Genomic DNA, 115343 nt, shown 5'->3' with positions numbered 1-115343 from the left:
ACGGAATTTCTTTTGTTTGGTATACTTTCCATTGTCCTTGTTCTAAATATTCTATGATTACTTTGGAGGTAGTAGATGCTACTTGTCCAAAATTTTCAATCTCTATAGTGCTTATACAATTTTTAGAATGCAAGGTAAACTCAGGATATTTACTAGATAAAACAGGTTCTACATAGCTTAACCAAGGCAGTCTAGCAAAACCAAATAACAAGGTTCCCTTTTTTGTTTTTCCAAGTAATTTTGCAACAAAATTAGCCTCGGTAATACCGTTACCACTTCCATTAAAAGTTAATAACAAGTCTTTACCTCTTTTTTCTTTTTTAATGAGTTTACTTCCTCTTCCAAAATCTACTTCTTCAGAAGCTCCAAATCGCAAAGATTTAAAATGAATGTCTTTGTGTGGATTAAAATCTTGCTCTGCCTTTACTAACAATTTAATTTCAGAAGTATTTTTATCTATTTTATTAGAATCTACCAACTCTATTAACCTACCTACTGTCATAGGTATACTAATATTCTTAGAGCTATGATGATCTTTTCTTTTGTCTTGTTTTTTTATAGTATCCGCAACCGCAAAGTTTGCCTGGTATGCTCTCCCATAGGAATCTTGTAGTACTTTAATTCGCTCAAATTTATACCAATCTTCTATTTCCCCATTTTTGTGTTTTGCAATTCCAGGTAAGTAAGCTTCTCCTTTGTCTAATTTCCAGTGAATTCCATCTTTAGAACGCATATAATATGCTATACGCCCCAACCAATCGTTTACAACTAAGTGGTACTGAATATTTGTTTTCCAAACCACTGGATCTTCATACCTACCTTCATAAGGAGGATAAATAGATGTTGACGAAATTTGATGGTAAGGAGGCAGTCCTGTTTTGCTTATCCAAACTTCTCCTCCACGACCAACCATTAACATAGACCCATCTTCTCTTTTTGCAAAAGTATTATTAGATATATGATCTAAAATAGGTCGTTCACGAGTATCATAAACAAAAGCTCTTTTTTCCCAAGGACCATTTAAATTGTCTGCATAATAATAGTTATTTTCCGAAAACTTGTGAACGTACAAAAAATACCCTCCGTTTTTTAATTGCTGAATTTCAGGATTGTGCCCCGGCCCAATTACATCTTTTACCTTATAAGGCCCCACAGATGCATAAGAAACAGCATGTACCACTTCTGATCTTGGCCACGCCATATGGCCTTTAGGGTCATCTTCTCTCCACCTACATACAAATAAATGATACTTTCCATCATCATCAACTTGAATATTTCCTCCCCAATAAGACCATTCAGCATCTTCAATTCCATTGTCTATAAAACGGGGTTTCACTTCTTTTGTTCCCCAAACATTAGATCTTAACTTATCTGTGTTAGGCATAGGTAAGAATCGATCCATAAACCGCCCTCCAAAAACCATCCCTTTCCAATCCGAAGGCCTAGAACGTTCTAAATCTTGTGCTTGTGTTGCGAACGTAAGCATTGATAAAATAATGATAATACTACTTATTTTCATCTGTATCGATTTAACTGTTATTTATTAAAAATTTGACTCCACCCTTCTGTAGAAAAAGACGATGCGGGCAAACCTGCTGTATTAAACAAAGACCCTTCTATATAACTTTGCCAACCATATCGTACATTTTTCGGTTTTTTAATTTCATCATTCCAAACTTGTAAAACAGTTCCTTTGTTGATGATTTTAGCTTTTGCTTGATAATAAATTCCACCTTCTCCTGCAATTTCAAAATCCGTTAAAGTTTTCCCCATACTTGTAATTCCTAAAGGAGCTTCCTCAAAATCAATCAAAGCTTTGTTTCCTACTATTTTAATGGATTTATAAATAGGCCCTGAATATTGAATTCCTTCTACTTGATAATCTTTAGCCAATGCCCAAAGTGCCAAACGCTCTCCTACTCCTTTCTTTTTAGGTGGATGAATTCTTGTTTTATTCCCCATATCATTAATCACTGCCATTCCTGTATTTGGAACCGTTAACATGGTTTTTAGCTGTGCTTGTTGCACTCCAACCCAACCTTTTAATTTATTTCCATATGGAGCTAATTGTACAAAGTAAAATGGAAATGCTCCCTGATTCCAATTTTGTCTCCAGCTCTTAATCATGGCAGGAAACAACCTTGCATATTGCTCCGGATTCCATCGATTTCCTTCTCCCTGATACCAAATTGCTCCCTTAATGGTAAACGGAATTAAAGGATGAATCATGCCATTATATAAAACAGTTGGTGATTTTGTGTTTTGTTTTTTAGTAAAATCCTTTTTATACTCCGGAAACTCTTTTACAATGGTTTCTTTGGGAGTCCAAGCCTGTGCGGGAGTTCCTCCTACATTACTAGATATTAATCCGATGGGAACATGTAAATATTCTTGAAGTTTTTTTCCAAAAGAGTATCCTACCGCACTAAATTTAGCGGCTGTTTTTGGAGACGATACTTCCCAATTTCCTTTGCAAGAATTTAAAGGAGTGGTACTTACTTCTTTGGAAACGGTAAAAAATCGAAGGTTAGCATTTGAACTATTTAAAATTAAATTATTGCTATTTTCTAATTCTTGGCCAGATCCTCCTTTTAAAGGCATTGCCATATTAGACTGTCCTGTACAAATCCAAACTTCTCCTAAAAGAATATCTTTTAAAATAATTTCATCAGATCCGTTTACCGTTAAAACATAAGGTCCACCAGCATCTGTAGTTTTTATAGTTGTTTTCCAATTCCCCTTTTTATCGGTTTTTACTTTTTCTTTTTGCCCCCAACTTCCCTCTAAATTTATGTTTGTATTAGGAGTATCTGTACCCCATATTTTAACCTTTGAATTGCGTTGTAACACCATGTGATTACCAAAAATACTCGCAATTTTTGTTTGTGCATGTATTGAAATTGTAACTATAAAAAAACAGGCCGTTATAATTATTTTTCTCATTTTTTACTTCTTAATTTATGTTACTTAATAAGTGTTCATCAGAAATTTGAGTACGTAATATTTTAATTTTCTTTTATTCATTTAGATGATTTTGTTTTATATACAAAGCAACATCTACCATAGGCGCTACCCATACTTTCTTTTTTTGTAAGTCTAAATACTCTAACAATTGTTGATGTTCATTTATCTCTACATTTAAAGGACTACCACCACCCACTCCGTGAAATAAAAAAACTAGCAGTTTTTTATTTTTGATGGCTTCATCTACCAAAGCAATCATTTCTTGTCCTGTATGTCCTTTCATACCGTAAGTACTAATGTCTTCTAAATCTATTTCGTTAATAGATTTCATCCCTCGTTTTACACCTCTCGCTCCTACAAAAGATTTCTTTACAGAATTATAGAAAACTGTGTCATTTACCTTTTTTTGCCCACAAGGAAAAGCAAAAGTTCTCTCTGATTTCCCATCTGTTTTAGCTAGTAAATCATTGGTCAATACTATTTCATCTACAACCTTTCTTAATGTATAATTGTTTAAATCTAGTTCAGGAGGAAGTTGTTTTTTTCTTTTAGGAGTATTTGCACACGGATGCATTAAGGTATGATTCCCTAATTCATGTCCCTCTTTGGCAGCAGATTTCCATTCACTATTTCTTTCCTTAAAACAATCCGAGCTTCCTATAATATAGAAAGTTCCTTTTAAATTATAGGCATTTAAACTAGGAATTACATTATCTAAATGTTCCTCCAAAGAATCGTCATAAGTTAAAACAACCGCACATTCTTTCCCGTTCCACTTTCCATCTGTTTTAGCTTTGCAATTTTGAAGGACTATTCCTAAAAAAACAAGCCCTAATAATTTAAACTTTCTCATTTTAATAAAAAATAAAGATTAGGCATCAATAAAATCTTTTTTATTTTTTAGACCATCCCTTTTTTGTTCCTTTTAAATATCCTATAAACCATCCGCTCCCTTTTTGTGATGCCCAAAAAATATCTTCTCTGTATGGGTCTGGTTTAAAATCTACAATTCTATCTTGTTGCCCTAAACCATGGTTTATTTTATTCCATGTTTTACCTGCATCAAAAGAAACATAAGCACCTGGATTTAATTGTGCTTTTTTATTTTTTGATTTTGCACGGTGAGCTAAAGGCGCACTAACAGTAATAATTTTAGGGTTTATTGGTGATGTTTCACATTGCCAAACGTAAGGCAGTTCAAAAATTTTCTCCCAAGATTTGCTATTATTTTTACTTCTCCACACTCCGCCTCCAAGATCAGTCGCATTTTCATTACCAGCAGAAACAAAAATATGTTGTGTATTTCTATCGATAAATACATTGTTAACGTTTTTAATTTCTGATGGAATTTTCAATTTATTCCAACTATTTCCTTTATTTGTAGATTTATACAGCCCACCATTATCAGAATTTACAGCTGCATATAATATTTCTGAATTTTTTGGATCTAAAATGACTCTTCTTACACTAGCTTCTTCTTCAAATCCGTTATTAGATAATTGCCAAGTAACCCCTTCATCAACCGAACGATAGAAACCGTAATCTCCTTTTGTTAGTTTTTTAGCATAAGGACCATGAACTTGTGAAATAGGTTTTTTAGTAGCACAGAAATACATATTACTTGGGTTCTTTGCATCAATAATTAACGAATTTAAAAACACCAAACGTTCGTGAGCAGGAGTATCAGCTGCAAAAATGGTTGAAATGTTTTTCCAAGTTTTTCCGCCATCAATAGATTTACGAAGCTTACCTCTATGACTTTGTCTATAAGATAAAAAGTAAATAATATCTGGGTTATTCGGATGAACAGCAACGGTACCGGCAGAATGTGCTCCTACATGATTAATTTGCCCTTCTAATTGTGTAACGGCAACTTCCATTTTATTTGGATGCGTATCTAATGAAGTAGTTTGCCATAATCCATGTTCTCCACTAGTTAATAGGTACCTGTCTTTAATACCTGTTTCTAACAACATAAAGCGTCCTGGTAAATTACTATCTCCTCTACCTACCCAATGTTTACTACCTGGTTCTGTTTCATTATCATCTATTTGTAACCACGTTTCTCCACCATTTTTTGATTCTAATACTTGTTGATCTAAACAAATATATGCTGTTCCGTCTGCACTTAACTCTAAAAAACGGTTTCCCCAAGAATCTTCTCTTCTATCCATTTCTGGTTGCATATGAGCAAATGTTGTATTGGTTCCTATCGGATTATTTCTAGATTGCCAATAGGCATTATCTTTTCCGTCTATCCAATATTTACCCGCTCTAGATACAGCTTGCCAAGTTTTTCCATCATCATTAGATTTCCAAGCACCACCTGGTAAAAAAGCCTTATCATGTTTGTTATTATGTGATAGATAAATTTCGTTTTTATTTATTGGGTTTACCTGAATTCGATGCCAAACATCTAAAACTTTTGATGGCAATACAGGATAACTTTTTCTTATCGCTTTTACATCTGTTTGAAACCAAAAAGCTAAAGATTGCCAATATTTATTCTGAATATTTTTACTTGTAATTTTATTTAAATCTACTGCTAAATTTCCCGTAATATTTTGCCAAGTTTTACCACTATCTGTACTTTTATAAACCCCTCCATTTGTAGCAACAGTATTCCCTTTTGCTTCAAATACTGTTTGTTCTACCACGTAAAGAATAAACTCTTTTGTTTCTGAGTTATAGTAATAATCTAAATCTCTAGGTCGGTTTACTGGTAATCCTTTTGCGCTTTGTGTCCATGTTTTACCTTGATTTTCACTTCTAAAAACACCTATATTAGTTGCTGCTATTAAAAGGTTAGAGTTGTTTGGGTTTACAATAATTCTACCAATATCTATTTTATCAGAAGAACCAATTTTAAACTTTGTCCAACTATTTCCTTTATCTGTACTTTTATAAATAGTATTAGTACTTAACTTTCCTACTTGCCCATTTTTATGTCTCCAATTCTTTTTTACGTTCCAGAAATCTCCAATACCTATGTACCAATTATTATCGTTTGATGGATCTACAACTATTTCTGAATAACGGCCTTTAAAAGCATTTACTATTTTCCAGCTTCTACCAGTGTCTAGCGTTTTATACAATTGTCCTCCGCTTGTAATTGCAAAACCAAAAGCTGCATTTTGATGAGAAAATGTAAACTTTCTTACTCTAGCTAAATCTTTACCTGAGCCATCTACATCTTTAACGGTTCTCCAAGTTTTTCCTGCATCCCAAGAACCATAGGTATTGTACATATCTGGAGACATCATTATTACATTTTTATCTGTTGGATGACACCAAAACTCTTCACAATAACCCGACATTCCAGGGCCAACTTGGTGCCATTCCACCAAATTGCTAGAAGTAACTTGTTTAGATTGTAATTTTTTAAAATACTTTTTATTTAACTGCGCATTTGTATTGACACCTAACAATGCTACAATAATCAATCCTATATATTTATTCATTTCTTTAAAAGCCTTTTTTTTTAAGGTTAAAGGAGCTACTTTTCCATAACCGTTTTTAGGCGCATCGTGCTCTGTGTCATGTAAATTGAATTTTGGAATTATGTGCAACAATTCATCACGTTGTTTTCTGTGTGCAACCGTTACCTTAGACCAATCTGTAATTTTAGGAAAACTAATTAAATCTGAAGGAGTTTTACTAACATCATACCAAACATTATTTCCATCTTTCATTACTAAATTTCCTCTTACAATTTGAGTTTCTTTATGATACCCGTAAATCCACTCTCTGTGTTTTTCTTTTTTTGTTGTTAAAAATGGAAGTAAGCTTTCTCCATTAATTTCATAAGAATCCGGAATTTTAACTCCAGCAACATCTGCTATCGTTGGTAGTATATCAGAAATATTTACCAATACATCTTGTGCTCCTTTTTTGGTCATTTTTAAAACAGGTGCATAAATAAGCATCGGAACGTGCGTTCCTCTTTGAGAAATAGGGCTAGATTTTCCGTAACCACTTGTACCATTATCTGCACAGAAAATAAAAATAGTATTATCCTCTATTCCTAATTCTTTTAGTTTTTCCATGTACAAAGAAACTTGATAATCTAAATAATTTACATGGTTGTGAATTCCGTCTTCTGTAATCGTTCCGTGCGTATTGTACACACCATTATCTCCTGTAATATTTGGTTCTGTACGTGAATATTTCTTACCATCCCAATGAATCTTTGGCGTTCCAGGCCATTTATTTCCACTTTTAGGATGTAAAAAATCAAACGCATCGTGTCCTAAATGACTCGTGTGGTAAATAAAGAAAGGTTTGTCTTCTTTTTCTTTTCTTTCCATGTAGTCAAAAACATATTTTAATTCTACATCAGGTCCAAAAGTATTTAGTCCAAATCCTTTTTCAGAAGCTTTTGTATTGGGCCACCATTCTAAATGTTCTTTAGCATTAGGATTGTTCATCAGTTGTACATGAGGTTTCCAATACCAACCCGATTGTACATAACTTTTTTGTATCAAGGCTTTATTTGTATCAGCATTAAATATTTTCTTTTTTCCATTTACTTTTCTGGTTTCTAGTCTAAAATCGGTTGTATGAATGGCTTTATTGTAGGAGCCTTCTCCTGGAGTAAAACACCCTTCATCAAATTCAAATCCTTCAATATTCATTTGTGTTTTTCCTGCCCAATAGGTCGCATATCCACCTTTTTTAGCAATCATAGAAATAGAATACGGAGAACTTCCATACAAATCCCAAGAACCTTTTCCGTTTGGTGCTTTTCCTTTGTCTTTATTATGCCACCATTTGTGTAAATGTGCATATCTACCCGTCATCATCATAGCTCTACTTGGGCCACAAACCGTAGCCGCCCAAGTTGTATTTACGTACATCCCTTTTTGTGCTAATTTATCTAATACTGGTGTATGAGCTCTATATTTTACATCTTGTGTATCTCCTCCTTTTAATTTCCCTCCTTTGGGTAGTGTCCAAGTATCCGATCCATAAAATGGCAATTCACGAGCACTAATATCATCTGCATACAACAAAATAATATTCGGTTTTTTTTGTGCATTTGCATAGAAGGTTGCCAAACCACAAACTAGCAATGCTACTTTTTTTAGTTTATTCATTTTATATTGATTAATTACAGTAATAGCTGCTATTGGTCTATTAAAATAATTGCTAAGCTTCTTATAGTAGTTAAATATTGTATTTACAACTCACTGCTATTAAACAACTTAAAAACTTTATTATTTTTTAAGTGTCAATTTATAATCATGTGCTCCTGGAGCAAAATTACTATGAAAAACTTCTGTTCCGTCTCCTCTTTTTCCCCAATTAACTTCTACTCGATTATCTCCTAAAACAATATTGATTAACTTTTCTTTCATTTGTTTTGCAATCTTCGCATACTTTTTATCAAAAGCTAAATTGTTAATTTCATGAGGGTCTTTTTTCATGTAATACAAAGCAGGATCTAGTTCTTTATAACTAGCATTTAAAGCCCAATTCATATCTTCTCCACGTTTTTTAGTAGGACGAGTTTGCATAGAAAACACATAATCTTTAGTACGAATGTAAGCTCTTGGCCCTGTTACTGCATGACTTTCTCCCACAATATAATCTCTTTTAGGGGCTTCTTTTGATGCTACTTTCTGCATGTCTAAACCGTCTAAATATGCATATTCTGATTTTTCTAAATCGGCACCTCCTGCAGCCATAATTGTTGGGGCAATATCTACAAACTCTGTAAAGTCTTTTACCACTTTTCCTGCTGGAAATGCTTTTTTATCCGAAGAAACGACCACTATTGGGTTATGACTATCTATATCCCAAGAAGAAAATTTAGAAACTGATCCGTGCTCATTTAATTTCCATCCATGATCTCCACAGACATAGACAATCATATAAGGTTGGTTTTTACTTTTACTATATGCCACAAAATCATCAACTGCTTGTCCAACTAATGCATCTCCATAGGCACAAAAAGCATAATAATCTTGAATCATTTTCTGTTTCTCTGCATCTTTAAAATGGTCAGAATAACCCGCTTCTACTTGTTTTTTTAACTGTTTAGGCATTGTTTCTAACTCTTTTTTATCAAAAGAAGGTACGTTATAAGTATGTTTTTTAAAACGTTCTCTGTAGCTCGCTGGTGGCAGTACTGGTGTATGAGGAAAATCGAACCCTATTTGACAAAACAAAGGTTTATCTGGGTTTACACCTTTAAATTCTCTAGAACCTGCTTTAAATTTTTTATTTTCACTATCTAAATATTTTTTAAAAAATTGAGTGTAATAACCATCTCTTGTTTCTCCTGCTTTTCTAGAACTTACACCGGCTAATATACCTGGAGTAAACGGAGTAAGTGGTCCTTTCTTTTTGTTATAATGTCTAAGTAAATCATACTCTTCCATTGCTTTTTTAGCTGTCCCCTTATAATTTGGCAATTTGTTTTCTAATTCTTTAGAGATATATTGAAATTCCCCCTCTTCAGTTACAAAAAACTCTACGTTTTGTCTTTTTATTTTTTCTCCATTTATTTCATCAAACCAATCTTTACCCCAGCCCGTTAAACCATCTTTTCTTAATTCTTTAAAACTAATGTCTTGTTGATATATTTTAGCAGATTTTAGCTTTCCACCTTCTTTGGTTTTTAAACGAACTCCTAATTTACCAATATGCAAAGTTTCGTAACCTAACGTAGCCATTTGCTCTGGTAAAGTTGGTTTAGAGCTTGATGCATTGTTGTTATGATATTCAAATTCATACACTCCTGAACGGAATGGATAACGACCGTAATGCATAGAGGCACGTGATGGTGCACAACCTGTAGCCTGACAATAGGTATTTATAAATGTAGTTCCTTCTCTTGTTAACTTATCTACCTTTGGAGATTCTATATAACCTAACTTACTCATTTCTTGACCATCAATCATTTTATTAAATGCACTAATGGCATCGTAACGTTGATCATCTGTTAAAATCCAAAGTACATTGGGTTGTTGCTTTTGTGCCCAAGTAATTTTTGGTAATAAAGTAAAAACAAACAATGATAGCAATATTGCTTTATTTAGTTTCATATCTTTTCTAGTATTTAGTTTTTTAATTAGTATAAGAATCTGCCATTTTGTATTCAAAACCGATTACCTCTACTTTGATTATTTCTATTTTAAAAGCACTGTAACAATACTAAAATCTGCATATCTACCGTTTTTTGTAGTTGCCCAAACTTTAACTTGCCCTTTTCCTTTTGCAATTATATTTCCTTTCTTATCAACTTTAGCAACGGCAGTATTTTCTGACTTCCAAATCAGTTTTTCTCCTTTAAAATTTAGATTAACAATGGTTGCATTAAGTTTCGTTTTTTCTCCTTTTTTAATTTTAACATCAGTGGTTTCCATTTTTACCACTCTATTTTTATTTCCATTTTTAATACTTCCTAAATAAAAACCTGTACCTAAGTTGGCTATCCATATTTTGGAAGGATCAAAAATATCAAACTTAATATCCTCAATCTGATGTGGTGTTACAATCTCTTTATTGATTTTTATCCAAGTAATCCCCCTATCTTCAGTCAAATAAACTCCTTGATTAATTTTAGATTTTCTTACTACAACTGCTATTAAATTATTGTCAAAAGGAGAAATATCAAAAGATTCTGTTCCATAAAAATCAAAAATTCGATGCCACTTTTCACCAAAATCATCCGTATACCAAACCCCTGCACCTCCAGCATTATGGCCAGTAGTAATATACATACGGTTTGTATTGTCAAATTTTATAAACTGTACACTTTCAATCTCTTTAGGCAATTGTACTTTTTCCCATTGTGCTCCTCTATCTGATGAAAAATACAAACCTCCTTTAGCCAAAGGCAAAAAATAGTTTTGTGTATTTTTTTCAGCAGCTATAAATAATGATTTTCTAGAAGTATCTCTTGGATCAAATTGTACATCATTAATACGAGCTGGAGAAGGCAACCCTACGTTTCTTTGTTGAAACGTTTTGCCATAATCATTAGAAAAGAAAAAGCCACCTTCTTTCCCTTTTTTAGGATCTACTATTCTTGTAATTCCAAAATACATGTATTGATTGTTGATAGGATCAATTGTTAGTCCATTGGTATAAAAATCATCTTTCCATTTGTTGGTCGCTGGTGTGGCAACCCCATATTTTTCCCAATTTAATCCTCCATCTGTACTTTTAAATAAATACTGCTTCTTTCCTTGTCTGTTAGACGTGGCATAAACCGTTTGTACATTGTAAGGATCAAAAACCAAATTACTAACGGTTTCTTGAGCACTACTAATAAATTTAATTGCAGGAATTCCTTTTTCACTTTCTCCTGTTGGAATCCAAAGATAATGCTCTCCAGAACCGAATAAAGTAGATGTTCTTCTACGATCTTGTAAAATAGTTAAACCTGGTAAATTGCTATTTCCTCTACCAATAATACCTCCCTTTTTAGTTTCTTTCTCATCCATTTGTTGCCATGTTAAACCATGGTCTTTACTTAACATTGTACTATGATCAGACACAATCATAACACTACCATCTACACCAACATCTAAAGCACGCATAGATCTAAGCGCATAATCTTTATTTCTTCGCATGTGTGGTGAATAATGCCCCACTTTCATGTTTTCATGATACGGATTGTTTCTTGCGTTCCAATAAGCTTTGTCTTTTTCCCAAGTTTCTTGATACAAACGAGCTGTATTAATCCACTTTTTACCATTATTATCTGTAGACCACAAACGCCCAGGCATAATAGAATTTCCTACTTGTGGATCTGCAAAACCAATATACAATGCCTTTTCTCTACTTGGATCGGTACTTAACATGCTAAAATTTTGCATCGCATAGGTAGGTAATTTAGGATACATTTTTTTAGCTTTAGAAATTGTTATTTGAAACCACTTAGCAATGTATTGGTAATAATTATCAGAAACACCTCCTGTTAATTGATTGATATCTAAACCTAAATCTCCATTACTTTTGTTCCATGTTTTCCCTTCATCTTCTGAATAGAATATACCTCCAGTGCATTTTGTGGTTTCTCCATCTGGGAGGTATTGTATTTGATCTATAACATAGAGGATAAATTTTTTATTTTTTGAATTGTAGTAAAAATCCATATCTACAATAATGTCATTATCAAATACATTCTTTGAAATGTGTTCCCAACTTTTTCCACCATTATTAGAGCAGTACAAACCATAATTTGAAGCAGCAAATACTTGTTTTGTATTCTTTGGATTGACAATAATTCTTCCTATTTGCGCTTTAGGATTTAACCCTTTATTTACTAATTTCCAAGATTTACCTCCATTGGTCGTTCTCCATAACTTCCCTTCATTAGTTGCCGTTTTACCATGTGGTTTTTCTAAAGTTACTCCTTTATAACTAGATATCCATTCTTGTCCTCTAACATTAGATCCTCCTGCAACAAACCAAATATTTTTATCTGTTGGGTCTATGGCTAAAGCAGCTACTTTTTTCTTCCACCTGTTTTTATCTCCACCATCTGCATCTATTGTATACCATGGACAATTAGGGACTACTGTCCAAGTTTTACCTAAATTATTAGTCTGCCATAATTCTGATGATGAAAGTGCTAACCCAAAATTAGCATCGCTGTAAGAATAGTCTAAATCTCGTAAATGATAAAAAGTTCCATCACCATCGCTATCTGTAATTCCATACCAATCTTCTCCATTATTATTAGATTGATACGCATTCCACATATCAGGACATTGAGCTACCAAGCCAGGTATTGTAGGATGATAACGTAGTAAATTAGCATATCCTGCATTTCCTGGTCCAAACTGTTTCCAAGTAACTTTTGTTGAAGAACTTACTTTTTCTTTATTTAATTTTTTAAAAAAAGAAGCATCCAATTGCGCCATGGAAAATAACGGAAACAATATTGTCGCGAAAAAAAAGACTTTTTGTTTTTTATAATTTATTCTGAACATATACGTTTTATTTTAACCAACCGTCGGTTGATCCATTCAAGTAAGTAATAAACCATCCAGATCCCCAAGCAGCACTCCACAATACATTTTTATTATACGGATCTGGTTTTACATCAACCATTTTATTAGGTTGGCCTAATCCTTTGTTTATTTTTTTCCAACTTTTTGCTCCATCCTGAGAAAGATAAATTCCAGGGTTTTTAAACTTCGTTGGATAATGACCTGCTGCGCTAACCACAATTAAATTTTCATCTAAAGGAGAAGTTTCTACTTGCCAAACAAAAGGTGCTTTAAATATTTGCTCCCAAGATTTTCCGTTGTTTTTACTTCTCCAAACACCACCTTCTTCATACGTTCCGTTTTTTCTACCAGTAGCAATGTATAAATTGTTATTATTTCTATCGATAAACACATTATTTACCGCTTTTATAACTGATGGAATTTTAACTTTATTCCAAGAAGTTCCTTTATTTATAGATTTGTATAAACCTCCTTTGTGATCATTTAATGCAGCGTAAATTACACTTGAATTTTTAGGGTCTAATTTTATTCTTCTAACACTTGCTTCTTTATGGAAACCTTTGTTACTTAACTCCCAGCTATATCCTCCATCTAAAGAACGATAAAAACCAAAGCCTCCTTTTGTCAATTTTGCAGATCCGTCTCCTACTTCTGATATTGGTTTTCTAACAGTACAGAAATACATGTTTTTTGGTTCTTTAGGATCTATGGTTAAAGAATATTGCGTTACCAAACCTCTATATGAAGGATTGTTTCCTTCAAAAATTGTAGAAATATTTTCCCATGTTTTCCCTCCATCTTGTGTTCTACGTAATTTACCACGGTGTTCTTGTCTCCAAGCCAAAGAATAAATAGTATTTGGATCGTTAGGGTGAACTGCCATTGTAGAGGTTGAATGTTGCCCGTGATTTCCGCTATGATCATGTACCTGACCATCAATTTGCTCTACAGCTACTGCTTGTTTATCTGGCCAACCATCTAAATCTGTGGTTTGCCATAAACCATGCTCTCCACTTGCCAACAATCTTCTTCCTTTAATACCTGTTTCATGCAACATAAACCTTCCTGGTAAATCACTATCTCCTCTACCAATCCATTTATTGCTTCCTGGTGATGTTTCAAAATCATCTACTTGTTGCCAAGATTTTCCATGATCTGTAGATTTTAACGTTTGTTGATCAATACCAATAAAGACTTCTCCTTTAGCATTGATAGCCAACATACGGTTTCCAGAACGTTCAGATCCATTATCCATATTTACTTGCAAGTGGGCAAACTCTATATTATCGCCTATTGGATTATTTCTACTTGCCCAATACGCTTTGTCTTTTTTGGCTTTCCAATACATACCATTTCTTGCACAAACAGTCCATGTTTTACCACCATTATCTGTTTTCCAAAGATCTCCAGCTCCAAAAGTTTTATCGTGTTTTTTATTAAAAACAACGTAAATTTCATCTTTATTTAAAGGATTTACCACCAACCTATTGAACACTGGCAAAGCTTCTGTTGGTAATTCTTTTAGCTCTGTTTTAATTTGCTTTTTAGATTCTCCAAACCAATAACCAATAGTGTTGTAGTATCTATCTATTTCTGGATAAAAATTAATTTTAGTTAAATCAATTGCTAAATTCCCTGTAATATTTGTCCATGATTTTCCTTCATCAGTACTTTTATATACGCCTCCTATAGACGTTGTGGTGTTTCCTTCTTTTTTATAAACGGTTTGTTCTACCAAAAACAATTCAAAATCTCCTGTTTTAGCATTGTAATAAGAAGTTAAATCACGAGGTAAATTATGAGGCAACCCTTTATTGGCTGCTTTCCAATCATCTCCTCCATTTTTACTTACAAACATACCGTAGTTGGTGGCTATAAAAATAGTTGATGGATTTTTAGGGTGATAAATAATTCTAGCAACATCTAAATCTTCAGAAATATCTGTTGCAATTTTCTTCCAAGATTTACCAGCATCTATTGTTTTTAAAACATAGCCATAACTTGCTCTTACATGTTTAATTCCATGAATATTTTTTAAACTTCTATGGTTATTCTTTACATTCCAAAAATCTCCTGCCCCTATTAACCATTCTTTATCATTTTTAGGATTGATGGTTACTTGTGTATGTGCATTACTTACGTGTTTACCACTAGTTCTAGGAATATTGTAAATTAAGTTCCAATTTCTACCTCTATTGTCTGTTCTATAAACGCCACCTGCACGCTCTATAGCCACACCAAAATCTGGGTTTTGTTTAGAAAATGTAATATCTAATACACGTTCCATATCTCTTCCATCACCATCAGAATCTTTAATTGTTTGCCATGATTTACCAGCATCCCAAGTACCATAGCTTACATGCATATCTGGTCCCATAAACATAACATTTGTATCCGTTGGATGACACCAAAACTCCTCGTTATAACCAGACATTCCTGGTCCAAAATTTTTCCATTCAATAGATTGATCAGAAACTACGCGTTCATTTTTTATTTTTTTAAAAAAACGATCTTGACCTTTCGTATATTGGGCACACGCATTTAGACTTAACGCTAAAGCTATTATTGCAACTTTTATTCGATTCATTTTATCTACACTATTATTTTAAATTCAATTTATAATCATAAGTTCCTCTTGCAAAATTTGAACGGTAAACCTCTGTTCCATCTGCTTTTGTACTTGATCGTGTTTGCTTTGAAAACACCTATTCTTTAGTTTCTATAAATACACCTAGACCTATCTATCACTTTTAATAAAAGGTAAACCAATCTACATCAAACAAAACCTTATCGGATTCTCCTTTACATATTAAATACACAGCATGTTTTCCTTTAGTTTGTTCAATATTAGTTTCATCAATTTGAAAAGAGGTTTTGTCTTCTTGTTTAGAAATATTTACTTCTGCTATTTTTTTCCCTTTTGGACGATCTATTCTTACTTCAATTAGACCACCTAAAGCATTGAATGTTTTAATTTTAAATTTTTTTAATTTCTTATTAAAATCTATGTATTTAAAAACTGCAGTATCGTTATTTTTAATTTCGGATAATTGCTCTATAGCACTATCTGCCTCTTTATTTGAAGTGATATAAACATTACCAGTTAAACCACAAGCCCATTCTGCTTCTATAATTTTTGTTGCTTTTAGCGGTTTACCTGCCCCTTGAGATGTCATTTCTACTTCATTGATAGTGCCATCTCTATTAATTTGAATAGGCTCTACACAAACTTTTCTAAATCTTTGTGTATTATGAGTAGATCTATGGTAAAAAACATACCATTGACCATTAAATTTTTCTATAGATCCGTGGTTGTTCCATACTTTAGGGTCAGATCCATAATTATCTATAATTACTCCTTTGTATGTAAAAGGTCCCATCGGAGAATCGCTAATTGCATACCCTAAACATGTTGGTCTTCCCTTTCTACTTTCATCTGCAAATACAAAATAATATTTCTTTCCTATTTTTCTAATGGATGAACCTTCGTGAAAATACTTATTCCCCAAACTATCTAAAAGTTTCTGGTTTGTTGATTGGTCTATTTCTAAAAGGTTTGATTTTAACTTAGCAACTTGTGGATTTCCTTGTCCGTAATATAAATATCCTTGTCCATCATCATCCATTAAAACTGCTGGATCTATTTCATTAACCCCTTGTATTCTTATCCCTTTTTTAAAAGGACCATTTGGAAAATCACTAACCGCAACTCCTGTTTCTTTTGTTTTAGTGCTGCCTTTTGGCGAGCAATAATACATATAGTATTTACCATTATTGTAGGCACAATCTGGTGCAAAAAGAAGTTTATCGTTATAGGCAACTTGATCATTTTTTCCCTTAGAAGAAAAAACATTCTCATCCATCGTCCAATCTGTTAAATTGTTTGTAGATAATACATGATGATTATGAGAACACCAATAATCGCTACTTTCATCCTTAGAACCATAAATATATAATCTACCATCATCCCAAACATGAGCTTCTGGATCTGCAATAAAGACTCCAGCAGGTACAATTGGGTTCTGTGCAGCTATATACAAGCTAAAGATTAAAAAGAAAAATGGTATACATTTTTTCATACTAATTATTCAATTAAAATTTTATAAACAAAAGTTTTGTTTTTACTAGCCTTAGTTTCCGGTTATCAATTTATTTTCATCAAACTATAAATCAGTAATTTTAATAAGTATCAAATTTAATTTTAACTCTTAACTTTTAAGGCTACAAAATAACTAAACAGCAACACTATTCATCTTTTTAGCTATTCTAGCGTAACAATAATAAGCTATACTTAGATTTTTCTCTGATTAAACTATAAACATAATTCCTCTAAAATTTAAGCTTATTAAAACAGGTTAGAGAGTTATTTTAAACACTAACAATCTCTATACAATCAAATAATATCTTTTTAATTATTAAAAACAACACTCCAATCTCGATGCAGGTAAACCAGCAGTATTAAACAAACAACCTTCTACATAATTTTTCTATGCATAACGCACTTGCGCAGTTTTTTTTAAGGTTATTATTCCAAACTTGTAAAGATGCTTTTAGCTTGCTCATTAGAGATTAAAACAGATACAAATAATATTGGTAACAACAGAAACCTCTTTATGATCATTTCCTTAATCATAATTATATTTTACATTTTAATAAACACAAGATTTAGGCTTGTCTTTTACATAATATGATTTGTAATTTTTTGCCTTTGGATCTTTACATCCACATAAGTCTAAAATTTTTAGATTTTTAAAATCAATGGGATGACTCTCTGCCTGTAAAGCAATATAACCTTCATCTAAAATATCGCCCGTTTTAGAACTCCATACCTCTTTATTAATTTTCCACTTTTTCCAATTTTCACCTCTGTAATTTTTGGTTTTATCTAAACTCCCTATTTGTGGCATTTTAAACTTTAAAACAGTATCGTTTTCTACTATAAAAGTCATCGATTCACCACCTAAAACAATCGCTTCTGCATGTACCCATTGGTCTCCATAATAAGTTTTTGAGCTTGATGAAACACAATGTTTGTAATTAATCTTATCTCCAGTTACAATAACAGTACCTGGTGTACAAACATTAGCAGTAGGTCTAGCTTTATGATCTTCTAAACCTCCTAAAAGTTGAAGTTCTACAGAAACCGGGAATTTTTGATCAAACTCATTACTTTCTGCAGATTGAGAATGCAACATTACACCACTATTTCTATGATTAGAATTTGCTCCGCCTTTGGTTTGTTTTCCAACAAAACGATAATCAAAACTTAATTTATAATACGAAAAAGGATTTTTATAGTATAAGTGTCCAAAATTATCATTGAACTCAGTATACTCATCATATTTTATTCGTAACATGCCATCTTCGGCAACAAAAGTATTTTTATAGTTCTCGTTAAGTTCTTCTCCTGTAAACTTAATATCCCAACCTTTTAAATCTTTTCCATTAAATAATGATGACCACTCTTCTAAAGCAATCTTATTATTAACAGTGTCTTTATTAGATTTACAACCTGTTATACCTATAGAAATCAGTAAAAAGAAAAGACCAAGCTTAAAATATTTATTATTGATTTTCATAAACTTAAAAATTATCTCTTTTTTACACATACCGTTTTCTCTTTCCTTTCTTTTTAGAAGCATCACGTTCTGTAGTATAAACTTTATTATAATCTCCTTTTTTTTATCAAGAGAAAACTAATTACATCACCTATAGAGAACAATAAGGGTATTATGATAACCGCCTTTAATTTACTCGGAAGAACTTTACAGTTATGTTTCTTATTTTATGATGATTTCATCTAATACCCAAGTCCCTGTATTTACATCACTAGCCGGCTGTAATGCAATTTGCATTAACCTATTTTCTATGTTTTTAAATGCTGATAACTGAATTTTGTATGTTTTAAAATCAGTATCATTTGATGTTATAGGTATTGTTATCCATTGTTCTTTAGCCCAATTTATAGGATCTGTTTTAACTTGCCAAAAATCATGTTCTTTTTCGTTACGTGTATAAATTGCAAACTTTAATTCTTTTGCATTACTAATATTCTTTATTTTAAAAACAACTTCAGAACATAACCTTGTATCTGTATACAGCCAAGGTGCACTTCTTATAATTGTATTCTTTTTAGAAATATTACCAACTAACTTTCCGTCTTTAAAAGCTACATCTGTTCCATTTACTGCCTTCCATCCCATTGTGCTGTTTTTAAACTCAAATGGCCTACCAGGTTCTGGATACATGCTATCATCTTTTGGAATAATAATTGTTCCATCATCTTTAAAATTGACAGGTTTTAAGCTTGCTCCTCTGTAAAAAGCACTGATATCGTGATTTTCTTGTAATACATATTTCTGACCTTTCCAATCAAAAAAACTTGTGTGACCTCCTCTTAAAAAAGCACCTTTTAACTCATACGGACCGTATAAACTTTTAGCCATTGCATATCTGCTTCCAAAAACTAAATAATAATTGTCATTTCGTTTAAATAAAGTGGGTTTATCATCAGTTCTTACAATGTTTCCTGCTGTATCTTTTACTATAATTTTTTTAGGAGTAGTTTCTAATGATTTCATGTCTTTTGCTAATGTTGACATATAATACGTACCAACACCAAAACAAATAGTGTAAACATTGTTTTCAATATAAATTTCTGGATCATAAGGATGTACTGGTACAATACCTTTTGGCAATAACGGTTTCCCTAAAAGATCTTTATATTCTCCGGTAATTTCATCTGCAACCATAACACCAGTATCTATATTTCTATTCGAAAAAAACCAGTAATACTTACCATCTCTTTCGCAAATATCTCCAGCCCAACAGTTTGGTTTGTCTCCTATATAAGTATCTGAAGGATAAATATTTCTATGATGTTTCCAGTTTATTAGATCGTCTGTAGACCAAACTTCCCATCTGTCCATAGGGAAAGAAGAAGTTGCATCCCAAGATTTATCATGACCACAAATAATATAAACGCGACCATTTTCTACCCAAGCATGTGGATCTGCCATACCATGTTCTGGTACAATAACATCTACACTAACAGCTTGATGTTTTTCACTTTTAACTTCCTTAACTTTCTCTCGCTTATTATTGCAAGAAATTAAAAATATAACTGTTAGAATAAAAAAAGTAGTTTTGTAAATTTTAGTCATCATTTATTATTTTTTGAACTTTATTTTTTGAAAAAAATATTTCTCTACCATCCTTAAGAATTAAATCTTCTCCTTTTAATCTTTTGTTGCCTTTTAATCGAATATCTGTTGATGATACAGCTATTTTAAATTCATATTCTCTTCTTCATTATTTCTTTTTGATATTAGAATACTTTTCGCCTCTAATCTTTACAAAATCTGCTAATAATTCTTTTAATTTTTCTGGTTTTTTGGTTGCAAGGTTGTTTTCTTGTGCCACATCTTCTTTTAAATTGTACAACTGAAATTCTTCCTTAATACCTGTTTCAACAAAAGAATGCCAACTCATAGGAGCTCCTTTATAAGGAGGAATCATTACCCAATCTCCTGCTCTAAAAGACGTTTTAGAACCTGCCTCTAAAACAATGTTTTTTCTACCTTTATTACTTATACCTAAAAATTCATCTAACATGTTTTGGCTATCATTTACATCTGCCTTTACATTTAATAAATTTGCAAAAGATGCTAATAAATCAACCTGACAAACTAAAGCGTCAGATACTTTTGGTTGTATTGTTCCTTTCCAATACACCATAAAAGGAACTCTAGTACCTGCATCAAATAAGCTATATTTACCACCTCTTAATTTACCGCCTGGTGTATGTTTTCCTAATTTTTCTATTGCATTATCATAATAACCATCTTGTAAAACTGGACCATTATCACTAGAAAAAACGATTAATGTATTTTCTAAAACACCTTCTTCTTTTAGGGTTTTCATAAACTCACCAACCATATAATCTGCTTCTAAAATTACATCTCCTCTTGGTCCCATACCAGACTTACCTACAAAACGAGGGTTTGGAGTTCTTGGCACATGTGGTTGCTGTAATGCATAGTATAGAAAAAATGGTTTTTCTTTGTGTGTTTTTACATAATTTTGAGCTTTCTTTAAAAAATGATCTGCCATATCGGTATCTACCCATTTAGCAGCTTCACCACCTTTCATATATCCTATTCTAGGAATTCCATTTACAATACTATTATTATGACCGTGATGCCATTTCATCGTTGTTAATTCTGGATTGTCTAAACCGGTAGGTTCTCCTTCAAAATTTTTCTTATAACTTACAGAAATTGGATCTTTAGGGTCTAAACCATCAACATATCCATTGTTAATGTAAACCGTTGGCACACGATCTTGTGTTGCCGCCAAAATATAAGCATCTTCAAAACCAACTTCATTGGGTCCTGGAGAAATGTGTTGGTTCCAATTTAAATTTCCTGCACCTAAGCCTAAGTGCCATTTACCAACAATACCTGTTTGATATCCTGCTCTTTTAAACATTTTAGGTAATGTTTCTTGCTCTGTAGAAATAATTAATGGTGCAGAACCTGGTAATATTTTTGCTTTAGAATTTCTCCATGGATACATCCCTGTTAGCAAACCAAACCTACTTGGTGTACAAGTTGCTGAAGTTGCATAACCATTTGTAAATTTTATACCTTCATTTGCAAGAACATCTATATTTGTAGTCTGTAACTCTGTAGCTCCATAAGCACTTAAATCTCCATAACCTAAATCATCTAAATAGATTACAACCACATTTGGTTTTTTAACGACCTCTTTTTTACTTTCTTTTTTGGCTTCTTTACAAGCTGAAAATCCTAGAAGGATTAGAAATAAGATTTTTATACTGTGTTTCATCTTTAAGTGTTTTTATTTTTTAAAATATAATTTGGTTATTCTTTTACTATTAAATTACTTAAAATCAAGATGGTGTCTGCTTCACCTTTCCATGGTCTAGAATCCCAAAATTCTAAAGGCTTTTTTATGTATTTTACTTCTTCTGTAAACTCACCTGTAATGGTATTAAACCATTGTTTAGTTGCATTTTTATAATTGAATTTTTCTTTTAAAGCTTTTGAGGTTCCTCCTGCCCAATTATTTTCTTTAGGATTATAAACTAAAATAATTCCGTCTTTTTCGTTTGTTAAATTATAACCAGCATTGTTATAATTCGGCATTGGTTTAAAGTTTTCGAAATTCACCTTTTCAAACAACGTTTTCATATGTTTAAAATATTCGAAGTGAGGTTTCTTAAAATCTTCTGGTTGCTCAAACGGATTATAAATAACAGCATTCCAAGAAGTACCTTGCCAATAATAAGTAGTATAAGCACCTGCAAACAAACACATATAGTTTCTTCTTAAGCACGTTTCGGCATTATCATAAGCACCCGGAAAAACTACATACGGAGAGTCTTCATAACCTCCATGTTCTATATTAAATATTGGCTTGTTTGGAAAGTCGTTTCTAGCTTTTAACATATTTTGATACAAAGTATGTTTCCAATCTTGTGTAGAAATAAAATCTACTTCGTCTTTATGATTTCTACAAAAACCATAGTCATGTACAGAAACCAATCTATTATACGAATCTAGATTTCGGGTACGCTGTATACGTTCAGAAATATACTCTTTAGTCGCTCTAGTATAATGCAAGGCTTCCTTAGAAACATCCCAAATAATATTTGGAAAACCTTGATATCTTTTTACCACATAATCGTAGTACATATTATCTGCCTTCGTTTCCATATCTGGCCACGAAACCATTTTATTCCAAACATAAATCATCAAATGACTTACAATTTCTTTGTTATGCATTTCTGATATCACTTTATCAAAATGTTTGAAAAAATTAATATTTAATGAACTGAAATCTGGTTTTGAGTTTGTTCCTAAAAAAGGAAAAATATCTTCACGACTTCCAAATTCATGTTCTGGATATGATTTCAGTTTTTCATCCTTTGGCCATTTAACATCATAAGAATATACATTCATTACAATTTGATTGAATCCATATTTTTCAATCAAAGACAATAAGTGTTCTGTCTTAGAAATTTCTTTTTGATTATAATCTAATGCAAACAACCAATCACACTCAAATGCTAAATTGAAATAATGAGAACCATCTTCATAATAAAAATGCTGCGTATCTTCTTTTGATAAAACAATACCACCATGACGGTTTTTCTTTTGGTTTTTAGCAACTTCTATATTTCCTTTTTGGTTATTTAATTCTTTAATTTCAGATTCTATAACAAAGGTTTTCTTGCCAATAGTTGCACTTGAATAACGTAAAACCCAAGTTTTATCTCCATTATAAAACAAAGGTATTTTTTGTGTACTAGCATTCCCTTTTACGATTGCAAAAGCTTGCTTAGTAAATGGATCTTTTATTTCTTTTCTTACATTATAAATAATATCATTAACTTCCCATTGAACCGTTTCTATGGTTTTGTTTTTCTTTAGATTTTTCCAAACTTTTATTTGTGCTATACAAATATTTACACAGAAAAAAAGCCCTATTAAAATATTTAATTTTTTATTCATTTCTACAAATTATCATTCCCCTAATAAAACTTTATCCTTACAAATAAGCTTCTATATTTCTGTTATGAAATAAATAGGCAACTTTCCCTATCCGATTATTTATTGAAATTTGTTAGCTTTATAGTAACTTTAACCAAGGTGAATTTTCTGTTTAATTAAAACCTATTTTTCTATTTTAAGAGGTTATTTTTTGAATACTAATTCCAATAAAAAAACGATCATAAAATCTACTAATTATTCTATTTCCTTTAAAGGTTAAAAATACTTCTACTAAGAATACAATAGAATAACATATGGTCTAAATATTACCATTTTTGTTTTACAGCACCTTATTTCAATAGAAATGCACATTGAAACCTTAAAATCTCTGTTTCTAATTAATATAATATTTTATTCTGTACAATAATTTTTAAAGTATGGGTACTGTTCTATTTTTGAGTTAAAAAAAATTATCTAAAAACAAAAAAAAGACTCTATAAATAGAGTCTTTTTTTATAAAAAATTTAAACCGATATTCCTATTAAATAAAAACTAACATAATATCTAAAATTGGGTTTAATAATTCTTTCAAATTTATTTTTATATTACTTTTTTTTCCAAAGCCCTTCCATTTCTTCTAAAGTTTTACCTTTCGTTTCAGGCACATATTTCATAATAAATAACATTGCTAAAATGCTCATAATACCGTATACCCAATATGCAAATCCATGATTAAATAAACCTGTTAAATAAGAATTATCATTCATCATCGGAAACGTTAAAGACACTAAGTAATTAGAGATCCATTGAGCAGCAACCGCTATTGATAAAGCTTTTCCTCTAATTTTATTTGGAAAAATTTCGGCTAATAAAACCCAAGCTACTGGTCCCCAACTCATAGCAAAACTTGCCACATATAACATCATACAAAATAATGCTAAATAACCTGTTGCTCCTACAAAAAAGACAAACCCTAAAGAAATCATAGCTACCGCCATACCTAACGCCCCAATAATCATTAAGGGTTTTCTACCATATTTATCTACAGTTTTTACAGCAATAATGGTAAATAAGAAATTTACAACACCAACTATAATAGTCATTAACAACGCACTATCTGTACCTGATGAAATGGTTTTAAAAATTTCTGGCGCATAATATAACACGACATTAATTCCAACAAACTGTTGAAAAACAGAAATTAAAATCCCAATAACAATTACCAACCAACCAAAAGACAATAAGTTTCCAGAGATTTTTTCATCCGTCGAATCTTGTATTTCTGCTAAAATTCTAATACCTTCTTTTTCTCCATTTACTTTTACTAAAACATCTAAAGCCTCTTCTGGCTTGTTTTGTAAAACCAAAGATCTTGGCGTATCTGGAACAAAAAATAAAAGTCCCAAAAACAATCCTGCAGGAATAACTTCTGATGCAAACATCCATCTCCAGCCAATTTCATTTAACCAAGCGTCAGAACCACCGCTTCTAGATATAAAATAGTTTACAAAATAAACTACCATAAAACCACCAACAATAGCTAACTGATTAAAAGAAACTAATTTCCCCCTGCTATCTGCTGGAGCTATTTCTGCGATATAAAGAGGTGATAACATAGATGCTAAACCAACTCCAATACCTCCAATAATTCTATACACAATAAATATGGTTGAGTATGTATGATCTAACTCACCTAAAGTACCAATAAACATTTCTGGCATTGCAGAACCTAAAGCAGATATTAAAAATAAAATTGCAGCTAAAATTAATCCTTTTTTTCTACCTAATTTTTTACTGACTACCCCTCCAAAGATTCCTCCAATGATACATCCAATTAAAGCACTGGATACTAAAAAGCCTTTAAAAGCACTTGCTGCTGTTTCTGATAATCCTTTAGGAATTACAAAAAAACTATCTAAAGAACCTACGGTTCCTGAAATTACACCTGTGTCATACCCAAATAATAAACCTCCTAAAGTTGCTACTAAAGTAAGTTTTAAAAGATAACCTGAATTTGTTGTTTTTGCCATAATATGTTTTAGTTAATTGTTTGTACCACTTCTGCTAAAATGTAGTTTAAAATAAGGTGCATATAAAAAGACCTATTAGATTTTTAAATCTAAAAGGCCTTTTTGTTTTTATATATGTTGATTGATAATATTCTCAAACAACTCTTGTTTTCCACTTTGTAATGTTAATTCTCCATTTTCTTGCGCAATGTTGTATAGGTCTTTTAATTCTAATTTCCCTGCTTCAAAGTCTTTTCCTTTTCCTGCATCAAAAGAACTATATCTTTTTTCTCTTAAAGAATTGTAAGCAGAAGATGTCATAATTTTATCTGCAGTCAATAATGCTCTTGCAAAGGTATCTGCTCCTCCAATATGTGCGTGAAAAACATCTTCCATATCTGTTGAGTTTCTTCTGATTTTTGCATCAAAATTAACTCCACCTCCTTGTAATCCTCCTGCTTCTAAGAAAACTAACATGGCTTCTGTTGTTTCTTGTATGTTGTTTGGAAACTGGTCTGTATCCCAACCATTTTGGTAATCTCCTCTGTTTGCATCGATACTTCCTAACATGCCTGCTTTGGCTGCAACTGCTAATTCGTGCTGCATAGTATGTTGTGCTAAGGTTGCGTGGTTTACCTCAATGTTCATTTTAAAGTCTTTGTCTAAACCGTATTCTTTTAAGAACCCAATAGCTGTAGCAGAATCAAAATCATATTGATGTTTCATTGGCTCCATTGGTTTTGGTTCTATAAAGAAAGTTCCTTTAAAACCTTGTGCTCTTGCATAATCTCTTGCCATGGTTAAAAACTGTCCCATGTGGTCTAATTCACGTCCCATGTCTGTGTTTAATAAAGACATGTAACCTTCTCTACCGCCCCAAAAAACATAATTCTCTCCACCTAATTTAATAGTAGCATCTAAAGCCAATTTAACTTGACCTCCTGCTCTGGCAACTACATTAAAATCTGGGTTTGTAGAAGCGCCATTCATATAACGTGGATTAGAAAAACAGTTGGCTGTTCCCCATAATAATTTTACACCACTTTCTGCTTGTTTTCCTTTGATGTAATCTGTAATAGTGTTTAATCTTGCTTCTGATTCGGCAAAGGTTGCGCCTTCTTGTACTAAATCGTAATCATGAAAACAGAAGTAGTCAAATCCCATTTTGTTGATAAATTCAAAAGCTGCATCTGCTTTGTCTTTTGCGGCTTGAATAGGGTCTGATGATTGATCCCAAGCAAAATTTTGTGTTCCTGGTCCAAAAGGATCTCCTCCTTGTCCACAGAATGTATGCCAATAGGCAATAGCAAATTTAAAATGCTCACGCATTGTTTTTCCTGCTACTACCTGATCTGGGTTGTAGTATTTAAAAGCCATTGGGTTGTCTGACTCTTTTCCTTCGAATTGAATTTTTTCGATTCCTTTAAAATATTCTTTATTTGCCATCTTTAAATGTTGTTTTATTATTTATTCGTGTAATTGTTTATTGTGCTATGTTGCGTTAGGGATTGAAGCATCTGTTTGAGCTCTTTTTTACTTTTTTAAGTAAAAAAAGCGAGTGCGTAAAGCCCGACCTTTTTAGGGAACGCCCTAAAACATTCTTTTTTTTTTATTGATTTTTTAAAACGAGTTCTAGTTCTTTTTTCCAGTTGTTATAGGCTTCTAAATACGGTTTTTGGTCTTTAAAAGGCATAAAAGTCATTACATGATCGTTGTCCATAATTGCTTTTCCGAAAGCTTCAAAATCTCCTTTGTGTAAATTTGCTGCTCGTGCGGCACCAATGGCACCCGTGGTATTGTAGATTTCTATTTCTTGCTCTATTAAGGTTGCTACGGTATTTGCAAATATTTCTGAACGGAATAAATTGTCGTTTCCTGCTCTAATTACACTTGGCTTTATGCCGTCTGATTTCATGATTTCCATTCCGTATACAAATGAGAATGCGATGCCCTCTAATGCGGCTCTACACATGTGCCCTTTGTGATGATTATTTAGGTTCATGTTTACAATTCGTGTTCCAATTTCTTTGTTATTTAGCATGCGTTCTGCTCCGTTACCAAAAGGAATTAAGCAAACACCATCTGTTCCTACAGGAATTTCTGATGCCAAGTTATTCATCTCTTCATAAGAATCTACGGCTAAGTTATTTAACAACCATCGGTACTGAATTCCGGCTCCGTTGATGTTTAATAATTTACCAATTCTTTTATTTTCTCTAGCATAATTTACGTGTGCAAAATTGTTAACTCGGGTACTTTCTTTACCCGATAAATTATCGGTTACAGCATACACAACTCCAGATGTACCGCCTGTGGCAGCTACTTCTCCAGGGTTAAAAACGTTTAATGATAGTGCGTTATTGGGTTGATCTCCTGCTCTATAGAAAATGGGTGTTCCGGCTGCAATTCCGCTTTCTGCTTCTCCTTTTTCATCAACTAAAGATTGAACACCAAAAGTGTCTACAATATCTGGTACCAAATTTTTATCGATTCCATAGTATTCTAATAAAAAATCGGCAACAGTGTTTTCTTTAAAATCCCAAAAGATACCTTCTGATAAACCTGAAATTGTGGTATTTATTTTATTTGAGAATTTATATGCCACATAATCTCCTGGCAACATAAATTTGTGAATCTGATTGTAAATATCTGGCTCATTCTCTTTGACCCATTTTAATTTTGATGCGGTAAAATTTGCGGGTGAGTTTAATAAATGTGATGCACATCTTTCTTCGCCAATTTCTGCAAAAGCTTTATGACCAATTTCTACGGCTCTACTATCGCACCAAATAATACTTTTTCGAAGTGGATTTCCTTGTTTATCTACAATAACCAAACCGTGCATTTGGTATGCAATACCAATCCCTTTTATTTGGGTTCTACTTATATTGTATTCTTTTTTTAGCTTGGTAATTGCATTGCAAATATGCAGCCACCAATCGTTTGGTTTTTGTTCTGCCCAACCATTTTTCTGTGCAAACATCCCCATTTCTTCTTTGGGTTCTTGTACAACTCCTAAACTTTTTCCCGTTGCTACTTCTACCAAAGCTGCTTTTATGGAAGAACTACCTATATCTAATCCTAAATAATACATAATTTATAATGATTCTCTTACTATTAATTTTGTTGGAACGTAATATTGCATTGGTTTTTCTTGCATAACAAATTCCGCTGCTTTGGTACCTAATTCTTTAAAGTCAGTAGAAACTACTGAAATTCCTTTATAAATAAATTTTTTCATAGGCGTTTCATTGTAAGATAGAAAACCGACATTTACTCCGGGTTCTAAATCTTTAGCTCTACATTGTTCTAGAAAGATACCCAACATTCTATCACTTGTACTGATATAAGCCACCCCTTCTTCTACATTAAACAAACTAGGTTCTGTTACCACTGTATAGTTGAACTGAAATAATTCGCAATATTTTTTAAAATAAGTAATGGTTTCTATGGAGTGATAAGTATAGGTTGGATATAAAAAAACAATTTCTTTATATTTTCTAAATACATTTTCAGCACTTTTTAAAGCTTCAAAAAAAGCTTTTCCAAAGTCTTGAAACACATAATTATTAGTACTATTAGAATGCACATTCCAATCTATTAGTAACAACTTTTCATTTTCTATATCAGATAATACATCAGGTACATCACCATGATCAAAAGTCATTACAACGTACTTATAATATTTACCTTTAGAACTATTTAAAATAGTTTTAAAATTATCTATATTATAATGATGAAATTGCACATCGGTAATTACATTTTTGGGTAGATTATTTACAAAAGAATGATATAAAACTTCTTTATAAGCTTTAAAGGTATCTAATAACAATAGCACCTTTTTAGTATCATTTGCAACATAATACCCTTTATTAGGAACAGAATCTATAACTCCGTTTTCTTTTAAAATTGTATACGCCTTAAATACAGTGTCTTTAGATAAGCTATAAAATTTACAGGCCGCATTAACAGATGGTAAAGCCTCTCCTTTCTTTAAAAGGTTTTTTGATATAGCATCATTAATTGCGTTTACTAATTGTTGATATTTAGGAATATCACCTTGGTGTTTTATTCTTAAAGAAATTTTATTATTAATCATTATTTAATCTTGTCTATATAATATTTTAAACGCCTTTTCCCTAAAACCGTACTGTTCTGTACTGTAAAGGTATAAAAAATATAATTCTATAACAAATAATTATGTTACAGAGAATTACAGTTTTAAAAAATATAATAAATAATAATATATAAAATTATATATATATTTTAAGATAAAGTGATCCATTATATTTTAGCAAAAATTTTACGAATAGAATCAAAAAATGGCTCAAGACTCTTCATCTAAAAAGAAAATTATATATTCTCTTTTGGGTTAAAAAAAAATACATTTCACTTAAAAAGGAAAGTTTAATACAATAAATTCTTCATTCATTTAAGGACTACAAAGCAGTTATTTTTGATTTATTATTATATTTATCAAAAAATCAACGATGAATTGCCCTTGTAATCCTGTAAAACTTTATAAAGATTGTTGCCAAAAAGCACATAATAACATAGAGAGCATTACATCTGCAGAACAATTAATGCGCTCTAGATACAGTGCTTTTGTTTTAGCTGATATAAAATATTTACACAAAAGTCATCATAGTACCACAAGACTTTCTAAAAAAGAATACAAGGAATTAGAAAAATGGACAAAATCTGTAAAATGGGTTAAATTAGAAATAATAAACTCCACAGAAAGCACCGTGCGTTTTAATGCTTTCTTTTTAGAAAACGGAAATTTAGAAAGTATACAAGAAAATTCTACTTTTTGTAAAGAAAATGGATATTGGGTATATTTAGATGCAAAAAATGAAGTCAAATATTTATAAAAAATGACAGTTAAAGATTTAGTAGGTACATTTTCTATTATTGGAAGCAATCAAGATGATGAAAAAAACTCATATAAAGGAACACTTAATTTGTCTTTAGATACTAATCATAGAATTATTGCTAAATGGTTGATTGATGATACTCAAGAACAATCTGGAACAGGCTTTTTTAAGGATAATATTCTAGTTATCAACTTTAATTACAAAGGTTATAATGATAAAATATTTAAAGGCACTGTCGTTTACAAATGCTTAAATAAAGATATTCTAGAAGGTTTTTGGTCTGAAGAACTTGGAGACCCCAAGTTTTTGGGAATGGAAAACTGTTTTAGAGTAAAAAACTCTAAAACAGTTTTAAATTAATTTATTTTGGCACACTTGCCCTGTATATTTCTATTTCAGAGTTTGTTTCAATTTTATAAGAAGTATTTGGTTTAATAAGTATTGCTTGTCCTTTTTCTATAGAAATTGACTCATCATTTTGTAAAAGTGTAGCTGCACCGTTTAAAGCCATTAATATTTCTACAGAATTAGAAGTTGAAGTATGTGTAATAGCTTCTTTTAGCTCAATTTTACTCAATTCAAAATCTTTTGCAATCGTTTTAAAAACAACTTCTCCATTTGCATTATTTTCAACTCCGTTTAAAATATTAGGAATCGTTTCTTCGAATTTGGTATGCTTAATAAGCTCCTCAACATCAATATGCTTGCTGGTTAATCCTGCTCTTAACACATTGTCAGAATTTGCCATTAACTCCATATTTACACCTTCTAAATAGGCATGAGGCACACCTGCATCCTGAAAAATAGCTTCACCTCTACTTAAATTTAAAATATTAAAAAAGTAGATAGAAAAGATTCCTTTATCGATATCTTCAGAATCTTTATTGTTTAATGATTTAGCTGCCCAATAAGCTGGGGAAGACTTCTCTAATTCATTTTTTTGAAATTTAGGAAGAATACGTTTTACCAAAGGTCTAAGAATTGTATTTACTTCTTCTTGACTATATTCCATCACTTTTTTATAAAGACCTAAATAACCATCTTCTAAAAAGGTATTTAATAAAAAACTTAATTCTGCGGTTTCTTTTAAATTTTTTACTAATTTTTCTTGTTCTAAAAACCCATGTAACAACCAAAAATCGGTTAAAGCAACCATTATTTCTGGTTTATGATTTTCGTCTTTAAAATTTCTATTACTTGCTGTTAATGGAATACCTAATTCGTTTTCTTTTTTATATCCAATTTTTGCAGCTGAAATACTTGGATGTACTTGTATAGAAAGCATCTTATCAACATCTAAAACCTTAAATAAATAGGGTAATTTTCCAAAATTATTTACAACATCCGCTCCTAAATTTTCAATCGGGTTTTCATTTAAAAACTGATCTAAAGAAATACTTCCTTTATCTGTAATTACTTTTGATGGTGCTTTTAAATGGGCTCCTAACCAATATTCTGCATACGTTGTATTTGCTTCAATTTTTTCAGAAACTAAATTAGGAATAAAACTTTTTCCTCCCCAATCATAATTCTGTATTTGTCCAACTATCTTATAAAATTTATTGTCCTTTTTGCCTAAATTTTCAACCATCTTTATTTAACATTTTATTAATTCATCCAGCGCATATACCTTTCTTAGTAATACTCTTTCATCTATTTTAAGCGCTAAATCATCATCAGATATTTTTAACATTTTCTTCATCAGATTTTTGTTAAAAATATTTTTCGGTGGCGTGTGTACAATTAAATTAATGTCTTCTGTTTTAGACAAAAAACGTACCCCTGCTTTTACTGCTGCCATTGATGCTTTTTCTTTTCTTAAGTTTAAAATAGAAATGTCAAATTTAGAAGATTCTTTTAATTTAAATAATAATTTTAGTATTTTATTGTCATTGCCATTATTTACTAGGCAAATCTTAAGTTGTTTGTTAAAAAATGACTTTAAAGGAAATTTTTCTAAAACATCAATATCGTTTTTTTCGAAAACTACAATTACTCCTTTCTTCATATCTCTTTGTTTAATAGTTTCGACACTCGTTAATGAAATGGTACAAACCTTTTAACTATATTATTTTAATGAACTACTTTTTCTTACTTTTTCTTACTTTTTCTTACTTTTTCTATAATGCCATGCAATCTGCCCTAATTGCCCAACAATTTTAACAGAATCTTTCATAGATAGCTTAGATCCATCTGCATGAATCCATCTTTTTAAAGGTTGTTCACACAACATTTCTTTTGCTTTATCTAAGCCATAATGTAGGGTGATTCTTCTAAAAATTTCAACATCAAAAATCCATTGAGTTACAAATTTATCCCCAAAAGAAACATCAATAACATCTTTATGAAAAATTTTAGCACCACATTGTGTGTCTTTAAAATCCATAGAAAGAATTTTTCTGATGATAAAATTAATCGTCATACTAATAATTTTTCTTGCAGATTCTTTGGTAATATTGGCTCCCATTCTACTAATTCTAGAACCACTTACTATTTTATACTTCTCGTTATTTTCTATAGTGGTTACCAAGTCATTAAAATCGGCTAAATCTGTAGATAAATCAGCATCTAAAAAACCTATAAAATCTAAATCTTCTTGTTTAGCCATATAGAGCATCCCTTGTCTTACAGCTTCTGCTTTACCTCCATTTTTTTCACAATCGTAAACGGTAATAAAATCTTCTCTTCCTTTTTTAAGATTGTTTAAAACATCTAACGTTTTGTCTGTACTACCGTCGTTTACAAAACACAAATGATACCCCGAATTTTTATCTATATAATCTGTAAAGTCTTTACTTAATAACCTTTCTTCTTCATTATAACAAGGTATAACAACCCCAACACATCTTTCTTGAATAATGGTATTTGAGTATTTTTTGGTAAGATCCATATTATCTGGAGCACCAATTAACCTTTTTGTTCTTAAACCAACTTCTGTTAAACTCAAAGGTTTTTTCATGTAATCATTTACCCCTAACTCAAAACCTTCCGTAATCATTTCATCATCTGTATTACCAGATAAAATCATAATAGGTGTATTCGATTTTCTTACTTCTCTAATATGTTTTACAACATCTAACCCAGAAATACTAGGCATATTAATATCAACAATAACTAAATCTGGCTGAAAAGAATCATAAAGTTCAATTCCCTTTACACCATCTGTTTCTGTTAGAACTTCGTACCCCATTTCTTTTAATCTGCTTTCTAGCGGAATTAAGACTAGTTTCTGATCATCTATTGCTAATATTTTCATGTTTGAGGTTTATTTGTTAATTACAAGGCAAAAATACTTTAGTTTTACTTTATTCTTTTTAAATTAGTCATTAATGGTAGATTAACTCTGTTGAAAGGTAGTTTACTTTAGACTAATAAAAAAAAAATACCCTTAAAAATATTTACCTTTACAGTATTATAAGCGAATGCTCTGTTAATGAAAGAAAAATCTAATAAATACTTAATTACTGCAATTCTATTAGCCATACTATTTCATGGTTCTTCTATTTTCTTTACGTTAGAAACTACTTATGATGCTTTAATTCATTTATTTTTTGCTGATCATTATGCCCATAGTTGGTTTGAGCCCTGGAACTACAAGTGGTATACTGGTTTTACCGTACAAAGTTACCCACCTTTGGTTCATCAAACTATTGGTGCTTTATCGTTAATTGGTGGCTTAAAATTTGGGATGTTTACAGTTGCCTTAATTGCAATTGTTCTATTTGTAACGGGTTCTTATAGGTATTCTTTACTCATCACCTCTAACAGAACAGTTGCGGGATATGCCGCTATTTTGGCCGTTTTTTCTTCATCATTTGTAGAAACCTTACACATTTTTGGTCAATTGCCCAGTATAATTGGTGTTTCTGTATTAATGCACGCGCTACCAGAAATTTATTTATGGCTTAAAACAGGTAAATATAAGTTCTTTTTTACCTCGCTTTCTTTAATTGCTGTTACCGTAACCTCGCATCATGTTACGCCTATTTTTGGAATGTTATTTTTTATTTTTCCTTTAATTGGTACAGTAATTATGGATGTTGCTAGAGAAGAAGTAGATTCATATAAAGAGGTTACGTTTACTTTATTTCTAAAAACATTTATGAAACAACTGAAGAAAAACTTAGCGTTTGGTTTCTCTTCTTTATTCCTTATTATTTTTTGCATTTTTCCTTATTGGATGAATTCGAAATTAAACCCCATTACACAAGTACCAATTCCGCATGGGTCTAGAGATAGTTTTATTGAAGTAACCTCTTCTGGTTTGGTGTTTTTTACTATTCCATGGGGAATTTTATTATTTATTCTACCGTATATATTTTACAGATATTTTAGCAAACGTTATTTATTTTTTGGTTTGTCTTTTACCATGTTAGTTATTTTAGGAACAGGAGGTACTACACCAATACCTAAAATAATTTTGGGCGAAACGGCTTTTAATATTTTAACCTTAGACAGATTTACGCTTTGGGGTTCTATCATGTCGATTCCTATTTTTGGTGAGTTTATTTACCGTTTTGTAGAAGGAGATTTAAAAACATTAATTCAAGATAGATTCGGAGCTGTTTATCATCGATTATTAGGTGGACTTTTAGCGGGTGCTTATGTTTCTATGGTCATTTTCACCATGAGTTTAGGATACTTTAGACCCTCTCAACCTCAAAAAATAAAAATGCTGCCTATTGTTAATTTTCTGAGTCAAGATTCTCATGATCATTGGCGCTATTTAACTTTAGGTTTTGGAGACCAAATGGCTTGGTTAGCAGCACAAACAAATGCCATGAGTGTAGATGGTAATTACCATTCTGCAAGACGTTTACCCGAATTGACGACAAGACCTATAGAGCGTTTAGAAAACTCTAAATTTAAAGGAGTTGCTGGTATTGGTTCTTTGCAACAATTTTTAACTACTCCAGAAAAGTACAATTTAAAATATATTTTTTCGAATGATAAATTTTACGATCCGGTTTTATTTTTCTGCGGATGGCAACGTTTGTCTCAATTAGAAAACGGCATTATGGTTTGGGAAAAATTGAACGTCCCTCCTGTTTCTTCAATCTTACCTAAAGAAGATGTACCTGCTTGGGTAAAAATAATTTGGGGTGTCATTCCTTTTTTAACGGTTTTAATTGCCTTTATTTTAAATGTGCAATCCTTGTTTGTAAATGGCTTAAAAACAAAAGTAAAAGCAGTACCTGTTTATTTTAAATTTAAAGTAGACTACCTTAAATTTCCTAGAATTGTTTTAAGAGCATTACATATTTGGGCAGTGGTTTTAATCTTTGTAATTGCCTATGCGTGTTATATGTTTTATATTAAAAACGAAACACAAAGGTCGCCAGAAAATGTGGTAAAAGCTTATTATGATGCCATCGATTTTAAAGAATTGAATAAAAGTTTTACGTATATAGATCCTGAAGATGAACTTACACGCGCTCAATATTTATTAGAAATTTCTGTTACTGATGGTTTGCTAAGTTCGTATGCAAAATTAGATGCAATTACCACAGAAATAAAAAAAGTAACAGATAGTATGGCTACTTTAAAGGTAGAAACCAAATGGATTACACCTTTAGAAAAACTATCTAAAACAGAAATTAAAACAGCTGTTAAAAGAAAAGGAAAGTGGTATTTAAAGCCTACAAGAAAATCGATAGATTTACCACCAGACCAACTCTATTCTAAAAATGCTACGGGGTATTTTAATCAAGGTAGAAGAAGAATTACAACAGAACAAACCCATCATGAAGATGTTTTAAAACAGCCTGTTTTAGAAATTGTTTCTGCTAAACTAATAAAATTTAACAAACGCTATGCTATTATTGGTGAAGTACAAAATATAGACAATGTACCTTCTGATGTTGTTTTAAAAGGAACTCTTTATAATGATGATAATAAAGAATTGGCAACCTACAACGCAAAGCATATTTTAAAGCATAAATTAATGCCGAAAGAAATTAGTGCTTTTAGAATTAATTTTGAAGGTATTGCTTGGTCTAAAACCAAAGATTCTATTCCTAAAACATTTAATCCAGATGAATTTACACCTGTGGAATTAAGTGAGCAACCTACTAAATTTAATTTACAAGCTGCAGGAAACACTACAAATTCTGATTTATTTAAAGACATTGTTTTAAGTGAAATAAGCATTACTCCTAATCATATTAACGGGACTTTATTCAATAGCGGAATTCAAGAAATTACGGTTCCGCAAATGATTATTACTTTTTACAACGAAGATAAAGAAATGATTTGGGTAGATAATTTATTTTTAAAAGAAGGAATACGTCAAGAGCGTAAACTTCGTTTTCAGTATCCAATTCCTTTAAATCCAACTATAAAAACAGTTAGTGATGATATGAGTTTTTGTTTTGTAAATGGCTTACCTAATAAAGATATTGCCTTTAAAATAATGCCAAACAGAATAAAAAACCAGACCATTAGTAACTTACAAAAAGTAGAACATCCGCTTTTTAATTATATTAGAATAGAATTAAGTATGTATATCGGTAATCCAAAATAATGAAATTAAAAAAACTTTTTTTGCTAACCATTTTACAACTAGTTATTGTTTCTTTCTTTGGACAAGAAACAACAACTAAACAGTCTTCTATTTCTTTACTATCAACAAAAACAACTTTTAATGTAAATGATAAAATTACACTAGAGTTTACCATACAAACCGATTCTATTTATCAATTATATTGCGCTAACAGTTATGGTGCAACCGTTTTAGAACCTACTATTACAAATGAAAAAACGGTCTTTGAAATCCCTAAATTTTTATCAAAAAAAAGAGGCATCTTATCTTGGAAAATTATCAATGCACCAGAAGAAATTTCGGGGAATATCACCATTAATTCTCTGCAACAACCAACATCAATAGAAACTTATTTAGGACCACCAAGTATAGATGCAGGTGGTTTAGATTACACCATGTTAGTGGTGATTCCCACAGATAGTTTAGATAATCCTATTTTAGATGATAGCAAAGTTGATGTAAAATATCAGTTTTTAAAATCGGAAACATCAAAAGCTATTTTTACCGATAAATTAATTGGACACAGAAATATTTATTCTCCTAAAAAAAGTGGACGAATGATTATTTCGTCAGAATCTTTTGGTTTAAATTCTAAAGAATTTGATGTGAATATTATGCCTGCCATCGCTACAAATTTTAAAATCTATGTAAGCAGAAATCATGAATATGCAGATGGAAATCAAATAACCACCTTTTATACCTCTACCATAAAAGACAAAAACAACAATATTGTAAGTGATGGTAGTTATGTGGAGTTTTATATCACCAATAAAAATGGTGGTATTTTAAAAACAACAGGTACTACTTTAAATGGTGTGGCTCATGCAAAAATTATTCATCCAGATTTTGAAGATCAATGGACTATAAAAGCCTATTTTATTGGGATTGCAGAGAGTAACGTGTTAAAAATTAAATACAAAAAAGTAATAGAAAATTACCAAGTTGCTTTCTTAAATAACAACAGAACTATAAAAGTAGGTCCTTTAAAAAGTTTTATGAACCAAATAATTCCGGATGGATTGTCTGTAAAACTTACCATTTACAAAAAAGACACACTTGTTAGTGAGCTTTTTAAAGAATCACAAAATGGGTTTGCAAGTTTTTACTTAGATCCAAATATTTTTGAAAATAATTTGTACACATTTTATATTGAAACCGCAGGAATAAAAAAAGAGTTTAAAAGTTTTAAATTATGGTAAAAACAAATAAACGAATTCTTAGAGGTGTTTTAATGCTCACCTATATGGCCATAATTGGTATCCTTTTATTTTTAGTGAGCTCTTTGTACAGTTTTTTAAATACCGGTGCAGACAGAAGTAAAATGTTGCACACAGAAGTAAAACAGGCAGAACAATATTTACCAAAAGTTACCTGGAAAAATGATGGTAACGAAGGACGAAAAATAAGTTTGCAAAAAATAAATGCGGTTGAAAACGATTATTTAGATGCTTGGTATGTAAAACAAGTAGCCTACAAAACCAATACACAAGTTGGTATAGAAGATTATTTTACTAAAAGTGCAAGAAAAAACATCTACAAACTTATTAAGAATAATAAATCAGAAAAAATAACCATTGATGCCACTACATTAGAGCATCATTTAGACATTGAGTTTTTTAGTGAAGACGGACAATTAATTGTTTTAAAAGATACCAATGCTTTAGAATATAAAAAGGTTTTTAAAGACAAAAAACTACTTTTAGAAACTACAGAAGTTTCTACCTATAGATATGTTTTGTTATTAGAAGATGGTTTTTGGCGTATTAGACACGTGGTAAAAGAAGCTTCTAAACAATTTAAAGATTCGCTTGTAAAAACCCCTATTGCTTTCTCTAACATAAAAGGAATTAATTATTATCCGCAAGCCACACCTTGGAATATGTATGGTGATGAATTTGACATTAACATCATAAAAAACGATTTTAGAATTATTAAAAAAGCAGGCTTAAATTCCATTAGAATTTTTGTTCCGTATGAAGATTTTGGAAAAGCAAATGTTAAATTTGATAAATTAGAAAAACTTAAAAAAGTTTTAGATACTGCATTCTCAGAAGACTTAAAAGTAGTAGTTACCTTGTTTGATTTTTATGGAAATTATGATGTTTTAGATTGGACCTTAAACCAAAGACATGCAGAAAAAATTGTAGAAACCTTTAAAGATCATGAAGCTATTTTAGCTTGGGATGTTAAAAATGAACCTAACTTAGATTTTGATTCTAGAGGAAAAACAAACGTAACTGCTTGGTTAGATTTCATGATTATTCTTATTAAAAAAATTGATACAAAACACCCTGTAACTATTGGTTGGTCTAACACAAAAAGTGCAACTATTTTAAAAGATAAGGTAGATGTTATTTCTTTTCATTATTATGATAAACTTGAAAATTTTGAAACAGCATACCTAAAACTAAAAGAAGAAATAAAAGAGAAACCTATTATTTTACAAGAATTTGGTTTGTCTTCTTACGGCGGTTTATGGAGACCTTTTGTAGGCTCTGAAGAAAAACAAGCAAACTATTATAAAGAAATTCAAAAAGTCATGACAAAAAATGAAATTCCTTTTATGTCATGGACTTTATATGATTTTGATAACGTACCTAAAGAAGTTTTAGGGAGACTTCCTTGGCGAACAAATCCTCAGAAAAAATTCGGATTTATTACAAGTTCTGGTAAAAAGAAATTATCTTATAAATATATTTCTAAAGAATAATTTATAACACTTACTTTTTCTTTTTAGCAATAATTTTATTGAACTCGTCTAAATAAATATTAGTAATTCTTTCCATAGGAAAAGCAGTTGCAGCCTTGTAATTAGCTTCTCCTAATTGAATTCTATATGCATCATTAGTTACAATTGCTTTAATTGCATTTGCCAAACTTACTACACTTTCTGGTTCAAAAAACTCACCTCTATAGCCTTCATCTTCAATTAAAGTAGCTAAATCACCTAAATTAGGCATTACTACTGCTCTACCATAACTACCTGCTTGATGCAATACTCCAGAACTACCTGTTGTAGACGTATACGGAAAGACAACTACGGCACTTTCTGTAAACAAAGGTGCTACTTCTTCTTCCTCTACATACCCTGTAAAAGTAAGTTGTGGTACATGCTTGTAGGTTTCTTGTGCATTTTCTAAATAACCAGGTACATTTGGGTTGTCTGTTCCTGCAATTACAATTTCTAAATCTAAGCCCGTTTCTTTTCTTACCAATTCTACAGCCTCAATCATAGATTCTACTTTTTTGTAAGTTCCGAATTTACCAAACGTCATAATTTTTAAAGGACCTTCTGGCAATTCTTGAGACGGATTTTCTGGAATTTCAAAAGTTCCGTGAGGAATCATTTTTACATTATCTACCTTATATTTATCAACCAAAGTAGTAACATATTTATCCATAGTTACAGCTACTAAATCTGCTCTTAAAATTAATTTGGTTAAAGAGGTACCTATAAAATTATATACTTTTTGAGCCAATTTATTGGATGTAAAACCTGCACTTTCTAAATCTACTTGTTCTAAAATATTGTGTAATAAAACAATGGTTGGTATTCTTTTAATTTTACAAACCATTGGTATTGCCAAACCTAAAGCTGCAGCCACTTTTTTATCACCAAACTTCATAAACTGTAAGTTAAACAATATGGCATCTGGTTTTGTTAAATTAATAGCTTTGGTAACATTTATAATGTTTGTATAACTATTAAATTTCCAGCATTCTTTTACCGTAATTTTACAACCATTCTCTGTAAAGTTAATATCTTTTCCTTCTGGCGTTTCGTCTGTTAGCAAAATTAGTTCACTTACTTTTTCACTTTGTCTAAAACTCTTAACCAAATGATACGCATATTCATTTAAGGTTACTTTACTTGGTGGGTATGCTGTTACGATGGCTAATTTCATATTCTTATTTTTTAAGGTAATACAAATTTGAGGTTTTTACTTTATTTTCTTTTAGATAAGCTGCTCAAATGCAATTATATATAGATGATTGGAAAATAGGTTTAGATAATATTATTCTGCTGTTTCTTTGATTGTAACCTTTGTCTTAGAATCTTTAAAAAAGAAGAAACTAAGTTGTACAATTAATAGCATTACCATTGCTATAATTTGTACATGAACCACTTGCTCTAATGTTTCATGAAAAAGAACTACTAATACTATTTGTAACATTCCAAAAATTCCAGAAAGTACCACAGGTACGTATTTATCTAATGATAAATAATAGTAGGCAAATATATTTGAGATGGCAAAAATACCCGTTGCAGAAGCATATTTCCATAATAAAGGAGCTACAGATAAGTATTCGCTACCAAACAATATTTTAATTATTTCATTCGGAAAAAGAAAACAACTAACCACAATGGTTGCAGCAATAACACCAATATAAGCAACATATTTTAATAAAATGGGTAAGGTATCTTTCCCTTCTTTTTTAAGCTGAACAACGGTTGGTAATAACAGCATTACAAACATCCAAGCAATAAAATAGACTACTCTACCAATTAAAGCTAAAGAAGCATATAAACCCGCTTCGTAAGACTCAAAATAATGTTTCACCAATAAAATATCACTGTTATTTATAATAATCTGAGTTAACTCATAAAAAGCTGTTATTATAAAAAAATTCTTCACTAATTTTTTATTATCAGCATCTAATACAAAAGGTTTAAACAAAGTAAAGTTGCTCGTTCTAAAAGGAATCAATCCAAAAACAAAAGAACAAAAAATACCAATAGCAATAATTAAAGACGAATCTACATCTAGAAAATATAACAACGCAAAGGTTAACAATAACCGACTGATCATTTCTGATTGATAGGTTACTGATAAAGATTTTAATTCTTGTTTCCCTTGAAAAACACCTCTATTAACACTCATTAAAAAGTAAAACGGAACTCCAAAACCAAAAATTACAAACATGGTGGAAGAAGTTGTTTTAAAAAAATGCTGTAATTGGGTAGAAAAAACAATAATTGCAATTCCTAAAAGGATACCAGTAAATAGCGCATTTTTGTAAATTTTAGAAATAAAGCCACTAAATATTGAGTCTTCAAAAAGCACAGAAAACTTAGCTGTTACCAGTTGAAACGTCATGGCAACAAAAGACAACACTAATAAAAAAGTAATTAAAATAGCTGCATCTGCAAATTTTTCGGGTCCTAAAACTCTTCCTAAAACTAAATTATAAATGTAGTTTCCTCCATTTACCAAGAGAACACTTAACATAAATAGTTGTTCTGGCTTAATTTTGTTTTTTACAAATCGTATAACTTCTTGCATATTATGTATCTTTTTATTAAGCTATTTTGGGTTCTTTAAATTAATCATAAATAACTTTACATTAATGCGTATTTGCATTATTATTTAAAATTATTTCTCTTTTTCTATAATTCTAAGCAAATATCACCTAGTTCCCTTAAAAAGAATCTCTAAAGACGTTGAAAAACACTTTTATATAGTTTAATGATTAATTACTATTGCTTAACTTGCCAATACAAAAAACAAAATCAATGAAATTAATATATTCTACTCTTATATTCTTTCTTTTCTTTAGTTTACAAGGTTTTAGTCAAGACATGAAAGAAGGTTTTACGTATTTAGAAACGGGTAAATACCAAGAAGCCGAAGTTTTTTTTAAAGATGTTTTAAAAGAATATCCTACTAACAAAACAGCAAGACTTTGTTACGGAAGAGCCATTGGTTTAAACGGTAAGGCTACAGCTGCTGTAACACTTTTTACAAATTTGTTAAAAGATTATCCGTCAGATTTTGAAGTAAAATTGAATTATGCAGAATCTTTACTTTGGAGCAAAAATTACCCTGATGCAAAAGTCTATTATCAAACATTATTAAAAGAAAATGGTAAAAGTTTTGCTGCTTTATTAGGATATGCAAATACGTTATCTAATTTAAAAGAGTTTGAAAACGCATTAATCAATGTAGATAAAGCCTTAGAAGTATTGCCAGGAAACCCAAATGCATTGGTTTCTAAAAAATATATGAGATTAGGCTTAGCAAATAAGAAAGTAACAGATCAAAAATATGAGGAGGCTGAAACCATTTTAAAAGAAAACTTCACTTCTTTTAAAAATGATAAAGAAACCTTACTAAATCTTGCTAATTTGTATTTAATCTCCAATCAAACAGAAAAAGCAAAAAGCACGTATGAAATCATAGGTAAAAACCCTGCGGATAAATTAACATCTTTAAACGGTATTGCTTTGTCCTATCATTTAAAAGGTGATGACAAAACAGCCTTAACAGTTAGTGAAAAATCATTAAATAGTATTGATAAAAACACACCTGAAACCTTAAAAAATCAAACTATAGAAAGATACATTCAGGCTTTAATTTGGAATAAAAAATACACGCCTGCTAAAACTGAAATTGATAAATTATTAGACAATAATAAAAATCCAGAAAACTGGATGCTTTCTTTAAGAGCTACCTTAAATATTTATAAAAGTGATTTTAAGAAAAGTATAGATGATTATAATTTAATATTAAAAAAAGACAGTGCTTCTTTTGATGGTAATCTTGGAAAAGCAAATGCTTTAAAAGCCTCTGGTTATTATAAAAATGCTTATAAGAGCGCAGAAAACACTTTAACTTTTTATGAAAAACAAAAAGATGCTTCTAATTTTATAAAACAATTAGATTTAAGTTTTACGCCTTTTGTAGAAACCAAATTTTCGTATTCTTATGATAACGGAAACAATGAGGCTAATGCATACGATGTAAAAGCAGAGATTCCGTTTTCTACAAAATTTAAAATTTTAGCCAATTATAATTATAGAACAACCTCTAATCCTGACACCAACTTAAAAGCTACCACCAATAATTTATTACTGGGAGCTTCTTATCAATTATTAAATAATGTAACCTTAAAAGGAAGTTTAGGTGTTACTTCTTCAGATTCTGATGAAAGTAACTACAATCAACTTTTAACAGACATTTCATTAAATATAAAGCCTTTTAAACTTCAAAATCTAGAATTAGGTTATAAAAGAGATATACAAAATTTTAATGCGGCCTTATTAAATGAGCAAATTGTACAAAACAACCTAATATTAAATTATAGTTTAAGTACCAACTTTAATTTAGGTTGGTTTACTCAGTATTATTACACATGGCAAAGTGATGAAAATGCTAGAAATCTATTATTTACCTCTTTGTATTATAACCTATTTGCAAAACCTTCTATAAAAGCAGGACTTAATTATCAAAACATATCTTTTAAATTACAATTGCCAGAAGTATACTTTAGTCCAAGTAAATTTAATGCTGTAGAAATATTTGTAAATCTGATAAAAGATGAAGCTGCTGCAAAAAAGAAAGAATGGTTCTATGGATTAACAGCTGCAACGGGTTTGCAATACATAGAAGATGATGATGCGCAAAGCACTTATAGAGTCCAAGCTAAATTAGGCTATAAATTTTCTGAACGCGCGCTTTTAAACATCTACGGATTACAAAGTAATATTGCTTCTGCTGTTGCCACTGCAGGTTCTGCTGGTTTTACGTATACCGAATTCGGAGTAAGGTTTAAATGGGTTTTATTAAAAAAACCTTTATACAAAAAATAAGGGCAAAAGATTTCTCTTTTGCCCAACAACATTCCTTCTGGAGATTGGGGGCTAGTTGACGATAAATGTTCCAGAATGTTGACTTTTTGTATCGTCAATTAGGCTATATTTATAAACTCCTTTTTTTAATTGAGGAGCATTGTATTCTACTTCTTTAAAAGATGAATGAGCTCTTAATTTTTGAACATCTACTACTCTACCCATTACATCATAAACTTTAATTTGAATATCATTAGAAGCCACTGGCAATAAAATTGTTGTAGAACTTGTAAAAGGATTTGGATAATTTTTAAGCTTATTGTTATTCCCTATTTTAACATTATCTGTACTTAAAGCACTCTTTGTTGTAAATGCTATTTGGTTTATATCAAAATTAAAAGGCTTGTAATTGGTGTAATCTCCTATAATTGAAAACACTACCGTTTTAATATCTGTAATTGCCGATTTATTCCCAAGATGATCTACAAAATCTGAAAAGGAAATACTGTACATTTTTTCTTTTGAATTTGCTGGAATTGTATAACGCAACCTATTTTTCCAAGCTCTATCTTCACCAGACATAAGTATTATTTCTACAGGCTCATTATTTCTAATATTAAAATTAAGAAAGTTATATTTAACCACATTTAAAGTTTTGTTTTCAGGTAAAAGATGTCTAAATAAATTAATATTTCCTTTTACCTCCCCAATAGCTTTAACACTTCGTTCTACTTCATAAACAGTTTCCTTAAATTCTCTTTTAAAGGTCTTTATTTCAAAATTTGAAACCATTGCATATTCTTTCAAATAATCTAAACCCCAAGGTCCATCTGCCAAATACAACGCATCTTTTTGATTAGAAGAAGTAGTTTCTAAATAAAACCCAATATCAAATAAAATACCTGTTTCAATAGCTAACACTTCATTATAATCACCCGAAAGTGAAAAAGTATTTGCTGCCTTAACGTGTTCAGAAACTTCTGTATCTGCTATATTACCGACAAAATTAACTGCTTTTTCTTGAGTTCTATTGATTAGATTTAAATGGACAATACCATTAGAGTAACTTCCTGTTTGTACAAAAACGTTTGGTAATACATTTTCTATAGTTTTGCTTTTAAGTGTACCTCTTAGGCTATATTTTTCTAAAATATAATTTGCAGTTGCATAAACTTGAGCATAAGAACTTCCCCAAATTAAATAATTTTGATAATTCCCTGTAGGATATTGGTCTATATTCCAAAAACTAAACAACTCCTTATTGTTGTTATCTACTTTAATTGAAAAGCTTAAAGTATATTCAACTTTACCAGAAACGTTACGTATTTTAGATTTTATTACTTGATGCTCTTTTACTAAAACAGTACTAATGCTATCTAAACTAGCTCCATTTAATCGATTACAAATCTCTTTATAATGATTGTAAACACCGCCTTCTGTAAGGGTTGCTACAACCGAAGCTACTTTGTGTTCTCTTTGATAATAAGCTACCGATAAAAAATCTTTTATACTTTTATTAACCACCAATTTTTCTGGAGTAGAAACAAATGCTGTTTCTGTACCATTCATTCCTGTTTTTGGTAAATATTCGTTGAAAGAATTTGTAGAATTCTTTTTATAAAGTTGCTTATTTTTTACACCTTCTACACTAACAAAATCACTTTTGTCTGTTTGAGCGATGGTGTTTCCTATTGTTACAAAAAGGAGAATTAGCAATATTTTTTTTATGATATGTTTCATTATATCACAAAAATAAACACAAAGTAAAGGTGATTTATTAACTTTTAGCCACTAACACTTTAACTATAGATGAGCTGTAAGACTTGTTTAGACAAACATTAAAGTAAATCTAGTCTTTTCATCAATTCTGGACGTTTAGACCTACTCACAGGAATAACATCTTTTTTGATTAAAACACTGTTGTCTTCAATATCTATAATTTTTTTAATATTGATAATGTACGAACGGTGTATTTTTAGGAATAAAGAATCGGGAAGTTTTTCTTCTATTTTTTTAAGTGTAGAATGCACTTTATAATCTTTACTTTCTGTTTTTATTTTAATATAATCGCCTTTTGCTTCTATTAAATAAATACTTGGTAAATCTATTTTTATTAATCTACGATCTATATTTACATAAAAATCGTTATCAGTATCTTTAGTTGTAGTAGTTTGTTTGACTGAAGTAGTAACCGGAATATTTTTTTTCTCTGCCTTTTCTATTGCCTTTTTAAAACGAGGCAACTCTACTGGCTTTAATAAATAATCTACAATAAAATCATATTCAAAAGCTTCTATAGCAAATTTTGGATCTGATGTTGTTAAAATAATTTTTGGTGGATTTTTTAGACTTCTAATAAAATCTAAACCACTAAAATTGGGCATATGAATGTCTAAGAAGATTAAATCTACTTCATTTTCATTCAAATATTTTATTGCTTGTATGGCACTAGGAAACTCTTCTAAAATATTTAAAGAATCTATTTCATTGCATAAGGTTTTGATTATAACCCTTGCCATTTTTTCATCATCAATAATAATACAATTCATAAAACTTATATAGTTTCTATATACGTTGTAATTGCTTTTAAAATTTTTTCAAAATCTTCTTGTTTCTCTAAACTTAGTTCTCGAAGGTTGTGTTCAAACTCATTAGCAATTTCGTAACTCTTTTCGAGACCTAAAATACTAATTTTATGTTTAAGTTTATGAACACTTTCTTCTATTTTTTTAAATTCTTTCTTTTCTAAGTAATCATAGTACTCTTTCTTTTCATCTGGAAACTCTGTTTTAATAACGTCTATTAACTCATTTCTAATAGATTCGTCTCCTCTTGCTAACTGTTCTATGTATTCTAAATTTGGTTGTTCCATCTTTATTTTTTTATGCTAAAATAAAAAGTAGAGCGTACTTCTGGCTCAGATTCTAAATAAATTTCTCCTTTATATACTTCTACTATCTTTTTTACGATAGATAAACCTATTCCTGTAGACTGATAATCATCTTCTAATTTTTGAAATGCCACAAATATTTTATCAAAATACTTACGATCAATTCCGTTACCATTATCTTTTATATAAAATCTCCAAAAATCAGGAGTTTCTTTAAAGCCAATTTCTACCGTTTTGGCTTCTTTATCATTAAATTTTACAGCATTATTTATTAAATGCTTAAATAATTGGTTTAACCTAAATTTATCTCCTTTTATAGTTGGCAATTTTTCTGGAATACTAAAAGTAGCCGCATTTGATATTTCTTTATTATTTAAAATTTCATCTACTAAAGTATCTAAATTTACATCATAAAAATCTTTTTCAATTTTACCAATGGTAGAATATTGTAAAATACCTTTTACAAGGGTATCCATTTTTTCTACATTATCTCTAATAAATTGTAAATTCTCTTTACCGGTATCATCTAACACGCCAGAATAATCCTCTAAAACCCATGCCGTTAATGCTTCTATGCTTTGTAAAGGCGATTTTAAATCGTGAGAAACCATGTGCGCATAATCATTTAATTCTTGATTCTGACGCTCTAAATTTCTTAAAAGTTTGTCTTTTTGTTGATTAATTTTAATAATTTCTTTGGTTTGATTGTCTATAAAATCAACCAATTTTAAAGAATCTACACTTTCTTTAGGACGATTATTCTTTAAATCATAGAACTGTAATTTGTCTATGACACTTTCTAATTTTGCGATTACTTTTTTTTGAGAATCAGATTCTTCTCTTAATTGTTCATTAGCACAAAACAGCTCTTCAGAACTAAATGTTGTAGCTCTCTGAAGCATTAAAAACTGCTCTTCTGAAGTGCTATAAGATTTATCAATAGCCTCTAAGAATTGTTCTAACTCTGCGTTAGACTGCAATTCTTTGGGTAGATATTTTCTTATTTGTCTTTTTAATAAAGAATTCATTATTCGCTAATTAGTGTAACTGTCATGGTTTGGTTATGTAATTCACAACTATTTTCTCCTATAAAAGGCGCTATTTCTCCGTAAGAATACAACCCTGTTATGGTTGTTGCATCTCCTACAACTTCCATTACCTCTTCTACTTCTTCTTCTACTCTTTGGTCTAAAACTAGTTTTCTACCTATACAACTTACTAAAATGGCCAATTCTGGTTTCTTGTTTCTAAACTCTAAAGCATTTTTAGCCGCTTTTTCTGCTGCATTTACAATATTATCTACATTGGTCATCATTAATTGTACTTTAGAATTCTCTAAAATATCACCTGCCAAAATCATAGAATTTTCTTCTTCATCTATATTTAAAATACTTCTTACAATGGTGTTGTGCCCATCTTCTGTTTTTACATTTAACGGGTATAATAATGCTGCACCTGGCAATTCTTTAGATTTTTCTCCTAAATATTTCTTATATAAATCTAATGCAGGTAAATTATCTAATTCATATAACGTATTTCCTTCTGATTTTGTTACAATTCTTTCTGGTCCAAAAGGAGTCCAACCACCGTTAATAGAAAATGTAATTTCTAAAGACTCACCATACAAGCCAATAGCCACTATTTCTCCTGATTTTGGTTTTTCGTTATAAGAAGCTATTGTTTTTTCAAATCGAGCATCATCTCCACACAAAGCACCCGTAATTAATAAATTATTTTCTGTGGCAGCATTCATACCTCTTGTTAATTGACTTCCGTTTATAAAACTTCCTTCAGAAACAACAAAAACGTGCTTTAAACCTTCTTGAGAAAATTGACTAATTAAATCTTTACCCACAGAAAAACTATCTACTTTAGATGCTGAATTGGAGTCTAAAACATTGGTAGTTTTAATTATAAAATTACTTTTTTCAAATTCTATAGCTGTAATAGTAATACTTTCATCATCTATAGATTCTGATGAAATATCACCACAAGCAGAACCAAATACAATATGTCCGTCTTTAAATTTAGTTCTAATTTCATCAAAAACACTTTCGTCTTCTAATAAATATCTATTTCCAAAAACAAGTACTAAAGGAGCTTTTAGAGGGATGTTTTCTGATAAGTATTTCCAATCAGAATTTTTATTTTTTTTAAGCTGTACAGTTTTCATTTAAGTTTTTTTTATGGTGAAGTAAAAAGTAGTTCCTTTATTTGGTTCACTTTCTAGCCAAATAGTTCCCTCATGTAAGTCAATTATTTTTTTTACAATTGACAATCCTATTCCTGTTGAATCTTCTCTTTTATTTAAAGAGGTAAAAACTTCAAAAATTTTATCATGATATTTTTTTTCAATTCCAATACCATTATCTCTAATTGAAAATTGATAAAAAGAACCATCTTCTTTACAATCTACTTCTACTATACCAATTTCTTTATCACAAAACTTAATGGCATTACTTATAAAATTTTGAAATAATTGTTGAAACTTGGTTTTATCTCCTTTAACAATTGGTAATTTTTTTAAGACATTAACAGAGATATTTTCTGGTATAAATAATATCTTTTTTAAATCTGATAATGTGTTATTTAAATCTACATTTTCATCTTCTTGTGTGCTAGAACCAGCACTAGAATATTCTAAAACATCAGAAATTAGTTTTTCCATAGTTTCTAAAGTATCTTCTACAAGATCAAAATTTTGAAGTGTCATTTCATCAAACTTACCTTCGTTATCTGCTTTAATCCAAGAAACCAATGCGTCGATACTTCTAAGTGGCGATTTTAAATCGTGAGAAACAATATGTGCATATTCATGTAAATGTTCATTACTTTTTTCTAATTCCTTTAAAATTTGCTCTTTTTGTAATTGCAACCTTTTAAATTTAGTAATATCTAGATTCAAAGCAATAGAACCAATATTTTCTCCCAACAAATTATAATTTGGAGCAGCACTTACCAACCAATATTTAGTTTCTCCACTTTTATTTTTTGTTTTAAATTCATAGGAGGTAGATTCTCCTTTAAGACGTTTTTCTTTTTGATCTTTTACAACATTTGAACTATTGTTAAATGCAAAAATATCACGACCTACTTTTCCTATTAATTCTTCTTTGGCATACCCAGACATTTCTAAAAAACTTTGATTTACCATCGAAATTTCATCATCTGTATTAATCTCTACCAAACCTAAATTCATATTGGCAATTATACTGCTATATTTTTCTTTTTCACTTTCTAAACTTAAGCTGTATTTTTTTTCTAAGGTAATATCTCTAAAGGTCCATAAATACCCCTTTATTTTGCCTTCTATAAATATGGGGATATAATTTCTTTCTAAAATAATACCATCTACCATTTCTAATTGCTCTCCAAAAACAGGTTCTCTAGCAGCCACTATTTCATCCATTCTTGCTACAAACGATGCTGATTCTTTAAATAAGACTTTGTTATGTTCTGAGGCTACTTTACAATCCATCCCCAATAAATCTTGAGGTTGAGCATCAACTTTAAATAATTCGCAAAACTTTGTATTTGATAATACTATTTTTCGATTTTCATCTTCTAAAACAATACCACTATTAAGGTTTAGCACAAGTGCAGCCAATCTATTTTCTGACTCTACTAATAAATATTCTTCTTCTTTTTCTTTGGTAATATCTCTAATAATACCTTGTGCTGCAATGGCAATATTATCTTTATCATAAACAATAGTTGCATTTATTTGCAACCACTTAACCTCTTTATTTTTGGTATATATTCTTGCGGTAAAGCCATTAAAAAAACCTTTATCATATAATTCTGTAAAAGATTTATAGGTATACTCTATGTCTTCTGGATAGATAATTTCTGTGACATTAAATCGCTCTACATCAATATCATACCCAAAAAGATCTACAGCTACCTCATTCATTTTTAAAACATTCCCAAACAAATCCATCACTAGATATGCATCATTAATGTTATCAAACAACCCTTTTAATGTAGATGATTTTTCTTCTAAAAGTTCATTTAACTTTATATTAGAATCTTTTAATTCTTCTGAAAGCTCATATAAATCTCTAGATTTATCTTCTAGAATTTTTTCGGCAGCTTTTCTAGCAGCTTTTTCACGTTTTAGGGCGCGTTGTAGTATTTCTATTTGATCTTGACTCATTATTTTTTATTCACAATAAATCGAACTTCGGTACCGTCTTCTTTAATTTTTTCTAATACTATTGAGGCTTCTGTATTAAAATGCTCAAAAGTTTTATTCATTAATCCCAATCCAAAATGATGCATTGCCCTACTAGACTTATACACCATTATTATAGAGTTTTCTGTTTTTTCTTCTACTACAAATGTTGGCAACTCTGCTTCTGGGTAAATTTTTTGCACCTCTACGTGTATATGATTTTCAATAGAAGCCAACATTTCTATTGGGTCTTTATAGGTTGCTAAAAGACCAGGATAACTTCTTTCTATCATTCCAAAAAAGTGCTCTGCATAAACCAAAAGCAAGTTATCTGTAGAAATACCAGTGTTATCACTAAGGTTTGTTACTAATTGTAACATCTCAGAAAAACTATAAGTTCCAACAGATGTATAAATTCCTTCTGATGCTAATTCTGATTGATAAATAATTTTATCAACCATTTCTAAACCAAACTTTTCTTCTACTAGATCTAAAAATTCTGTAAAAACAATTCCTTTCATAATTAGTATTTTTTTAATTCATTCACACTCCAATATGACAATACTGTTTCAATCTTTTTAACATAATCATCATATTTTAAAGGCTTTAAAATATAACCAGAAACACCAAGTTTATAACATTCTTCTAAATCTTTTTGATTATCTGAAGTAGTTAATATGACAGTAGGAATATGTTGTATATTTTCATCCTTTTTTAAGATCGATAGAAATTCTATCCCACTCATTTTAGGCATGTTTAAATCTAATAAAATTAAATCAGGAAAATTACTTTTATCCTGCAAAATTTCTAATGCTACTTCACCGTTTTTAGCTTCCTGCATTGTATGATCTAATTTTAACAATGAAAGTGTTCTTTTCATTTTCATTATTTCAATTAGATTATCTTCTATTAACAATACTTTCAAATTTTTAGACATTTTGTGGGGTTTAACTTTTAATTTCTACAAATTTAGGTTAATAAAACAATGTCTTTTATAGGTAGTTGGTCAGACAATTTAAAGTATCGATGAAATGCAAAAAAGTATAGATAAGATATTTTGGTCTAAACCAAAAAACTCCAACTTTTCAGTTGGAGTTTTTATAAAAAAAATACTTAAATTTATTTTCTAACCGCTTTTACAATAGCTAAAGCTGCTCTTACATCTTTTTCTAATTTTGCATAATCTTTGTTAGCAATAATTTCTTTAGAAATTAATTTAGATCCCATACCAACACAAGTAACACCTGCATCAAACCAACCTTTTAAGTTTTCTTCTGTAGGAGAAACTCCACCTGTTGGCATTACACTTGTCCAAGGTTGTGGGCCTTTAACTCCTTTTACAAATTGAGGTCCATAAATATCACCAGGGAATAATTTTACGATTTCGCATCCTAATTCCTCTGCTCTAGTTATTTCTGTTAATGTACCACAACCAGGAGACCATAATACTTTTTTACGGTTACAAACAATTGCAATATCTTCTCTTAAAACAGGAGTTACAATAAAGTTTGCTCCTAATGCCATATATAATGAAGCTGCTCCTGCATCTGTAACAGAACCAACACCCATAATCATACCTGGTAATTCTGCAATAGCATATTTTGTTAACTCACCAAAAACTTCGTGAGCAAAATCTCCACGTGCTGTAAACTCCATTAAACGAGCTCCACCATCGTAACATGCTTTTAATACTTTTTTACTTAATTCTATATCATTATGAAAAAACAAAGGAATCATCCCTGTATCTTTCATAACCTGTGCTACTTCTAATCTTGAAAATTGTGCCATTTCTATTATTTTTTAATTGTGTAAATGTTTAACTGTGTAAATGTTGTAATAAAATATTACGATTAAACAATTACACAATTAGTCCAAAAATTTATCTTGCTACTCGTCCAGAAGCATCACCACCCATTAATTTTTCTACTTCTGCAACTGTTACTAAATTTGCATCACCTTTAATAGTGTGTTTTAAACAAGATGCCGCAACTGCAAAATCTAATGCATTTTGATCATCTTCTGGGTATGTTAATAATCCGTAGATTAAACCTCCCATAAATGAATCTCCACCACCTACTCTATCTACGATATCTGTAATTTGGTACTGACGTGTTTGTAACATTTCTTTACCATCATATAAAACTCCTGCCCATGTGTTATGAGAAGCAGAAATAGAACCTCTTAAAGTAGTAATTACTTTTTTAGCTCTTGGAAATTTCTCTGTCATTTGCTTACATACAGATAAAAAAGCTTCTGCCTTAACATCATGTCCTGCAGTTTGAACTGCTGCTCCGTCTGGTTTAATACCAAAGTGCATTTCTGCATCTTCTTCGTTTCCTAAAATAATATCACAGTAAGAAGTTAATTCTGTCATAATAGATTCTCTATGTGCAGCATCACAGAAATTCCATAATTTAGCACGATAGTTTAAATCTGTAGAAATAGTAATTCCTTTTGCGCTAGCAGCTTTTACAGCTTCTAAACAAACATCTGCAGAACCTTGAGAAATTGCAGGCGTAATTCCAGTCCAATGGAACCATTCACAACCTTCAAAAACAGCATCCCAATCGATCATTCCAGATTCTATTTCAGCAATTGCAGAATGCGCTCTATCATAAACCACTTTAGATCCTCTAGATACAGCACCTGTTTCTAAGAAATAAATTCCTAAACGGTCTCCACCATAAACAATCTTATCTACACCAACTCCTCTTTTACGCATTTCCATCATTGCACACTCACCAATATCATTTTTTGGTAAACGTGTTACAAAATCTACATCTACTCCATAATTTGCTAATGATACTGCTACGTTAGATTCTCCACCACCATAAATAGCGTCAAAATTATTTGCTTGTGAAAATCTTAAAAATCCTTGAGGAGCTAATCTCAACATGATCTCTCCAAATGTTACTACTTTTGCCATTCTAAATTCTATTTTAATATTACAGTTAATTGGTTAAACGTTTAAGCAGTTTTATAAAATAAAATCAAAAGGAAAGATTTACGCTATCATTTTGATTATAAATATTATCGTACTACATTTGCTTAAACGATTAAGCAAAGATATAAAAAAAATATTATCAAAAAGAAAACTACCATAAAAGATATTGCAAATGTTCTAAACATTTCACCTGCAGCTGTTTCTAAAGCCTTACATAATGATACTCGAATTAGTGAGAAAACAAAAAAAGCAGTTAGACAGGTGGCAAAAAATCTTAATTACCAACCTAATTATCTAGCTAGTGCGCTAAGAAGTGGAAAAAGTAAATTAGTTGGTGTAATAGTACCTAGAACAAACAGCAACTTTTTTTCATCAGTCATTCAAAATTTAGAAGAAGTATTAAATAAGGAAGGTTATAATATTATTATTACACAATCTAACGAATCTTTTAAAAAAGAGTGCGCTAGTATCGATACCTTATTATATACTCAAGTAGATGGCATTATTGCTTCTATGGCCAATGAAACTGTAGATTTAACGTATTTTGAAAAAGTTAAAAAAGCAGGCATTCCGTTAATTATGTTTGATAGAGGTGAAAATGATTTAAATGTCGATTATATTGGTATAGACGATTACAACAGTAGTCAAATAATTGTAGAACATTTAGTAAACAAAGGGTGTAAAAGAATTGCCCATATTGGTGGTTATAAACATACCCGAATCTTTAACAACAGGATTAGAGGTTATATTGATGCCCTAAAAAAAAATAATTTACCTTTAAATGATGAGTTACTAATAGAAAGTAGCCTTACCATAGAAGACGGAAGAGAAAAAATGACACAGCTTTTATCTTTAAAATCTAGACCCGATGCTGTATACGTGGCAGGAGATTATGCTGCTTTAGGCGCTTTACAAGTGCTAAAAGAAAATAATATTAAAATACCCAATGATATTGCCTTAGTAGGATTTGGTAATGAACCCTTTACATCGATGACCACACCTACAATAACAAGTATAGATCAACATAGTGATAAAATTGGTAAACAAGCTGCTTTTGCATTCTTAGAACATGCTAAAAAAGCTGTAGTTAAACAAACGTTTACCAAAATAATTTTAGATGTAGCATTGATAGCCAGAGACTCTACAAATAAAAAGAATTGATACTCTTTTCTATCTCTTTTTATATAAAATTTCTCTTATTTTTGTAGTAGTTTTTAGGCCTTCAAAAACACTTGTTATGAAACAACTTATTATTTTATTATTATTAATTATTGCTGTTAGTATTGGTTTTGGAAAATACCAACAATACAAAAGATACAACACTCCTAATGTTGATTATAAAACAGCTAAAAAATTAGATTTAAGTTATTACAACCAAGAAACTGTACTTAATTACCACAAAGCCATTGAAGCCCTAAATAGTTATGTAAAAATGCAATGGACTGCTAATGATATAGATGTTAGAACCCCCGAAGATGATACTGAAAAAACAAAACTAGCTGTTAAAAAATATGCAGATAAACTTGCAACGATAAGATACTATGAAAATAAATTAGAAAACTCTTTCGTTTTAAAAGCAAACGGTTTAAACAACAAAGAAATACAATTTTTAGAAGAAACAGGAACTGATTTTAAAGCCTACCAAAAATCTTTAGCAAAAAACAAAATTAAAAGTATGTTTAATCCCGATAAAGCATTGATTAATGGTCATAAGACTGCTTTTATTTATGAAATTCAAAAGCAATTAAACAAAAAAGGTTTTGAGATTACCACAGATGGTGTTTATAAAATTGAAACCCTAAATGCCATTAAAAGTTTTGAAGAAAAAAACAACCTTTTTGCCGATGGTATTTTAGATATTTTAACTTTAGATGTTTTATTTGAATAAAAAAAGATGCTAGCTTTTACTAACATCTTATCATTATTTTTTCTTTTTAGTAGCCGTTGATTTTGTTTTCTTTTTCTTTTTTCTTGGCATTTTTCCTTTTATTCTATCTTTTTCTATAGTAATGTCTGCCATAAACTCTGAATTAAACGTATGCTCTTTTGCTAATTTTATATACGTCATGGCTGTTTTATACTCTTTTAACTGCTCATGTAATATGGCTTTTTTAAGATATAAAAGTGCTTTATCTGATCCTTTTATAGTTAAAGCAAAATCTATAAAATCTTCTACTTCTTTATAATCTTCATTCCATAAAAGTGTGTTTATATAAGGTGTATAGACCTCAAAAGCATGAATATTTTCTGCCAAAGCTTGTTTAAAATAAACAATTGCTTCTTCATATTTATACAACTTTTCTGCATAAACTCTTCCCATTAAAGTTAATGCCATTGTATTTTTATCATCATAAGACAGCGCAAAATTTAAAGCCTCCATTACCTCTTCTAAATCGAAAGGATAACATTCTAATGCTTTAAAAATATAATTATTTACTAATGTTCCCATCTTTTTTCTTTGTTTGTCATTATAAAATTAATGACTTTTTAATTCTATTTTTTAAAAATCTATTTAAGTTGAATGCTCTATTTCTTAAATGATTTTTCTTTTTGATGCCTCTTTTACATTTGCTTGCTATTATAATTTACAACTTTTTTTTGTAACCTATAAAAAACAACCCTTACTTTGTTTATCTCTTCATCAATTGTGCCAGTTTACAAACTGCTTTCTATAATACAAATTGTCTCTGAATTCTATTAGAAATATTCTTAAAACTTTAGCAACGACAAAAGTACGTTCTGTTTGCCCTTTTTTTGCTGATATTTGTAATATTTTTTAATTGATTTTCTATTTTTAACTAAAACAATTAAAAAAAGTTATAAAATAGGTTTAATTGGACTCCTTTTTTCATTTATAAAAATACTAATTGTTTTTCTATTCTGATGTTTTGTAGGCAAACTTGCTTGCGTTAAGGATTGAAACGACATCCTTTTTGTTTTTTACAAAAAGATATAGTGGAAAGCCTGACCTTTAGGTAACGCCCAAAAAGAAATTATTTTTGCATAAAAAAAGCGTCCAAAAAATTAATTTTGGACGCTTGTAGTATTTTGAATTATAGTTATTCTTTAATAAATTTTGCAGTACCTACAGCATTATCTACAGTGTATTTAATTAAATAAATACCAGATGCTAAGTTAGAAACATCTATAGATTCACTATTTTTATTGATTGCTAAACTGATAACTTGTTTCCCTAAAATGTTATAAATAGTAGCATTTTTAATAGTGCTTGCTGCCGAAATGTTTAAGCTATTAGAAGTAGGATTAGGATACATAGACACATTTAGTAATGTATTGTTTGACACACTTGCTGTTGCTGCATTAAACAACATAAGATCGTCCATATAAAAGGTATAGTTTGCACTACCGTCTCCCATAGTTCCTAAATCGAAAATTAAAACAACGCTGTCATAAGATCCGCTTGGAATTGCTGAATAATCGAACGTAATTGTTTCCCACGCATTTGCTGTGGTTATGGTTATTTCTTTCTCGAAACTAGTAGCTGGACTTGCAGAATTTTCTACTTTTAATAACACTTTTGCATTTGCTCTTGGAGAATATACTTTCATTGTAAAAGTATCATTTGCTGCAAAATCCATTGCTGAACTTAATTTTACGACACTCCCACCCCAAGGTTGGCCTGCATTTTTCACCATTTTACCAACATTTGCAGAAGAATTGTCTGCATTGTTATGTGGGTTTGTTTCTGTGGTAACCACTCCTCCATCAAAATTGGTCCATGTTGTTGCGCTTTCAAAATCTAAAGGCAAAGCAACTGTAGGAAGTACAACACCAGAAGAAGATAAAGCAATATCATCTATGTAAAACGTAAAGTTGGCAGAACCATCGCCCATAGTACCATTATCAAAAATTAAGACCAATTTATCATACGAATTAGCCTTACTTATTGCAGCATAGTCAAAAGTTAACGTTTCCCATCCGTTGGCAATTGTGGTTGTAACTTCTTTTTCGAAACTAGTATTTGCATCTGCAGAATTTTCTACTTTTAATAATACTTTTGCTCCTACTCTTGGTGAATATACTTTCATTGTAAAAGTATCATTATTAGCAAAATCCATTGCACTACTTAACGTTAAGGCACTTCCTCCCCAAGTTTGTCCTGCTACTTTTACCATTTTACCAATATTTGCAGAACTATTGTCTGCATTGTTATGTGGGTTTGTTTCTGTTGATACAACTCCTCCATCGAAATCTGACCAAGTTGTTGTGCTTTCAAAATCTAATGGTAACGAAGCTGTACCTGCAACAGGAGTTTCTGGAGCATCTGTTAATTTTTCTGCATTAAATTTAATATTGTCTATATATATGGTATTTCCTGCTGCTCTATCTGCCATATCTTGCGTCCAATCTACAAAAACAACCATTTGACTGATGTTAGATAAATCGCCATTAGGATTAATCCCAGAAAGATCAAAAGTTAAAGTTTGCCATTCATTTACAACTGTATTACCAACATTTTGGTCTGTAATCTGAAATGAAGTTCCTGCACTATTTGTTCCCATTTTAATACCTACAGTACCTACATAGTTTTTATGTACGTCCATAGTTAAGGTTAAGTTACTGGCAACACTCATATCTATTTTCCAAGTACCAAATTTAGAGTCTTCCCATTTATTATTAACACCTGCGTAAAAAGCATTGCCAGGTCCCATAACAACTTTCATTACTTTAGATGAGGTTGTATTTACACCATTTAAATCTGGATTGTCTACTATTTCTGCTGGAGCGGGTTGGTTATCAAACGTATACCAATTAGACGCAATTCCAGATGGTGTACCTTCTTCAAAATCTAAATGATATTCTTGTTGTTGAGAAAAGCCTATTGATGTGATCAATAAAGCAAATAATAGAGTAATTTTTTTCATAATAGTTATTTCTTTAAATTAGTATACTCAATATTAACCCTAAACTATACAATATTGATTTTTAAGACCTAAACAAAAAACATACAGTTCTAAAAAAATGAATTAAAATAGTAACAAAAGCAATGATAGCATCATAATAATAGTAAATTATTAAAAATGAATAAAAGACAACAAATAGACATTATTTTACAACTGTATAGGTAATGTATTGTTTAAATAGTAAGTGTTGTTATTCTAATTTTTGATGTATAGCTGCATTCAAAAAAAAGAAGACTATAAATAACTAAACACGGACAATAATAGCACAAAAAAAACACATTAAAAACCTAACAAACAACAAGATAACACCATTAAAAAATTTATTAAGAGCTTAATGATATAGAGCTATTAAGAAAGTTACACTCGTTATTAATATACTTATAACCAAAACCAACCTCTTTATATAGATTGATTTTGATACGTCTTAAGGACTTCTTAAAAAAGCATAAAAAACGCTATAAATATCTAGTATTTATAGCGTTTATAAAGAAGTATAAGTTCTTTTATTAATGATTTAGTGTCGTTTATTTTTTCTTTGAATCCTTTTTCTTTTCCTCTTTTCTTTTATTTAATTCTGCACTAATTTCTATTGCTCTTTCTTCTGTTAAATCGTAATCTCTCATAATATACATAGCAATTGCGGTCCCTAAGATAGGAAAAACAGAGAAGAAAAATCTTAACCCAGTAACTGCTCCTTCTGGCTGCGTAGCGGCATCTGGTGTAAAATCTACCATAAGCATTATTAATCCACTTAAACCTCCCGCAATGGCAAAACCAAATTTTACCATCCACCAATAAATTGCACCAAAAATACCTTCTCTTCTTTGTCCGAAATTTAATTCATCTAAATCGCAAATATCTGCGGTCATAGACATCATTATTGTAAATAAACCACCTATACCAAAAGAGAAAAAAGGTAGCGCTAACAAAAATAGATAGGGTTTGCCTGGTATAAAAAGAAACCACAATAAAATGTATCCAAATATTGAAATTCCTTGTGAGATTAAAAAAGCATTCTTTTTACCCATTGCTTTAGATATTTTGGCAACTACAGGTATCACCAAAAAGGTAGTTATTAAAGCACCTACACTACCAAATAGTGTTGGCCAAATCCAAGCTGCGGCAGCATCACCATTAAACAAATAATAAACAATGATAAAAAAAGAAAAAGCTGCAACCGTATTAAATGCATTAAAAATAAAGAAGGTAGCTATACAAAGTTTTCTAAATTGTTTAATTTTAAAGGCTTCTTTAAAACCTTTTAATATTTCTCTAAGACTACCACCAATGTTTTTTATTGTTAAAGGCACCAAACTATCATCATCTAAAGTAGATTTGTCTTTTAAAAATATGGCGGGTACCATGGCTAATAAAGCACATACAATGGCTACCCAAATTGCCAAAGTTCTTGTTGCAACATCTCCAGAATCAAACCAATTAGGGTCGTACATAATTACCCACAACCAAGGTGCTAACACCCAAGCCCATTGCCCAATCCACTGAGATACAGCCATAATGCTGGTACGCTCATGAAAATCATCGCTCATTTCATAGCCCATTGCCACATAAGGAACACTAAAAATAGTTAAGCCTAAATAAAAAACCAAAGACCAAAATAAATAATAAGCAAAATTATAATTTAAACTATCTTCTCTATAAAGTTGCCACATTAATGCAAATGAAATTCCCATTATAATAGCACCAATAAAAACATAATGACGTCTTCTACCATATTTAGAACGGGTATTGTCTGAAATAAACCCCATTATTGGATCTGTAATAGAATCGAAAATACGAGGAAGAAAATACAAGATACTCCACATCCAAGTAGGGAAACCTAAGTCTTTAACTAAGACCACCATAAAAATACCTAAAGCAGCCGGAAACATTTGGTTTGCCAACATGCCCAAACCGAATGCTATTTTTTTTCCCATCGGAACTTTAGAAGATGAATTTGTCTTAGTCATAATGTTTTAGTTTTTAATAGTTGATACCATAATGGTTTGTAATGCTTGTGCATCTATATTTACAAGGGTTTCTTTTTCTCCTAAAAGTAACTTGAAACTCTTTTTTGTTTTCCCTTCATTAAAAACAACCACAGCAATAGAACCGTCTGTGTTTTGTGCTGCCGTAACTTGCAATTCTTTATCTGAATTTTCTAAACCAATTACTTTTGCCTCTGGTCTTATGTATTTACTAAAATGAGCCATGGTGTAATAAAGTGGCGTAAAATAAACGGCATCTTTTACAGGGTCTACAATTACGGGTGCCACACACCAATTCTCGAACCAGTTTGGACCTCCTTTTGTATCTAAAACCATATTCCAATCTACCCAACCATCTACCCAATTATTTAGGCAACCAATAATATCTCTTGCATATCTGTTAACTGGTGCATATTTTGGATGTAAATCTTTGTCTTTTTCTGGTGCCCAATCCCAACCCCAATCTGTTGCTTCTTTTTTCCAATACCAAGCGTCATCTTGCCAAACAGGAACCTGAGAATCGATACAACCTTCTGTTTCTATTAGGTATTTATTTGGAGCTTTGTTATGTGCATATTGCAACGCTTCCGGAAAAACCTCAAAAGTACTTTCGTACCAATGTATGGCCGTTCCATCAAAATATTTTGATGAACTTTCACTTCTATACATTTCATCTACCCATTCTTTTAAACCTTCTCTATTTTGATCGTATCCTAAAATAATTTTATCGCCATAGCCATCTTTTTCTAATTTTGGACCTAAATGAAACTCTACAAAATCGGTCATTTCTTTTGGTGAAAAATGCATGCTTTCCCAATTATTACCATTTCCGTGTGGTTCATTTTCTACTGTAAATCCCCAAATATCGATGCCTTGTTCTTTATAAGCATCTACATATTTAGAAAAGAATAATGCCCAAGTATCATAGTATTTTGGCAGCAATTTTCCGCCAACCCACTTATTATTGTTTTTCATCCAAGGAGCGGCTGTCCAAGGTGAAGCAAAAATTTTAAATCCGTCTTTAGACACTTTCATGGCATCTTTTATCATCGGAATTAAATCGTCCATATCTTCTTTTATGGTAAAATGCTCTAAATTTACATCATCTTCTACAGGAGAATAGGAATACTGATTGAGAGAAAAATCACAAGAATTCATGTGTGTTCTTGTTAACGAATAATTGGCACCATCTTCAGCAAAATAAGCTTGTAAAATAGTATCTCTATTTTTTTTACTTAACTTGTTTAATAAGTAGGCCGAAGATTCTGTAAAAGCCCCACCAAAACCAGTAATTGTTTGAAACGTCTCTTTAGGGTTTAAAGTTATTATTGATGCATTTTCATCCGAAGTAAACGTTGAAATAGGTGTTAATTTATTTCCGGCTTCAGAGGTTTCATAAACAGCTACATTTAGTTTGTTATCAACTTGCGTACAACTAATCATCGCTATTAAAAAAAGTGTTAGAAAATAGAATTTTGTTTTCATTGTATTTATTTTTTATAGTCTGTATTCGGAACAAAAACGTCTTTCATCAACGCTTCTTTATTTCCATTATATGTTTTTGTAATTGGTTGTCCATTTCTTGTTAAACCTTTAAAAACACCTTTATCAACCAAATTCCAAAGCGCATATTTAGCTTCTCCTTTTAAATTGATTAAACCAAAATGATTTTCTGATCCATTTGCATTTTCAGCATCTTTCCATTGTTCATCAAAAGCTTCAAAATAGAAACAAGAAATCCCTTCTTTATTAGTCCATTCTCGCAAACTATTATAATACAAACCTTGCTTGTATTCGTCTGTTGCTCTAGAGCCTTGTGCGCCATAATAACCATTAGATATGGTTGCCCAACCTGTTTCGCCAATATGAACAGGTTTGTTTACGCCCAAGCTTTTCATATAACTTTTTACAGCATTATATTGCTTTATGGCAAACTTTTTAGACCTTAACATGGCTGCATCAATTTTTTCTATGTCTGATAAATGCAACTCATTATCGGGTACTTTCCAAAATTCTGAATTGTGGTGCGAATTATGATATGGATACGTATGTGCAGAAATATAATCTACGGCTTTTATCAATTTTTCTAAATCTTCTGTATGATAAATTGAATCTCCTCCACCCCAACAAGAAAAATCGTCTGAACTTGTAATCCAAACATCTTTAGGCAACTTGCCATTTTTCTTTAAATCTTGCAGATGATTTACCCATTTTAAAATCACATTCGGTTGTACAAAATAACTTGCTGCCCATTTTACCATCGCTTCATTACCCACCGCAATTACTTTTACAATCTCTGGGTATTTGTTTGCCAAAGCGACTGCTCTTGCTATTTCTCCTTCATTTTCTGGACTTTCTAGATTATGATTTGGCTCTTTGTCTGTCCAAGCATTTAAACAATCTATCCAAGCACCCAACATTACATACATTTCAAAATTTGCATCTTCTTTTTTAAGTTGATGAATGGCTTCTAAAACATTTGCTGCATGTGGTAATTTTGGTTGCACATTATAGGTTCTTAAAATGCGAATCCCCATAGCATGCATCAACTTTAAATCTTCTTTTAATTGAGAAATTGTAGGTTGATTGTCTTCTCTAGATTTTTTTCTATAACCTCCATAAGAGATGGCTAAATAATCAGGGTTTCCTAATATTTCGGCAGCTGTTACATCTTTTTTCACTTCTTTTAACTTCACTTTAGAAGTACAGCTAACGCAAAAAATAAACACAATAATTGCAAAGGATATTTTAAAAATTGAATTCATATTTTGATGTTTAAAATCGTTTTTTTTGAAAGGTTTTAAAACCTTGTTAGTGTTTATTCTTAACACCTACAAGGAAAAAAAAGACCTTGCAGGTGGAATCTATCTTTTAATTTTTTTATCAATTATTTTTTTACTGAAACCTCTATTCTATCTATTTCACCTGTTCTTTCAAACATCATTTTAGAAATAGTACTGTTAAGAATTAAGATTTCTGATGTTGTTATTTTTCCGTTTGTAAAAAAGATTGTTACACTTTCTTCTCCTCTATTTTTATAAATAATAGGTACTTGACAATAGGTAAAACAAAGTGAATTTTCTTTTAATTCAATTGATTTTGCTTCTTTGCTAATTGATGTATACCTAAAAGTTTTTAGAGCTTTGATAAACTCACTACCTCTTAATAATCTTGGATTAAAAATGATTTTACCTTCTTTTACAAAAACACCTAATTCACCAATTCTGCTTAACACATCTTCTTTAACCTGACCTGTCATTCCTGGTTGTTGCGCGCCTTTTCCTCCTGGTGTATGAGAATATGGGTCTGTTGGAAAAGCACCATATAATTCTGGTGATTTATGCACACCAATTCCTGCTTGAATTTCATAATAATGATCTAATAACTGACCAATTACAGCTTCATCTTCCTTATTTTTAACCGCTAACAAGCAATTTTCTTGAACCGCTAATAATAGTTTTGAAACCATGTGCCAATAAATAGAACCTAACCCTTCATAGCCAAAGAAAGTACCTGAACGACCTGTAAATGCTTTGTGATTAAAGACTCCTTCAAAAGTTTCTAGCAACAAATCAGATTCGTTTTCAATTAAATCTGAATACGTTTCTGGTAATTCTTTAAAAGCTCCTTTTAGACTATTGGCATTATTAAAGTTTGCATTAAAATGATAATTGTCTAAAACATCTTTAGTAATGATTTGTGTGTTACCATCACTAATTAATTTTGATAGTAATTTTGAGTTTTTTACAGCTTCTTTAGAAATCACATTTTTCTCATCAAAACGAGGTAAATCTTTATTCGGATATAAAATATAACTGTATTGATCTTCTCTAAACAACGCACTTGCTTTCATTCCGTCTAAAACTTTTAAAGCTTCTTTTGGCGATAAATATCCAGCACTTAAAACAGCAACTTGCCCTTCTAACATTTCTGGTAAATAAGAAATAGACACCTCTTTATCATTCTTAATTGTCATTAAATTGTATGAATGATATAAATTATCTGCACGTTTGTTTGCTTTAATAGTATGCTCTAAATATTGCTTTGTAATGGTAAAAAATGCTAACAATTCTGTTTTAGAAATTGTACTTCTATCACTAGAAAATCCGTTTTCATAAATTGCAGTTCTAAATACACTTCCTGCTTCACCTAAACCATCTAAAACTGTTTTTCTCTCAGTATCTGAAACAGAACCAGAAAGTATTTCTTTATTTTGGTTGAAAGTTGCCACAACTTCATTAAAGAATGTTGCCAATTCAGATGAAATTTCAACTTCTTCTGTGGTTGATTTTGTAACTACTTTTTCGAAGAAATTGATAAATCTATTTAAGTAATTTAATGTTACCATAGAAACTCCGTTACCAACTAAAGCGTTGTTAGCGTCATTCCATTCCGGACGTTGCGTATTCATCCAAATACCTCCTTCTGGGATGAAGTTGGACACTTTTGCTAATACAGTTGCTAATAATTTTTCTATTAAATTAACTTTATAAATAAAGAAATTTTCATCTCTTAATAAAGCACCATCAGCTCCTAATTCTTCTCTTTTTTGATGAATTTTAGCATCTAATTCAAAATCGAAATCAATGGTATCTTTAGGGTTTTTAAGTATACTTTGATAATCTTTAATTTTATAAGGCACATTTGCGTACACAAAAATGTCTTCAGAAAAACGTTTTTCTAATTGATTCGGATAATGGTTTTCTATAAATTCTAAGAATTTTAATAAGTAAATTATTTGATGATCTCCCCAATAACCAATGTAAGACCAAGGATCATTTTCTTCTATAGTTTCCCAATCGAAACCATCTTTTGTAACTCTATACGGATTGTAACCATCAAAAGTAGTAGCATTTAAAAACTTATGAATCATACTTTCTATAAAGGCTGGATATGAATGCGCTAAGGTTTCCCAATTCTGGAAAATATCACGCCAGTTCCCTTCGTAATCTAAAATTTTAGACCCATCAATTTCATTTTTTGTGTTGATAGAAAACTTGTTCCAAGGTCTACTTGGGTCTCCATGTCTTCTACTAAATTTTAATGGTAAATATTCAAAACAAAGTCTTTTAAAGTTTTTATCTTCATCGTTCTCTGCAATTTCAAGAATGGTATTTAATGTAAATTCCTCTGGTAAGTCATTTAACAATTCCTCTTTTTTCTTGATGACTTTTTTATTTGCCTTTGCAATGTATTTTATAAAATCTTCTTTCTCAATCTTATAATCATCATCAAAAGTACCACCACGCATTAAGTTAAAAAGCGTATTTGCAAAATGTCTTGTGTTTACTAAAGGATCGTTTGTTACTTGCAAACCATCTGCAGCACCTGTTAAAGCGATTAAGTTTTTAGTTCCTAATTCGATATCTTCTAAAATACTTTCATATAAATTTTCATCATTAACAATTGCCTTAGAAATGCTTTGAATATCGCCTATCGTTTGATTTACATTCGCAATAAAACTCCATTCTTTAGTTTCATTTGCTGATAATTCTAAATCTGCACTGATAAAATAAGCCCCTTTTTCTGCTTTTACATCTACTTCTTGACGTACCTCTTTTCCTCTTCTAAAATTATCTAATTGTAATGATGATAATAAATGAGTAGGATTTTTAATACCTAAAGACCAAACGATATTTGCCTTTAAAGCTTCACTTGGTTCTGCTTTATCAACTATAATTGCACTTAATGAATAAATACCTAAACCAGCTTCTGTTTGCAATTCACTTTTCTTATATGCATCAACTAAATTACTGCGAGAGTTTTGTAAATCTGTTTCTACATCCGAAGGAAGTATATTTTGTAAACCATCTAAAAATGTAATTTGTATTTTATCCGAAGAATTATTAATTAAGGTAGATTTTTTTACAAACCCGAATTTGTCGGAAGAACTCCATTGATACCTAAAAGTTACCTCTAAATCTTCATTAATTTCTTCAAAAATAACTTTATTACCAAAACTGTTTTTATATAAGTTTTGTTTGGTTTTATACAACCCAATTTGTCTTTGAGAAAAAGGCTCCCATAAATAAATGTTTCCATTTTTAGAAACCTGAAAAATAGATTTACTTCCTGTTACATCTGCAGATTCCGTAATTTTATCATCCGTATAATACGGAAAAAGAGAATATTCACTATTTTTTCTACCAGCCGTAAGACCTCCATTACTAGAAATAAACATCCAATGATTAGAGTCTGAAACAATACTCATAAAGAATGGTCTCATTTCATTACTGTTTGCAATTTTATAATAAACTTCATTGTCAAAATTTATCATTTCTCCTTTCACTTCTTGTGCTTGAAAGTCTGCTTTGTTTTTTCCTAAAAAGATGGTTTTGTTTGTCATTAAAATTGGTGTTCTAAAACCTCTGCAACAATTAAATAGAGGTTCTAATTAGTATTTTATTTCATTAGAATATTTTAAAATATTCTCTCTAATTTTATTTTTTTATTCTAAAACAACTTTATTATTAGCTGCTTTTATAAGAGCATCGTTTAGCTTAATTTCATTAAAATGTTTTAAAACTAAGCTTGTGGTCATTCCTTCTGAATACGGATTTAATTGATGTGCTTCTTTTAATGCATAATAAGCTGCTCTTGGATATAAAGTGTATAAACCTTTGTTATTGGTTGGCCCTTTTGCACAAATACCAAACCACTCCTCATTCATATTATTATGATTTTCTTGATAGTCATAATCATACGCTTTGGTTGCCCAAGAAGCATCATTATCATGTACATCTAAATTTATGGTTTGTCCGTATTTCCACCAACCATCACTAAATTGAAACGTAAAACCACCTATTGCATTTTCTGCTTTCCCCAAACCAGCAACGTTTTTATAAATCTCTTTCCAGTTTTCTACCAAGTAAAAAGCTTGCATTTTTTGATCTTCTTTATTACCTATGGCATTAAAAGCATCTGCCCCAAACTCTGTAAATAGTATAGGCATGTTTAATTTATTTTTTACAATTTCAAAAGCATCTAAAAAAGATTTTCCTCGATACATATTGGTGCCATAAATATCTACGTCTTTACATTCTTCTGCTATTATATCAATAAACAAAAGATCACCATTACAAATAGCTATTGGATGAGAAGCGTCTACCTTTTTCATTTGAACAGCCGCTTCATTCATCAATTTATACATTGCTCTGCCTCTTATTTCTCCTATTTTTTTCTTTTCAGTTTCTTCTTCAGGAAAATCTTCTGTTTCTGATCCTGCCCAAAAAAGCCCATAATTATTTTCATTCCCTAAAAGGAACAATAACAAACCAGGGGTATTTTTATACGTTTTAGTCATTTGCACAACTTCTGCAAGCAAAGACTTTTGAGCATTAACATTTGTGTAATCTGTTTCTGGTTTCCAATTTCCGTTTATAGAAACTCCGTATCTACCAAAAGAATGGTTTAGCATGGTGTAAATACCATACTTTTCATAGATATAAGTAATCCATTTAGGTTGAATCCCTTCGTAAACACGAATTGTATTAACGCCTAACTCTTTAAGCAAAGTCATTTCTGTTTCTAATGCCTTTTTTATAAATGCATTAGGTTGTTGCCATAAACTGTAAGAAAAATTGGTTCCAACCGGAAAATAATCCCAATTCATTCCGTTAATGATAAAATCTTCTCCATTAACCATTAAACGCATTCCTTGTTCATTCTTTAAAACAACTACTTCCTCCTTTTTTTTAGAACAAGAATTTAAGGCCAAAAAAATAAATATAATTGGCAAGAAAATATATTTCATAAGTATCTCTTTAAAAGTAAAACCTTACTATTTTGTAGGTAATAAAAGGAAGAAATAATAAGGTCAATCAATTATAAACTGACCTTATTACACTTCTTCAATTAATTATTATTGATATACTTTTACGTAATCTATTTCCATAGTATCTTCAGTAAACGCTGCATCTACAGACCCTCCTAAAGTACCGCCCATTGCTACATTTAAAATTAGAAAGAAATCTGCATTAAAAGGTAATGTATCATCATTTGCTAATTCATAAAAAGGAACGTTATCTAAGTAAATTTTAACTGCAGTATCTGTCCATTCTACCGTATATAAATGAAATTCAGAAGCAGCATTTGCAACAGCTGTAGTTTCGCCATAACTAGCATTATTACTGCCTGCAGTATTGTACCAATGTAACGTACCTAAAGTTGTATTTTTATCTGCCCCTGTTTGCTCCATTATATCTATCTCTCCAGAATGTGGCCAACCAATAGTAGAAAAATTAGCACCTAACATCCATATTGCTGGCCATGTACCTTGAGAACCTGGTAATTTAGCTTTTACTTCTACTCTACCGTAAGTAAACTCATACAATCCTTGAGATTTTAATCTTGCAGATGTATATCCACCGCTACCATCAGCTTTTGCTTTAATTTTTAAATAACCATCTTCTACAATTACATTTTCTGCATCATTGGTATAGGTTTGTAATTCTCCATTACCCCAACCACCTGCACCTAAATCATAGGTCCAATTTGCAGGATTTGGCGCTCCGTCTGTATTAAAATCGTCTTCCCAAGCCAAATCATTATAAATATAACTAGATCCTTTTACAGGTTTTGTAGATGTAAATTTATGATACCAAGCTGCTCCAGAACCAGACGCTGGGTCTTCTATAACTCTAACAATTAACTCACTACTAGAAATAGAAATAATATCATAAGTTCCAGAACCTACTAACCATCCCATAAAACCACCATCAGAAATTTCGAAATTTGTACCTCTATATGGCGCATTGTTATACGTACCTTCTGTACCTGCTTTAGATGTAGAAGGACCAAAAGCCACTGTTTTTACACCAAACATTTTTGTTGCTACAGTTTCATCATGACACTGATCACCTGCAACCCCTAAAACACCTGCATACGTACCAGGAACAAAAGCAGGTCCTACGGTTTGTTCAAATGTTAAACCATCTGCAGTTCTTGTAAAGACAAACTCATTATCATACATACATCCTTTTTCAGAATCCCAAGCCTTAATACCATTCCACCAAGCCTCATACGCAAATTCTCCGTTACCATAATCATCTGTAACAGGCCCTAAACCAACATGTAAATCTTTATCTGCTTGCCAGTACCATTTTTTACTATCTCCAATATTAGCACCACTTAGTAAGTTTTCTGCTTCAACATCAGAAAAAGAACTAAACACTTCTACATCTATTGTTTTTGTTGATGAAACACCACCTGTACCATTTGCTTTTACAACAACAGTATAGCTATTTACACCTACTTTAGAAAACCTTTTTGATAAAACCCCTGATGGAGAAGCTACCGCTACACCATCAAAATAATATACATAAGAAGATGCATTTTCTGCAGTTGTAGTAAAACTTACTGTACCACTTCCATCTCCATAAAGATTGTCTGCATCTACACCTGCAATTTCTGCGGTGATAACAATATTTGTAGGAGCTACTATTTCTCCGAATTCATGCTCATTTTCTTGACACCCATAAAAAGCCGTCATTAACGAAAATAAGATTATATAAATATTTTTTATTTTTTTCATTTTTTATATTTTAGTTACGTTACAAGTAAATAATTGTTTTACTTAATTACTAGATAATGAAACATCATCTAAATTAACCATACCTACCGCTGCACCTAAATCGAAAATGACTCTTGCGTCTGAGGCTCCAAATTCTGCTGCAGATAATGTTACAGAATAGGTTGTTCTTGTTGGTGTAATTTCTACCGTTTTAGAATCATTAGACCAAGGATCTGCACTTAAACCAATACCAGCAATTATAGGTCTGTTTACGTCTGACCAAGCATCAAAAGTTAATGTGTAGGTATTTCCTTGAATAATTTCTACTTTTTGACTTGCATTTACATCGTATGGTTGACCTGCCGCTGTTACATTTACAGAATAATAGGTATTACCTGCATCTGTTGCAACTGGAGCAGCCGTACTATCATCAACACCTATTAACCAAGCATCGCTTCCGTTTTCAAAATCTCCATTAACTAATATATTTCCTGTACCTATAATAAGCGATACATTGTCTAAATTTACCATACCTACTGCTGCACCTAAATCGAAAATAACTCTTGCATTAGAGGCTCCGAATTCTGCTGCAGATAGCGTAACAGAATAGGTTGTTCTTGTTGGTGTAATATCTACCGTTTTAGAATCATTAGACCAAGGATCTGCACTTAAACCGATACCTGCAATTATAGGTCTATTTACGTCTGACCAAGCATCAAAAGTTAATGTGTAGGTATTTCCTTGAATAATTTCTACTTTCTGACTTGTATTTACATCATAAGGTTGACCTGCAGCAGTTACGTTTACTGAGTAATAAGTATTACCTGCATCTGTTACTACTGGCGCAGAAGAACTATCATCAATACCAATTAACCAAGCATCGCTTCCGTTTTCAAAATCTCCATTGGTTAATAAACCATCATCAAAAGCAGGTGTATTTGTACTTGCTTTATAGAAATAAAAGTTATCTAAAAATACGGTTCCTTGTGGTGCTGCAGCAATAACTATTTGGTTGATATCTGAAAAAGGAACTCCTGTAAATTCTGATAAAGAAATATTAAAACTTAACCATTTACCTTTTTCTGTAATTGTATTTTCTACTTCAAACTCAATATTATCAGCACCATCATTATATCCTGTACCATTAAAGTCAACAAATTTCAATTTAAAGGTATCTACATTCGAAGTCCAAATATCAAAATGAACAAACTCCATTGATGATGCATCTATTGGTGAAGCTTCTGTAATTATACCCGCATAATTTAAATCTCTGTACGCCAAAACATTGTCGGCATCTACTGTAATTACTTCTTGTAAAGCTAAAGAAGACCAATCTGTAGTAAATGAATCTACGGTAGTTTGTGTGTATTTATCTGAAAATATAGAAATTACATCTGCCGCATCTCTTGTTGCAGGTTTTTGTGCAGCAACAATTGGCACTAAAATTTCTGTTACTTCAAAATCTTCCGTATATGTTGTTGTTTCTACAGCACCACCTTTAGCAATAACTTTTACAGAGTAAATACCTGCTGTTGGATATTGATAAGAAATTACATCACCAATATTACCTGTTAAAACTGGTTGAGTAACACCATCTTCTCCTGAGTAAAACTCAAAAGTAGCAGCATAATCTGCAGTAGCAGTAACATTTACTTGTTTAGAAACGGCTACATCATTCTCTAAAGTAACCTCTAAATTTTCTGGAGCTTTAAATGAAACGACTAATTCTTGCGTTGCTTCTGTTGTATCTCCTTTGGTATTATAAGCTACTATTTTTATAGTATAAGTACCTTCTACATAAGTGTGTTGAGCACTTTTACCTGCTTCTATACCTTTTTCTTCTGGAGTTGCATCTCCAAAAGAAACATCAAAATAAGCCCCTCCATCTGCCGTTGGTAAAATTGTTACCAACCCAGAATTATCTTGAGATAAATTATAACTCGCAGCCACACTAGTTGGCGCAGCAATAGTATCTAAAAAGTCTAAACTTCTATCATCTTCTGCACAAGCATTAATTATTAGTAATAATAGTAATGCTTTATATATTATTTTAATTTTCTTCATCCTTATAAATATTAATATTTATCATTTTGTGACCAATTTCCTTGAGAAAACTGTATTTCTTCTACAGGTATTGGAAACACCTCATTTTTACCTGTTGTAAAACCTGGTATTTGAGTTCCTCTTCCTGTTCTTACTAAGTCAAAAAACTGATGACCTTCTCCAACTAATTCTACTCTACGTTCATGATAAATAGCCGCAGTTAAATTAGTACCTGTTGTTGTTATGTTATGATCTGTATTACCAAAAGCTCTTTCTCTAACTCTATTTAAGTATGTTTTAGCTTTAGCATCATCTGCATTAGGTCTTCTATTAAAAGCTTCTGCCACCATTAATAATACATCTGCAAAACGAATTGCTCTATAATTATTAGGGTTTGTTATGTTTAAATCTCCTGCAGCTTCTGCACTTCTTTTTCTTGGAAGGTATTTTCTATTAAAAAAACCTGTATGCTCATAACCTGTTGTAAATTGTGCACCTGTAGCAGCAGACCAAGCATCGATATCTAAAATAGCTACTTCTTTTCTATTGTCTCCATCTTCAAATTCATCTACCACTTCTTGTGTAGGTACATTAAAACTAAAGCCTGATGTAAATAAATCTCCATCATAACCTCTAATTCCCTGAAAACCTACTGCAACATTCCCTTCACTACATTGTAAACAATCGAAACCTGCTCCCTGAGTATCTGTATATTGAACTTCGAACACAGAACCCGTTCCGTTTTCTCCATCAAATTCAAAGATTTTATTATAATCAGATTCTAACATATAAGGACCATTCTGAATTAAATTTTCTAAAACTGTTGATGCTTCTAAAAATTTATCTTGATACAAATATGCTTTTCCTAACAATGCTTGTGCCGCTCCTTTTGTAGCTCTACCAACTTGTGGTGCTGTATAAGATAGGTTAGCAATTGCATATTCTAAATCTGCTTCTATTAAAGCATATACATCTGCTTTTGGCGATCTTGGGATTGTTTTTTCATCCCCCAAAACGAAACGTCCTTCTGGTTTAATAGGAATATCTCCAAACCATTTTACCAATTCAAAATTATAATACGCTCTTAAAAAATGAGCTTCTGCAATGATAACTTCTTTACCTGTAAAGTCTGTTTTGTCTTGAAATTCTAAAATGTATGCAGCTCTATTAACACCACCATACATCCAACTCCAAAGATTTTGAAGTTGATCATTAACAGGTGTGTGCGTCATATCATCTACTTGTTGATACCCTGGTACATCTGTTGCACTTTCTCCTCCTGCCAAAGTATTGTTTGATGCAATTTCTCCCATTAATACATTGATAAATGTAGATTGTAAAGGGTCGTACGCAGCTACTAAAGCATTGTAATAGTCTGTTTCTGAATTGAAAAAAGATTCAGAATCTTCTGCGTAAATTTTAGAATTATTTAAGTAATCATCAGAACATGCGCTTAAAATAAATAAGCTTGTCATAAAGATGAATCCTAATTTTATTTTTTGTTTATAATTTCTCATCTTTTATTTTTTAAAATGTAACATTTAAGCCTAATAAAAACTGTCTTGCAGATGGATAATTCCCAGAATCGATACCAGCTCCTATTGCTCCGTCATTTATAGAAGGATCATACCCAGTGTAATCTGTTAGTGTAAATAAGTTGTTTATAGATGTGTACAATCTTAATTTAGACACCCCAACTTTTTCTAATAATTCTGGTGCAAAATTATACCCAATTTGTATGTTTTGCATACGTAAGAAAGAAGCATCTTCTACAAAGAAATCTGAAAACAATTTGTTGTTTGTTGCGTCATTTGTAAGTCTTGGTACAGAGTTGCTTGTTCCTGCTCCCGTCCATCTATCTAAATAATAAGCTGGTTTATTAACATTTGGTAAAAAACGTTCAAAGTTTCTAACCATATCTTTCCCTAACTCTGCATATAAATAAGCTGTAAAATCCCAATTTTTATAGGTAGCTGACACATTAAAGCCCATATAATAATCTGCTTGCGGATTCCCAATATTAGTTCTATCATCAAAATTTATAACTCCATCTCCATTCATATCTTTATATCTAATATCTCCTGGTGATGTTACAGTAGCCCCTAACCCAGACTGTGAAGGATGTGCATCTACTTCTGCTTGAGTTTGAAAAATACCATCTGTTTGCAAGCCTAAGAAATACCCAATTGGTTGCCCAACTTCCATTCTAGAAGGAGCAAGGTTTCCGACAGCAAAATTACCTCCTTCTACAAAGGCGTCATCTAAAACTTCGGTTACCTCATTTTTTACGTAGGTTACATTGTAACCAAAATTTAATGTAAAATCATCTTTAGAAATTGCCTTATAATTAATAGCTAATTCTCCACCCGTGTTTTTAGAAGTACCTGCATTTACTGTTGGGTTTGCTCCTCCTGGTGCAGCAGAACCTAATAAACCAGAAACCGGAAAGTTTTCTATTAATAAATCTTTTCTTGTTTCTTCAAAATAATCTGCAACAATAGTAAGTTTATCATTAAACATATTTAAGTCTACACCAATATCTAATTTCTGTGCAGTTTCCCATGTTGCTGATGGATTAGATAAAGCACCTTGCGCAGTACCATCTACTAAACTTCCACCAAACACATATTCACCTTCTCCATTTAATAAAGACCTGTATAAATTATCACCCACCAAGTTTCCTAAAGTACCATAACTTGCTCTTAATTTTAAGAAAGAAATAGTTTCACTATCTTTTAAGAAATTTTCATCAGAAATTTTCCAACCAGAAGTAATAGACCAAAAATTATCTACTCTTTGATCTTCTGCAAAAACAGAAGCGCCATCTCTTCTTATTAAACCAGAGAATAAGTATTTACCTTTATAATCATATTGAATTCTACCAAAAAATGAAGTCAATCGTATATCTCCATTACCAGTATTTAAACTTCTTTGTTCGCTTTGTGAATTTGTTAAGCTGATATCTGCAAAATCATAAGAATTGTTTGGCACATCAAAACCAGTAGTATAAATACCATCAAACAAATCATTTTGTACACTTGTACCTAAAGTAAAACTTGTGTTATGGTTTTCTGCAAATGTTTTTTGATACGTTGCAAAAGTTTCCCAATTTACTCTTGTTGACGTTGTTTTATACTGATAGACAGAACTTTGTGTTTTATTATACACTTTACTAGAACCATAATCTTGTATTGGTGTAAAAGAGCGTTGTTTTTCGTTATAAATTTTATAACCAAGACGAGAAACTACATTTAAACCTTCTATTGGTTTGTACTCTAACTTAAAGTTTCCTTCAATTCCGTTTCCATTATTTTCACCATAAGTGTTTTGTAATAAAGACAAAGGGTTTACAACCTCTATCCCTAAAAAGTTATTGGTATCGTTTTCTGCAACACCAAAAGTTGGGGCATAATTTAAACCATTAAATAAAAGAGATCCATCAAAACCTTGAGAAGCACTCGTAAAGTAGTTTGCAATTACAGAAAAGTTTAATTTATTATTGATATCTACCCCTAAATTTAATTTGATATTATTTCTAATAAAATTAGATTTATCTTTAGCAATAATACCATCTTGTTCTGTACGAGATGCACTAACAAGATATCTAAAACTTTCTCCACCACCAGATAAACTAATATTATGATTCATTAATAAAGCATCATTAAAAAGTTCATCTTGCCAATTGGTTCCTTTTCCTAAAGAACCAACATTAGCAAAAGGCACTGTTTGTCCGCTTGCAGCATACGCTTCATTTAAAACCAAAGCATACTCGGTTGCATTTAAATAATCTAACTTTTTGGTAGTTTGTTGAAAAGCAGCATAAGTATCATATCTTACAGTGGCTTTCTTATTTTTCTTACCAATTTTAGTAGTTACTAAAACAACACCATTTGCTCCTTTTATACCATAAATAGCGGCTTGTGCATCTTTTAAAACTGTAATCGATTCAATATCATTAGGGTTAATACTGTTTAAATCACCTTGATAACCATCTATTATTGTTAATGGTTGGTTATTGGTGTTTGAACTTACCCCTCTAATTAAAATATTAACCTTAGCACCTGGAGCACCAGAAGACAAGTTTACAGCAACACCAGAAGTGGTACCTTGCAAGGCACTTGTTGCGTCTATAGGCTTTAAAGCATCTAATGTTTTTTCTCCAACAATAGATACAGAACCTGTAACATCTTTCCTTTTTTGTTTACCATAACCAACAACCACAATTTCATTTAAAGTCTCTGCCGCTTCTTCTAATAAAACGTTTACAGTTTGTTGATTAATAATTACTTCTTTTTTAGCATATCCTAAATAATTAAAGACAAGTGTTGCCCCTATATCTACTTTAGAAAGACTATAAAGTCCATCAAAATCAGTTTGAATTCCAACTGCTGTTCCTTTAATTAATATACTTACTCCAGGCAATGGATCTCCTGTTTTAGCATCTTTAACAACACCCTTTACATTTATAGTTTGTGCCGAAACACAAATTCCGATAAATAAAAAGAGTAATAATGTGATTTTTTTTCTCATGAATTTAAAATTATTATTAGTGGTATAAAATTAAGCCTTCATATTAGTAAATTGATAAAAACAACCACAACAAAAAACATACATCGTAAAAAAAGCACTGCAAAAACAGTAAACTCTTAATAAACATAAGGTTTTAGAAACATGTTAAATATTACCTTGTACAGAAGATATATTAACCTTGTTGTGGTATTGTATAGGTAAAAAACAGCCTTGTTTGGTTACTAAATTTCTAAGATGTAGTTGGTTAAATTTGAGTCGTGAGGTAAGTCCATTTTTTTTCTTAATCGATACCTTTTAACCTCTACACTTCTTGGAGATATATTTAATAAAGGAGCAATTTCTTTAGAAGATAAGTTCAGCCTTAAATAAGCACAAAGCCTTAAATCATTAGGCGTTAAATTTGGATGCTTATCTTTTACTTTTTTAAGAAAGTTTTTGTCTGCATTATTAAATGCTTCTTGAAACATTTTCCAATCATCAGAATTATTTAAGTTCTTATCTATAATCTTAATTACTTTTAAAGTATTTTTTCCATCACCGTTTATCAATTTGGTTTTAATGGTATTTAAAAAATCATTTTTCTTAATAATATTCATAGTAGAACTTGCAAGCTCCCTACTCTTACTATCTATATCTACTCTTAATTTTTCATTATTCAATTTCATTATTATCTGAGAATTTTCTAGCTCCTTTAACTTTAGTTCTTTCTGAGCTTTCTCTAATAAAATTTTGTTTTTCAATTTGTATCTTCTTCTGTAATAAATATTTATCATTACAATAATAAAAACAACAGATAATGTATAAAAAACTAAAAATAAGTTACTTAAATAATAAGGTCTTTCTATAGAAAATGAAAAAGATTTAACATCAGTTATCTCATTACCATATTTCCCTTTTACATTAAACACATAATCTCCGTAAGGTAAATTTTCAAATAGCTGAGAAGAATTCTCTGACCAATCAGACCAATTACTAGACAAACCTTCTAACTGATACTGATATTCATTTTTAATAATTTTATCATATTTTAAAATACTGTAAGAAAAATCAATATTATTTTGTTTGTTTTCTAAGACAACCTCTCCTGCTAATGATAAATTGGTTTTTATATCATCTATTTTATTTACAAGAACCTTCTGAAAAGATATAGCTATATCTTGTTGCTTAGTTTCTATAGCATCATTTAACAATAAATAACCTCGGGAAGTACCTATTAAATAATTATTATCGCTAATTTGTGTTAGGTTCTCAAAACCTAAAACATTGTTTCTTATAGATGCAGCAATGGGTATACGTTTTACCTGCGGCTTTAAACTAATACTGTTAGAAGTAATAAAAAGAATGTTATTATTAGAAAAACTATAAAATGTATTCTTTTTTTCTGGCAACTTTCTTATAGTTGTAATATTTTCAATATCATTTAAAACATTGGTAAACAATGTATCCTTACTAAAACCTCCTGTTGGTTGTTTTTTAAAAATCCCTTTAGAAGAAGAATAATACAAATGATTACCAAAAGAAAAAACATTAGATCCATAACCTTCTTCTGGTACATGAATTTTGTTTTGAAGAAGCACCTTAGAATAATTCTCATCTATTTTTAACTCATAAAATCCTTTTAACTCATGATTTACGTACAATTTATCTTGATAAAATTCGTAAAACCTACTAGAAATATTAAACCCATCAATTTTATTTCTAAACTTCCACACCCCGTTTTGTTTCTCTAAAATAGATAAACCTTGGTAAGTTCCTTGAATTAAAATATCCTTATTATTGGGCACCTTTTTTACATTCCAAGTTCCTAACTGTTCTGGTATGGTACTGCTAATTTTTTTATTTTTTATGATAAACGTCCCTTTATCATGTCCACAAAAAAGATTTCCGTCAATTTCTTTTAGAAACCATACCTGCCCTTCAGTTCCTTTAATTATTTTATATTTTAAGTCTTTGTCTTTAAAAAACAGTCCTTGGTTTGTACCTAAATAAAGCTCATTATCAAAAAAGAACGAAGTATATACTGTACCTAAATCACCATCTTCATCTTCAAAAATTTTAAATGCAGAAGAGATATTTATATAATTAATTCCGTTGTCTAAACCAATCCAAATATTATCTGTTTTATCTTGAAATAAAGAAAGAGCTGTATTATTACTTAATCCATTTTTTCTATTAACCGTAGAGGTAATTTTTCCTTCTGAGTTTAAAAAAATAATTCCATTAGAAATGGTACCCAATACAAAACTGTTGTCTTTTAGTTGAATTGCACTAAAAACAGAAAATTTTTCTTTGTTTAAATCTGTTTCTTTCCATACAACATCATTCCCTTTTACACTAACAAAACCTTTTTCTTCGGATAAAAAGACAAGCTCTTTATTATGATAAAAACAATTAATAACTTTATTGTTTCTAAAAAATTTAGCATCAGAAAACATCTTTTCTTCTCCGTTTTCTAGCGTAAATATCCCTTTGTTCTTTTTTTGAAAAAAAATGGTATTATTAATTACAAAAAGTCCTGAGATTGTTTCATTAGAATCAATTATTTTAACATCTTTGGCCAATCTATTTACAAAATAGATTCTTGTTTTAGATTGAAAAAGCACCCAATCTTGATAAAAATTAACGCCCCAAAACTCTTCTCCTTCTTTTAATTTTATTTTTAAATCTTCTACTAAAGAACTATATTCTAAAAGACCTTTATCGTTTTTTTTCCAAAAACCAAAATCCATAAAAGACCCTGTATAAATTACATCTTTTTTAATTTTTAAGGATCTAAGAATTGGGTTTGAATAATGTGAATACAATTGCCAGTGCTCTCCATTATATTCTAAAAGACCACCATTATTGGCTACGTAAATTAAATTATCTTCAGATTGTGCAATTCCCCAATTCTGGTTCTGAGCTTTATAGTTTTCTGGTGTAAATATTTTTATAGGCGGCAACTCTTGAGCATAACTAATTGATGCTATATAAAGAAGAAACAAAAAAAGTAAAGTTCTACACATATCTGTTTTAGTAATGTTTGGTTACTAAGTTACATTAAATATTGTAAAACTTATAAAAAAAGAAACACTTGTATGGTTTTTGTATGGGTAATTAATCTTCTTACTTTTCTAATAAAACAATATTAAAATCTGAATTTACAGTTACTTTTCCTTCTTTAACGGTTACCATTTGATTAGAATAAAAATCGTTCAGTTTATCTCCATTTTTAAATACGGATGAAACTGAAAGTGTTTTACTTCCTTTTGGTAAATCGATACCGACAATAATTTTATCTTCGTTTCTTACTCTTGAAAAAACCAAACCGTTTTCTTCTGAAATTAATTGATGTTTTCCTGCGCCAACTGCTGGGTGGTTTGCTCTAAACTGACCTAATTTTTGCCAATGATTTAGAATATCTTGAGTTTCTTTTTCGTTTTCTATAGCGCTCCAATTCATAAAAGAACGTAGGGTTGCATCACCAACAGTACCGTCAATAATTAAACTTCTTGCAGACTCATCTCCATAATAAACTTGCGATGTCCCTGGCGTTAACAACAACATGGTTGCTGTTTTATAAGGCATTTTTCTTTCCTTATCAAAAGGTTGTCCATCATCATGAGAAGTCATATAATTTAGAATACCATATCCTTTTAAAGTATCCTGAAGAAGTGTGTCATATTTTTTAAAGACCTCTTTTTCTGCCATTTGTTTTACATTCCATTTCAATTCAAAGTTGATTAAACTATTAAAAGCTTTGTCAAAATAATTTACCTTTTTTTCTCCCAAATGAAAGGCTTTTCCATCAGAAATTGTATAATTATATACCTCACCCACTAAATAAAAGTTATTTGTATCTAATACTTTATCTGGATTGTTCTTTTTGTAATTGGCAAACGCTACGTCACATTCTTGCCTAAATTCTTGCCAAACAAATTCCTCAGTATGTTTTACGGTATCTACTCTATAACCGTCAATTCCAAATTCTGTAATATAATCTGTTAACCATTTCATTATATAAAAACGTGGCGCTCTCGGATGCCCAGTTCTTGTAAAAAAGGCTTCTAATTCTTTCACTTCTTGCTCATAACGTCCTTCTGCTTTCCATTTTTCTATTAACTGTGGCGGCAATGTAACATTATCATTACTTTCAGTTTTTATGTCTGGTAAATTTTTTACCAATGTACACGAAATGGTATGTTCATAACTATCATAAGAACATTGCGGACTCGTTCTTACCCAATCGGAAGGCCAAACAGGATCTTTCTCTGTAACAGGCCCCGTGTGATTGATTACTGCATCTAATAAAACACGAATTCCGTTTTTATGAGCAAGGGCAACCAATTCTTTTAAATCTTCTTTGGTTCCAAAATTAGGATCTATTTTTGTCCAATCTTTTGCCCAATATCCATGAAAACCATAAGACAAACCGGTTCCTTCATCGGTTCCTCCATGAATTTGCTCTACGATTGGCGTCATCCAAATAGCATTAATCCCTAGTTTTGTAAAATACCCTTCTTTTATTTTTTGTGTTATCCCTTTAATATCACCGCCCTTAAAACCACGTAATTTTCCGGTTTCTTTAGTTCTATCAAAATTGATATCATTACTTGTGTCTCCGTTATTAAAACGATCTGTCATCAAAAAATAAATATTTGCCCCTTCCCAAACAAACTCTTTTTGTACTGTTTGTGCTGTTACTTTTTCTGTTGATGATTTTTCTTTACAACTAAAAACGGTTGCTAAAAGGAATATGAAGAGTATTTTTTTCATGAGTATTGTTCCATTTAAATTTCTCCTACAAGGTCTTTTTATACCTTATAAGTGTTTATTTATTAATTTTATAAACCTACAAGGTTTCTAAAAACCTTGTAGGATACATAAATGTTATTTTTTAATTTTCAATATAAAAGACTCTAAAGGTTTTACATCTACTCTAACCCTAGCTTCACCATTTTCTACTTTTAAAGTTGATGCATACTCTTTATACAATTGGTCTTCTAGTTGATATTCGCCATCTTTTAAGCTCCATTTTTCAATAATATCTTGTGGTAAACCTAAGTCAAAACCATAGGTATCATGGGCGTTAAAATTAGAAACAACAATTAATTTTTCATCATCACTCCAACGTACAAAAGACAAAACTCTCTCATTATACCATTCTGTATGCTGACGATTAAAATGATGAATGTCTTGGTATTCTCCCATCAAAGCATCGCTTGTAATGGTGAAATTTAATAGACGCTTGTAAAAATCTCTTAATGATTTTTCTGCATCCGTAGATTGACCACCATCAAACTTCTTGTTATTTACCCATCTCTGAAGTGTTGGCACGCCTATATAATCGAAAATAGAAGTTCTAGACGGAGTTCCAAACCCAGCATTTTCTGCTCCTGGTTCACCAAATTCTTGTCCGAAATAAACCATGGTTGGAGACGTAGAAATAGTAGCAGAAACTACCATTGCTGGTTTTGCTTTTAAGGCGTCTCCTGCAAACTCTGGACTCGCAATTCTTTGTTCATCATGGTTCTCTAAAAAGTGCAACATATTGTGCTCAATATCTTTTAAATCTTCTTGAATTGGCGCAATATGATCTGTAATTCCGTGTCCTTGCATAATATGTTTAATGGTATCATACAATTGAACTTTGTCATACAAATAATCCATTTTTCCTTTTCTAATGTAATTTCTATATTCATGCGGATTGTAAACTTCTGCCAATAAAAATGCATCTGGGTTTTTCATTTTAATCGCAGAATTCATAAAACTCCAAAACTCCACAGGCACCATTTCTGCCATGTCATATCTAAAACCATCAACACCTTTTGCGGTCCAATACAAAGCAATATCTCTAAATTTAATCCAAGAATTGGGTATCTTTTTATCTTGCCAAAAAGCAAAATGTTTTTTATAATCTTCGTTTTCAAAACCTTGTGGCAATTCATCAAAATCTTTTCTTCCGTCTGGAGAAATGCCATAATTTACTTTTACAGTTTCGTACCAATCATTAAAATGTGGTTTTGCAGCACGCGATCCATTTCCTGTCCATTTTGCAGGATTTTCAACAAATTTATGATCTGATAAAGGATTTTTTTCTCCACCTAAAGGCAAATAACCATTTAAAAAATCTGGTACTTGAAATGCTTCATTGGGCACATAATAAAAATTATTATTTACATCATACTCCACTGTTTTATCATCATCTGCACCAAAATCTTTTGTCCCTTTAGGATTGGATAAACTTTGGTAATTTCTTGCAACGTGGTTGGGTACAATATCAATAATTACTTTTAATCCTACTTTATGAGAACGTGCTATTAAAGCTTCAAATTCTTCTAATCTATTGGCAACATTTACAGCCAAATCCGGATTTACATTGTAATAATCCTTAACTGCATACGGAGAACCCGCTCTCCCTTTTACAATATCTGGATCGTCATTAGAAATGCCAAATTCTGTATAGTCTTTAATTACATCATGATGCGGAACCCCTGTATACCAAATGTGAGTAACCCCTAAATCTTTAATTTCAGACAATGCTTTTTCTGTAAAGTCGTTGAATTTACCTACACCATTTTCCTCTATAGTTCCCCAAGGTTTGTTGGTAGTATTTGTATTACCAAATAAACGTGTAAAAACCTGATAAACAACTGTTTTTTTCTGTGGATTTGTACTCATCATTTTATTTTTTGATATTTTTTCTTTTGAACAACCAATTACTGTTGATAAAATTAATACGGATAAAACGCTGTATATTTTTCTCATAACCGATTCCTTATTTTAATGAAATTTTTATTTTTATTTCTTCTGTTGGATTCCAGTGTACTGGAATTTTTAAAATATTATTTTCTAAGATTGAATTTTCTGTTCTTTTTCCGTCTACTTTTATTTTACTTGGGTTCCAATTTACATTATGAATAACCAACAATATTTCTTTTTGCTGTGGATTCCAATTTTTGCCAAATTCTGCTTCAAATTCAATTTCTAAACAACGTTTGGTCATTTCTGCTTCAAATTCTAAAACTTCAAATTCCTCTTTTTCAAAAGCATTCGATAGCAAACCATTATCATTGTAAAATTCTCTTTCACTCTCTTTCACAGCAGCATCGTAATAATAATGTAGTTCTAAATTATTTCCATCATAAGCATCTGTTGTTTGCACCAGTTTTGTCATTGCAATAAATGCACCTCCACGTACATAAGTCGGAATCGAATTTTCATCAACAGAAACACTTTTAGTTTGTCCTCCAGTTACTTTTTCATCCGAATAAAAATTGAACCAATTTGCTGTTTTAGGAAAATAAATTTCTTTGGTTTTTAGAGAGTCTTTTAAAATTGGGGTTATTAAAAAATCCTTTCCCCATAAATAAGTGGTTGAATTTGTCATTAATTTTAAATCATCTTCTTCAAAGAAAATAGGACGCATTAAAGGTGTTCCTTTTTGATTGTTTTGAAAAGCTAAGTTGTAATTATAGGGTAATAATTTATAGCGTAATTCAATAGCTTCTTTCGCCATTTTTTTCGCGTTGTTACTTCTAAAAACAGGTTCACTTGCCACACCTTCTTGCGCATGTGGTCTAAAAATTGGTTGAAAAACACCGTATTGTAACCAACGTGCATATAAATTATCATCTAAATTATCACCTGCAAATCCGCCCAAATCAGAGTGCATATACCCTAAACCTTGCATGCCCATTTGTAAGGCAATTTCTGGTTGAGATTGCAATCCGCCCCAAGTTCTGTTTACATCTCCAGACCAAGGAATCATTCCAAATCGTTGCGAACCAGAAGATCCTGCGCGCATTAAAATAAACGGTCTTTCTTTTGGAAATTCTTTTTGATACCCTTCAAAAATTAAACGTGCCCAATCATGCCCATAAATATTATGAATTTCGTCGGCTTTTTTATTTTTAAAATTTACCCAAGAAGGCAATACTTCTGGTTCTCCTAAATCGCCCCAAAGCCCTTTTGCTCCTAAATTTATAATTTCTTTATAGATATTCCAAAACCACTCTTTTCCTTCTTTTTTATAAATATCTACAATCCCTGTATTCCCAAAATAAAAATCATATTTAGCTGGATTTCCTACAGAATCTTTGGCTAAAACATCTTTTTCTACTGTTTCTTTCCATTTTTTAGAGTTCGATAAAATAAAAGGTTCTGTTATTAAAACCGTTTTTACTCCTTTATTTTTTAAACGAGTAATCATTGCTTTCATATCCGGAAAAGAATCTTTGTAGACTTCTAAATTCCCCATGGTTCCTTGCAACGTTTTACCAAACCAATACAAGTCTAAAATAACGGCATCTACAGGTATATTTTCTTCTTGAAACTTAGCTATGGTTGCCTCAGTTTCTCGTTGAGAATGATACCCAAATCTGCTCGAAAAGTTACCTAAGGTCCAACGTGCTGGCAAAGGCTGTTTCCCTGTTAAATCTGTGTAATTTTCTACCAAATCCATCCAAGAATCTCCCACTACAACTTGATACGTTTTACGTCCGGAAATAGTTTCATAGATTAAGGTATTGTTTTTTTTGCTATCCAAATCTAAATAACCAATGGGTGCATTATCAAAATGAAGCATGTATTTTTTTGATGAAATTACAATGGGTAATGTAAAATTCATTAATGCTGCATGCGTTTCATAACCATATTGCGCTCTATTATACAATGGCAATCTATTGCCTCTTCTATTCATACCCAACGCTCTTGATCCTGCTCCATATAGAATTTCGTCTGACGTTAAATTGAATTCTATTTTTTCTGTTTCGGCTGCAACAATATTACCTTTAACCAATTCCATTGGTTGATGCTTGGATTTTAAATATCCTGTTTTTTCTGATGTAATTTCCTTGTCCTTATAAAAATAAGATATCTTAAAAGGCTTTTTCTGAATTTTTACCGAGACTCCTTTTGTAGAAAAATTAACAAAAGTTGATGACTCCCTAAATCTAGCATCCGTGTAAGCTGGTTTTAAAACAACTGCATGAGAGTTGGCTACAAAAGTTTCTCCTTTAGGTATAAAAGAGGTTTCTACTATTTTAGAATTGTAAAACTGAATTCTATAAGATCCGTCTGTTACCTCTACATGTAAAAAATTGCCGTCTTTAAATGTTGCTTTTTTAAAACCTCTTTTCGAATTTTGAGTAAAAGCAACAGCTGTTATAAAAAGTAATAAAAAAAGAATAATATATGTTTTCATCTGTTTTTGCTTTTAATTCATTCTGGTACATTTACCTTGAAAGTACATTGTTTATTTTTTTAATAGAAAAGTAAGAGGAATATCTACTCTTTTTTGCCAAGACAATTCAGAATGATCGCTCCCTTCAAAAAATAAGTTTTTAAAATTTGCTTCGGTATAGCTACCATTTGTAAAAATAGCATCTACTTTTGAAGCATATTTTCCATAAAATTGATCTAACGTCTTATTACCATAATCAAAATACATTTTATGCGTTTTTGCATCTGGCAAATGCGCTTCTAAATACTTAAAAATAGCTTTAGGCAAAGGGTTGTTTTCCTTTGGCACTGCACCAACCCAATGGGTAGATAAACAAGCGGCACCTGCAAATACATTTGGATATTCTGCTACGGCATACATAGACATTAAACCGCCCATAGAAGAACCTGCCACAAACGTATTTTCTTTGTCTTTATAAACCGAATATGTTTTATCGATGTAAGGTTTTAACTCTTCTACTAAAAATTTTAAATATTTATCTCCCGTTAAATCGACACTCAAATTATTCTTCTTTGCCTCTTCAATCATTTTATTTTTATCTTCTTTCGATAAAAAACTCATGGCTTTTTCTGGAAATAAATCTAACCAGCGAATGGCAGGTATGTTATGAACGCCCACTACAATAAAATCTTTAGTAATTCCTTGTTTCATTAATTTTGAAGCAACCTCATCTACCATCCATTCTTGTTTGTTCCATGTTGTAGTGGCATCAAATAAATTCTGACCATCGTGCATATATAAAACTGCATATTTTTTTGCTGCTGAATAGTTTTCTGGCAACCAAACATCAACAGGTCTGGGTGTAATATTTTTAGAAGGAAAAGCAGCTACTCTTATTAATTTACCTGATGATAAAACCGGATTTTCCAATACTTTAGAGGTGATTTTTAAAGTGTGCTTCTCTTTTACATTCGTATTCTTTGTTTCTGACTTACAAGCAACTATTAGGAGAATTAATAACAAAACTATATATTTTTTCATGATTCATATTTTAAATACTGTAAGAAAAAAAGCTTGACAACTCAACTAAAAAAAAGACTTCTTTCTATAAATTATTTATTTTTGTCGTTAAAATAATACTACCTTTTTCCGTTAAATGAATTTCATCATTCCAAATAAAATCTTCTCCGGTTATAATATTTTTAAGCTTTTTACCTGATAAACCAACTTCTTCATATCGTTTTAAATCGAGTGTTATTGGTTGTTCATTTTTATTGATAATATGCACTACTGTTTCATCATCTTTTATTCTAAACAAGAAATAAGTACCATTAAAAGGGGCAAAATGTAAGGTTTTACCACTATGAATTGCAGCACTATGTTTGCGATAGTTTAAAACCTTAGCAACAAAAGATTGCATGTCTTTTTGGTATTCATTTAAACCTTCTCCTGTAAAGGCATTTGTGGTATCATCTTTCCATCCACCAGGAAAATCAGATCTAATTAAACCATGATCTCCAGGGTTTGCAGAATCATTCATTAAAATTTCTGTACCATAATACACTTGCGGCGTTCTAGGTAAAACCAGTATATAACTCAACGCCATTTTTGCTTTTCTAATATCTTCCCACAATTCTGTAAACACTCTTGTTTTATCATGATTGTCTACAAAAATTAAAATATCTTTAGGTGTTGCATAATGAAAATCATTCGCTAAACCTTCATACAGTTTTATCAAACCTTTATCCCAATCTTCTATATCATTAAGGCCTTCTACAATGGCTTTTTGCATCGGAAAATCCATTGGAGATTTTAAGTTAGACTCGTAACCATCTTTATTATTTGCGCCTTTTTGCCAATAACCAACAATTAACGGGTTGTAACTCCATTCTTCTCCAACAATAGAAAAATTAGGATATTCATTCATTATAGCTCCTGCCCAATTGCTCATAAATGCTTTATCAGGGTAAGGGTATGTATCTTGTCTAATACCACCTAAACCCAATGTTTCTATCCACCAAATACTGTTTTGAATGATGTAGGTTGCTAAAAACGAATTTCGTTGATTTAAATCTGGCATTGAAGCAGAAAACCAACCTTCATTATTTCCTTTTCTATCTTCTTTAGATGCATACAAATCTTGATTTGTAGTTCTTCTATGATTAGAAGCTATATTGGTTTCATTATTCCAATTATCTATATTATCTTCATAATTTTTTTGATGATTTAACCAATCCTCAAACGGAAGATCTTTCATCCACCAATGTCCTATTCCGCAATGATTTGCAACTTGATCCATGATTAATTTCATGTCTTTTTTACGCAATTCATTGGCTAATTTTTTATAGTCATCAAGCGTTCCAAAACGTGGGTCTACTTGATAATAATCTGTAATTGCATAACCATGATAAGAACTTTCTGCCATATCATTTAACAACACAGGTGTTGGCCAAACGGTAGTAAAACCTAAGTCTGATATATAATCTATATGATTTGTAATCCCTTGCAAATCGCCTCCATGGCGTTTATAATTATCGGTTCTATCTATGGTAGCTTCTTTTAAATTTAAAATAACATCATTGGTTTCATCACCATTAGCAAAACGATCTGGAGTAATTAAATAAATAGCATCAGTACTATTAAACCCAACATATTCATCCGAAGCCTTTTCTCTTGACTTTAATTGATAGGTATGCGTTTTTATTGCCCCATCATCAAACATAAAAGTTATATTGAACTTCCCTGGTTTTGTAGCAGCATCAATATGTAAATCAATAAATAAATAATTGTTGCTTTTTGCTTTGTTTACTTTTACGATAGTAACTCCTTCATAAGAAATAGATGGTATTGCAGCCCCAATATTGTTTTCTTTTACTAATAATTGTAGAGAGGTTTCTTTAAAATTGATAAACCAATTTGGTGGCTCTACTCTTTCAATTTCATTAATTATCTCAGTCCCTTCTTTAAACACATCCATCTTATTAGGCTCTTTTTTTTCGCATGAAAACAAAAGTACAATAACAATTATTAATGATAAGCTTTTCATTTTTTTTGATGTTGTTTTAGACCTACAAGTTTTAAAATCTTGTAGGTCTTTTAAGAACCTTTTCTATTTACTTTTTAGGAGATACAGTTACCTGATTTCCGTCTACTAAAAGATTGATTGCACTTGTACCCTCAACTTCAAATTCTGTTCCTTTTTGAGAAACATTTACAGTAATCATTTGATGTCTAAAGTTTACTTTAAATGAATAAGAGTTCCATTCTTTTGGTATTTTTGGAGCAAAAGAAAGGGTATTATTCTGCACTCTCATTCCTCCAAATCCTTCTACAATACTCATCCAAGTTCCTGCCATAGAAGTAATATGTAAACCTTCTTCTACTTCGTGATTATAATCGTCTAAATCTAAACGAGAGGTACGTAAATAGAACGTATACGCTTGTTCCATTCTATCTAATTTTGCAGCTTGAATACTATGTACACAAGGAGAAAGCGAACTTTCGTGCACTGTAAATGGCTCGTAAAAATCGAAATGACGTTCTAATTCTTCTGTAGAAAAATCATTTTCAAACATGTAAAAACCCTGTAAAGTATCAGCTTGTTTTATGTAAGGCGAACGTAAAATTCTATCCCAACTCCATTTTTGGTTGATAGGTCTCTGACTCTTATCTAAATTTGCAACCGTAATTAATTCTTTGTCTAAAAAACCATCTTGTTGTAAGTAAATATTATGTTTCTCTGAAAAAGGAAAATACATATTATCTGCAACATTTTTCCATTTCGTTAATTCATCATCAGAGAAATTTACTTTTTCTTTAATTCTGTTATAATCAGAAACATGAGCTGTTTTTACAATTTCTATATTTTCTAAGGCATAATTGATACACCATTTTGCAATGTAATTGGTATAAAAATTATTGTTAATGTTGTTCTCATATTCATTTGGACCAGTTACACCCAAAATCATGAATTTATTTTTATCCGAAGAAAAAGTAGCTCTTTGTTGCCAAAAACGAGCAATACCTATTAAAACTTCCAATCCTTTTTCTGGAATGTAAGAATAATCATCCGTAAAGCGGTAATAGTTAAAAATGGCAAAAGCGATGGCTCCATTTCTATGAATTTCTTCAAAAGTAATTTCCCATTCGTTATGGCATTCTTCACCATTCATGGTTACCATTGGGTATAATGCTGCTCCGTTTGTAAAACCCAATTTTGCCGCATTTTCTATTGCTTTGTCTAAATGTTTATATCTGTATTCTAACAACGTTCTTGCTACAGATTGATCTTTGGTTGCCATGTAAAAAGGAATACAATACGCTTCTGTATCCCAATACGTACTTCCTCCATATTTTTCGCCTGTAAATCCTTTTGGACCAATATTTAACGTAGCATCGGTACCTAAATAGGTTTGGTTTAATTGAAAAATATTAAAACGGATACCTTGTTGTGCTTTTACATCGCCCTCTATGGTAATGTCAGACATGTTCCATATTTGTGCCCAAGATTGCTTTTGCATCTCTAATAAAGCATCAAAACCAATACTTACCGCTTTGTCTAAAGCTGTTTTTGCAGCTGCAACTAATTGGTCTTTATCATGGTCTCTATCTACCACATAACCACCAAATTTATGAATGGTATAAGTTTGGTTTTGTTTTATTTCTTGTTCGTAAACGTAAGAAATAATATTTTCTGTTTGCTCATTCTTACTCTCTGCAGCAACCTCTACATTATTTACAAACAAACGAGATTCCATAAAAGTACACGTATAAAAGTGCGTTTTCATGGTTCTAGACTTAATATAAGCTTGTTTGTTGTTTTTAGAAACCTCTAAAACATCCCAAAACTGGTCGTCCCAATTGGTATCTTCATTAGTAATACCAGCATCTATATAAGGAATATAAGTAATTTTAGCATCCGAATTTAAAGGGGTTACATTGTAATTGATTGCCCCAATTTCATCTAATTCTAAACTTAAAAAACGTTTGGTATCTACTTTAATTTTGATTCCGTTTTGTAAAATAGCTTCAAAACTTCTAGACAACCAACCTTCTTGCATGTTAAGTTCTCTTTTAAATTCTGATACTTCTTTACACGTATGTAAATCTAATTTTTCATCATTGATTAATACGTTAATACCAATCCAATTTGGTGCATTTAACACTTTTGCAAAATACTCTGGATATCCATTTTTCCACCATCCAACACGTGTTTTATCTGGATAATAAACTCCTGCAATATAACTTCCTTGAAAAGTTTCTCCGCTATATTCTTCTTCAAAATTTGCTCTTTGTCCCATAGCACCATTACCAATGCTAAAAAGACTTTCTGATGATTTTACTTTATCTGAATTAAACCCCTCTTCTATGATGGACCATTCGTTTGGTATGATGTAATCTTGATTCATTTTGTTTTTTTAAGGTGTTAGAAAATAAATTTTAGACTGTATTACAATCAAATTTATTACGTTCTAATATGTTGTTTTTAAGAGCAATAACTTCAGAAACCCTTCTAATTTCTCGCTCTTTTTTCTATTCTCTTGTTTCTTTTGTCTTAATTATCTATTAATTAACTCTTGTATAAAACTGGTACTGATTTCTGTAAAATCGTTGAAATTAAATTGCGCTTCAGAAAGTATCTGGTGGTCTCCAATACCGATACTTATCATTTTTGCAGCATTTGCTGCTTCTATACCTGCCACAGCATCTTCAAAAACCACACAATCAGTTGCATTTACACCTAATTGTTTAGCGGCTAAAAGAAAAACTTCTGGATCTGGCTTTGCTTTCGTTACATTATTTCCGTCTACAATGGTATCAAAATAATGCAATAAACCAACTTTTTCTAAAATAGGTTGTGCATTTTTACTTGCTGACCCTAAAGCTATTGGCATATTTTTTTCCTTTAAAAAGGCTAGTACTTTTGGTACATCAGGTAATATTTCTGATGCATCCATATTTTCTATATATTTTAAGTAGTCTACATTTTTTTCTATCATCCAAGTATCAAACTCTTCTTGTGTAGCTTCTCTATTACCTATTTCTAATAAAATTTCTAAACAACGTTTTCTACTAACGCCTTTAAATAATTCGTTTTGTTCTTTGGTAAACTCGAATCCTAAGTGATTCGCTAATTTTTTCCATGCTAAATAATGATATTTGGCAGTGTCTACGATTACACCGTCTAAATCGAATATAAACCCTTTTTTCATCTACTTTTAATTTGTTTTTTTTAATTATACCAGCCTAAAAACTAACTAATTTAATTTATATCTGTTTTTTATTTTTTAATTTCTTCTTGATAACTAATGGCATTTTTATTGGTAATTAACAAATTACACAAGCCTGCAATTATTAAACTAACACCTGCAACTGTCATTGCATTTATAGCGTCTTCACCTAATAAATTAGATACATAATTGATACCTCCTAATGCTGCAATAATTTGTGGGATTACAATAAACATGTTAAAAATCCCCATAATTACGCCCATTTTTTTGGGATCTACAGAACTAGACAACATGGCATATGGCATAGATAAAATACTACCCCATGCAAAACCAACCAATACAAAACAGTATTTTAAACTTTCTGGTGATGCATAAGTCATTGATAAGAAACCTGCCCCTCCTATTATTAAAGAAAACATGTGTACATATTTTCTATTGATGTTTCTTTTTGAAGTGTATAAGGTTAGTAATAAAGCAAATACCATTGATGATAAGCCATAAATACCCATAGCAGAACCTACAGAATTAGAAGATTCTTGAAACTTTGTGTTGGCAATCTTAAAAGCTTCTGCTTGTACCGTATCTGCCAAATTAAATGCAGCTTCTACAGGTGCTGGTGTATGAAAAACATGCTCCGTTAAAGCTGGGTTTGCCATAGACCACATGGTAAAAAATGCAAACCAAGAGAAAAATTGAATGACACCCAATTTTTTCATGGTAGTTGGCATGCTACCAATATTGTTTAAAATATCCGGAATAAAATTATTCTTTTCTTTCTTTTCTTTTTCAAAGGCTTCCATGTCTTCTGGCGGATATTCATCCGTTGTAAAAACGGTATACAGAATACTTGCCATAAAAACAAAGGCACCAATGGCAAAAGCAACTTTTACCGACATGGGTACTACACCAGATGCAGCCTCATTACTAACACCTAATTGAGAAACCATCCATGGTAAGTTACTTGCAATCCAAGTTCCAATACCTATAATTAATGTTTGTACAACAAAACCATAAGACCTTTGAGATTCTGGTAATTTGTCTGCAACTAAAGCCCTAAATGGCTCCATTGAAATATTTATAGATGCATCTAAAACCCATAATAAACCAGCCGCAACCCATAATGCAGGAGAATGAGGCACTACAAATAATGCTAAAGAGCTTAAAATTGCTCCTATTAAAAAGTAAGGTTTTCTTCTACCCCATTTTACACTCCAAGTTTTATCACTCATATAACCAATTATTGGCTGTACAAGTAAACCTGTTAAAGGTGCTGCAATCCAAAGCATCGGAATTTCTTCCTTACCGGCTCCTAATGTTTGAAAAATTCTTGACATAAACCCACCTTGTAGGGCGAATCCGAATTGTATTCCTAGAAATCCAAAACTCATGTTCCAGATTTGCCAGAAGCTTAATTTACGCTTTTCCATTTATCTATGCTATTAGTGGATATTACAATAAGCGTTTACACTTATCAATTAATAAATTTTGTGGAATATAATTTATTGATAAATCGTAATTATGAAACAAAGATAGATTTTTTATTGAAAAACAGGTAAAAGCAACGAAACTATCTACGACGACGTTTTCGTAGATTCTCGTAGTTTTAAGTCGCTAGAAATCACAATTTTTTTAGGTTTTAAGGTTTCAGATTCTTTTTCAATTCTTTCAATTAAAAGCTCTACGGCTTGCTTACCCATCGTAAAGCCATGTTGTGCCATTGTTGTGATAGATGGTGATGAATATTCTGAAATTAACCCATCTGTAAAACCAATAACAGAAAGGTCTTCTGGTACTTTTAATCCTTTTTCTTTAGCTATTCTCATAGCAGTTGCAGCATAAATTTCATTTACAGCAAATACACCATCTATATTCTGTTCAAAGATTTTTTTTATTTGATTAGAGATGTCTCCATCTTCATCAACTTCTAAAATTAAATTAGAATCTGTTTTAATATAGTTTTCTATTAAAGCTTTCTCATACCCCTGCCTTCTTAAAGTACCTACATTAACATGTTTTGGAGTTGTTATTAGTGCTATTTTTTTTAGCCCGGTTTCTAACAAATGTTTAGTTGCTTTATAGCCTGCCCCAACATCATCTACAACTACTTTATCACATAAAATCTCATCTACAACTCTATCACACAATACTAAAGGAATGTCTTCTGAAACTAAAGCTGTAAAATGATTAAAGTCTTTATTTTCTAAAGTTTCTCTAGCTATAGATACAATTAAACCATCTACACTTCCGTTAGATAAAACCTTTAACGTTTCTACCTCTTTTTTATAAGATTCATTAGAGAAACAAACCATAATATGATAGCCTTTTTCGTTGGCACCTTCTTCTATTCCCATAATAACTGTAGAGAAAAAATGATGCACTATTTTAGGTAAAATAACACCTATTACTTTGGTCTTTTGATTACGAAGCTGAAGGGCTAAACTATTGGGTTTGTAATTATAAAAATCGGCAAAGGCCTTTATTTTTTCTTTAGTTTCTTTACTAATTTCGTGACTATCCTTTAAAGCTTTCGAAACGGTAGACGTTGAAACCCCTAATTCTTTAGCGATTGTTTTTATGGTAATTTTTTTCTTCATTTATTGCGAAATGACAAAATTTAATTTGAATTACTGTTAATTTATTAATAAAATCATCTAAAAAGTTGTTAACACGAAAACGTTTTCGTGACTTTTATCATACTGAAAATGATAGACAAGATGCTATCTTTACAAAGTGGAATGTAAACTTATTGTTATCAACAAATCAAATTTACAGTTATAATTTAACAAAATATACATGAAAAAATTTAAATTATTGTTAATTGGAATTCTTTTAACATCATCATTTACAATGTTTGCTCAACAAACAGTAAAAGGTGTGGTAAAAGAAAAAACATCTGGAGAACCATTACCGGGTGTTAGTGTAGTGGTTAAAGGTACTACAAAAGGAATACAAACCGATTTTGACGGAAACTTTATAATTAATAAAGTAAGTACTGGAAATGTACTTGTGTTTAGATATTTAGGATTTGCAGACAAAGAAGTTACACTTGAGAATAACTTTAACCTTATTGTTGAGTTAACAGAATCTGCAGAGCAATTAGAAGAAATAGTACTAGTTGGGTACGGTACAACTACCGTTAAAGATGCAACTGGTTCTGTAGAGTCTATTACAGCTAAAGATTTTACAAAAGGAAACATTGTAACACCAGAAAATTTATTAAGCGGTAGAGTTTCTGGGGTAAGCGTTACTACAAGTGGTGCGCCGGGTTCTGGATCTCAAATTACTATTCGTGGAGGATCTTCTATTGGTGCTTCTAACAGCCCTTTAATTATTATAGATGGTTTGCCTATAGAAAACAGTGATGCTAGTATTTCTGGTTCTCGTGGTTTATTAGCAAACATTAATCCAAATGACATTGAATCATTTTCTGTTTTAAAAGATGCATCTGCAACTGCTATTTATGGTTCTAGAGCTTCTAATGGTGTTATTATTATTACTACTAAAAAAGGTAGAAAAGATTTTACATTAGATTTTGATATGCAATATACTTTTGGTGAAGTATTAGATAGAGTAAATGTTTTTTCTGCAAATGATTATAGAAGTTTAATTACTGCAAAAAGACCAGGCGATGTGAGTGCTTTAGGGAATGCAAATACAGATTGGCAAGATGAAGTACTACGTTCTACAACGTCTTCTTTATACAACCTTACTGCAAAAGGACAAATATTTGGTGCAATACCAACAAGACTTTCTATAGGTTTTGCTAACCAAGAAGGAGCCTTATTAACGTCTCAATTTGATAGAAAAACAATTTCTCTTTCTATGAATCCTTCTTTATTTAAAGATCATTTAAAAATTAACTTAAACTATAACAGAGTTTTTGAAGATAGTCGTTTTGGTGATTCAGGACAAATTGGTGCTGCTTTACGTTATGATCCTACACAACCTGTTTACGATGCTTCTTCTAGATTTGGTGGGTTTTATCAACATTTTTCTAATGGAGAAATTGCAAACGGAACTACCAACCCTATTGCCTCTTTATTACAAAGAAATAATACAGGGTACGCTTTTAGACAATACGGTAACTTAAATTTCGATTACAAGTTTCACTTTATACCAGATTTAAGAGCGGTTGTAAATGTTGGTTTCGATAAGATTACATCAGAAAACAGCGACATTACATCAAAATTAGCTCCTGCTCAATCTAACGCATTATTTTTTGGTAATGATGCTTTTAACACGCAAGAAAGAGGTAATAAATTATTTGATACGTATTTAAACTATTCAAAAAGTTTTAATAAATTAAATGTAGATCTTACTGGTGGGTATTCTTATCAGAGATTCGAAAACTTTGGTACCAATTCTGGAAACAGAAATAATCCAGAAAATATTTCTACCACATTTGCAGATCCTGATGTTGTTAACTTAGGATTCTTTAGTAGACTTAAATTTAAATACAACGAAAAATATTTACTTACTTTAAACTTTAGAAGAGATGGTACTTCTCGTTTTAGTTCAGACAATCAATGGGGTAACTTTGGTGGTGCCGCATTAGCTTGGAATATAAGTGATGAAGATTTCTTAAAAGATTCTAAAGTATTATCTAGCTTAAAATTAAGAGCAAGTGTTGGTTTAACAGGGCAACAAAACATACCTGGTGTTAATGATTTGTATTTAGATAGATACCGTTTTGGTAATGAAACTTCAAGATATTTATTTGGTAACTCTTCTATAAAATCTACCATTCCTTCGGTTGTAAATCCTGATTTAAAATGGGAAGAAACAACAACTATTGAATTTGGTGTAGACTATGGTTTGTTTGATAATAAGTTTAGTGGATCTTTAAGTGCTTTTCAAAAAACATCTGATGATTTATTATTTGATGCTGCTTTAGCAGATGGTACTAACTTTGGTAATAGTACAATCCAAAATATTGGTCAATTACAAATAAAAGGTTTAGAGTTTACTTTAAACGGAGACATCCTTAAAAGTGAAGACTATAACTGGAACTTTACCTTTAACGCAACCTATTTAGATAGAAAAATTACAGAACTTGCAAACGACCAAGACGTTAGAACTGGTGGTACTGAAGGTGGTACAGGTAATACAATTCAGTTATTAAGAGAGGGATATGCACCTAATTCTTTTTATGTATACAAACAATTATATAACACAGCAGGAAAACCAATTGAAGGAGCCTACTCAGATTTAAATGGAGATGGTGTTATAAATGATGATGATAGATATTTAAAAGAAAACCCAAATGCAGATGTTACCTTAGGTTTTCAATCTAATTTTAATTACAAAAACTTCGATTTAGCTTTTAACTTAAGAGCTAGCCTTGGTAATTATGTTTACAACAACGTAAACTCTTCGAAAGCGCAATACGAATTATTACTAGATAATGCTGTTTTAGGAAACCTTCCTACCTCGGTATTAGAAACAGATTTCTTAAGAACCTCTGATGTTATAAATTCTGATATCTATATAGAAAATGCTTCTTATTTAAGAATGGACAATGTTACTTTAGGATACACTTTTAACAACCCAATAAAAAAATTCTCTTATAGCAGTATTCGTTTATGGGCTGGTGTACAAAATGTATTCACTTTAACAAACTACTCTGGCTTAGACCCAGAAGTATTTGACGGAATTGATAAATTAATTTATCCAAGATCTAGAAACTTCTTAATGGGAGCTAATATTAAATTCTAATAAAAACAAGATGAAAAAATATATAAAAACAATAAAAAATCTATTCGTTGTTATTTTACTAACATCAGTAGTTGCTTCTTGTACAAAAGATTTAAATATTGTACCCGAAGATGATCAAACGGTTTTAAGTGATGCGTTATTTGAAAATGAAAATGCTTACTTAGAAGTTTTAGCAGGTACTTACGCAAACTTATCTTTAACAGGTGTTGATGGCCCTGGTAGCTCAAATATTAAAGGGTTAGATGCGGGTACTAGTCAATATGGTAGAACATTATTGTACTTACAAACATTATCTGCAGACCAAATGATTTGGTCTTATGAAAATGACCCTGGTACAAGAGAACTACAACGTAATATTTGGACCGCCCAAAACCCTGTAATATTAGGTATGTTTAGTAGAGCAATGGTTACGGTTGCATTTGCTAATAATTTTTTAAGAGAAACAACTACAGAAAAATTAGACGCAAGAAACGTTTCTACTGCAACAAAAGAAAACATTGTTACTTATAGAGCAGAAGCGCGTTTACTAAGAGCTTTGTCTTATTATAACTTAATGGACTTATATGGTAAAGCCCCAATGGTAGTAGAAACAGACCCAACGGCAGGTTTTAATCCTCCACAAGCAGACAGAACTGAATTATTTACATTTATAGAAAGCGAATTATTAGCAATCGATGCCGATTTAATGGCACCAAAAACCAATCAACATGGTAGAGCAGACAAAGCTGTTGCGTGGATGATTTTAGCTAAAATGTATTTAAATGCAGAAGTATATATTGGTGAAGCAAAATATACAGAATGCTTAACCGAATGTAAAAAAATTATAGGTGGTGGATTTTCTTTAGCAACTAATTACGCTCATTTATTTATGGCTGATAACAATACCAATTCAGCAATCAACGAAATTATTTTTCCTTTAATTTCTGATGGTTTAATTACACAAAACTACGGACCAACAACCGTTATGGTAAATGGTGAAATAGGAAGTTTAGAAGCAAACGGCATTCCTTTAGGTGTTGGTGCTTCTGGATGGGGAGGCGCATTAAGAGTAAGAAAACAATTTGCCCAATTATTTGATGGAGGTATCTTTTCTGGAGACACTAGAAACACCATTATCTCTGGAACAAGAAGTATTGATATTACTGATATCTCAGATAAAGATCAGGGTTATATTATAGAAAAATACTCAAATGCAACTTCTACCGGAACCTTTGGTTCTGACCAAACTTTTGTAGACACAGATTTCCCTTTGTTTAGATTAGCAGATGTATATTTAATGTATGCAGAAGCACATTTAAGAGGCGGCTCAGGAGGTTCTAATGCAGATATGGAAACGTATATTAACGCACTAAGAACTAGAGCTAACAACCCTCAAAACAACTTAACTGCCTCAGATATTTCTCTAGATTTTATTTTAGATGAAAGAGCAAGAGAGTTACACTGGGAAGCACACAGAAGACAAGATTTAATTCGATTTGGTAAGTTTACTGGTGGTAATTACAACTGGGCATGGAAAGGAAATGGAAGTAACGGTATTGCTTTACCTTCTTACATGAAAGTATATCCTATACCTACAGCTAGTTTAGCTTCTAACCCAAATTTAACTCAAAATACTGGGTATTAATTTAAAAACAAATTACAAATGATGAAAAACATAAAAAGATTTTCAGCAGTTAGTATCATTGGTCTAGTACTTTTATTTTTCCAATCTTGCGATGACACTTCTGATACATTTACGATATCAGCTCCAACAGCACCTATTTTAGCTGAATTAAATTTTACACAATTAGAATTAGATGCTGTAAATACTACAAACCCTGCCATAACTTTAAATTGGGATGAAGCAGATTACGGTATACAGGCTGCGGTTAACTATGCTATTCAGTTTTCTAAAGATGATGCTTTTACAACACCAGTTACTGCATCAACAATTTCTGGTAAAACTTCTGCAACATTATCTATAAACGAGGTAAATGCAGCTGCAGGTAATGCAGGTGTAAATCCTTTTAACTGGTCAGATATTTATATTAGAATTGTTGCCTCATTAGGTACTCAAAATAATGAAATGGCCGTTTCTAATGTAATTCAGTTTAGCGTATATCCATACTTTAACTACTCTTTTAAAGATTATTATTTAGTAGGTAACGCAACAGCTCCAGGTTGGGATAATTTTGCAACAGGTAACAACCCTGCTTTATTTAGAGATGAAACAGATAGCAATACGTTTTACTATACTGGTTATTTTGCTAAAGCAACTGCAGATGATGGTGAAGGAAGATTTAAAGTAATTGAAACAAAAGGAGAATGGTCTAACCAATGGGGTACAACTTACCCTGATAATGAAGATCCAATAGATGCTGAAGGTGACATTGCAGGAAACCCTGCAACACAAGATTCTGATCCAGGTAGATTTGGTGTAAAAACTGATGGTTACTATACCTTTAAAGTAAACTTTGCTTCAAAAAAATATTCTATAGAACCTTTTAATGCTGACGGTATTGTAAGCCCTACATCATTAGAAATACAAGGATCTAGTACAGCTAATATAGCCATGACTCCTTTAGCTTTTGATGGTCATATCTGGTTTGCAACTGCAATTCATTTAACTCCTGGTGAAGTAGAATTTGTTACAGGTGCAAGTGCTAAATGGGGAAGTTCAACTTCTTTTTCTGGAGTAGCAACCGATGGTGGTGGTGCAATACCTGTAATTGTAGAAGACGATTATGATGTTTGGTTTAATGATTTAACAGGTCGTTATATCTTAATTCCTTTAAATTTATAATAACTTAAAAATAGATATAAAATGAAAACTTATTTAAAAAGATTAAGCTACTTATTTTTATCACTTACACTTTTTTTAGGTGCTTGTGAAACAGAAGAGAGCTTAACAATAACAAGTCCAGATCCTGTTTTTGAGTTAGTAACACCAGGAATTAGTAATGTGTTTTTAAACTCAAAATTACTAGACAATCCTGCATTTACAATTACTTGGATAGATGAAATTAATACCGCTGCAACTTATACGGTAGAAATGGATTTAGAAAGTACTTTTGCAACCCCTATTCAATTAGGTACTACAGATAAAAAGAACTTTACAATCACAGTATCAGAATTAAACAAAGCTCTAGAAAACACAGATGTAAAATCGTATACAGAAACACCTATTTATGTAAGATTATCTACAGGTAGTGCAATGTCTAACGTAGTTTTATTTCAAATTTCTAAATTTGCTGTAAAACCACCAGTAATTACCAGTCCAGACAATACTTTTACCAAAGTATTAACGGATGTTAATCCTGATGAAACAGCATTAACCCTTACTTGGAATGATCCAGAAATAGGTGCATCTAGTAGCTTAATAATTAGTTATGAGATAGAAATGGCTGTAGCAGGTACTAGTTTTGCCTCTCCTGCAAACATTGGTTCTACAAACACAACTACTTTCGAAATTTCTCATGATAATTTAAATGATTTAGTGATTGCTAACGGAGGTGTTGCAGACGTTCCTTCTAACTTCGATTTTAGAATTAAAGCTATTGCAAAATCTGCTTCGGGAGATTTAGCAAGAACCTCAGAAGCTATTACAGTTTCATTAACAGGATTTAAAGCAGAAATACCAGATAATTTATACATGGTAGGTGCTCATAATGACTGGAACAATGCAGATGCAACTCAACAGTTTTACACTTCAGGAAATGGAGTTTTTACCAAAGTACAAGCTTTTTCTGCAAACGATGAATTTAAATTGTTACCTACATCAGGTGCTTGGGACGGAGATTATGGAGAAGACCCAAACAATGCTGGTAAAATAGTACAAGATGGTGAACAAAACATAAAAGTAACTGCAGCAGGTACTTATTTAGTAATTATAGACTTTAATACATTAAGTTTTAAATTACAAAACATAGACACTATGTTTATGGTAGGTGCTCATAATGACTGGAACAATGCAGATGCTACTCAACAATTTTATACTTCAGGAAACGGTATCTTTACAAAAGTGCAAGCTTTTTCTGCAAATGATGAATTCAAACTGTTACCAACTTCTGGTTCTTGGGATGGTGATTGGGGAGAAAACAAAACAATTGCTGGTTCTTTAGAGTTAGATGATGAACAAAACATAAAAGTAACTACTGCTGGTACTTATATGGTTACTTTAGATTTTAATAAATTAACATTTAATCTAACAGAAATACCTACAAACCTTTACTTAGTAGGTTCTCCAAATGATTGGAACAATGCTACGGCACCTGCATTTACAAAAGTATCTGAAGGATTGTTTGAAATAACACAAACGTTAACTGCAACAGACGAATTTAAATTTTTACCTCAACAAGGTGCTTGGGATAATGATTGGGGAGAAAGCAAAGAAAATGCTGGTATGTTAGTTGTTGATAATGAAAACAACGTAAAATCTCCTGGAGATGGTACCTATAAAATTACAGTAGATTATAATAAAGGAACAGTAACTGTTCTATAATTTTATAAAACTTTACAAAGGCTACCTTTATGGGTAGCCTTTGTTTTTAACAACCTATTTTATGAAAAAAATTACTTTATTAATCCTTTTAATATCCTCTTTTACTTTTAGCCAAGTACAGAATGTTACTTTTTCTGTTTCTCCTGCTACTTTTAATGAAACGGATGCTATAACTATTACAGTGTCTAACATTACAACCGCTTCTTGGGGTGTTTCAGACATTTATTTATGGTCTTGGTCTTATGATTCTAGCGGAGAAAACTCTATGGATTCACCAAGCAACGGAAGTTGGTCTAGTTCTAATGAGGCGCAAAAATTAACCAACAACGGTAATAATACATACTCAATTACTTTTACACCAACTACTTTTTATAACAGAACAAACATTGGTAGCATTGGCATGCTAGTAAAAGCAAAAGATGGTTCTGGTGATAAAAAATCGCAAGATAAAACATACCAAGTTGGTACTTTTCAATTAACATTAAACACGCCTACAGACGCAACAACTGTTTTAAACTCCGGACAAACGTTACCAATAAATGCAACAAGCTCAATAGCCGCAGATTTTACTTTAAAAGCAAATGGAACAATAATTAATCAAAAAAACAATGCAACGGCATATAGCTACGCTCCTACTGTAACTGAAAACACAACGTACCTTTTAGAAGCTACAAATAATGGAGAGGTACAAAACACCAGCTTTAATGCCATTGTAAAACCAACAATTACAGAAGCTGCAATTCCTTCTGGAATGAAAGATGGAATCAATTTAAATCCATCAGACAATACAAAAGCAACTTTAGTATTTTATGCACCAGGAAAAGAATTTATTCACCTAATTGGTAGCTTTAATGATTGGCAAGTAAGCGATGCTTATTTATTAAAAAAAGACAGTAGCAAAGATCGTTTTTGGATAGAACTTACTAGCTTAACTCCGCAAACAGATTATACGTATCAATATATTATTGAAGCCGATTTAAGAGTTGCAGATCCATACTCTACAGTGGTTTTAACAGAAAGCAACGATCAATATATAAACGCAACCACCTACCCTAACCTAGCAAGTTATCCTACAGGAAAAACAAACCACGCAGTTACATTATTAAGAACGGGTGATGCTGCCTATAATTGGCAAACAAATAACTATACAAAACCTGCAAAAACAGACTTAGTTATTTATGAACTTTTAATTAGAGATTTTGATGCGCTTCATAGTTTTGATGCTGTACAAAACAGATTAGATTATTTGCAAGAATTAGGTATAAATGCTATAGAATTAATGCCTGTAATGGAATTTGATGGTAATGAATCTTGGGGATACAACCCTTCGTTTCATATGGCATTAGACAAATATTATGGTAACACAAACTCTTTTAAACAATTAATAGATGAATGCCACAGAAGAGGTATTGCTGTTATTGTTGATGTTGCTTTTAATCATGCAAGTGGTCAAAATCCTTATTACAGAATGTGGAACACAGACAATGGTGGCTACGGAGGGCAAGCAAGTGCCAATAGTCCTTTTTTTAACCAAACAGCAACACATTCTTACAGTGTTTTTAATGATTTTAATCACTCTAAACAAGCTGTAAAAGAGTATGTAAAAAGAGTTTCTCAATACTGGATTGATGAATATAAAATTGATGGTTTTAGATGGGATTTAACAAAAGGGTTTACACAAAACTGTTCTGATGCGGACCAAAGTTGTACAAACAATTATCAACAAGACAGAGTTGATGTTTTAAAAGAATATGCTGATTATCAATGGGAAAAAGACCCTAATTTCTACATTATTTTCGAACATTTAGGAGGTAATACAGAAGAAACCGAATGGGTAAATTATAGACTTGATGAAGGCAAAGGAATTATGCTTTGGGGAAATCATAACCACCAATACAACCAAGCAACTATGGGCTTTGGTAGTGACGCAGATTTTTCTTGGATTTCTTATAAAAACAGAGGTTGGTCTGTACCTGCAAATGTTAGTTATATGGAAAGCCATGATGAAGAGCGCTTAATGTACAAAAACCTAGAATATGGTAATTCTAATGGAAGCTATTCTATAAAAAACCTAAACACAGCTTTAAAAAGAGAAGAATTAGCTGGTGCTTTTTACTTTACAGTACCAGGACCCAAAATGATTTGGCAATTTGGAGAATTAGGATATGATCTTTCTATTGAAGAAAATGGTAGAACAGGTAACAAACCTATTTTATGGAGTTATCTAGCCAACGAAGGTAGAAGAGCTGTTAAAGACACTTGGTCTAAATTAATTAAATTAAAATTAAAATATGATATTTTTGAAACATCAAATTTTACGTTAGATGTTGGTAATGCTAATGGGTTAAACACCATTCATTTAACAGATCCAACAGCAACAGACATACAAAATATTACAATTATTGGAAACTTTGGGGTAACCACACAAAGTATTGTTCCTGCTTTTCAGCAAACAGGTACTTGGTATAATTTGTTAGAAAACAACGCTAATATTACAGTTACTAATACAACAGCGGCAATTACATTAGCGCCAGGAGAATTTAAAGTGTATGCAAATAAGCCTGCTTCACTTACTACAGATGATTTTACAATTGATGATAAAAACACCATTAAACTGTATCCTAATCCTGCTAAAACGCACTTTGTTCTTTCTGATAAAACAAACAAAGTATCCGTTTTTGATATTACAGGGAAGTTAGTAAAAACGTATTCTAAAGAGGATATTGAATCAAATTATTATGTGATATCAACATTAAAAAAAGGCATCTATTTTATTAGAATTAAGGATATAAAAAACCAAATTCTAACTAAAAAATTGATTGTAAATTAATCCCCCAATTTTAAAAAAAAAGCGAGCAGTAATTATTTACTGCTCGCTTTTTTTTTATATAAATCTTAAAAGAAAACCTAAACTCCAAATTGAGTTAAATGATGATCTAAATGTTTGTAAAAAGAATTATTCCATTCTACAGCAGTTAACTTTCCAAAAGAATGAGATTCTTTCCCTTCAAAATACGTCTCTCCTAATTCTTGTGTTTGTATCATATAATCTATCAAACGCTTTTTTTCTGTTTCAAACACTCTATCATCTGATACAATAAATTGTGCGGCTGTTTTTCCGTTTTTAGCATACGGTTTTTCAGACACAACAATATTTTTAACAAATGTTTTTAAGATCCACCTTGTAAAAGCATTCGGTTTTGGATGTTTATCTGTATAAACCATCTCGTAAGAGACAGAACAATGTGCTAACATTTGAGAAACAGACATCTTACCCCATGTTGGTTTGGTTGCAGCCGTAAGCTTGTTAATTCTATTAATTTCTTCTAAAGTAATCTCTTTCTCAAAAATGTTTTTCATCTTAATGTAGTATTTTGAATAATAATTCTTTTAAAATATCTTGGTTAGATTGGCTTGCCCCAACTCCTTTACTTTTTACATCAGCATCTCTTAAAAAAGCAATTACTTGTGCTACTTTTCGCATCGGATAATTTCTAGATGCAGAAAAATATTCGTCTACAAAATACGGATTAACACCTAACGCTTTTGCTACAGAACTTTTAGATTTATCTTTTAAACCATGAAAACAAAGAAGCTGTGTAAAATAACCGTTTAATAATGAAATGGTCATTACCAAAGGGTTATTTTTTGGGTTTTCGGCAAAATAATTTATAATTCTATTGGCTTTAACCACATCCTTCTCTCCTACTGCTTTTCTTAATTCGAAGTTATTAAAATCTTTAGAAATACCAATATTGTCTTCAATATCCTTATCATTAATAATAGATTCTTTAGGTAAAATTAGCATCAATTTATCTAACTCATTAGATATTTTACTTAAATCAGTTCCTAGAAACTCTACTAACATTTGAGACGCTTTGGGCTCAATTTGATATTTTTTTCCGCTTAAAACCCTACGAATCCAATCTGAAACCTGATTTTCATACAGTTTTTTACTTTCATAAATTAAACCTGTTTTTGCAATTGCCTTATGTAGTTTTTTACGCTTATCTAGTTTTTTATACTTATAATTAAAAACTAAAACAGTTGTAGGCTGTGGATTTTCTGCATAGGCAACTAACTTCTCTATACTTCTACTTAAGTCTTGTGCTTCTTTAACAATAATTACCTGTCTTTCGGCCATCATTGGGTAACGCTTGGCAGAAGAAACAATATCTTCTATAGTAGCGTCTCTACCATACATTACTTGTTGGTTAAATCCTTTTTCGCCTTCATCTAATATATTTTCTTCTATATAGTCAGAAATTTTATCTATGTAATAAGGCTCATCACCCATTAAAAAATAGATAGGTTTAATATTTCCTTTCTTTATATCTGAAACAATGTTTCTTATTTCGTTCATTTATTTTTCTATAATTACAGCGTTTGATAACTCTGCTTCTGTAAGAGTTTCAAACCAATTTTCCATAAAGTCAAAATCTGATTCACTTACTTCAAATTCAAAAGTGTCACCTTTTTCTAAATTTCTTTTAATAATTCTTTCTTTTCTTATTTCTTTCGAAATATTTAAGAAATGAATTTTTACTTCAATATTATTTTCTTTAGCAAATTGGTTATATTTTTCTCTATGTAAAAGTTTAGAAAGACCAACATCTAAAATACTATCAACACCAGATTTTTCTAATTGTAAAATTAAATCTTGCATTAATAATTCTGCCCTTTCTATTCTTTCTAAAAACCAATTTAAACCATCTTTTTCAGTCTTATCAGGAAAAAATAATATTTTATTCCATTTATCAAGCGTAAAAACGATTCCATTTGTCTCCGTTTTTAGCTTTTTAGCATATGTAGATTTACCTGCTCCAGTATTACCTACTAATAAATGTATCATAACTGATTTTTATTTACTTTTGACTGATGCAAAAACTCAATCTACCCACTTATAATTTCAAACTCAAAAGTAGCGAAAATAAGACGCTTATTTTTGATAAATTAAGAAAAAAATATATGGTTTTAACTCCAGAAGAATGGGTCCGCCAGCATTATGTTTCTTTTTTGATTGAAGAAAAAAATTATCCAACCACATTAATTGCTTTAGAAAAACAGTTAATTATCAATAATCGAAAAAAAAGAACTGATATTTTAGTCTTTAATAAAGAAGGTAATCATGAAATTATTGTAGAATGCAAGGCGCCATCTATAAAAATTACCCAAGATACTTTTGATCAAATTGCACGTTATAATTTAAAACTAAAAGCTACTTTTTTAATAGTAACCAACGGTTTAGAGCATTTTTACTGTAAAATGGATTTTGAAAATGAAACTTATGTTTTCTTAAAAGAAATACCTAACTACAAATAAAAACATCTTTTTATTTAATTTGTTCCCTATTATTTCTAGTGAATTTTGATACATAAAAAAGATTATTAAAAACTTTTTAAACCAATTCTTTTTATATAATTATAGAAAAAATAATTTTATAAAAAGACACCTATAAAATTCATTTATTATTAAGAAAAAATTAGAATTTAACTAATTTATAAACTGTAAATTCGCAGTCTTGAAAACAGCCATCGTCATATTAAATTGGAACGGTCAAAAACTGTTAGAACAGTTCTTACCATCGGTAATAAATTTTAGTTCGCAAGAGGCTACTATTTATATCGCAGACAATGCGTCTACAGATTCTTCTATAAATTATGTAAAAGAATTTTTTCCATCCGTTAAAATTGTAGAAAACGCCATAAATGGCGGATATGCAAAAGGATATAATGATGCTTTGCAAAATATTGATGCAGATATTTATTGTTTATTAAATTCAGACGTTGCCGTTACCCAAAACTGGTTAACACCTATTATAGATGTTTTTAAGAACGAAGAACATACCGCAATCATTCAACCAAAATTATTAGATTATAAAGACAAAACAAAATTTGAATATGCTGGTGCTGCTGGTGGTTTTGTAGATTTATATGGTTATCCTTATTGCAGAGGACGAGTATTTAATCACTTAGAAACAGATACAGGGCAGTTTAATGATGAAGCCACTATTTTTTGGGCTTCTGGAGCTTGTTTATTTATCCGTGCTAACGTATACCATCAATTGGGTGGTTTAGATGAAGATTATTTTGCGCATCAAGAAGAAATAGATTTGTGTTGGAGGGCTCAAAACAGAGGGTATAAAGTAAAATATGTAGGAGCTTCAACTGTATATCATATTGGTGGTGCTACTTTACAAGAAACAAATCCACAAAAAACATATTTAAACTTTAGAAACAGTTTATTGAATGTTGTAAAAAATGTTCCTAAAAAATGGTTTTTATTTGTTGTTTTTTCTCGTTTAGTTTTAGACGGAATTGCAGGTGTAAAATTTATGCTAGAATTAAGACCTATACATACTTGGGCCATTATTAAAGCTCACTTTAGTTTTTATAAGAATTTTTTTAAATTTTTAAAAAAGCGTAGGGTATTACAGAAAAAACAAAACTATAATTTACATACTAGTGTTGTTTGGCAATATTTTGCTTTGGGTAGAAAAAAGTTTGAGGAGTTGAAATAAAAAAACACAAAAATCTGTATTCTGCTCCTTTTTTAAACTGAAACAAAATCACTTAAAACCAGTTCTTTATCAACTTTAAAAAAAGTTTTACTTTAAAAAACTACAGAATATCTAAACTTCCTTTTCCTTCTCTAATAACTTCTGGATAACCTTCTGTAAAATCTATAATTGTAGAAGCTTGGTTATCTCCATAACCACCATCAATTACAATATCTACTAATTTTCCCCATTTTTCGAAAATTAATTCTGGATCTGTAGTATATTCTAAAATCTCATCATCATCTCTTATAGATGTAGATACAATTGGGTTGCCTAAACTTTCTACTAAAGTTCTAATAATATTATTATCAGGAATACGAATACCTACTGTTTTTTTCTTTTTAAATACTTTTGGCAAGTTGTTACTACCTGGTAAAATAAAAGTATAAGGACCTGGTAAAGCTCTTTTAAGTATTTTAAAGGTTCCGCTATCTAATTGCTTCACATAATCAGATAAATGGCTAAGATTATCGCAAATAAAAGAAAACTTTGCTTTATCTAACTTTACCCCTTTTATTTGAGCTATTTTTTCTAAAGCTTTATTATTGGTTATATCGCACCCTAAACCATAAACAGTATCTGTTGGATAAATAACCAAACCACCACGTTTTAAAACTGCTACAACTTTATCTATAGCCTTTTGGTTTGGATTTTCATTATATATTTTAATAAATTCTGACATATTATAAATATACAAAAACTCAACTTGATTATCAATCAAGTTGAGCTATTTTTTATGGGAACATTGTTTTTTATTAAGACTTATCTACCATTCTAAAACCTTCTCCATGTATGTTTAAAATTTCAACATTTTCATCTGGTTTTAAATATTTACGCAATTTTGCAATATAAACATCCATACTTCTAGATGTAAAATAATTGTCGTCTCTCCATATTTTTGTTAATGCTAACTCTCTTGGCATTAAATCATTTTTATGAATTGCCAACATACGTAATAACTTACTTTCTTTTGGAGATAATTTTATAGGTTCACCATTTTCACCTACAGATAAATGTCTTAATTTAGAATTGAAGAAAAAGCCTCCAATAACAAATTCGAATTGTTCTGATTCTGTTGTTTTATCTGTGTCTTTTCTTTGTAAAATTGCTTTAATTTTATGCAATAATACTTCAGAATCAAAAGGTTTGTTTAAGTAATCATCAGCACCAACAGCATATCCTTTTAATACATCTTCTTTTAACGTTTTTGCTGTTAAGAAAATAATTGGCACTTCTTTATTGGTAGCTCTTATATCTTGTGCTAACGAGAAACCGTCTTTACGAGGCATCATTACATCTAATATACACAAATCATAATCACTGTTTTTAAACATAATTAATCCTTCTATACCATCTTTAGCATGTGTTACATTGTAATCGTTTAATGCTAAATAATCTTTTAAAACGGTTCCAAAATTTGGATCGTCTTCAACTAATAAAATTTTTTTACTTCCCATTGTTATACTTTTTAAATTAAAGGTAATTTTACTGTAAATGTACTTCCTTTTCCTTTTTCACTTTCAACAAAAACAGTTCCATGATGTTTTTCTATAATTTCTTTTACATAAGCCAAACCTAGCCCATGCCCTTTAACATCATGAATGTTTCCTTTTTGTTCTCTATAAAATTTATCAAAAACTTGTTTTTGAACTATTTTACTCATTCCAATTCCTTGATCCTTTATTTTTAAGATAAAGAATTTATCTGTGCTTTCTGTATACACATCAATTTTTGGTGTATCCGCAGAATATTTTAAAGCATTTTCTAACATATTAACAATTACGTTTGTTAAATGAAATTCGTTTCCTGGAACTTCTGTAACTAATGCTTCAAAATGTGTATTTAAACTTCCTTGTCTATCTTGTATTAGTAAACTAACATGTGTAATTGCATCGTCTATTGTGTCGTGCATATCTATAGTTTCCTTACTAATATCTATCTGATTTTTTTCTAACCTAGATATTCTTAATACATTTTCTACTTGAGAATGCATTCTTTTGTTTTCGTCTCTAATCATTTGCACATAACGTAACACTTTTTCGTTATCATTAATAATCTTTGGATTCTTAATAGAATCTAATGCCAGATTAATGGTAGCAATAGGTGTTTTAAACTCATGTGTCATATTATTAATAAAATCTGTTTTAATTTCTGATATTTTCTTTTGCCTAATTAGTTGGTATAATGAACTAGAAAAAGCGATAATAATAATTAAAATAAAAAATATTGAGAGTGATAAAATACCTGATATACCAGAAAGTATGTGCTCTTTTTCTGCCGGAAAAGTAATATACAACTCATAATCTACCTCACCATTTGCTTTAAAAAAAAGCGGATAAGGGTAGCTCTTTTTTTTGTTAATGGTGTAATAACCCGACTTTAATTTTGTGGCTAAACCATCATTACTATAAACACCATATTTAAATTCTAAATGAATATTTCGTTTTTCTAGCTCTTCTTTTATGGTTTCATTAAGCTCTCTATTACTTAATCTTTTATGAATAGGTTTTGTACTATTAATATTTCTAAATATTTCTGCAAATTCACTTCTTTCAATACTCTTTAATCGTTTTGTAAACGAAAATCTTTTTTCATCACTAGATGAAAATAAATTATCGGCACCTTTAATAATTCTAGAATGAAAAAAATCGTTTTTACCTGTTACTCTTTTAAAAATAATAGTGTCATTATCTAAAAAATCAGTTTCATTATCTAGATAATCTACAGGCATTTTAAAACTTTCTTCTAAAATGGTACCACCATAAGTAAATTTTTGATTTGTTGCAGTGTCTATTTCTTGAAATAGAAAGTTTTTAATTTGAGCTTCATCTGCTAAAACAGTGTTTTCTATAACACCTTCGTATTTTTTTTCTAAATAAAAATTCTCTTTATCGGTAATCCTTTGAGAAACACTTCCCAAAGATTTTTGAACATCATTTTTAAATTGTTCTTTCTTACTCGCTACTGCGTTATTAATCCAATACAGTTGTACAGCAATAATTCCAATTAAAGAAATGCTCATTAATACAACAATAAGAACAAACATCTTCTTACCCATACATCAAAGTTACGATTTTCAAAAATTGATTTTATTGTTTTTAACCTAAATTAACAATATAACTTTAAATTTAAGAGTAATTTAACAATCCTATTGAATAAAATTAAATTCAACGGCTTTTTTCTGTTAAAATATTATGGATTTTAACAACCTGAATTTGAGTGTTTTCTGCATCCAAATTATTAATTATATAGTTAGATTGTAGTAGTTTTTTATCTTCTAACCATTGATTTTTTATTCTGTTTTCTATAGCTGTTTTAGAACTATTATCTCTTAACATTGTTCTTTCAATTCTAACATTAAGTGGTGCATAAACAGTAATAATTATATCGCACTTTAAATTACTATTACTTTCAAAAAGAATAGCATTTTCATAGACTACATAATCTTTATGGTCTTGTTGATTTACAAATTCTTTAAAATGATTTTTAACCTCTGGATGTACAATGGCATTTAAGGCTGCTAGTTTGTTTTTATCTTTAAAAACAAGATTAGCAATGTAAGGTCTATTTAATTGATTATTTAGGTAAGATTCAACTCCAAACTCCTTAATAATTTTCGATTTAACTACTACCGATGTATTCATTAATTTTTTAGCCTCAGAATCGGCATTATAAATAGCAACATTATTAAACTTAGCAAAGATATTTGCTACAGTTGTTTTACCACTCCCTATTCCGCCTGTTAAACCTACAATCATTTATTTCTGAATTAAAAAATCAATTTTATTAGGAATCACTTTAAAACTTTTTACATAGTTAGATTTTGCCACCACTTTAGGCATTAAATAATCTAAATTATTTTTTTTAGAAACACTATAATCACAAACTACTTCAAAAAAGTTTTTATCAATTTTATCAAAATTAGACAAACCAACCACATAAGTCACAGAAACGGTTTTGTTTAATGTTGTTAAAGTAAGTCCTTTTGGAAGGTTTATTACTTTAAAAGGGATTTCTAAAGTACCTTCTGTAAACTTTTCTACTTTACCACTTATAGTAGCATAGGTAGATTTCATTTTAATGTTATTAGAGTTTTCTGGTACTATCATTTTTACTTTTTTAGAAAAGTTTTCTTTAACACCTTCTAGTTTTAATAATTTTAAATTGATTTCTTTTATCTTTTCTATTTCTGCATCTGGCCCAGAAATTAAAATACTATCTGGTTTTACTGTTACAGGTTCTAAAATATCATAACCTATGTGGTAATTAATATCTAAATTAGGTTTTAAAGGTACTTTTTTAGACAGCAAGGTGCCTATTTCTAAATAAATGGTGTCTAAAATAATTTCTTGTAACTGAACACCAGAGTGCAATTGTTTTTGAATAGGAACAACTTGGTTTCTAGTTAAAAAATAATACTTATTTGATGATTTTTTATATAAACTATTTGCATTTAGAGTGATATTTTTACGACCAAATCTAGAACTTATAATGTTAAAACCAGATGATTTTACCACAATATCTATTTCTTTTATGGGTACTTTTTGCAATAGTTTATCTTGAGGAATATTTGTGTATTCTACAGGAAAAGTTAAGGTGGTAGTATACTCTTTAGAGAGCGTTATTAAAAACCACATTAAAATAGAAGCGATTAAAAAGCTAATAAAACTTTTCGAAATTTTTTTATTCTTTATCAAAGTAATAGTTGAATTTAATGCAATCTACACAAAAGCTTGTAAACAAAAAAGTGAGCAGTATCTAAAAAGACAAAGCTCACTTAATACTTTAAAAACTTAATTTTTATTTTTTAGCTGGCTCTAAAAACCTTTTACTTAATTCCATTGAAATAGCAGAGCGTTCAAACTTAATTTTACCGGCTCCTGTTTCTATAGTAACAGTATTATCTGCAGCATTTATAGTAGCAATTTTACCATGTATTCCGCTAGAAGTTACCACTTTTGTACCAACTTTAATTTCAGCTTGAAAAGCTTTTTCCTTTTTTTGCTTATTCATTTGTGGTCTTATCATAAAGAAATAAAACACAATAATAATTGCTAAAAAAGGTAACATACTCATTAAACTACCTGCTCCTTCTTGTAAAAATATTACAGTTGATATCATTATTTTTTTGCTTTTGGTGTTACAGAACCTTTTAACGTTAATACTTCTCTACCCGTTTCTGTATTTGTAGTTAAAGTTACTGTTTTTTGTTGTCTATTTGGCTTACCGTTTGTATTAAACTTTACATCAACCTTACCAGTTTCTCCTGGTTTAATTGGTGTTTTAGGCCAAGTAGGAACCGTACATCCACAAGATCCTTGTGCATTGGTAATTACTAAATCTGTTTTACCAGAGTTGGTAACTAAAAAAGTAGTCTCTACAATATCTCCTTCATTTACAGTACCAAAATCGTACACTTTTTTGTCTAGAGAGATTAAAGCTGTTCCTTTTTTAATTTCGTTATCTCTAGAGGCAGCTTTATCTAAATTTTCTTTGTTAATTTTAGAAGTAACATTTCCTCCATCTTTACAGGCTGTAAAAAAAGATGCTGTAATTACAAAAGCTAATAAAATTGTTATTTTTTTCATTATGATTTAATTTTGTGTAAAAATAATAAATATATTATCTAAAACAATGGTTTAGAGTAATCCTCTTCCTATTTTAACAATTTTTTTATTTTCTACAAATTCCTTCGATATTTTATCTAAAACTCCGTTAATAAAATAGCTACTTTTTTCTGTAGAATAA

General features: G+C 30.8%; 78 protein-coding genes (2 of these 78 cut by a window edge). 15 read left to right on the top strand and 63 right to left on the bottom strand.

The features are described from left to right. From WHD07_RS00625 to WHD07_RS00550, 16 genes are all read right to left on the bottom strand, one after another. Window positions 1–1519, bottom strand: partial view of a glycoside hydrolase family protein gene (locus WHD07_RS00625; RefSeq protein ID WP_343329615.1) — the 5' portion only. 143 nt of this gene lie to the left of the window's left edge; 1519 of the gene's 1662 nt are visible here — the first part of the coding sequence; it begins with the start codon at window positions 1517–1519; its stop codon lies beyond the left edge, outside the window. Window positions 1520–1536: 17 nt separating this feature from the next. Continuing rightward, window positions 1537–2943 (bottom strand): sialate O-acetylesterase, encoded by a 1407-nt coding sequence (locus tag WHD07_RS00620; RefSeq protein WP_343329614.1) that lies wholly within the window; start codon window positions 2941–2943, stop codon window positions 1537–1539. A gap of 73 nt (window positions 2944–3016) precedes the next feature. Then, window positions 3017–3817, bottom strand: coding sequence for a polysaccharide deacetylase family protein (locus WHD07_RS00615; protein ID WP_343329613.1), 801 nt, complete (start codon window positions 3815–3817; stop codon window positions 3017–3019). A gap of 40 nt (window positions 3818–3857) precedes the next feature. Continuing rightward, window positions 3858–8060, bottom strand: a complete 4203-nt coding sequence (locus WHD07_RS00610; protein WP_343329612.1) for a VPS10 domain-containing protein — start codon at window positions 8058–8060, stop codon at window positions 3858–3860. 120 nt (window positions 8061–8180) lie between these two features. Then, complete coding sequence (locus tag WHD07_RS00605) at window positions 8181–10013, bottom strand: sulfatase-like hydrolase/transferase (RefSeq protein WP_343329611.1); 1833 nt, start codon at window positions 10011–10013, stop codon at window positions 8181–8183. Window positions 10014–10097: 84 nt separating this feature from the next. After that, complete coding sequence (locus WHD07_RS00600; RefSeq protein WP_343329610.1) at window positions 10098–12911, bottom strand: VPS10 domain-containing protein; 2814 nt, start codon at window positions 12909–12911, stop codon at window positions 10098–10100. A 7-nt stretch (window positions 12912–12918) separates the two neighbouring features. Beyond that, the gene (locus tag WHD07_RS00595; protein WP_343329609.1) at window positions 12919–15519 is read right to left on the bottom strand and encodes a VPS10 domain-containing protein; all 2601 of its coding nucleotides are present in this window, start codon (window positions 15517–15519) and stop codon (window positions 12919–12921) included. 163 nt (window positions 15520–15682) lie between these two features. Beyond that, complete coding sequence (locus WHD07_RS00590; protein ID WP_343329608.1) at window positions 15683–17011, bottom strand: family 43 glycosylhydrolase; 1329 nt, start codon at window positions 17009–17011, stop codon at window positions 15683–15685. Window positions 17012–17581: 570 nt separating this feature from the next. Next, complete coding sequence (locus tag WHD07_RS00585; protein WP_343329607.1) at window positions 17582–18511, bottom strand: DUF1080 domain-containing protein; 930 nt, start codon at window positions 18509–18511, stop codon at window positions 17582–17584. A gap of 201 nt (window positions 18512–18712) precedes the next feature. Then, complete coding sequence (locus WHD07_RS00580) at window positions 18713–20098, bottom strand: family 43 glycosylhydrolase (RefSeq protein WP_343329606.1); 1386 nt, start codon at window positions 20096–20098, stop codon at window positions 18713–18715. A 145-nt stretch (window positions 20099–20243) separates the two neighbouring features. After that, window positions 20244–21782, bottom strand: coding sequence for an arylsulfatase (locus WHD07_RS00575; RefSeq protein WP_343329605.1), 1539 nt, complete (start codon window positions 21780–21782; stop codon window positions 20244–20246). A 35-nt stretch (window positions 21783–21817) separates the two neighbouring features. Beyond that, a complete protein-coding gene (locus WHD07_RS00570; protein ID WP_343329604.1) occupies window positions 21818–23470 on the bottom strand; it encodes a DUF4038 domain-containing protein in 1653 nt (550 codons plus the stop codon). Window positions 23471–24054: 584 nt separating this feature from the next. After that, on the bottom strand, window positions 24055–25479 hold the full coding sequence (gene xylE, locus WHD07_RS00565; protein ID WP_343329603.1) for a D-xylose transporter XylE: 1425 nt from the start codon (window positions 25477–25479) through the stop codon (window positions 24055–24057). A gap of 108 nt (window positions 25480–25587) precedes the next feature. After that, window positions 25588–26904, bottom strand: coding sequence for a xylose isomerase (gene xylA / locus WHD07_RS00560; RefSeq protein ID WP_343329602.1), 1317 nt, complete (start codon window positions 26902–26904; stop codon window positions 25588–25590). A gap of 163 nt (window positions 26905–27067) precedes the next feature. Then, entirely contained in the window at window positions 27068–28552 is a 1485-nt protein-coding gene (locus tag WHD07_RS00555; protein ID WP_343328630.1) for a xylulokinase, read from the bottom strand. Window positions 28553–28555: 3 nt separating this feature from the next. After that, window positions 28556–29557 (bottom strand): GntR family transcriptional regulator, encoded by a 1002-nt coding sequence (locus WHD07_RS00550; protein WP_343329601.1) that lies wholly within the window; start codon window positions 29555–29557, stop codon window positions 28556–28558. Window positions 29558–29948: 391 nt separating this feature from the next. Here WHD07_RS00550 and WHD07_RS00545 point away from each other — a divergent pair, with 391 nt between their 5' ends. Continuing rightward, the gene (locus WHD07_RS00545) at window positions 29949–30332 is read left to right on the top strand and encodes a YchJ family protein (RefSeq protein ID WP_343329600.1); all 384 of its coding nucleotides are present in this window, start codon (window positions 29949–29951) and stop codon (window positions 30330–30332) included. A gap of 3 nt (window positions 30333–30335) precedes the next feature. Then, window positions 30336–30695 carry a hypothetical protein gene (locus tag WHD07_RS00540; protein ID WP_343329599.1) on the top strand — a complete coding sequence of 120 codons (360 nt, stop codon included), beginning with the start codon at window positions 30336–30338 and terminating at the stop codon, window positions 30693–30695. Window position 30696: 1 nt separating this feature from the next. Here the strand turns inward: WHD07_RS00540 and manA are convergent, their stop codons facing one another. The 3 genes from manA to WHD07_RS00525 all read right to left on the bottom strand — a co-directional run bounded on the left by manA (window position 30697) and on the right by WHD07_RS00525 (window position 33591). Further along, complete coding sequence (gene manA / locus WHD07_RS00535) at window positions 30697–31926, bottom strand: mannose-6-phosphate isomerase, class I (protein WP_343329598.1); 1230 nt, start codon at window positions 31924–31926, stop codon at window positions 30697–30699. Window positions 31927–31932: 6 nt separating this feature from the next. After that, window positions 31933–32343, bottom strand: coding sequence for a hypothetical protein (locus WHD07_RS00530; protein WP_343329597.1), 411 nt, complete (start codon window positions 32341–32343; stop codon window positions 31933–31935). A 93-nt stretch (window positions 32344–32436) separates the two neighbouring features. After that, window positions 32437–33591, bottom strand: a complete 1155-nt coding sequence (locus WHD07_RS00525) for a response regulator (RefSeq protein ID WP_343329596.1) — start codon at window positions 33589–33591, stop codon at window positions 32437–32439. 177 nt (window positions 33592–33768) lie between these two features. Between WHD07_RS00525 and WHD07_RS00520 the strand changes: the two genes are divergently transcribed. The 3 genes from WHD07_RS00520 to WHD07_RS00510 are packed head-to-tail and all read left to right on the top strand — an operon-like array spanning window position 33769 to window position 39586. After that, window positions 33769–36858, top strand: coding sequence for a hypothetical protein (locus WHD07_RS00520; protein WP_343329595.1), 3090 nt, complete (start codon window positions 33769–33771; stop codon window positions 36856–36858). Further along, complete coding sequence (locus WHD07_RS00515; protein ID WP_343329594.1) at window positions 36858–38075, top strand: hypothetical protein; 1218 nt, start codon at window positions 36858–36860, stop codon at window positions 38073–38075. Before WHD07_RS00520 ends, WHD07_RS00515 begins: the two co-directional genes overlap by 1 nt. Then, complete coding sequence (locus WHD07_RS00510; RefSeq protein WP_343329593.1) at window positions 38069–39586, top strand: glycoside hydrolase family 2 TIM barrel-domain containing protein; 1518 nt, start codon at window positions 38069–38071, stop codon at window positions 39584–39586. The genes WHD07_RS00515 and WHD07_RS00510 overlap by 7 nt, the downstream gene beginning before the upstream one ends. A 10-nt stretch (window positions 39587–39596) precedes the next feature. Here the strand turns inward: WHD07_RS00510 and WHD07_RS00505 are convergent, their stop codons facing one another. Together WHD07_RS00505 and WHD07_RS00500 are read right to left on the bottom strand one after the other, a co-directional pair. After that, a complete protein-coding gene (locus tag WHD07_RS00505) occupies window positions 39597–40781 on the bottom strand; it encodes a glycosyltransferase (RefSeq protein ID WP_343329592.1) in 1185 nt (394 codons plus the stop codon). Between the two features lie 111 nt (window positions 40782–40892). Next, window positions 40893–42161: an oligosaccharide flippase family protein gene (locus WHD07_RS00500; protein ID WP_343329591.1), complete on the bottom strand. Its 1269-nt coding sequence runs from the start codon at window positions 42159–42161 to the stop codon at window positions 40893–40895. Window positions 42162–42391: 230 nt separating this feature from the next. On the opposite strand from WHD07_RS00500, the gene WHD07_RS00495 reads away from it, so the two are divergent. Continuing rightward, entirely contained in the window at window positions 42392–44467 is a 2076-nt protein-coding gene (locus tag WHD07_RS00495; protein ID WP_343329590.1) for a tetratricopeptide repeat protein, read from the top strand. A gap of 51 nt (window positions 44468–44518) precedes the next feature. On the opposite strand, the gene WHD07_RS00490 is transcribed toward WHD07_RS00495, so the two are convergent. The 10 genes from WHD07_RS00490 to WHD07_RS00445 form a co-directional block, all read right to left on the bottom strand. Continuing rightward, a complete protein-coding gene (locus WHD07_RS00490; RefSeq protein WP_343329589.1) occupies window positions 44519–46186 on the bottom strand; it encodes a T9SS type A sorting domain-containing protein in 1668 nt (555 codons plus the stop codon). 98 nt (window positions 46187–46284) lie between these two features. Further along, window positions 46285–46995, bottom strand: coding sequence for a LytTR family DNA-binding domain-containing protein (locus WHD07_RS00485; protein ID WP_343329588.1), 711 nt, complete (start codon window positions 46993–46995; stop codon window positions 46285–46287). 5 nt (window positions 46996–47000) lie between these two features. Continuing rightward, on the bottom strand, window positions 47001–47318 hold the full coding sequence (locus WHD07_RS00480) for an Hpt domain-containing protein (protein WP_105048258.1): 318 nt from the start codon (window positions 47316–47318) through the stop codon (window positions 47001–47003). Between the two features lie 2 nt (window positions 47319–47320). Beyond that, complete coding sequence (locus WHD07_RS00475) at window positions 47321–48364, bottom strand: sensor histidine kinase (protein ID WP_343329587.1); 1044 nt, start codon at window positions 48362–48364, stop codon at window positions 47321–47323. Further along, window positions 48364–49509: an FIST signal transduction protein gene (locus WHD07_RS00470; RefSeq protein WP_343329586.1), complete on the bottom strand. Its 1146-nt coding sequence runs from the start codon at window positions 49507–49509 to the stop codon at window positions 48364–48366. The genes WHD07_RS00475 and WHD07_RS00470 overlap by 1 nt, the downstream gene beginning before the upstream one ends. Continuing rightward, a complete protein-coding gene (locus tag WHD07_RS00465) occupies window positions 49510–51492 on the bottom strand; it encodes a PAS domain-containing sensor histidine kinase (protein ID WP_343329585.1) in 1983 nt (660 codons plus the stop codon). Next, window positions 51492–52031 carry a heme NO-binding domain-containing protein gene (locus tag WHD07_RS00460; protein WP_343329584.1) on the bottom strand — a complete coding sequence of 180 codons (540 nt, stop codon included), beginning with the start codon at window positions 52029–52031 and terminating at the stop codon, window positions 51492–51494. The genes WHD07_RS00465 and WHD07_RS00460 overlap by 1 nt, the downstream gene beginning before the upstream one ends. A 2-nt stretch (window positions 52032–52033) precedes the next feature. Continuing rightward, window positions 52034–52447 carry a response regulator gene (locus WHD07_RS00455; RefSeq protein ID WP_105048253.1) on the bottom strand — a complete coding sequence of 138 codons (414 nt, stop codon included), beginning with the start codon at window positions 52445–52447 and terminating at the stop codon, window positions 52034–52036. Window positions 52448–52629: 182 nt separating this feature from the next. Then, on the bottom strand, window positions 52630–53298 hold the full coding sequence (locus WHD07_RS00450) for a bifunctional 4-hydroxy-2-oxoglutarate aldolase/2-dehydro-3-deoxy-phosphogluconate aldolase (protein ID WP_105048252.1): 669 nt from the start codon (window positions 53296–53298) through the stop codon (window positions 52630–52632). Window positions 53299–53389: 91 nt separating this feature from the next. Then, entirely contained in the window at window positions 53390–54436 is a 1047-nt protein-coding gene (locus WHD07_RS00445; protein ID WP_105048251.1) for a sugar kinase, read from the bottom strand. Window positions 54437–54589: 153 nt separating this feature from the next. On the opposite strand from WHD07_RS00445, the gene WHD07_RS00440 reads away from it, so the two are divergent. Together WHD07_RS00440 and WHD07_RS00435 are read left to right on the top strand one after the other, a co-directional pair. Then, window positions 54590–55615 (top strand): LacI family DNA-binding transcriptional regulator, encoded by a 1026-nt coding sequence (locus tag WHD07_RS00440; protein ID WP_343331031.1) that lies wholly within the window; start codon window positions 54590–54592, stop codon window positions 55613–55615. Between the two features lie 76 nt (window positions 55616–55691). Continuing rightward, window positions 55692–56342 (top strand): peptidoglycan-binding domain-containing protein, encoded by a 651-nt coding sequence (locus WHD07_RS00435; protein WP_343329583.1) that lies wholly within the window; start codon window positions 55692–55694, stop codon window positions 56340–56342. A gap of 33 nt (window positions 56343–56375) precedes the next feature. Here the strand turns inward: WHD07_RS00435 and WHD07_RS00430 are convergent, their stop codons facing one another. From WHD07_RS00430 to WHD07_RS00330, 21 genes are all read right to left on the bottom strand, one after another. Next, on the bottom strand, window positions 56376–56903 hold the full coding sequence (locus tag WHD07_RS00430) for a hypothetical protein (protein ID WP_343329582.1): 528 nt from the start codon (window positions 56901–56903) through the stop codon (window positions 56376–56378). Window positions 56904–57513: 610 nt separating this feature from the next. Continuing rightward, entirely contained in the window at window positions 57514–59340 is a 1827-nt protein-coding gene (locus WHD07_RS00425; protein WP_343329581.1) for a T9SS type A sorting domain-containing protein, read from the bottom strand. A 563-nt stretch (window positions 59341–59903) separates the two neighbouring features. Further along, window positions 59904–61346, bottom strand: coding sequence for an MFS transporter (locus tag WHD07_RS00420; protein ID WP_343329580.1), 1443 nt, complete (start codon window positions 61344–61346; stop codon window positions 59904–59906). 6 nt (window positions 61347–61352) lie between these two features. After that, window positions 61353–62849: a glycoside hydrolase family 30 protein gene (locus WHD07_RS00415; protein WP_343329579.1), complete on the bottom strand. Its 1497-nt coding sequence runs from the start codon at window positions 62847–62849 to the stop codon at window positions 61353–61355. Window positions 62850–62854: 5 nt separating this feature from the next. After that, entirely contained in the window at window positions 62855–64129 is a 1275-nt protein-coding gene (locus WHD07_RS00410) for a glycosyl hydrolase family 17 (protein WP_343329578.1), read from the bottom strand. A gap of 122 nt (window positions 64130–64251) precedes the next feature. Continuing rightward, the gene (locus WHD07_RS00405) at window positions 64252–67710 is read right to left on the bottom strand and encodes a hypothetical protein (protein WP_343329577.1); all 3459 of its coding nucleotides are present in this window, start codon (window positions 67708–67710) and stop codon (window positions 64252–64254) included. 102 nt (window positions 67711–67812) lie between these two features. Next, window positions 67813–69117 carry a glycoside hydrolase family 2 TIM barrel-domain containing protein gene (locus WHD07_RS00400; RefSeq protein WP_343329576.1) on the bottom strand — a complete coding sequence of 435 codons (1305 nt, stop codon included), beginning with the start codon at window positions 69115–69117 and terminating at the stop codon, window positions 67813–67815. A gap of 108 nt (window positions 69118–69225) precedes the next feature. After that, complete coding sequence (locus WHD07_RS00395) at window positions 69226–70896, bottom strand: glycoside hydrolase family 16 protein (RefSeq protein ID WP_105048241.1); 1671 nt, start codon at window positions 70894–70896, stop codon at window positions 69226–69228. Window positions 70897–70938: 42 nt separating this feature from the next. Next, window positions 70939–72939, bottom strand: a complete 2001-nt coding sequence (locus tag WHD07_RS00390) for a carbohydrate binding domain-containing protein (RefSeq protein ID WP_343329575.1) — start codon at window positions 72937–72939, stop codon at window positions 70939–70941. An 11-nt stretch (window positions 72940–72950) separates the two neighbouring features. After that, on the bottom strand, window positions 72951–74435 hold the full coding sequence (locus WHD07_RS00385) for a RagB/SusD family nutrient uptake outer membrane protein (RefSeq protein WP_422897645.1): 1485 nt from the start codon (window positions 74433–74435) through the stop codon (window positions 72951–72953). A 10-nt stretch (window positions 74436–74445) separates the two neighbouring features. Further along, window positions 74446–77448 carry a SusC/RagA family TonB-linked outer membrane protein gene (locus WHD07_RS00380; protein ID WP_105048238.1) on the bottom strand — a complete coding sequence of 1001 codons (3003 nt, stop codon included), beginning with the start codon at window positions 77446–77448 and terminating at the stop codon, window positions 74446–74448. A 221-nt stretch (window positions 77449–77669) separates the two neighbouring features. After that, a complete protein-coding gene (locus WHD07_RS00375; protein WP_343329574.1) occupies window positions 77670–80432 on the bottom strand; it encodes a helix-turn-helix and ligand-binding sensor domain-containing protein in 2763 nt (920 codons plus the stop codon). 121 nt (window positions 80433–80553) lie between these two features. Continuing rightward, window positions 80554–82203, bottom strand: a complete 1650-nt coding sequence (locus tag WHD07_RS00370) for an alpha-amylase family glycosyl hydrolase (RefSeq protein WP_343329573.1) — start codon at window positions 82201–82203, stop codon at window positions 80554–80556. Window positions 82204–82317: 114 nt separating this feature from the next. Further along, window positions 82318–84195 carry an alpha-amylase family protein gene (locus WHD07_RS00365; RefSeq protein ID WP_343329572.1) on the bottom strand — a complete coding sequence of 626 codons (1878 nt, stop codon included), beginning with the start codon at window positions 84193–84195 and terminating at the stop codon, window positions 82318–82320. A 10-nt stretch (window positions 84196–84205) separates the two neighbouring features. Then, window positions 84206–86632 carry a TIM-barrel domain-containing protein gene (locus WHD07_RS00360; RefSeq protein ID WP_343329571.1) on the bottom strand — a complete coding sequence of 809 codons (2427 nt, stop codon included), beginning with the start codon at window positions 86630–86632 and terminating at the stop codon, window positions 84206–84208. A 51-nt stretch (window positions 86633–86683) separates the two neighbouring features. Then, window positions 86684–87652 (bottom strand): alpha/beta hydrolase, encoded by a 969-nt coding sequence (locus WHD07_RS00355; RefSeq protein WP_343329570.1) that lies wholly within the window; start codon window positions 87650–87652, stop codon window positions 86684–86686. A 64-nt stretch (window positions 87653–87716) separates the two neighbouring features. Then, window positions 87717–89657: a glycoside hydrolase family 13 protein gene (locus tag WHD07_RS00350; protein WP_343329569.1), complete on the bottom strand. Its 1941-nt coding sequence runs from the start codon at window positions 89655–89657 to the stop codon at window positions 87717–87719. A gap of 67 nt (window positions 89658–89724) precedes the next feature. Then, window positions 89725–92019, bottom strand: coding sequence for a glycoside hydrolase family 65 protein (locus WHD07_RS00345; protein ID WP_343329568.1), 2295 nt, complete (start codon window positions 92017–92019; stop codon window positions 89725–89727). Between the two features lie 150 nt (window positions 92020–92169). After that, a complete protein-coding gene (pgmB, locus tag WHD07_RS00340; RefSeq protein WP_343329567.1) occupies window positions 92170–92823 on the bottom strand; it encodes a beta-phosphoglucomutase in 654 nt (217 codons plus the stop codon). A gap of 68 nt (window positions 92824–92891) precedes the next feature. Continuing rightward, window positions 92892–94268: an MFS transporter gene (locus WHD07_RS00335; RefSeq protein ID WP_343329566.1), complete on the bottom strand. Its 1377-nt coding sequence runs from the start codon at window positions 94266–94268 to the stop codon at window positions 92892–92894. A gap of 144 nt (window positions 94269–94412) precedes the next feature. Next, window positions 94413–95435: a LacI family DNA-binding transcriptional regulator gene (locus WHD07_RS00330; protein ID WP_343329565.1), complete on the bottom strand. Its 1023-nt coding sequence runs from the start codon at window positions 95433–95435 to the stop codon at window positions 94413–94415. A 199-nt stretch (window positions 95436–95634) separates the two neighbouring features. Between WHD07_RS00330 and WHD07_RS00325 the strand changes: the two genes are divergently transcribed. The 5 genes from WHD07_RS00325 to WHD07_RS00305 all read left to right on the top strand — a co-directional run bounded on the left by WHD07_RS00325 (window position 95635) and on the right by WHD07_RS00305 (window position 105866). Beyond that, window positions 95635–98556, top strand: a complete 2922-nt coding sequence (locus WHD07_RS00325) for a SusC/RagA family TonB-linked outer membrane protein (protein WP_343329564.1) — start codon at window positions 95635–95637, stop codon at window positions 98554–98556. Window positions 98557–98566: 10 nt separating this feature from the next. Further along, the gene (locus WHD07_RS00320; RefSeq protein ID WP_343329563.1) at window positions 98567–100180 is read left to right on the top strand and encodes a RagB/SusD family nutrient uptake outer membrane protein; all 1614 of its coding nucleotides are present in this window, start codon (window positions 98567–98569) and stop codon (window positions 100178–100180) included. A gap of 18 nt (window positions 100181–100198) precedes the next feature. After that, the gene (locus WHD07_RS00315; RefSeq protein WP_343329562.1) at window positions 100199–101338 is read left to right on the top strand and encodes a SusE domain-containing protein; all 1140 of its coding nucleotides are present in this window, start codon (window positions 100199–100201) and stop codon (window positions 101336–101338) included. Window positions 101339–101359: 21 nt separating this feature from the next. Then, the gene (locus tag WHD07_RS00310) at window positions 101360–103036 is read left to right on the top strand and encodes a SusE domain-containing protein (RefSeq protein WP_343329561.1); all 1677 of its coding nucleotides are present in this window, start codon (window positions 101360–101362) and stop codon (window positions 103034–103036) included. A 61-nt stretch (window positions 103037–103097) separates the two neighbouring features. Further along, window positions 103098–105866: an alpha-amylase family glycosyl hydrolase gene (locus tag WHD07_RS00305; RefSeq protein ID WP_343329560.1), complete on the top strand. Its 2769-nt coding sequence runs from the start codon at window positions 103098–103100 to the stop codon at window positions 105864–105866. 77 nt (window positions 105867–105943) lie between these two features. On the opposite strand, the gene WHD07_RS00300 is transcribed toward WHD07_RS00305, so the two are convergent. Genes WHD07_RS00300 through WHD07_RS00290 form a run of 3 tightly spaced genes read right to left on the bottom strand, consistent with a single transcriptional unit; the run spans window position 105944 to window position 107888 of the window. Next, window positions 105944–106396, bottom strand: a complete 453-nt coding sequence (locus WHD07_RS00300) for a DUF1569 domain-containing protein (RefSeq protein ID WP_343329559.1) — start codon at window positions 106394–106396, stop codon at window positions 105944–105946. Window position 106397: 1 nt separating this feature from the next. Continuing rightward, window positions 106398–107399 (bottom strand): DNA polymerase III subunit delta, encoded by a 1002-nt coding sequence (gene holA, locus WHD07_RS00295; protein WP_343329558.1) that lies wholly within the window; start codon window positions 107397–107399, stop codon window positions 106398–106400. Continuing rightward, on the bottom strand, window positions 107400–107888 hold the full coding sequence (locus WHD07_RS00290; protein WP_105048221.1) for an AAA family ATPase: 489 nt from the start codon (window positions 107886–107888) through the stop codon (window positions 107400–107402). 26 nt (window positions 107889–107914) lie between these two features. Between WHD07_RS00290 and WHD07_RS00285 the strand changes: the two genes are divergently transcribed. After that, window positions 107915–108358 (top strand): type I restriction enzyme HsdR N-terminal domain-containing protein, encoded by a 444-nt coding sequence (locus tag WHD07_RS00285; protein ID WP_105048220.1) that lies wholly within the window; start codon window positions 107915–107917, stop codon window positions 108356–108358. Between the two features lie 199 nt (window positions 108359–108557). Then, window positions 108558–109556 carry a glycosyltransferase family 2 protein gene (locus WHD07_RS00280; RefSeq protein WP_343329557.1) on the top strand — a complete coding sequence of 333 codons (999 nt, stop codon included), beginning with the start codon at window positions 108558–108560 and terminating at the stop codon, window positions 109554–109556. Window positions 109557–109656: 100 nt separating this feature from the next. Here WHD07_RS00280 and WHD07_RS00275 read toward each other — a convergent pair whose 3' ends face one another. The 8 genes from WHD07_RS00275 to nusB all read right to left on the bottom strand — a co-directional run. Further along, window positions 109657–110277, bottom strand: coding sequence for an L-threonylcarbamoyladenylate synthase (locus WHD07_RS00275; protein ID WP_105048218.1), 621 nt, complete (start codon window positions 110275–110277; stop codon window positions 109657–109659). A gap of 73 nt (window positions 110278–110350) precedes the next feature. After that, window positions 110351–111052, bottom strand: a complete 702-nt coding sequence (locus tag WHD07_RS00270) for a response regulator transcription factor (RefSeq protein WP_105048217.1) — start codon at window positions 111050–111052, stop codon at window positions 110351–110353. 11 nt (window positions 111053–111063) lie between these two features. Beyond that, window positions 111064–112653 (bottom strand): sensor histidine kinase, encoded by a 1590-nt coding sequence (locus WHD07_RS00265; RefSeq protein ID WP_105048216.1) that lies wholly within the window; start codon window positions 112651–112653, stop codon window positions 111064–111066. A 109-nt stretch (window positions 112654–112762) separates the two neighbouring features. Then, on the bottom strand, window positions 112763–113353 hold the full coding sequence (gene coaE / locus WHD07_RS00260) for a dephospho-CoA kinase (protein WP_343329556.1): 591 nt from the start codon (window positions 113351–113353) through the stop codon (window positions 112763–112765). After that, on the bottom strand, window positions 113354–114232 hold the full coding sequence (locus tag WHD07_RS00255; RefSeq protein ID WP_343329555.1) for a YbbR-like domain-containing protein: 879 nt from the start codon (window positions 114230–114232) through the stop codon (window positions 113354–113356). It abuts the gene before it with no gap. 163 nt (window positions 114233–114395) lie between these two features. Then, complete coding sequence (gene yajC / locus WHD07_RS00250; protein WP_343329554.1) at window positions 114396–114716, bottom strand: preprotein translocase subunit YajC; 321 nt, start codon at window positions 114714–114716, stop codon at window positions 114396–114398. After that, window positions 114716–115183 (bottom strand): DUF1573 domain-containing protein, encoded by a 468-nt coding sequence (locus WHD07_RS00245; protein ID WP_343329553.1) that lies wholly within the window; start codon window positions 115181–115183, stop codon window positions 114716–114718. The genes yajC and WHD07_RS00245 overlap by 1 nt, the downstream gene beginning before the upstream one ends. Window positions 115184–115234: 51 nt before the next feature. Then, window positions 115235–115343: the 3' portion of a transcription antitermination factor NusB gene (nusB, locus tag WHD07_RS00240; protein WP_105048213.1), read on the bottom strand. 830 nt of this gene lie beyond the right edge of the window; 109 of the gene's 939 nt are visible here — the last part of the coding sequence; its start codon lies beyond the right edge, outside the window; it ends in the stop codon at window positions 115235–115237.

The organism is Polaribacter staleyi, assembly GCF_038024045.1.
In the GTDB taxonomy this organism is placed as follows: Bacteria; Bacteroidota; Bacteroidia; order Flavobacteriales; family Flavobacteriaceae; genus Polaribacter; species Polaribacter butkevichii.
The sequence above is the reverse complement of the archived record's forward strand: the minus strand, read 5'-3'. Positions and strand labels throughout refer to the sequence as shown.

What these genes read in the sequence shown, in the direction of transcription:
- WHD07_RS00620 (WP_343329614.1), bottom strand. Translation starts at nt 2,943, where the DNA reads ATGAGAAAAATAATTATAACGGCCTGTTTTTTTATAGTTACAATTTCA.
- WHD07_RS00615 (WP_343329613.1), bottom strand. Translation starts at nt 3,817, where the DNA reads ATGAGAAAGTTTAAATTATTAGGGCTTGTTTTTTTAGGAATAGTCCTT.
- WHD07_RS00610 (WP_343329612.1), bottom strand. Translation starts at nt 8,060, where the DNA reads ATGAATAAACTAAAAAAAGTAGCATTGCTAGTTTGTGGTTTGGCAACC.
- WHD07_RS00605 (WP_343329611.1), bottom strand. Translation starts at nt 10,013, where the DNA reads ATGAAACTAAATAAAGCAATATTGCTATCATTGTTTGTTTTTACTTTA.
- WHD07_RS00600 (WP_343329610.1), bottom strand. Translation starts at nt 12,911, where the DNA reads ATGTTCAGAATAAATTATAAAAAACAAAAAGTCTTTTTTTTCGCGACA.
- WHD07_RS00595 (WP_343329609.1), bottom strand. Translation starts at nt 15,519, where the DNA reads ATGAATCGAATAAAAGTTGCAATAATAGCTTTAGCGTTAAGTCTAAAT.
- WHD07_RS00590 (WP_343329608.1), bottom strand. Translation starts at nt 17,011, where the DNA reads ATGAAAAAATGTATACCATTTTTCTTTTTAATCTTTAGCTTGTATATA.
- WHD07_RS00585 (WP_343329607.1), bottom strand. Translation starts at nt 18,511, where the DNA reads ATGAAAATCAATAATAAATATTTTAAGCTTGGTCTTTTCTTTTTACTG.
- WHD07_RS00580 (WP_343329606.1), bottom strand. Translation starts at nt 20,098, where the DNA reads ATGATGACTAAAATTTACAAAACTACTTTTTTTATTCTAACAGTTATA.
- WHD07_RS00575 (WP_343329605.1), bottom strand. Translation starts at nt 21,782, where the DNA reads ATGAAACACAGTATAAAAATCTTATTTCTAATCCTTCTAGGATTTTCA.
- WHD07_RS00570 (WP_343329604.1), bottom strand. Translation starts at nt 23,470, where the DNA reads ATGAATAAAAAATTAAATATTTTAATAGGGCTTTTTTTCTGTGTAAAT.
- xylE (WP_343329603.1), bottom strand. Translation starts at nt 25,479, where the DNA reads ATGGCAAAAACAACAAATTCAGGTTATCTTTTAAAACTTACTTTAGTA.
- xylA (WP_343329602.1), bottom strand. Translation starts at nt 26,904, where the DNA reads ATGGCAAATAAAGAATATTTTAAAGGAATCGAAAAAATTCAATTCGAA.
- WHD07_RS00555 (WP_343328630.1), bottom strand. Translation starts at nt 28,552, where the DNA reads ATGTATTATTTAGGATTAGATATAGGTAGTTCTTCCATAAAAGCAGCT.
- WHD07_RS00550 (WP_343329601.1), bottom strand. Translation starts at nt 29,557, where the DNA reads ATGATTAATAATAAAATTTCTTTAAGAATAAAACACCAAGGTGATATT.
- WHD07_RS00545 (WP_343329600.1), top strand. Translation starts at nt 29,949, where the DNA reads ATGAATTGCCCTTGTAATCCTGTAAAACTTTATAAAGATTGTTGCCAA.
- WHD07_RS00540 (WP_343329599.1), top strand. Translation starts at nt 30,336, where the DNA reads ATGACAGTTAAAGATTTAGTAGGTACATTTTCTATTATTGGAAGCAAT.
- manA (WP_343329598.1), bottom strand. Translation starts at nt 31,926, where the DNA reads ATGGTTGAAAATTTAGGCAAAAAGGACAATAAATTTTATAAGATAGTT.
- WHD07_RS00530 (WP_343329597.1), bottom strand. Translation starts at nt 32,343, where the DNA reads ATGAAGAAAGGAGTAATTGTAGTTTTCGAAAAAAACGATATTGATGTT.
- WHD07_RS00525 (WP_343329596.1), bottom strand. Translation starts at nt 33,591, where the DNA reads ATGAAAATATTAGCAATAGATGATCAGAAACTAGTCTTAATTCCGCTA.
- WHD07_RS00520 (WP_343329595.1), top strand. Translation starts at nt 33,769, where the DNA reads ATGAAAGAAAAATCTAATAAATACTTAATTACTGCAATTCTATTAGCC.
- WHD07_RS00515 (WP_343329594.1), top strand. Translation starts at nt 36,858, where the DNA reads ATGAAATTAAAAAAACTTTTTTTGCTAACCATTTTACAACTAGTTATT.
- WHD07_RS00510 (WP_343329593.1), top strand. Translation starts at nt 38,069, where the DNA reads ATGGTAAAAACAAATAAACGAATTCTTAGAGGTGTTTTAATGCTCACC.
- WHD07_RS00505 (WP_343329592.1), bottom strand. Translation starts at nt 40,781, where the DNA reads ATGAAATTAGCCATCGTAACAGCATACCCACCAAGTAAAGTAACCTTA.
- WHD07_RS00500 (WP_343329591.1), bottom strand. Translation starts at nt 42,161, where the DNA reads ATGCAAGAAGTTATACGATTTGTAAAAAACAAAATTAAGCCAGAACAA.
- WHD07_RS00495 (WP_343329590.1), top strand. Translation starts at nt 42,392, where the DNA reads ATGAAATTAATATATTCTACTCTTATATTCTTTCTTTTCTTTAGTTTA.
- WHD07_RS00490 (WP_343329589.1), bottom strand. Translation starts at nt 46,186, where the DNA reads ATGAAACATATCATAAAAAAAATATTGCTAATTCTCCTTTTTGTAACA.
- WHD07_RS00485 (WP_343329588.1), bottom strand. Translation starts at nt 46,995, where the DNA reads ATGAATTGTATTATTATTGATGATGAAAAAATGGCAAGGGTTATAATC.
- WHD07_RS00480 (WP_105048258.1), bottom strand. Translation starts at nt 47,318, where the DNA reads ATGGAACAACCAAATTTAGAATACATAGAACAGTTAGCAAGAGGAGAC.
- WHD07_RS00475 (WP_343329587.1), bottom strand. Translation starts at nt 48,364, where the DNA reads ATGAATTCTTTATTAAAAAGACAAATAAGAAAATATCTACCCAAAGAA.
- WHD07_RS00470 (WP_343329586.1), bottom strand. Translation starts at nt 49,509, where the DNA reads ATGAAAACTGTACAGCTTAAAAAAAATAAAAATTCTGATTGGAAATAC.
- WHD07_RS00465 (WP_343329585.1), bottom strand. Translation starts at nt 51,492, where the DNA reads ATGAGTCAAGATCAAATAGAAATACTACAACGCGCCCTAAAACGTGAA.
- WHD07_RS00460 (WP_343329584.1), bottom strand. Translation starts at nt 52,031, where the DNA reads ATGAAAGGAATTGTTTTTACAGAATTTTTAGATCTAGTAGAAGAAAAG.
- WHD07_RS00455 (WP_105048253.1), bottom strand. Translation starts at nt 52,447, where the DNA reads ATGTCTAAAAATTTGAAAGTATTGTTAATAGAAGATAATCTAATTGAA.
- WHD07_RS00450 (WP_105048252.1), bottom strand. Translation starts at nt 53,298, where the DNA reads ATGGCACAATTTTCAAGATTAGAAGTAGCACAGGTTATGAAAGATACA.
- WHD07_RS00445 (WP_105048251.1), bottom strand. Translation starts at nt 54,436, where the DNA reads ATGGCAAAAGTAGTAACATTTGGAGAGATCATGTTGAGATTAGCTCCT.
- WHD07_RS00435 (WP_343329583.1), top strand. Translation starts at nt 55,692, where the DNA reads ATGAAACAACTTATTATTTTATTATTATTAATTATTGCTGTTAGTATT.
- WHD07_RS00430 (WP_343329582.1), bottom strand. Translation starts at nt 56,903, where the DNA reads ATGGGAACATTAGTAAATAATTATATTTTTAAAGCATTAGAATGTTAT.
- WHD07_RS00425 (WP_343329581.1), bottom strand. Translation starts at nt 59,340, where the DNA reads ATGAAAAAAATTACTCTATTATTTGCTTTATTGATCACATCAATAGGC.
- WHD07_RS00420 (WP_343329580.1), bottom strand. Translation starts at nt 61,346, where the DNA reads ATGACTAAGACAAATTCATCTTCTAAAGTTCCGATGGGAAAAAAAATA.
- WHD07_RS00415 (WP_343329579.1), bottom strand. Translation starts at nt 62,849, where the DNA reads ATGAAAACAAAATTCTATTTTCTAACACTTTTTTTAATAGCGATGATT.
- WHD07_RS00410 (WP_343329578.1), bottom strand. Translation starts at nt 64,129, where the DNA reads ATGAATTCAATTTTTAAAATATCCTTTGCAATTATTGTGTTTATTTTT.
- WHD07_RS00405 (WP_343329577.1), bottom strand. Translation starts at nt 67,710, where the DNA reads ATGACAAACAAAACCATCTTTTTAGGAAAAAACAAAGCAGACTTTCAA.
- WHD07_RS00400 (WP_343329576.1), bottom strand. Translation starts at nt 69,117, where the DNA reads ATGAAATATATTTTCTTGCCAATTATATTTATTTTTTTGGCCTTAAAT.
- WHD07_RS00395 (WP_105048241.1), bottom strand. Translation starts at nt 70,896, where the DNA reads ATGAAAAAAATAAAAAATATTTATATAATCTTATTTTCGTTAATGACG.
- WHD07_RS00390 (WP_343329575.1), bottom strand. Translation starts at nt 72,939, where the DNA reads ATGAAGAAAATTAAAATAATATATAAAGCATTACTATTATTACTAATA.
- WHD07_RS00385 (WP_422897645.1), bottom strand. Translation starts at nt 74,435, where the DNA reads ATGAGAAATTATAAACAAAAAATAAAATTAGGATTCATCTTTATGACA.
- WHD07_RS00380 (WP_105048238.1), bottom strand. Translation starts at nt 77,448, where the DNA reads ATGAGAAAAAAAATCACATTATTACTCTTTTTATTTATCGGAATTTGT.
- WHD07_RS00370 (WP_343329573.1), bottom strand. Translation starts at nt 82,203, where the DNA reads ATGAAAAAAATACTCTTCATATTCCTTTTAGCAACCGTTTTTAGTTGT.
- WHD07_RS00365 (WP_343329572.1), bottom strand. Translation starts at nt 84,195, where the DNA reads ATGAGAAAAATATACAGCGTTTTATCCGTATTAATTTTATCAACAGTA.
- WHD07_RS00360 (WP_343329571.1), bottom strand. Translation starts at nt 86,632, where the DNA reads ATGAAAACATATATTATTCTTTTTTTATTACTTTTTATAACAGCTGTT.
- WHD07_RS00355 (WP_343329570.1), bottom strand. Translation starts at nt 87,652, where the DNA reads ATGAAAAAATATATAGTTTTGTTATTAATTCTCCTAATAGTTGCTTGT.
- WHD07_RS00350 (WP_343329569.1), bottom strand. Translation starts at nt 89,657, where the DNA reads ATGAAAAGCTTATCATTAATAATTGTTATTGTACTTTTGTTTTCATGC.
- WHD07_RS00345 (WP_343329568.1), bottom strand. Translation starts at nt 92,019, where the DNA reads ATGAATCAAGATTACATCATACCAAACGAATGGTCCATCATAGAAGAG.
- pgmB (WP_343329567.1), bottom strand. Translation starts at nt 92,823, where the DNA reads ATGAAAAAAGGGTTTATATTCGATTTAGACGGTGTAATCGTAGACACT.
- WHD07_RS00335 (WP_343329566.1), bottom strand. Translation starts at nt 94,268, where the DNA reads ATGGAAAAGCGTAAATTAAGCTTCTGGCAAATCTGGAACATGAGTTTT.
- WHD07_RS00330 (WP_343329565.1), bottom strand. Translation starts at nt 95,435, where the DNA reads ATGAAGAAAAAAATTACCATAAAAACAATCGCTAAAGAATTAGGGGTT.
- WHD07_RS00325 (WP_343329564.1), top strand. Translation starts at nt 95,635, where the DNA reads ATGAAAAAATTTAAATTATTGTTAATTGGAATTCTTTTAACATCATCA.
- WHD07_RS00320 (WP_343329563.1), top strand. Translation starts at nt 98,567, where the DNA reads ATGAAAAAATATATAAAAACAATAAAAAATCTATTCGTTGTTATTTTA.
- WHD07_RS00315 (WP_343329562.1), top strand. Translation starts at nt 100,199, where the DNA reads ATGATGAAAAACATAAAAAGATTTTCAGCAGTTAGTATCATTGGTCTA.
- WHD07_RS00310 (WP_343329561.1), top strand. Translation starts at nt 101,360, where the DNA reads ATGAAAACTTATTTAAAAAGATTAAGCTACTTATTTTTATCACTTACA.
- WHD07_RS00305 (WP_343329560.1), top strand. Translation starts at nt 103,098, where the DNA reads ATGAAAAAAATTACTTTATTAATCCTTTTAATATCCTCTTTTACTTTT.
- WHD07_RS00300 (WP_343329559.1), bottom strand. Translation starts at nt 106,396, where the DNA reads ATGAAAAACATTTTTGAGAAAGAGATTACTTTAGAAGAAATTAATAGA.
- holA (WP_343329558.1), bottom strand. Translation starts at nt 107,399, where the DNA reads ATGAACGAAATAAGAAACATTGTTTCAGATATAAAGAAAGGAAATATT.
- WHD07_RS00290 (WP_105048221.1), bottom strand. Translation starts at nt 107,888, where the DNA reads ATGATACATTTATTAGTAGGTAATACTGGAGCAGGTAAATCTACATAT.
- WHD07_RS00285 (WP_105048220.1), top strand. Translation starts at nt 107,915, where the DNA reads ATGCAAAAACTCAATCTACCCACTTATAATTTCAAACTCAAAAGTAGC.
- WHD07_RS00275 (WP_105048218.1), bottom strand. Translation starts at nt 110,277, where the DNA reads ATGTCAGAATTTATTAAAATATATAATGAAAATCCAAACCAAAAGGCT.
- WHD07_RS00270 (WP_105048217.1), bottom strand. Translation starts at nt 111,052, where the DNA reads ATGGGAAGTAAAAAAATTTTATTAGTTGAAGACGATCCAAATTTTGGA.
- WHD07_RS00265 (WP_105048216.1), bottom strand. Translation starts at nt 112,653, where the DNA reads ATGGGTAAGAAGATGTTTGTTCTTATTGTTGTATTAATGAGCATTTCT.
- coaE (WP_343329556.1), bottom strand. Translation starts at nt 113,353, where the DNA reads ATGATTGTAGGTTTAACAGGCGGAATAGGGAGTGGTAAAACAACTGTA.
- WHD07_RS00255 (WP_343329555.1), bottom strand. Translation starts at nt 114,232, where the DNA reads ATGTGGTTTTTAATAACGCTCTCTAAAGAGTATACTACCACCTTAACT.
- yajC (WP_343329554.1), bottom strand. Translation starts at nt 114,716, where the DNA reads ATGATATCAACTGTAATATTTTTACAAGAAGGAGCAGGTAGTTTAATG.
- WHD07_RS00245 (WP_343329553.1), bottom strand. Translation starts at nt 115,183, where the DNA reads ATGAAAAAAATAACAATTTTATTAGCTTTTGTAATTACAGCATCTTTT.